This window comes from Paraburkholderia sp. GV068 (genome assembly GCF_003058125.1).
Classification (GTDB): Bacteria; Pseudomonadota; Gammaproteobacteria; order Burkholderiales; family Burkholderiaceae; genus Paraburkholderia; species Paraburkholderia graminis.
In genome coordinates this window covers 1-112217 of the sequence record NZ_QBUB01000017.1, presented here as the reverse complement: position 1 = coordinate 112217, position 112217 = coordinate 1, and the positions used below count along the sequence as shown (strand labels likewise).

Below are 112217 nucleotides of genomic sequence, written 5' to 3'. Positions count from 1 at the left end.
ACATTGCGTTCGACGTCTTTGGCCGGCGAGTTTTTGAACAGCTCGCTCATGCGCGCCTGGATGTCGTTGAAAACGTCGTTTGGTTGTTTCATGGTGTTCCCCTTGATGCACAAAAAATGTGCAGCGTTTCGTTACGTCTGTGCCTCGCGTCTGACGATGCGCTGCGTTGGTGCGTGCACGCCGGCTGTGCTTCGCCGCGTGAGCCCGTTTGGTGCGCGTCGGCGCTTGCAGACCCTGCGGACACTCTAGCAATGATCCAGGCGGCGCGCCACAGCGCAGCGCGCGCGTTGGCCATCTGGACAAGGGCGGCTGCACCCCTTGCCGGGCGTGCACCGGCGGCAGTCTGACACAACATGGCATACGAGTTGCTCTTACTGCCCCGCGCGTTCTGCCGGCACGAATTTCCGGCAGGGCAACGAGACCAGGCGAAAGGGCAACGAGTACCACCAGGCTTGCGCGAGCGGCCTACAGGCAGCTTACGAGACGGTTACGCAGCGGTTCCGCGGCGGTTACGCAAACGGGTTAGCAACGGTTTTTGGCAACTAAGCGAGGGATTTCATGAAACTCATCACCGCAATCATCAAGCCGTTCAAGCTCGATGAGGCGCGCGAAGCCTTGTCGGCGATCGGCGTCTCCGGCATCACGGTAACCGAGGTCAAGGGGTTCGGCCGTCAGAAGGGCCATACGGAGCTGTATCGCGGCGCGGAGTACGTCGTCGATTTCCTGCCGAAAGTGAAGATCGAGGCGGCTGTCTCGGACGACATCGTCGATCAGGCCATCGAGGCGCTGGAACGCGCGGCGCGCACCGGCAAGATCGGCGACGGCAAGATTTTCGTCACGCCGATCGAGCAGGTCATCCGGATTCGCACCGGAGAGACCGGCGCGGATGCTCTGTAACACCAAAAGATAGCGACACAGATAGCGACAAGAGGAAACGAAAGATGCGCAAATTATTGATGTCCTTGCTGATGGCCGGTTCGCTGCTCGCGGGCGGTATCGGCGCCGCCCTCGCGGACGACGCTTCCGCCCCCGTAGCCGCCTCGGCCGCTGCATCCGATACGGCGGCAAGCGCGCCGGCAGCGGACGCTTCGGCGGCCGCAGCAGCATCGGCGCCCGCCGCCGACGCCTCGGCTGCACCTGCAGCAAGCGCCGCCGCGGCCGCCCCCGCCGCATCGGACGCCGCTCCGGCTGCGCCCACCGCGCCGTTCTCGGTCGACTCGTCGAAAATCAATTCGGGCGACACCGCCTGGATGCTGACCTCCACCGCGCTCGTGCTGTTCATGACGATCCCGGGCCTCGCGCTCTTCTACGGCGGCATGGTCCGCAAGAAGAACGTGCTGGCGACGCTGATGCAAAGCTTCGCGATCACCTGCCTCGTGACGATCATCTGGGCGGTCGTGGGCTACAGCCTCGCGTTCACGCCGGGCGGCTCGTTCATCGGCGGCTTCTCGCGCTTCTTCATGTCGGGCATGAACTACATCAAGGGCGACAAGGCCACGACGCTGACCGTCAGCCATCTCGCGCAGACGATCCCCGAAACGGTCTACTTCGTCTATCAGATGACGTTCGCGATCATCACGCCGGCGCTGATCACCGGCGCATTTGCCGACCGCATGAAGTTCTCGGCGATGCTCGTCTTCATGAGCCTGTGGTCGATCATCGTCTACTCGCCGATCGCGCACATGGTCTGGGAACCGACCGGCTGGCTGGCGACCGCGGGCATCCTCGACTTCGCGGGCGGCACCGTGGTGCACATCAATGCCGGTATCGCCGGTCTGGTCTGCTGCCTAGTGCTCGGCAAGCGTGTCGGCTACGGCAAGGAAGCGATGGCTCCGCACAACCTCACGCTGACGCTGGTCGGCGCCGCGATGCTGTGGGTGGGCTGGTTCGGCTTCAACGCGGGTTCGGCAGTGGCGGCAGACGGCCGTGCCGGTTTCGCGATGTTCGCAACGCAAGTGGCAACCGCAGCGGCAGCGCTCGCATGGATGTTCGCCGAATGGGCCGCGAAGGGTAAGCCTTCGGTGCTCGGTATCGTGTCGGGCGCAGTGGCGGGTCTGGTCGCCATCACGCCGGCTTCGGGCTTCGTCGGCATGACGGGTTCGCTCGTGATCGGCATCGTGGCCGGCGTGGTCTGCTTCTGGTCGGCAACGTGGCTCAAGCACAAGCTCGGTTACGACGATTCGCTCGATGCGTTCGGCGTGCACTGCGTCGGCGGTATCGTCGGTGCGCTGCTGACCGGCGTGTTCGCGGTGAAGGACATCGGCGGCTTTGACGGCAGCGTGCTGCTGCAAGCCAAGGGCGTCGTGACGACGCTGGTCTACAGCGGCGTGGTGAGCTTCATCCTGCTGAAGGTCATCGACATGACGATGGGCATCCGCGTGACGGAAGAACAGGAACGCGAAGGTCTGGACGTGAGCCTGCACGGCGAACACGTCGAATAACGAAGGCGTTTCACGAGCCCGCGCTCCCGGGCTCGCCGAGCCTCACCGGCTCATAAAGGTAGCAACAGGCAGCAACAGGTAGCAACAAGCGCAGCGATTTGGCCCGCCTTCATGGCGGGCTTTTTTCTTGCTGGCCTTCTTGTTCACGACAGTTTCCCCTGCCTATCATTGCGATAGGGAGAATGCATTCCGGCTGGCTTGCGAATGGAGAAACCATCCCCAAATGGGCAAAGCATTTGCTCTACAATCTTTTTTCTCCAGTCTGCGAGTGATCAATGGTTCCGCACCTAGTTACGGCGTTAAACGGCCCGCTGCTCGATCTCGAGCGGAAGATCCTCGACGCTACTCCCGCAATCGAACGCTGGTTCCGGCTCGAGTGGCAGGAGCACACGCCGCCGTTCTATTGCTCGGTCGACCTGCGCAATGCGGGTTTCAAGCTCGCGCCCGTCGACACCAATCTGTTTCCCGGCGCGTTCAATAATCTGCCGCAGGAAGTGCTGCCGCTTGCCGTGCAGGCGGCAATGGCGTCCATCGAAAAAATCTGCCCGGACGCGAAGAATCTGCTCGTCATTCCCGAGCGCCACACACGCAACGCGTTTTATCTGGAGAACGTCGCCCGGCTCGCCGCGATCATGCGCCAGGCCGGCTTGAACGTGCGTTTCGGCACGCTCGACGAAAGCATCAACGGGCCCGTCACCATTGCGCTGTCCGACGGCCAGAAACTCGTGCTCGAACCGCTCGAGCGTTCGCAGCGCCGCCTCGGGCTGAAGAATTTCGATCCGTGCTCGATTCTGTTGAATAACGATCTGTCGGGCGGCATTCCGCCCGTGCTGGAAAATCTGCACGAGCAGTATCTGCTGCCGCCGCTGCATGCCGGCTGGGCTGTGCGCCGCAAATCGACGCACTTCTCGTGCTATGACGACGTCGCGAAGAAATTTGCGAAGATGGTCGAGATCGATCCGTGGATGATCAATCCGTACTTCGCGCATGTGGAAGGCGTGGATTTCCAGGAGCGCACCGGCGAGCAGGCGCTGGCCGATGCGATCGACGGCGTGCTGAAGAAGATCGCGAAAAAGTATCGCGAGTACGGCATCTCCGAAAAGCCGTATGTCGTCATCAAGTCGGATGCGGGCACGTACGGCATGGGCGTGATGACGGTGCACGACGCGTCGGAAGTGGCCGCGCTCACGAAGCGCGAACGCGCGAAGATGGCGGCGACGAAAGACGGCCTCGAAGTGCACGACGTGATCGTGCAGGAAGGCGTGTACACATTTGAGCGCATCGGCGAGGAAGTGGCCGAGCCGGTCGTTTATATGATCGACCGCTATGTGGTGGGCGGCTTCTACCGTGTGCACGGCAGCCGCGAGCGCGACCAGAACCTGAACGCGCCGGGCATGCACTTCGTGCCGCTCGGCTTCGAGCACACCGCGCTGCCGGACGCGCACGCGAAGCCGGGCGCGGCGCCGCCGAACCGCTTCTACATGTACGGCGTGGTGGCGCGGCTCGGCTTGCTGGCTGCATCGGTCGAACTGGAAAAGACCGATCCGGAAGCCATTCAGGTTTGAACGCAGCCGTGTGAGATTGCCGGGCGCGGGCAGCGCGTAGGCCGCCCCGCGCCGTTTTCATCGACGATGTTCACGCCGAGTTCACGCCGCATTCACGCGTAATACACGCTCGATTCACGATCAACGCCAGGCCCTCCAGGGCGCAACGGGACCTTCATGGACATTCTTTTCATCGCCGATCCGCTCACGCAGTTCAAGATCTACAAGGACTCCACTTACGCGATGATGGCCGAGGCCGCGCGCCGCGGCCATACGCTGTACTTCTGCGAGCCGAAGCATCTCGCGTGGACGGGCGGCGACGTCGAAGCCAACGTGCAGCGTTTTGCGATCACGGGCGACGTGACCGATTTGCACCGCGACGAATGGTATGCGGCAGACGCCGCCGCGCCGCGCTCGCTGAAGGACTTCAGCGCGGTCGTCATGCGCAAGGACCCGCCGTTCGACATGGAATACGTGACGTCCACGTGGCTGCTCGAACTGGCCGAGCGCGCGGGCGCACGTATCTTCAACAAGCCGCAGGCGATTCGCGATCATTCCGAAAAGCTCGCTATCGGCGAGTTCGCTGAATTCGTCGCGCCCACGCTGGTCACGCGCGATCCGGCGCGACTCAGGGCGTTTCACGAGCAGCATGGCGACGTGATTCTGAAGCCGCTCGACGGCATGGGCGGCATGGGCGTATTCCGCGTGAAGCCGGACGGCATGAACCTGGGCTCGATCGTCGAAATGCTGAGCCACGACGGCGCGCGTTCAGTGATGGCGCAAAAGTTCATCCCCGAAATTAAGGACGGCGACAAGCGCATTCTGCTGATCGGCGGCGAAGCCGTGCCGTATTCGCTCGCGCGGATTCCGCAAGGCAACGAGGTGCGCGGCAATCTGGCCGCGGGCGGTTTGGGCGTGGCGCGTCCGCTGACCGACCATGACCGCAAGATCGCCGATACGCTCGCGCCCGTGCTGGCGGCACGCGGTCTGCTGCTGGTTGGGTTGGACGCCATTGGCGACTGGCTGACCGAAGTGAACGTGACGAGCCCGACGTGCTTCCGCGAGATCATGGATCAGACGGGCTTTGACGTCGCCGCCATGTTCGTGGACGCGCTGGAGCGCGCGGCGGGCTGAGCGGCCGTCTTGAAACTGGGCGGCGGCCCCCAAACTGACAGACAGGATCAGCATCATGTCCGCTGCGGGCGGAACGGCGGCGCGGGCCCGAAAAACGGGCCTGCTACAATGCCCGCTCTCCGCGTCGATTTGTAGCGATACGCTCCGCAAGGAGTCATCGCATGCACGGCGGAGCCTTGAAACGGGCAGGTTCGGTGGGCGCCGCTGCGGCGTCGCATTCGAGGTTCTGTTCGCGAAAGGCGTATTTCCGGCTCTCATGGCCAACGGCCGGCCGAGGGCGCGAGCGTTTCGGACAGCGTTCCGATCCACGTTTGGGGCCGTCTTTTTGCAGTAGGCTGACATGGCAGGCATTCTGATCATTGCGCACGCACCGTTCGCCACCGCGTTGCGCGACTGTATTTCGCATATTTACGGCGGTTTGCCGGCTCGCATCGGCGTGATGGACGTATCGCCCGACTGCGATCCCGCGCAAATGGTTTCCTTCGCCGAGTCCGAGATTGCGCGCCTCAAAGAAGAGAACGGCGCGCTCGTGCTCACCGACATGTTCGGCGCCACGCCCGCGAATATCGCCGGGCGGCTGGCTTCCGTGCCCGACGTGCGCGTGCTGTGCGGCGTCAATCTGCCGATGCTCGTGCGCGCGGTCTGTTATCGCGCGACGCCGCTCGACACGCTGGTGGACAAAGCGCTCGCCGGCGCGACCAAGGGCATTCACGCGATCGGCCCGGCAGCACCCGCGCCCGCCGAGGCCGCGGCTGTCACCGCCGACTGTCTGCCCGCGTTGCCGGCCGATGCGGACCTCGCGCAGAAGACCGGGCCGGCCGGTTTATAGTCGCTTGCAGTGCAACCTCGCAGTACACCCTGATTCGCAGTTCTACTTTTCACAACAACACTTACCCGCGCTTCGGACCAACACATGCTGCAACAGGAAACGACTATCGTGAACAAGCTGGGGCTGCACGCGCGCGCGTCGGCCAAGTTGACGCAACTCGCAGGCAACTATCAGTCGGAAATCTGGATGAGCCGCAACGGCCGCCGCATCAATGCGAAAAGCATCATGGGCGTGATGATGCTGGCTGCGGGCATCGGCAGCACGGTGCTGATCGAAACCGAAGGCGCCGACGAAAAAGAAGCCATGGACGCATTGTTGAAACTGATCGCGGATAAATTCGGCGAAGGCCAGTGAGCTGGCGAATCGACAGTGCAATGAAGAAGAACGCCGCGGCTATCGCTCCGCGGCGTTTTTTTTAGCGCGCGACAATATGCGGACGCGCATGACTACGCGGGCGTTATGCCTCGCTCTTACGCGCTTTCGTGCTGCACTGCACACAGCATTCGCGTACGTCTGCGGCGGCGCGGAATTTATAATGACGACGAGAGTCTGAGAGCATTGCAGCGGTTTGCCGCGGCATCACACAACTAGAGGAGGTGCGCGTGTCGTTCACGCTGCATGGAATTCCCGTGTCACGCGGTATCGCCATCGGGCGGGCCTACCTGATCGCCCCGGCTGCACTTGACGTAGACCACTATCTGATCGAACCCGCGCAGATCGAGAGCGAGGTCGAGCGCTTTCGCACGGCCCAGCAACGCGTGCATGTCGAGCTCGACGCGTTGCGCGCCGACCTTGCCGCAGACGCGCCTAGCGAAATGGGCGCGTTCATCAACGTTCATTCAATGATCCTGAACGATGCAATGCTCGTTCAGGAAACCATCGACCTCATTCGCACGCGCCGCTACAACGTGGAGTGGGCGCTGACCGAGCAGCTCGAACGGCTGTCGCGTCATTTCGACGACATCGAAGACGAATATCTGCGCGAGCGCAAAGCCGATATCGAGCAAGTGGTGGAGCGCGTGCTGAAGGCGCTGGCGGGTGCGTCGGCTACGCTCGTGGACGGCGTGCACGGCGCCTGCAGCGAGATGATCGTGGTCGCGCACGACATCGCGCCGGCCGACATGATGCAGTTCAAAACGCAAACGTTTCAGGGCTTCGTCACCGATCTCGGCGGCCGCACGTCGCATACGGCGATCGTCGCGCGCAGCCTTGGCATTCCTGCCGCGGTCGGCGTGCAGCACGCGAGCGCGCTGATTCGTCAGGACGACCTGATTATCGTCGACGGCGATCATGGCATTGTGATCGTCGATCCCGCGCCGATCGTGCTGGAGGAGTACTCGTACCGGCAAAGCGAAAAGGCGCTCGAGCAACGCAAGCTGCAGCGCCTCAAATTTTCGCCGACGCAAACGCTGTGCGGCACGCGCATCGAACTGTGCGCGAACATCGAGTTGCCGGATGACGCGCGCGCCGCGCTCGATGCGGGCGCGACCGGCGTCGGCCTGTTCCGCACCGAGTTCCTGTTCATGAATCACAAAGACCGCATGCCCGAGGAGGAGGAGCAGTTCGAAGCCTACCGGCGCGCGGTCGAGTTGATGAACGGGCTGCCCGTCACGATTCGCACGATCGACGTGGGCGCCGACAAGCCTCTCGATTCGATGGGCGGCGGCGACGGCTACGAGACCGCGCCCAACCCGGCGCTCGGGCTCAGGGCGATTCGCTGGAGCCTGTCCGAGCCGCAAATGTTCCTCACGCAATTGCGCGCGATTCTGCGTGCATCGGCGTTCGGCACGGTGAAGATTCTGGTGCCCATGCTCGCGCATGCGCAGGAGATCGATCAGACGCTCGACCTGATTCGCGAAGCGAAGCGTCAACTCGACGACGCAGGGATCGCGTACAACCCGAACGTGCAAGTCGGCGCGATGATCGAGATTCCGGCCGCCGCGATTGCGCTGCCGCTCTTTCTGAAGCGGCTCGATTTCCTGTCGATCGGCACCAACGACCTGATCCAGTACACGCTCGCTATCGACCGCGCGGACAATTCCGTCGCGCATCTGTACGACCCGTTGCATCCGGCCGTGCTGCATCTGATCGCGTTCACGTTGCGCGAGGCAAAGCGGGCGGGCGTGCCTGTGTCGGTCTGCGGTGAGATGGCGGGCGATCCGACGTTGACGCGTCTATTGCTCGGCATGGGGCTCACCGAGTTTTCGATGCATCCGAGCCAGTTGCTCGAGGTCAAGCAGGAAGTGTTGCGCTCGCATCTGAAGACGCTGGAGAAGCCGGTGGCCGATGTGCTGGCATCGTTTGAACCGGAAGAGGTGCAGGCTGCGCTGAAGCGGGTCGCGCAAGCCTGATTGATCGATCACACACACGCGTGAATGACAAACGCCGCACATGTGCGGCGTTTGTCGTTGTGGCTTACCCTTTGAACGTGCTTAGTGGCCGTGGCGTTTTCCGCAGACGGGGCAGTCCGGCTGGCGCGCAATGCGCATCGTGGTCCATTCCATTCGCAGCGAATCGAGCATGGTCAGCCGCCCGGCGAGCGACGTTCCGATTCCGCCGATCACCTTCAGCGCTTCGGCCGCCTGCATCGAGCCGATGATGCCGACCGTAGGCGCAAACACGCCCATCGTGGAACACGCAACTTCTTCGAACGGCTGGTCTTCGGGGAACACGCACGCGTAGCACGGCGATGCTTCGTCGCGGAAATCGAATGTGCTGATCTGGCCGTCGAAGCGCAACGCCGCGCCCGACACGAGCGGCACGCCGTGCTTCACGCAGGCGCGATTGATCGCATGACGAGTCGCGAAGTTGTCCGTGCAATCGAGCACGACCGTGGCGCCCGGCACTTGCCGATCGAGCCACGCATCGTCGACGCGTTCGGCGACCGCGTTCACATGCACTTCGGGATTGATCTGCGCGAGCGTGTCGCGGCCGGACTCGACCTTCTTGCGTCCGACCGACGCGCTGACATGCAGGATCTGCCGTTGCAGGTTGGTGAGGTCGACCGTATCGGCATCGACCAGCGTCAAGCGTCCGACGCCCGCCGCCGCGAGGTACATCGCGGCAGGCGAACCCAGCCCGCCCGCGCCGACGATGATCGCGTGCGCATCGAGAAAACGCTGCTGCGCCTCGATGCCGATTTCGTCGACGAGAATGTGGCGGGAATAGCGAAGGAGTTGATCGTCGTTCATGGCGGGAGCCGGCGTGTCTTCGCGGCGCATTGACCGCGAAGACACAGGAGGTTGCTTGCGCGACTACTTGCCTTGCGTGGCCGGAGCCGACGCCGGCGCCGGACCCGACGCGCCGGGCACCGGTTGCGTCGGCTTCACAGCAACCGGCGCGGACGCCGACGTAGCCGGCTTGTTCTGCGCGAGACGCCGTTCGGTTACCGACTTCGACTCCTGCACCGGCTTGCCTTCGAGCTTGTTCAGCGCCTGCGTCAGCATGAAGTCGTCGGCGGAACCGAATTCGACCGGCTTGCGCTCACGATCTTTCTGACGCTGTTCCGGCGTCTTCTTGTCGTTCTGCTCTTCGAGCTGACGCAACTGGTCCATGCGATCCTGCTCGCGCTTCTCGGCTTCCTTCTTCTCGTTCGGATCTTGCGTGTTGGCAAGGTGGTTCGAGTAGTCGACCTCGCGCGTGACGAGTGCGTCGTCCGGATCGCCTTCCGCGTATTGATCGACCGCGATGTCAGGACGGATGCCCTTGTTCTGGATCGAGCGGCCGCTCGGCGTGTAGTAATACGCCGTGGTCAGACGCAATGCGGTGTCGGCGGTCATGGGGCGCACGGTCTGCACCGAGCCCTTGCCAAAGGTCGTCTTGCCGACGATCAACGCGCGATGCTGATCCTGCAACGCACCCGCGACGATCTCCGACGCCGACGCCGAATACGCGTTGGTCAGCACGACCATCGGCACCGTCTTGAAGATCGGCGCTTCGTCCTTCAGCGGATCGCTGTCGAAAGATTGCAGACGGTAGTTGTCGTAAGTGTCGCGATAAACCTGCTTCGAATCGGGAATCTGCCCGTTGGTGGACACGACGACGGAGTTCGGCGGCAGGAACGCGCCGGCGACGCCGACCGCGCTTTGCAGCAGACCGCCGCCGTTGTTGCGCAGGTCGAGCACGAGGCCCTTCAGGTTCGGCTGCTGACGCGCGATGTCCTGCAGCTTCGCCGCGAGGTCAGGCGTGGTGCGTTCCTGGAAGCTCGTGATACGCACGTACGCGTAGCCCGGCGCAAGAATCTTCATCTTCACCGACTGCACCTTGATGACGGCACGCGTCACGGTGAGCGGGAACGTGCGGTCGTCGGTCTTGCGGAAGATGGTGAGCGTGACCTTCGTGCCCGGCTCGCCGCGCATCTGCTTGACGGCCTGGTCGAGCGTCATGCCGCGCACCGGCTTGTCGTTGATGCGCGTGATCAGGTCGCCCGGACGAATGCCGGCGCGGAACGCAGGCGTGTCTTCGATCGGCGAAATGACTTTAATCAGGCCGTCTTCCGACGAGATTTCGATGCCGAGGCCCGCGAAGCGACCTTTGGTCTGCTCTTGCAGTTCCTCGTAATCGGTCTTGTCGAGGTAGGACGAATGCGGGTCGAGGCTCGACACCATGCCCTTGATCGCGGCGGTGAGGAGCTTTTTATCGTCGACGGGTTCGACGTATTCGTGCTTGATCTGACCGAACACTTCGGCAAAGAGCCTGAGCTGGTCCAGCGGCAAGGGCGCGGCGGCGGCGCTGGCGGGCTGCTGCGCCGAAGCGGAAAGTTGCAGGGTGGCAAATACACCGGTAGCAAGGCCCGCGGCGATCAGGCCGATATTTTTCAGGTTCTTTCGCATAGAGTCTGTTGCGGTCGGAAGCGCGTGGCAGCGTCGATAGAGATGGGGACGGACAAGTATAACTGCACACCCGCCAACAGAGGGCGCGGGGCAGGCAATCGTGATTCGACAGCGGGATGCGTGCCGGGTTCGGCGCAATGTGCGCGCGGCTGCGAAGTAATGTGCCGTAACCGAAGACGGCGGCCAGAATGGCGCGCTCAAAAGAAACGGACCGCGCTAACCGGTACGTCTTGCCGGTCGGCGCGGTCCGCTGGCGACGCACTGCTGCGTTTCTCGTCACCTTGTTTAACAAAGAGTGGCGGCCAATGAGCACGCCATGCCGGCCAACCTTAGCCGGCTTTGCCCTGCTTGGCGACGGCCGCCTGCGCCTTCGCGATCGCTTCCTGGTCGCCCAGATAGTAGTGCTTGATAGGCTTCAGGTTCTCGTCGAGTTCATAGACGAGCGGCACGCCGTTCGGAATATTCAGCCCGACGATGTCATCGTCCGAAATGTTGTCGAGGTACTTCACCAGCGCGCGGATCGAGTTGCCGTGCGCGGCGATCAGCACCTTGCGGCCCGACTTGATGGCCGGCGCGATCGACTCGTTCCACAGCGGCAGCACGCGCGCGACCGTGTCTTTCAGACACTCGGTGAGCGGCAGTTGCTCGCGCGGCACCTTCGCGTAGCGCGGGTCGTTGTACGGCGCGCGTTCGTCGGTCGGCTCGAGCGCCGGCGGCGGCGTGTCGTAGCTGCGGCGCCAGACGAGCACCTGTTCGTCGCCGAACTTGGCTGCAGTTTCGGCCTTGTTCAGACCCGACAGCGCGCCGTAATGGCGCTCGTTCAGACGCCACGAATGGACGACGGGGATATACATCTGATCCATCTGATCCTGCACGTGCCACAGCGTGCGAACGGCGCGCTTGAGCACCGACGTGTACGCGATGTCGAACGTATAGCCGTTTTCCTTCAGCAGCACGCCCGCCTGCTGCGCTTCACGGTTGCCCTGTTCAGTGAGGTCGACGTCGACCCAGCCCGTGAAGCGGTTTTCCTTGTTCCACGTCGATTCGCCGTGGCGGATGAGAACGAGTTTGTACATAAGATTGCCGGTCGGTAGTGAGGAAGCGGTAAAGCGCTGCGAAGCGCCCGCCGAGGAGCGCCGCCATCGCGTCAGACGCTTATTTTATAATGGGCGGATTGCCCTTTCCGATTTCTCTCTTTTTCGGCGGATTTTCCGTGAAGTTTTTCACTGATTACACAAACCTTGTCCTGATCGCGATCGTCCTCATCTCCGGTGGGTTGCTGCTGTGGCCGACCATCAGCCGGCGCGGCCGCGGTGGCCTGTCGGCCGCCGAAGCCACGCAACTGATCAACCGGCGCAACGCGGCCGTTATCGACCTGCGTCCGTCGGCCGACTTCGCCAAGGGTCATTTGCCCGCGGCGCGGCACCTCGAATTCGCCGAGTTGCAAGCAAAGGTCGCGCAACTGGTGAAGAATAAGAACAACCCCGTGCTGCTGGTCTGCCAGACCGGCCAGCAGTCGAACAAGGCAGCGCGTATCGTGCAGGACGCAGGATATGCGGAAGTCCACGTTCTGGAAGGCGGCGTCGACGCCTGGCAGAAAGCCGGCATGCCGGTTGTGAAACAAGGAGTAGCCAAGTGAACAAAGTGATCATGTACAGCACGCAGGTGTGCCCGTATTGCCAGATGGCCGAACGTCTTTTAAAGTCGCGCGGCGTCGAGAATATCGAAAAAGTACTGATCGACAAGGACCCGGCCCGTCGTGAGGAAATGATGACCAGGACCGGTCGTCGCACGGTGCCGCAGGTGTTCATCGGCGAGAAGCATGTCGGCGGGTACGACGACCTTTCCGCGCTGGATCGCGCGGGCGGTCTGACGCCTCTGCTCGAAGCCGCCTGAATTCGCGCGCCTGTTGCGCGCGCGTGTCGGCGGGTGAAACACAAGCCGGCGCATCGTTGCTCCTGAAAGGGGCGGACGGCGCGCCGCAACTATCTGGCGGCCCTTGAGACTCAGGGGCCGCCGCTACGCATATCTATCAGGGAATCACACCATCATGTCCGACGAGAATAACCAGCCGTTCTTCAACATCCAGCGCATCTATCTGAAGGACATGTCGCTCGAGCAGCCGAACTCGCCCGGCATTTTCCTCGAGCAGGATATGCCGTCGGTCGAAGTGGAAGTCGACGTGAAGGCCGAGCGCCTCGCCGACACCGTCTTCGAAATCCTCGTGACCGGCACCGTTACGGCCAAGGTCGCGGACAAGGTTGCGTTCCTGATCGAAGCGAAGCAAGCGGGCATTTTCGACATCCGCAATATTCCGGCTGAGCAGGTCGATCCGCTCGTCGGCATTGCATGCCCGACGATCCTGTTCCCGTATCTGCGTTCGAACATCGCGGACGCGATCACGCGCGCCGGCTTCCCGCCGATCCACCTCGCCGAAATCAACTTCCAGGCGCTGTACGAGCAACGCCTCGCGCAGATGGGCGGCGAGAACGGCGCGGCGCAAAACGGCGTCACGCATTAAGTGTCCCAGGCAGTGCCGGCTATGAAGGTTGCTGTCCTCGGAGCCGGCGCGTGGGGCACAGCCCTCGCCGGCCATCTGGCCGTTCGGCACGACACGGTGCTGTGGGCGCGCGAGCCTGCGTTGGTTGACGATCTCGCCGCTTCGCATGAAAACGCCCGCTATCTGGCGGGCGTTGCTTTGCCTGCGGCGCTTCGCTACGAAGCGGATCTCAACGCAGCGCTCGACCATGCGCTCGCCGACGACGCGTTATGCGTCGTCGCGACGCCCGTCGCCGGACTGCGCAGTCTCATCCAGTGGATGCGCGATGCCGGCAAAGTGCCGGCGCATGTCGTGTGGCTTTGCAAAGGCTTCGAGGCCGACTCGCAGTTGCTGCCGCACCAGGTCGTCGCGGCCGAATTGCCGGAGCACGGCAGCAACGGCGTGCTGTCGGGGCCGAGCTTCGCGCGCGAAGTGGGCCAGGGCTTGCCGGTCGCGCTGACTATCGCAAGTGCTTCGGCGGCGTGCCGCGAACGCACGGTCGCCGCGTTTCATCACGGCGCGATGCGCATTTATACCGGCGACGATGTTGTCGGCGTCGAAGTGGGCGGCGCGGTGAAGAACGTGCTGGCTATCGCGACGGGTATCGCGGACGGCCTCGGTCTCGGCCTGAACGCGCGCGCCGCGTTGATCACGCGGGGTCTCGCCGAAATGTCGCGCCTCGGCGTGACGTTGGGCGGACGGGCGGAGACGTTCACCGGCTTGACCGGTCTTGGCGATCTGATTCTGACCGCGACCGGCGATCTGTCGCGCAACCGCACGGTGGGTGTGCAACTCGCCGCAGGCCGCTCGCTTGCCGATATTCTCGGCGGCCTCGGGCATGTGGCCGAAGGCGTGCGCTGCGCGCAAGCGGTTCTCGCGATCGCACGCGCTCATGCGATTGAAATGCCGATCACACAGGCCGTCTGCGCCGTGCTGTTCGACGGCGTGGCGCCCCGCGACGCCGTCAGCGCTCTGTTGCGGCGCGATTCCAAGGCCGAATAAGCTGGAACAAGCAGGAAAAAGCCGTCTTGCGGTTCTTCCTCGTGCCGTTCCAATCAGCCGTTCGGTGTGTAAAACGCTGAACGGCTGTCTGCTCTCGCTGTCCACTGTCTATCGACGCTTCGGATCAGCGAGGTTCACATGCTCAGTATCGATCGTTGCACGCTTGAAGCCCGCGTGGCCGACATCACCACGCTTGACGTGGATGCCATTGTCAACGCAGCCAATACTTCGTTGCTCGGCGGCGGCGGTGTGGATGGCGCGATCCACCGCGCGGCCGGCAACGAATTGCTGCGCGAATGCGAAGCACTCGGCGGCTGCGCAACCGGCGACGCCAAACTCACGCGCGGCTACCGTTTGCCCGCGCGTTATGTGATCCACGCGGTGGGCCCCGTATGGCGGGGCGGCACGCACGGCGAGGCCGACTTGCTGGCCTCGTGCTATCAGCGCTCGCTCGAAGTGGCGCGCGAGGCGAATTGCGCGAGCATTGCGTTCCCCGCGATCAGTTGCGGCATCTACCGTTTTCCCGCCGATCAGGCGGTCCGCATCGCCGTGGAAACGGTGCTGGAAGATCTGCCGCGCATGCCGCAACTGCGCAGCGTGATCTTCGCCTGCTTCGACGACGCGATGTTCGAGCGCTATCAGGCGGAATTGAAAAGCCGTCAGGCGCCGCCTTCGAATCCCATCTGACGCCACGCTTCGAACACTACGATTGCCACCGTATTCGACAGATTCAGGCTGCGGTTGCCCGGACGCATCGGCAGGCGCACGCGCTGCTCGCCGGCGAATTGCTCGAGCACCGAGTCGGGCAGGCCGCGCGTTTCCGCGCCGAACACAAACCAGTCGCCCTCCTGAAACGCGTGCTCGTGAAAGCGGCCCGAGCCGCGCGTGGTGAACGCGAACATGCGCGAGGGATCAGGCGATTCCTTCGCGATAAACGCGGCCCAATCGGCATGCACATTCATTTGCGCGTACTCGTGATAGTCGAGGCCGGCGCGGCGCAGCTTGGCGTCGTCGAGCGGAAAGCCGAGCGGCTCGATCAGATGCAGACGTGCGCCGGTGTTCGCACACAGGCGGATGACGTTGCCGGTGTTCGGCGGAATTTCCGGTTCGACGAGAACGACATTGAACATAAGGTGACCAGGTAGGGACTAGTTTTTCGGTGTGCGCAGCGCGACGAAGTTGGTGACGCGCCGCGCGCCCGCTGCTTTCAGTGTGCGAGCCAGCGCTTCCAGGGTTGCGCCGGTCGTCATGACATCGTCGACGATTCCGACGTGCAGCCCTTGCACGTTGCCGGCAACTTCGAATGCGCGCCCGACGTTCATTCGGCGCGCATCGAGGTCAAGCCGCGACTGTGGCGCCGTATCGATCACGCGGCGCAGCAGCGTCGCGTCGTGCGGCACACGCAACGCGCGAGCCAGCGGTTTGGCGATCTGCCATGCCTGGTTATAGCCGCGCTTTCGCAGACGCCGGTCCGCAAGCGGCACAGGAGCGATCACGTCGGGACACTCCGACGGATCTTGCCAGGCATCGTGCGCGAGAAGCGCGAGGCGCCGCGCGAATTCCCGCGCAAGCACCAACTGCGCACGAAACTTGAGGCCGACGGCGAGCGTGTCGAGCGGCGCACGATAGTCGGCGAGCGCGAAGGTGGCGTCGAACGGCGGCTTTTCGGCGATGCAATCTCCACAGCAATATGACGCTCGACGCCCCCGATATGTGACAGGCAACGGAACCGCGCAAACGCAGCATCGCAAAGCGCCTTCATTCCAATAGGATTCGTCGCAAAAGCCGCACAGCGCGTTATGCGACAAATTGCCGCATAACGCGCAGGCGTTAGGCAGTATCGCCTGCATCGCATGCGGCCACGCCGAGCGAAAGCCGCGCGCGAATCGCGTGAAGGGGCTTCGTGAAAACGGAAAACGGGCTCGGAATGACATGCATGGGCGGCCGCAAAGGCCTTTGGCGCTGAATCGAAGGAAGCGAACGAGTATACTTCGGGCTCCACGCCAGCACGACACCCATGTCCCCAACGCCCCCTCAATCTGGCCGTCCGGCCTATGACTCCCGGCGCCTGCGGCGGATTTTCGACCGCCGCGCAGCGACTTTCGACGACGTCGCCTTCCTTCCGCGCGAAATTTCGCAGCGCATGCGCGAGCGTCTCGATTACATCAAGGTCGCGCCGACGGCCGTGCTCGACGCGGGTTGCGGTGCAGGCGAGGACATCCCCGCATTGCGCGAGCGCTTTCCCGAGGCGCCGGTGTTCGGCACGGACCTGTCGCGCGGTATGCTCACGCGCGCGCTGCGCCACGATTCCGGCGATACCAGTTGGCGGCGCTTCTTGCCGGCCACGCTCGGCAAGGCGCTCGGCGCACGCGGTCCGCGCTTCGCGCAAGCGGACTTTGCCGCGCTGCCGTTCGCGGCGGGCGCGTTCGAATTCATCTGGTCCAATCTCGCGCTTCACTGGCACTCGCGCCCGGATCTCGTCTTTCCGGAATGGCAGCGCGTCTTGAAGGTGAACGGCCTGCTGATGTTCAGCACGCTCGGCCCCGACACGCTGAAGGAGTTGCGCGGCGCCTATGCCGAAGTCGAAGCGGCGCATGGCGTCGGCTCGCGCAAGCACGTGATCGACTTCGTCGACATGCATGATCTTGGCGACATGCTGGTCGAAAGCGGTTTCGAGATTCCCGTGATGGACCAGGAAACTATCACAATCACCTATAAGTCACCCGAGTCGCTGCTCGCGGACGTGCGCCGTTGGGGCGCGTATCCGTTCGAGCGCGAAGCGTCGTCGGGTGCGGCGGCACGGCGGTTGCACAAGGCATTGCTGGCGGCGCTCGAAGCGCGCCGGCGCGGCGACGGCACGATCGCGCTGACCTTCGAGGTGATCTACGGACACGCATGGAAAGCGGTGCCGCGCACGACGGCCGAAGGGCATGGCATCGTGCGAATCGAGGACATTGGACGAGGCTCGTCAAGGAATCGCTGAAGCGGTAAAGAGGACATCTGTTATGTCTGAAATTACCGTTTCCAGACACGCGCAAAACATGCGGCAAAACGGCGCGGAGGCTTGTCGCGCCTGGCTTGTGAGGCAGCCGGGGCTTGCTTGTGGATGCTATGGATCGCGCCTATAATGCGTCAGTTTGTCGCCCGGAGTTCCCACATTTGGGGCGGCAGGCCCGAGGCACAGGGCAGTAAGACTGGTTGACGCGGGGTTGGTGCGGTAATGGTCAATAGAGGTCGATAGCGGGCCTTTGGGACGATCGGCAGGAGGCAGCGATGGAAGCATCTGATCTGCTGGCGGATTCGGAACCGGTCCTTAAAGACTGGACGATGAAGCGCAACTGTTCCATGTCGCCGCGGCAGTTCGTATGTTTCTACGTGTCGCTTGCGTTGTTCTCGTTGGCAATTGCTTTCATGCTGGTTCTGGTCGGCGCCTGGCTGGTGTTGCCGTTCACCGGTATCGAATTGCTGGCGGTGGGCGTCGCGTTTGCCATCTATGCGCGTCATGCTGTCGATTACGAACGCATCCGGCTGTTTCCCAACCGGCTCGTGATCGAACAGGTGAGCGCCGAGCAGGTCACGCAGTTCGAGTTCAATCCGCGCTGGGTGCGGATCGAGGCTGGCGCAACACCGCGTGATCAGATCAGACTGGTCTCGCGCGGCGAGACGATCATGATCGGGCAGCACCTCGCGCAGCACCGGCGCGCGCAGTTTGCCGGCGAATTGCGCAGATGGCTCGCGCGTTGTTAGTCGCGTCGGGGCATGCGGCGTTCGCCGCAGCGGAGCAGCGGGTGATCGGGGCGAGCGGGCCGGCGGGGTCGAAGGTTTGAATGGAAATTTTGGGTAAGGAAGCTATGAAAACAATCAAGCGAGCGCTCATGGGCGTGCTGGCGATGAGCGGACTGCTTTTCGCCGGTGCCGCCCTGGCAGTGGGCGATGTTCCGGGCGGCCCCGCCGTCAACGAGATCAATCTCCAGCCGCCTGCGACGAAAATCGCTGAGGAGCTCTACAGCCTCCACACGCTAATGCTGATTCTGTGCACGGTGATTTTCATCGGCGTGTTCGCTGTGATGTTCTATTCGATCTTCGCTCACCGCAAGTCGAAAGGACATAAGGCTTCGAATTTCCACGAAAGCACCACCGTCGAAATCATCTGGACGATCGTGCCGTTCATCATCGTCGTGTTGATGGCGCTGCCGGCCACCAAGACGGTCGTCGCGATGAAGGACACGACCAATGCCGACGTCACCATCAAGGTCACCGGCTACCAGTGGAAGTGGGGCTACGACTACGTGAAGGGTCCGGGCGAGGGCATCAGCTTCCTCTCCACGCTCGCCACGCCGCGTTCGGAAACCGACGGGCGTCAGCCGATTTCCACTACGTATCTGCAGGAAGTCGACAATCCGCTCGTCGTGCCGGTCGGCAAGAAAATTCGCATCATCACCACCGCGAACGACGTGGTCCACTCCTGGTACGTGCCGGCTTTCGGCGTGAAGCAGGACGCGATTCCGGGCTTCGTGCGCGACACGTGGTTCAAGGCCGAGAAGGTCGGCACGTTCCGCGGCTTCTGTACCGAACTGTGCGGCAAGGAACACGCGTTCATGCCGGTCGTCGTCGAAGTGCTCTCCACCGACGACTACGCGAAGTGGGTCGACGCGCAGAAGAAGAAAATGGCCGCGGGTCAGGACGATCCGAACAAGACGTACACCATGGCGGAACTGATGGAACGCGGCGGCAAGGTCTACGCGGCGAACTGCGCGGTCTGCCATCAGCCGACGGGCAAGGGCGCGGGCGCGTTTCCCGCGCTCGACGGCAGCAAGGTTGCCAACGGCGCGATCGCCGAGCACGTCAGCATCGTGCTGAAGGGCAAGAACGCCATGCCTTCGTGGGCGCCTACGCTGAACGACGTGGAGATCGCATCGGTCGTCACATTCGAGCGTAACTCGTGGGGCAACCACACCGGCGACATTCTCCAGCCGAAGCAGGTCGCGGACGCCCGCAACGGCAAGCTGCCCGAAGGCGGCAACCATCTGGCCGACGCAGGCGCGGCCGCAAGCGGCGCTGCTGCTTCGGGCGCCGCGGCTTCGGAAGCATCGGGTGCGCAAGCGGCGGGTGCACAGGCAGCTTCAGCGGGTTCGGAAAGCGCGGGCGCATCGCAAGCTGCGCTACCCGCCAGCGTCTACTTCGATACCGGCAAGAGCACGCTGCCGGCCGACGCGAAAGCGGCAGTCGAGGCAGCCTCGGCGTATGCCAAAGCGCATCCGGACGCGAAGTTCACGCTGTCGGGCTTCACCGACGCATCCGGTTCCGCCGACACCAACGCGAAGCTCGCCAAGAGCCGCGCCGAAGCCGTGCGCGACGCGTTGAAAGCAGCCGGCATCGCCGAAGACCATATCATTTTGAAAAAGCCGGAAACGATCACGGGCGGCGGCGACGCGAAAGAAGCCCGACGTGTTGAAATTAGTGCGGCTGCAAGTCCGGCTGCCTGACGTGTTCATGATCGCACCGCAGTATTCGCTTTAGGAGATTGTCATGTCTAGCATCGGACACGATGTAGTCGCGGGCCACGAGCACGTGCACGGCGACCATGCCCACGAAACGCCGCACGGCTGGCGTCGTTGGCTGTTCGCAACCAACCACAAGGACATCGGTACGCTGTACCTGATCTTCTCGTTCACCATGTTCCTCTCTGGGGGCGTGATGGCGCTGATGATCCGTGCCGAACTGTTCGAACCGGGTCTGCAGATCATGCGTCCCGAGTTCTTCAACCAGTTGACCACCATGCACGGCCTGATCATGGTGTTCGGCGCGATCATGCCGGCCTTCGTCGGCTTCGCAAACTGGATGGTGCCGCTGCAGATCGGCGCATCGGACATGGCTTTCGCCCGCATGAACAACTTCAGCTTCTGGCTTCTGCCGGTCGCGGCTGTTCTGCTGGTCGGTTCGTTCTTCTCGCCGGGCGGCGCGACCGCCGCGGGCTGGACGCTGTACGCGCCGCTCTCCACGCAGATGGGCCCGGGCATGGACTTCGCGATTTTCGCGGTCCACCTGATGGGTGCTTCGTCGATCATGGGCGGGATCAACATCGTCGTGACGATCCTGAACATGCGCGCACCGGGCCTCACGCTGATGAAGATGCCGATGTTCGTCTGGACCTGGCTGATCACCGCGTATCTGCTGATCGCCGTGATGCCGGTTCTGGCAGGCGCGATCACCATGGTGCTGTTCGATCGCCACTTCGGCACGTCGTTCTTCAATGCGGCAGGCGGCGGCGACCCGGTCATGTACCAGCACATCTTCTGGTTCTTCGGGCACCCCGAGGTGTACATCATGATCTTGCCGGCGTTCGGCATCGTGTCGCAGGTGATCCCGGCGTTCTCGCGCAAGCCGCTGTTCGGCTATAGCTCGATGGTGTACGCAACGTCGTCGATCGCGATTCTGTCGTTCATGGTCTGGGCGCACCACATGTTCGCAACCGGCATGCCGGTTACGGGTCAGCTCTTCTTCATGTACGCGACGATGCTGATCGCAGTGCCGACCGGCGTGAAGGTGTTCAACTGGGTTGCGACGATGTGGCGCGGTTCGCTGTCGTTCGAAACGCCCATGCTGTTCGCAGTCGGCTTCCTGCTGGTGTTCACGTTCGGCGGTCTGTCGGGCCTGATGCTGGCAATGGCGCCGCTCGACATCCAGTACCACGGCACTTACTTCGTGGTGGCGCACTTCCACTACGTGCTGGTGGCGGGTTCGCTGTTCGCGCTGTTCTCGGGCTGGTACTACTGGGCGCCGAAGTGGACCGGCTGGATGTACAACGAGACGCGCGGCAAGATCCACTTCTGGGCGTCGATGTTCTTCTTCAACCTCGCGTTCCTGCCGATGCACTTCGTGGGTCTCGCCGGCATGCCGCGTCGTTATGCCGACTACCCGGCGCAGTTCACCGACTGGAACCAGGTTATCTCGATCGGCGCATTCGGCTTTGGTCTCGCGCAGGTCTACTTCCTGTTCGCGGTCGCGCTGCCGGCGTATCGCGGCGGCGGCGAGCACGAAAAAGCGGCCGACAAGCCGTGGGACGGCGCAACGGGCCTCGAATGGACCGTGCCGAGCCCGGCTCCGTTCCACACGTTCGAACACCCGCCGACCGTCGAATAACCGGCGTTGGGCGAGACGGCCGGTTCCGGCGGCGGCATGATGGTTGTGCCGTCATCGGAACCGGGCAGCCGCCGAAGCGGCAACCGCGGTGACCGCGGTGATCGCGGCAACCGCAGTGACAAAAGCAGCAGCAAGGTATTCAGAAATTCGAGCATGACGCGCAATCCACAGGAAAGACGTACCCCGGAGCAGATTCGCGCGAGCAACAGGCGGTTAGGTCTCGTGCTGCTTGCCATCGCAGCGGTTTTTTTCACCGCCGTCATCATCAATCAGGGCTGGTTTTCCTGACCAGGCGGTAACTCTGGTTTGCAGGTTTGTTAAGGATTGAGATGTCGACGCAGCCGCCGGCTCAGGCCGATCGCTCTTTTAACCGTTCGATGCTGATCAAGCTGTTCGTCGTCGCGTTGATGATGTTCGGCTTCGGTTTTGCGCTGGTGCCCATGTACCGCGCGATCTGCCAGATCACCGGGATCAACAACCTGGTGCAGCGCGACGCGACGGTGCGCGAGGCGAAGAACACGCAAGTCGACATGAGCCGCACGATTTCGATCGAACTGGATGCGAACGCGCGCGGCCCGCTCGGTTTCAAGCCGGAGCAGCGCAGCCTCGACGTGCATCCGGGCGAAGTGACCACGGTGATGTACGAGGTGAGCAACGAACAGGCGCGCTCGATCCAGGCGCAAGCCATTCCGAGCTACGCGCCGAAGCAGGCGACCGAGTACTTCAAGAAGATCGAGTGTTTTTGCTTTACGCAGCAAACGTTGAGGGCGAACGAAACGAAGCGGATGCCGGTGGTGTTCGTCGTCGATCCGAAGCTGCCGAAGGATGTGAAAACGATCACGTTGTCGTACACGTTTTTCGAGTTGAGCACGCCGGCAACGGCGAAGGTTGGAAGCGCGGCGCTTCCGGCTGAGACGGGGGCCACGGCCGCCAATCCCGCCTGATGGTAAGGGCCGAAACCCAGGCCAAGGCGCAGGCCCAGGCGAAGGAAGACAGCAATGAGCGATAACAGCGGCGGCCCGCGCAAGAGCAGCTTTGGCCAGTCGATGCGGGCGGTGTTCTGGTCGTTTTTCGGGGTGCGCAAGCGGCGCGATCTTGAAAGCGACGCGACGCAACTGAACCCGCTGCATGTGATTGTCGCGGCGCTGATCAGCACGGCTATTTTCATCGGCGTGCTGATTCTGGTGGTTCGCGCGGTGGTCGGCTGAGACCATCGAGGCGACTCGCGCAGTGCGACGATGCAGGAAGGACCGGGCGCGGCAGCGCCCACGAATTAGAGTGAAGCGGTGCGGTAGCCACGCGCCGTCGAAGATACAGCCGGAGCTTCCGGAACAACTGGACTGAAGTGGAGAATCAAGAATGAGCGGTCAAAACGAGAGCCCGTACTATTTCGTACCGCATCCGTCGCGGCATCCGATCACCGCCGCCGTCGGCTTGCTGATCATGCTCGGATCGCTGGCGGCCTGGATCAACGAACATGAACTGGCGCCGATCGGGGTTGTCGTCGGTCTGCTGTGGCTGCTCTTTACGTTGTGGCACTGGTTCGGCGACGCGATTGCGGAGTCCGAAGGCGGCATGTACGGCAAGAACGTCGACAAGTCGTATCGCTGGAGCATGAGCTGGTTCATCTTCTCCGAAGTCATGTTCTTCGGCGCTTTCTTCGGCGCGCTGTTCTACGCACGCGCCATCGCGTTGCATGAACTGTCGAGCCTCGACTACAAGCTGATCTGGCCGGACTTCTCGGCGGTGTGGCCGAACAATGGTCCTGCGGCGCTCGTGTCGACCTTCAAGTCGATGACGCCGTGGCCGGTGCCGACTATCAATACCGCGCTGTTGCTGTCGTCGGGCGCGACGCTGACGGTCTCGCACCACGCGCTGCGCGAAGATCATCGCAAGAAGGCGATCATCTGGCTTGCGGCCACGCTCGTGCTGGGCGTCTGCTTCCTCTTCCTGCAGGGCTTCGAATATTTCCACGCGTACAACGAACTGAACCTGACGCTGGCTTCGGGCGTGTATGGCTCGACGTTCTTCCTGCTGACCGGCTTCCACGGTTTCCACGTGTTCCTCGGCGGCACGATGCTGGCGGTCGTGCTGGCGCGCATGATCCGCGGCCACTTCACGGCGGAGCACCACTTCGCGTTCGAAGGCGCGGCCTGGTATTGGCACTTCGTGGACGTGGTCTGGCTCGGACTGTACGTTGTCGTGTACTGGCTGTAAGGCTGAACTGTCCGCGCGGGCCGGCGCTTGCCGGAACTGCGCGGGCTGTTGCCCAACGTGTTTTTCGGCGGGCGCTCAGGCTGTACGCAATCAGCAGTACGCAGAAGCAGGCATACCGGTTTGATGCAGCGCCGCCCTCGACCCTGTCAGGGCGGCGTTTTGTTTAGAGCGGTAAAAGCTCTTGCCGGATTCAGCGCCCGTACGGAATGCCCGTCGAGTGAATCCAGCCCATCCAGTAAGCAAACAGGATGAAGAGGAACAGCGAGATCGACAGCCCGACTCGCGTGGCGAGCGACCAGACCATCCGCTTGGTTTTGCCCTTGTCATGCATCATGAAGTACAGCGCCGACACCATGCTGGCGATGATCAGTGCGAAGGCAATGGGAACGAGAATGTGCATGGAATCTGCTGAAACGGAAAAGCGCAAAGGCGAGACGTTTATTATCTCACCGCGCGTCGGCGTTTGCCCTGCGTTCCCCGCGGCGCTCAATGCAGGCAGGGAGTATCGTCGATGAAATTCCGGCTCGTGCCCGCGTTATTGATCCTGCTGGTGGTCGCGGTGACTATGCGGCTCGGCTTCTGGCAGCGGGACCGTGCGCATCAGAAAGAAGCGCTCGAGGCGCGCATCACGCAGTTCGAAAACGCGCCCGCTCAACCCGTGACCCGCGCGCCGGTGGCATTGAAGGACATCGAATTTCATCGCGTGAAGGCGCGCGGCACGTTTGTCGCGGACAAGGTCGTGTACCTGGACAATCGTCCGTATAACGATCAGCCGGGCTTTTACGTCGTGATGCCTTTTAAACTCGCGGACGGCGGTTATGTGCTGATCAATCGCGGATGGTTGCCGCGCAATATGAGCAATCGCGAGACGATCGCGCCGTACGTCACGCCGCAGGGTGAGATCGAGATCGAAGGCATAGCGCGCGCCGATGCGTCGCGTGCTTACGAACTCGGGCAGGGCGGTTCGGCCGCGCATCAGCTGATTCGCCAGAACCTGGATATCGCCGCTTACGCCGCTGAAACCGGACTGCCTTTGCAGCCGTTCGTAATCCAGCAATTGAGCGACGACGGCGACAAGCTCGTGCGCGACTGGCCGGCTCCGACCAGCGGCGTCGAGCGCAATTACGGCTACATGTTCCAGTGGTGGGGCATGGCGGCGGCGGCGGTGGCCTTCGGCCTTTACGCCGCGCGCCGCGCCGCCAGAAAAGAGCACGCGCCCGGCGTGTGATGCAGCGTGCTTCGCGCCGCTCCATGTGAGTTCGACGCGAGCCGCACAATCATTGAAAGAGGTCACGTAGTGTCGACGCAATCTCCCCGTTCGCCCGAGACCGGCAAATCCGGCGGCAAATCCAACGGACAGTCCAACGCGAAACCTGGCAACGCGAGCCCCGCCGCCGCCCAACGCGCTGCAGCGAAACCAATGCCCGGCCAACCGAACGGCCGCGGCTCGTGGCAGCGCGGCCGCTGGATGCTGCTGCTGCTGGCCATCGTCTGCGGTGCGCCGATCGCCATCTCGTACTTCATGTACTACGTCGTCAAGCCGACGGGCGGTTCGACGAGCTACGGCACGCTCGTCGAACCGCAACGGCCGATTCCCGAGTCGCTCGTCGTGACCGGCGAAGACGGCAAGCCGCTCAAGCTCGCCACGCTGCGCGGCCACTGGCTGCTGGTTTCCGTCGACAACAGCGCCTGCGACAAAGCCTGCGTCACGAAGCTGTACTTCATGCGGCAAATCCGCGCGGCACAGGGCCCGGAACGCGAGCGTGTAGTAGAAGTGTGGCTGCGCACGGATGCGGGCAACGTCGCTGACGTGATACAAAAAGCGTATCCCGACACCAACATGCTGATTGCCGATCCGGCGCAAGTGTCGGCATGGCTGCCCGTCGACAAGGGCACTCGAGTGACCGACCACCTCTATATGGTCGATCCGAACGGCAATCTGATGATGCGTTTCCCGAAAGATCCCGACCCGAGCAAGATCAAGGGCGACCTGACCAAGCTGCTCAAGTGGTCCCGCATCGGCTGATGCCGCAACCAGGGTAATCAAGATGTTCGTATTACAATTGGGCCTGATCGGTTTGTGTATCGCGTTGTTGCCGCTGTCCTACGTGTGGGTCAAAGCCGACGACAACAAATTCCGCAAGCTCGTCTGGCTCACCACGTTCCTCACGCTCGACCTCGTGATGTTCGGCGGCTTCACGCGTCTCACCGATTCCGGGCTCGGCTGTCCGGACTGGCCGGGCTGCTACGGCACGTCGTCGCCGTTTATCGCGCACGCGGCCATCACGGCCGCGCATCAGGCGATGCCGACCGGCCCCGTCAGCATGACGAAGGCCTGGATCGAGATGATCCATCGCTATTTCGCAATGGCCATCGGCGTGCTGATCGTCGCGCAGACGGTCATCGCGTGGGTCGCGCGCATCAAGCGCCGTCCGCTGCACGTGTCGCCGTGGTGGCCGACGTCGCTGCTGCTGCTGATCCTCGTGCAAGGCGCGTTCGGCGCGTGGACGGTTACGCTGAAACTGCAGCCGGTCATCGTGACGACGCATCTGCTGCTCGGCCTCGCGCTGCTCGGCATGCTCGGCTGGCTCGCCGCGCGGCAAACGCCGCTGCCCGCCTACGAGCCCGAAGCCGCGCGCTGGCGCACGGCGGCGCTCGCAGGTCTCGCGTTGCTGATCGCGCAGATCGCGTTGGGCGGCTGGGTCAGCACGAACTATGCGGTGCTCGCCTGCACCGACTTCCCGACCTGCAACGGCCAATGGCTCCCGCCGATGGACTTCGCTCACGGCTTCCACCTGTGGCGTGCGCTCGGCATGACGGGCGACGGCGACATGATCACGCAGGAGGCGCTCGTGGCAATCCATTGGACGCATCGCACGTTTGCGTTCGTGGTGATTGCCTACCTCGTGTGGTTTGCGCTCAAGCTGCGCCGCTTCGAGTCGCTGCGGCGTCCGGCGAACGGCGTATTGCTGGTGGTGTTGATCCAGTTCATCACGGGATTGTCGAACATCGTCCTACAATGGCCTCTGCCTATCGCGGTAGCTCATAACGGCGGCGCGGCGGTCCTGCTGCTCCTGCTCGTTATGCTAAACTTTCGAATCGCTTATAGCCGTCCCGGCCGTGCCGTATTGCCCGCGCACGATGCCGCGCCAGCGTGACTCCACATGGACAGCACAACACTTCCCCAAACGCCCGGTAGCAGGATGTCGCAGTACATCGCGCTCACCAAGCCGCGCGTCACGCAACTCGCGGTGTTCTGCGCCGTCATCGGCATGTTTCTGTCGACGCCGGGCATGGTGCCGTGGCCCGTCCTGATCGGCGGCACGGTCGGCATCTGGTTGCTGGCCGGCGCGGCGTTCGCGATCAATTGCCTCGTCGAACAGAAGATCGACGCGAAGATGCGGCGCACGTCGTGGCGCCCGTCGGCGCGCGGCGAAATCACCACCTCGCAGATCCTGCTGTTCTCGGCCGTGCTCGGCGGCCTCGGCATGTGGACGCTCTACACGTTCGCCAATCCGCTCACCATGTGGCTCACGGTTGCCACTTTCGTCGGCTATGCGGTCATCTATACGCTGCTGCTCAAGCCGGCCACGCCGCAGAACATCGTGATCGGCGGCGCGTCGGGCGCCATGCCGCCCGCGCTCGGCTGGGCTGCGGTCACCGGCCATGTACCGGGCGACGCGTGGATTCTCGTGCTGATCATTTTCGTGTGGACGCCGCCGCACTTCTGGGCGCTCGCGCTGTATCGCCGCAAAGATTATGAAAACGCCGGCCTGCCGATGCTGCCGAACACACACGGCGAGAAGTACACGCGGCTGCACATTCTGCTTTACACGGTGATCCTGTTCGCCGTCACGATGATGCCGTTCATCTCCGGCATGAGCGGCGTGGTGTACCTTGCCGCGGCCGTGCTGCTCGGCGCGCTGTTTCTCGCCTACGCGTGGAAGATCTACCTCGAGTATTCGGACGATCTGGCGCGCCGAACCTTCCGTTATTCGATCGTCTATCTGTCGCTGCTGTTCGCCGCGCTGCTGGTCGACCACTATGTGCGCGTCCTGATCGGCGTGTAATAACCCATGCTCAATATCCGCTTCGCGCGCGTCGCGCGTGCTGCTGTGATCGCCTGCGCGCTCGGCGGCGCGTTGTTTGTCGCCGGCTGCGGCAAAGAGCAGCCGGCATTCCAGAATCTCGACATTACCGGCAATACGCAATTCGGCAGTAACTTCTCGCTGCCCGACACGTCCGGCAAGATTCGCACGATGGCGGATTACAAGGGCAAGGTGGTCGTGCTGTTCTTCGGCTATACGCATTGCCCGGACGTTTGCCCGACCACGATGGCCGAGCTCTCGCAAGCGCTGCAGCAACTCGGTCCCGACGATGCCAAGCGTGTGCAAGTGCTGTTCGTCACCGTCGATCCCGAGCGCGACACTGCCGCGTTGCTCGGGCAATACGTGCCGGCGTTCAATCCGAGCTTCGTCGGTCTGCGTCCCGCCGACGACGCGCAGGTCAAGAAGGTGACGAAAGACTTCCGCATCTACTACGCGAAGGTGCCGGGCAAGACGCCCGACAGCTACACGATGGACCATACCGCGGCGAGCTATGTGTTCGACACGGACGGCAAGCTGCGCCTCTTCGCGCGCGACGGCCAGGGCGCCGCGCCCTGGGTGCACGACATTAAGCTGCTGCTGGATTGATGCAGCGAAACCCGCGTCGAAACCACGTAGCGACCACACCAACCCGCGACAACCTCAAGCCGGCATCGGCAGATTCAATCCCGGCGCGAGCCGCGTGGTCTTGAACTCCGTCACCTCATAACGCGCGAGCTTCTGCACGGCGAACGGATCGGTCGCAAGGATGGCATCCAGCTTCTCGCGCTCGATACGTACCGCCAGAATGATCCCGCCGTCGCGCGGCACTTTCGGCCCCGCAGCCACGAATACGCCTGCTTCGAATTGCTCCGCGAGAAAGGCGCGATGCGCTTCGAGCGCGTCGTCGATCCTTTCGAGCGAAGCGGTGTAGATCAGGTTGATGACATACATGGATAGGCGTCCTCACACGCAAATGAACATGCCGCGCACACTCGCGGCAACGTTTCAGATTATCCGTCACGGCGTGACCTTTCGCCGCGAACCGTGAACCGCGGGCCGCGCGCTGCATACTCATATGCGATTGCGGTATTTCCTATCTTGCAGCGCATATGAGACGATTTACGGTCCAGCTGGCGACGCCCTTCATTGCGCGGTGACGCGCGTGTCGTCAGCGTCTGTCTTCGGCTATCACCCGAGTCCCTTGCAAATGGATTCGACCAGAAACAGAGAGAATGACATGCAGCGCAGAATTATCATCAAAGCCCTCTCCGCAGTAGTCGCCGGCGCGGTGATCGTCGCCAGCTTCGGCGCGCACGCCGACGACAAAGCCATCAAGGTCGGCACGATCAGCGGCTCCGATGCGCAGATCTGGGAAGTCGTCACCAAGGTCGCCAAGCGTGAAGGGCTGAACGTGAAGGTCGTCGAATTCAACGACTACGTGCAGCCGAACGCCGCGCTCGACGCCGGCGATCTCGACGCCAACAGCTTCCAGCATCAGCCGTATCTCGACAGCCAGATCAAGCAGCGCGGCTACAAGATCGTCAGCGCGGGTCTCACGTATATCTCGCCGCTCGGCATCTATTCGAAGAAGCTGAAGTCGGTGAAGGACTTGCAGCAAGGCGCGAAGGTCGCGGTGCCGAACGACCCGTCGAACGAGAACCGCGCGCTGCTGCTTTTGCAAGCGCAAGGCGTGATCAAGCTGAAGGCCGGCGCGGGCACGAACGGCAATAACGCGACGGCGCTCGACGTCGCGGAGAATCCGAAGAAGATCAAGCTGGTCGAACTGGATGCCGCGCAATTGCCGCGCTCGCTCGCCGATGTCGACGCGGCCGCGATCAACACCAACTTCGCGCTGGCCGCGGGCCTGCAGCCGACCAAGGACGCGATCGCGCTCGAGGACGTTCACAGCCCGTACGCGAACCTGATCGCCGTGCGCACGCAGGACAAGGACAAGCCGTGGGTGAAGAAGCTGGTTGCCGCGTATCAGTCGGAAGACGTGCGCCAGTTCATCAAGACGCAGTTCAAGGGCTCGGTGGTGCCGTCGTTCTGACGCGGCCTATAACCCGAGCTCCCAGCGCTCGACGATCAGGTCCTTGCCGAAACGGCGCTCCGGCGCCGCGCGGACCAGTTCGAAACCGGCGCGCTTGCACAGGCGCCGCGGTTCCTCCAAAGCGCTGGCCGTGGTCAGCGTCAATCTCGTATAGCCGGCACGCCGCGCGAAGCGCGTCGCTTCGGCGATCAACCGCGTGCCGATGCCGAGGCGTTGCAGGTCCGGTTCGACCCATAAGAGCCGCAGGCCCGCTACCGTCGTCGATACCGCAACAACGCACACCGCACCCGCCACCGTGCCGTGCTGATCGGCGACGATGCACCGTTCGCGAACCGTATCGTTGCGCTGCGTGTAGTCGGCGACCACGCGCGCGAGCAGTCCCTCGAACGATTCGTCCCAACCGTATTGCGCGGCGAACCACTGCGCCTGCCGATGCACGAGCCACCCGCATTCGCCGGGGCGCGGCGCACGCAATTCCACCGTGTCCGGCCGAGGCTTGTCGCCAAGCAGCCTTTCGACGATGTTCATCGCGGCAATCAACTGCTCCTGCGAGCCCGCGGTGAGCCGGCCCAGCAGGTCGAGCACTTCCTGGCTGGCGGCGGCGTCGAGCGGCGCGTAGGCAGCGTGGCCGTTATCCGTCAACGCGATCAGCGACTGACGCGCGTCGGTCTCGGACGGCCGTCGCGTGATGAGATTGCGTCGTTCGAAATTGGTCAGCAGACGGCTCAGATAACCGCTGTCCAGTCCAAGCGCGCGGCCGAGCACCGACGCGGTTTGCTCGCGCCCGCGCGACAGCTCGTGCAGGACGCGCACCTCGGTCAGCGAGAAAGTGCTGTGAGCCAGATGCTCGTGCAGAGCGCCGATAAGCCGCGTGTAAAAGCGATTGAAGCGGCGGACTGCCTGAGCCCGCCGCAGCGCCTCGGAATCGGTCAAATGCTGATCTCCGGATTTTTATGCGTTCGCTATCACTATATTGGAACGCGCCCTCATTAACAAAGCCGCGTGTCCGGCAGGCGGGAATCGACTGGTATCAAGGCGGTACGAAGCTGCGGCGCGCGTGCCCGCGCAATTGGTCTGCAACTGGTCACTTGCGCGTCGCAAACGACTCGAATACGGGTAAATCCTGGGGCGTGGAAAGCGGCCACCAGCGTGCGTTGACCCCCGCCAAACGCTTATGCGGCAAGGCTTTGCGCCAGAACGTACCGGCCTATAACCAGTTCGTTGACTGGTATTATGTTGGTTATATAATGGGCTCTCATTTTTGCAGGCCGAACCTGGTCGAAGGCCGCCGGAGCGCCATGGAAACTCGCTGGTCCGCACTCACGCCTGACGCTCGCAACGTCACGCCGCTGTACTTGCAGCTCGCGCGCAATCTGGCGACGGCGATCCACTGCGGCGTGTGGTCCGCGGGCGAGGCGCTGCCTTCGGAGCGCACGCTGTCGGACGCAATCGGCGTGTCGCGCATCACCGCGCGCAAGGCGATCGAGCTGCTGGTCGAGCAAGGTCTGATCCGGCGGGCGCGTGGTGCGGGCAGCTTCATCACGCCACGTGTCGAAGACCCGCTGTCCAGGCTCACCGGTTTCACGAAGAAGATGCAGCAGCGCGGCTTTCGTCCCGACTCCGTCTGGCTCGAGCGCGACATTCGCGCCGCCAATCGCGAGGAGCTGGTGCACCTGGGCTTGTCGCCTGGCGCCGCGGTCGCCAGCCTGCGTCGCTTGCGCCGCGCCGACGGCATCGTGATGGCGGTCGAACATTCAGCGCTGCCCGTTGCAATCGTTCCCGATCCGCTCGCCATCGGCGTCTCGCTTTACAGCTATCTCGAGCAACGCGGCGCGGCAGTCGTGCGCGCGTTGCAGCACTTTCGCGCGGTCAACGCTTCGAGCGAGATCGCTTCACTCATGGACATCGAACCGCGCTCGGCGCTGCTGGTCATTACCCGTATCGGTTACAGCGCCGACCAGCGCGCAATCGAATTGACCGACACCTATTGCCGCGACGACTACTACGACTTCGTCGCTGAACTGCGGACCTAAGCGCGGCGCCGCCGAGCAGTTCAGCCATGCCCCGTATCACGCCTTGCAAGAGAGACTCATGCTGACCGGAAACATACTCACCACCGAAGGGTGGATTCACGGCACGCTCGAATTCGAAAACGGCCGCATCACCGCGCTCACCGGCGAGCGCGTCGATCCGGCGACGAACGATGCGCCGTACATCCTGCCTGGCTTCATCGACCTGCATGTGCACGGCGGCGGCGGAGCGGACGTGATGGAAGCCGGCGACGCGATCCAGACCATCACCCGCACGCATGCGCGCTACGGCACGACGAGCCTGCTCGCCACCACGATGACCGCGCCGCGCGACGAGCTGATGAGCGTGGTCGCCGGTCTCGGCGACGTCGCGCGGGTGCGCACGCCGGGCTGCGCGCGCGTGTTGGGCGTGCATCTGGAAGGGCCGTACATCAACCCCGGCAAGCTCGGCGCGCAGCCCGACGCAGCCGTGTCCGCCGTGATGGACGAGGTGCTGAAGTACCTGTCCATTGCGCCGATCCGCGTGGTGACGCTCGCGCCGGAGATTGCCGGGCACATGGACATCATCTCGGCGATGGCGGCGCGCGGCGTGCGCGTGCAGCTCGGCCATTCGCTCGGCACTTACGATGACGCCGTCGCCGCGCTCAAGCACGGCGCGTGCGGCTTCACGCATCTGTTCAACGCGATGTCGCCGCTGCATCACCGCAATCCTGGCCTCGTCGGCGCCGCGCTCGCGCACGCCGAATTCGCCGAAATCATTCCCGACCTGCTGCACGTCCATCCGGGCGCGATCCGCGCCGCGTTGCGCGCGATCCCGCGCCTCTACGTGGTCACGGACAGCACGTCGGCGACCGGCATGCCCGACGGCGAATATCGCCTCGGCAGCCAACACGTGACGAAGTGTCTCGGCGGCGTGCGTCTTGCCGACGGTACGCTTGCCGGCAGCACTCTGACGATGGATCAGGCGCTGCGCAATCTGGTGTCGATCGGTCTGCCGATCGCCGATGTATCAAACCGTTTGTCGCGCTACGCCGCCGACTATCTCGGCATCGAAGACCGTGGCCGTATCGCGCGCGGCGCGTGGGCCGACGTCGTCGTGTTCGATCGTGAACTGGCGTTGAGCGCGACTTACGTCGAAGGAGAAGCAATTGTCGAATATGCTTAAAGAGGCGCTGGCGTCCGCTGAAACGGTCGCCGCGCAACTCACGGACACCTCGCGCGTCGAGGCGCTAGCCGCGCGGCTCGCAGAAAAGCCGCGCCATGTCGCGCTCACGGTCGCGCGCGGCAGTTCGGATCACGCGGCGAGTTACTTCGCATCGCTAACCATGAGCCGCCTTGGCGTGCCGGTTGCCTCGCTGCCGATGTCGGTCGCGACGCTGCAGCAGGCGCCGCTTCAGGTGCGCGATCAGCTTGCGCTCGCGTTTTCGCAATCGGGCAAGAGTCCCGATCTCGTCGGCACGATGCAGGCGCTGCGCGCAGCCGGCGCGTTGACCGTTGCCGCCGTGAACGCGCCCAGCTCGCCGCTCGCGGATGCTTGCGAATGGCATCTGCCGCTCGTCGCCGGTCCCGAGTTGAGCGTCGCGGCTACTAAAAGTTATATCGCGATGCTGTCGATCTCCGCGCAACTGGTCGCGCACTGGCAGAACGACGCGGCGCTGCTCGGCGCGCTGAACACGCTGCCGGATGCGCTGCAAGACGCGGGCAAGCTCGACTGGTCGAAGGCAGTCGACGAACTGCGCGGCATCGAACGCATGATCGTGATCGGCCGTGGTCTGGGTCTCGCGATCGCGCAGGAAGCCGCGTTGAAGCTGAAGGAAACCTCCGGCATTCAGGCCGAAGCGTTCTCGAGCGCGGAAGTGCGTCACGGTCCGATGGAACTGATCGACCGCGACTATCCGCTCCTCGTATTCGCGCCGCGCGGACCGGAGCAGGCAGGCCTGCTGCAACTCGCGCGCGATATGCAGGCGCGCGGCGCACGCGTGCTGCTGGCCGCGCCGTCCGACGTGCCCGAAGCCACGCTGCCGCTCGCCACCACCGCTCACGCGGCGCTCGATCCGATCGCCGCAATCCTGTCCTTTTACGTGATGGCCGCCGGCCTTGCGGCCGCGCGCGGGCGCAATCCCGATGCGCCGCGCCATCTCAACAAAGTCACCGAAACTCACTGACGAGAAATCAGATGCGACGTGTCGAGGAGTCCCGTTTAATGAGCCATTCTGAAGGCCATATTGTTTTGCTCGCGCCGATGACCGGTCCGGTCGTGCCGCTCGCGAACGTGCCCGATCCGGTGTTTTCGGGGGGCATGTTCGGCGACGGCATCGGCGTCGATCCGCTCGAGGGCCGGCTCGTCGCACCGTGCGACGCAACCGTCACGCATCTCGCGCGCACCGGTCACGCGGTGACGTTGGCGACCGCGGAAGGCGCCGAGATTCTGCTGCATATCGGCATCGACACCGTCGAGCTGAACGGCAAGGGCTTTGCGCCGATGGTCGAGCAAGGCGCCAAGGTGCGTGCCGGCGATGTGCTGATCGAGTTCGATCAGGATCAGGTGGCGCTACGTGCGCCGAGCCTCGTCTCGGTGATCGCCATCGCCAATTCGGATGCGTTCGAAATTGTCGAGCGCGCGCAGGGCGGCATGCTGAAGGCGGGCGAAACGCCGCTGTTGCTGCTGCGTGCCCGCGACGGCGCGGCGGCTGCGGCGTCGCGTCAGTTGAGCGCGACCGGCGTGACCGAGGAAGCGCGTGCGCAGATCACGCTGGCCCACGCCGGCGGTCTGCATGCGCGGCCGGCAGCGCGCGCCCGCGAAGCGGCGCGTGCGTTCGATGCGCGCGTCGAAGTGCGTTATGACGGACGCAAGGCGGCGATCGAAAGCGTGGTTGGTCTGCTTGGGCTCGGCGCGGGCCAGGGCGCGACCGTCGAACTGCTCGGCGTCGGCCCGCAAGCCAAAGCCGCAGTCGACGCAATCGCTCACGAACTGACGCGCGAGGCCCACGGCGAAGTCGAAGAGAAGCCGGCGCGGCAAAGTTCGCCGGCGCCGCAAACGGTGACGCCTGCCGCCGGCGAAGCGCTCGCGCCGAATACGCTCGCGGGCGTGTGCGCGTCGCCGGGCGTTGCTGTCGGCAAGCTGGTGCGCTGGGACGACGCGGACCTCGATCCGCCGGAACAGGCGAGCGGCACGTCCGCTGCGGAAAGCCGCCTGCTCGACAAGGCGATCGCGACCGTCGACGCCGATCTCGGCACGACAGTGCGCGACGCGTCGCAACGCGGCGCGGTCGGCGAGGCGGGCATTTTCGCGGTGCATCGCGTGCTGCTCGAAGATCCGACGCTGCTCGACGCCGCGCGCGATCTGATCAGCCTCGGCAAGAGCGCGGGCTTCGCATGGCGCGAAGCAATTCGGGCACAGATAGGCATCCTGAACAATGTCGAAGACGCGTTGCTCGCCGAACGCGCCGCCGATTTGCGCGACATCGAAAAGCGCGTGCTGCGCGCGCTCGGTTATACGAACGCCGCCGCGCGAACGTTGCCGGATGAAGCCGTGCTCGCCGCCGACGAATTCACGCCGTCCGATCTGTCGTCTCTCGACCGCTCGCGTGTCACGGCGCTCGTGATGGCGCGCGGCGGCGCAACTTCGCACGCGGCCATTCTCGCGCGCCAGGCGGGCATTCCGGCGATGGTCGCCGTCGGCGACGCGCTGCATGCGATTCCCGAGGGTGCGCAGGTCGTGGTGAACGCGACGAATGGCCGTCTCGAGTTTGCGCCGACTGAGCTCGATGTCGAGCGCGCGCGCCTCGAGCGCAATCGTCTCGCGGGCGTGCGCGAAGCGAACCGCCGCATGTCGCAGCAAGCGGCAGTGACAGCCGATGGCCGCGCGATCGAAGTGGCCGCGAACATCGCCACGCTCGACGACGCCAACACCGCAGTGGAAAACGGCGCCGACTCCGTTGGCCTGTTGCGCACCGAGCTGCTGTTCATTCACCGCGCCGCCGCGCCGACCACGGACGAGCATCGGCAGAGTTATCAGGGCATTGCCGACGCACTCGGCGGGCGCACCGCGATCATCCGCACGCTCGACGTGGGCGCCGACAAGGAAGTGGATTACCTCACGCTGCCGCCGGAGCCGAACCCGGCGCTCGGCTTGCGCGGCATTCGCCTCGCGCAGGTGCGCCCCGATCTGCTCGACGATCAGTTGCGCGGCCTGCTCGCGGTCAAGCCGTTCGGCGCCGTGCGCATTCTTCTGCCGATGGTGACCGACGTCGGCGAACTGATCCGCATCCGCAAACGTATCGACGAATTCGCTCGCGAGCTTGGCCGCACCGAGCCGATCGAAGTGGGCGTGATGGTCGAAGTGCCGTCGGCGGCGCTGCTCGCCGATCAGCTTGCGCAACACGCGGACTTCCTGTCGATCGGCACCAACGACCTCACGCAATACACGCTCGCGATGGACCGCTGTCAGGCCGATCTGGCCGCGCAGGCCGACGGTCTGCATCCGGCCGTGCTGCGTCTGATCGCGGCCACGGTGCAGGGCGCGAACAAGCATGGCAAATGGGTCGGCGTGTGCGGCGCGCTTGCGGGCGATCCGCTTGCGATGCCGCTGCTTGTCGGCCTCGGCGTGACCGAGCTTTCGGTGGATCCGGTGTCGGTGCCGGGCATCAAGGCGCGCGTGCGCAACCTCGATTATCAACTGTGCCGCCAGCGCGCCCAGGATGCACTGGCGCTCGAATCGGCGCAGGCGGTAAGAGCAGTCAGCCGCGAAACCTGGCCGTTGGACTGAACTCCGCACGGCTTGCATCGCTACATAACTTAACGACGTCCGTCGACAACGAGACAAGGATTGGAGGTAATCAATGGATGGGAATCCGTTTCTGAAGATACAGCGCCTGGGACGCGCGCTGATGCTGCCTATCGCGGTGCTGCCGGTTGCCGGCCTGCTGCTGCGCCTCGGCCAGCCCGATGTGTTCAACATCAAGATGATCGCCGACGCCGGCGGCGCGATCTTCGATAACCTGCCGCTGCTGTTTGCGATCGGCGTGGCCGTTGGCTTTGCGAAGGACAACAACGGCGTCGCGGGTCTCGCGGGCGCGATCGGTTACCTGATCGAAGTCGCGGTGATGAAGGACATCAACGACAAGCTCAACATGGGCGTGCTGTCGGGGATCGTGGCGGGCGTCGTCGCCGGTTTGCTGTACAACCGGTACAAGGACATCAAGCTGCCGGATTACCTCGCGTTCTTCGGAGGGAAACGCTTCGTGCCGATTGTCACGGGCGTGGTCTGTCTCGCGCTCGGCATTGTGTTCGGCTACGTGTGGCAGCCGGTGCAGGGCGTGATCGATACGGCCGGCCATTGGCTGACCACGGCGGGCGCGCTCGGCGCATTCGTGTTCGGCGTGCTGAACCGGCTGCTGCTCGTGACGGGTTTGCATCACATTCTGAATTCGCTGACGTGGTTCGTGTTCGGCAGCTTCACGCCGCCGGGCGGCGCAGCGGTGACGGGCGACCTGCATCGCTTCTTCGCGGGCGATCCGACTGCCGGAACGTTCATGACGGGCTTCTTCCCGGTGATGATGTTCGGCCTGCCGGCCGCGTGTCTCGCGATGTTCCACGAAGCACCGAAGGAGCGCCGCGCGGTGGTCGGCGGCTTGCTGTTCTCGATGGCGCTCACGTCGTTCCTCACGGGCGTGACCGAGCCGATCGAATTCAGCTTTATGTTCCTCGCGCCGGTGCTGTACGTGATCCACGCGTTGCTGACGGGTCTCGCGCTCGCGATCTGCTCGGCGCTCGGCATTCACCTCGGCTTCACGTTCTCCGCGGGCGCCATCGACTACGTGCTGAACTACGGCCTGTCCACCAAGGGCTGGCTGGCGATTCCGGTCGGTATCGCGTATTCGGTGGTGTACTACGGGCTGTTCCGCTTCTTCATCCGCAAGTTCAATATGGCGACGCCGGGCCGCGAACCGGCCGCGGCCGACGAGCAGGTGGAATCGTTCACGGCTGGCGGCTTCGTTTCGCCGGCTGCCGGCGCGGCCGTGCCGCGTGCGCAGCGCTATATCGCGGCGTTGGGCGGTGCGGCGAATCTGTCGGTGGTGGATGCGTGCACGACGCGTCTGCGTCTGTCCGTCGTCGATTCGAACAAGGTCTCCGAGAGCGAACTGAAGACGATCGGCGCGCGCGGCGTGCTCAAGCGCGGCGCGACGAACGTGCAGGTAATCATCGGACCGGAAGCGGACATCATCGCCGATGAAATTCGCACGGTGATCGGGCAGGGCGGCGGTGACGCGGTTGCGGCAAAGCCGGCTGCTGTAGTGGCTCCTGCTGCTTCGGCTCCCGCGGCCGTTGCAACTGGCGCGGCGAACGGTCCTCTCGATCCCGATCCGTTGCGCTGGCTCGCGGTGTTTGGCGGCGCGGGCAATGTGGTGTCGCTCGATGCCGTCGCGGCGACGCGTCTGCGTATCGTCGTGCGCGATCCGTCGGCGGTGGATCGTCAGCGTCTCGCCACGCTCGATACCGCGTGGGTGTCGGCGGACACGTTCCATATCGTCGTCGGCGATGCTGCGCGGCGTTACGCCGAAACGCTGGCGACCCGCATGCCGGCGAGCGGCGGCGCGGCGCCTTTGCCAGCGTGATTGGATGACGGCGGCAGCCAGGCTGCCGCCGCTCACTTCGCGCTGAGAGATCACAGCGCGTATAAAAAACCCTGCCGTCGTGAGACGGCAGGGTTTTTCACTTACAGCGCTTATTCGAAACGAACGTTACGCGTACTCGGTCAGCGCGCCGCGCATCTTCTTCATCGCGCTGGCTTCGATCTGGCGAATACGTTCCGCCGACACGCCGAACTCGTCGGCCAGTTCGTGCAGCGTCGAGCCGCCCGAACCATCGTCCTGCACCTTCAGCCAGCGGGCTTCGATGATGCGGCGGCTGCGGGCATCGAGTGCCTCCAGTGCCGTCGCGATACCGTCGCTCTGCAGCTTGTCGCGCTGACGCGAGGCCAGCACGGCGGTCGGCTCGCTGTGCGAGTCGGCGAGATACGCGATGGGCGCGTACGACTCTTCGCCGTCTTCAACCTGGCCTTCCAGCGCGATGTCGCCGCCCGACAGGCGCGTTTCCATTTCGGCTACTTCTTCGCGCTTAACGTTCAGTTCCTTGGCGAGACCTTCGATCTCGTCCGGCGTGAACGAGCCCAGGCCCTGCTTGTGGCTGCGCAGATTGAAGAACAGCTTGCGCTGCGCCTTGGTCGTGGCGACCTTCACCATGCGCCAGTTGCGCAGAATGTATTCGTGGATCTCCGCCTTGATCCAGTGCATCGCGTACGACACCAGACGCACGTTCTGCTCGGGATCGAAGCGCTTCACGGCCTTCATCAGGCCGATGTTGCCTTCCTGGATCAGGTCGGCGTGCGGCAGCCCGTAGCCGAGATAGTTGCGCGCGATCGAAACGACCAGCCGCAGGTGCGACAGCACGAGCCGGCGCGCGGCCTCGAGGTTGTCGTGCTCGCGGAATTCTGTGGCGAACTGGCGTTCTTCTGCCGGCGTCAGCATCGGAATCCGATTTACGGCCTGGATGTAGGCGTCGATGTTGCCCAGTTGACCGGGCAGCAGGGAGGAATGCGAGAGCGCCAGCGCACCTGCCGGAGCGGCCTTAGCCGACGACGGGCTCAGAGTACTCGGAAGGGTCAATGCATGGCTCACGTGGAAAACTCCTTTGGAATCAGGCAAAAGCTTGTTCAGGTAACGACTCCAGCGTTGGATGTTAGCACTCTCGTTTTCCGAGTGCTAATACTTAGAGGCCGTAGGGGCTTCCAAGTTCCGTAAATTCCTATCGACATCAAAGCTTCAATAGCCATGATACGCCCCTTCAAAGCGCAATGCAGAGACGTATTAATTACCTGACAAAGCGCCTTCATTTATCACTTTCGACCGATTTTTTCACTTTTTAACGTCAGTAATTGCGAAAATTTAAGTTTCTTAAGATGATCCGCCGACTTCGGATTCTCTTTAGAATAAGCAAGACTGTTACAGATCGTTCAACCTGTTGAGCTCGGGTGTCAGATGAACAACAAAAAGAATGTCGTGCGTGGACTGGCTCTAAAAAGCGTCTGCGCGGCCCTGCTGTTTGGCCTTTCAGGCGTCGCCGCGGCGGATCAGTTCGGAATCCAGGTCGCCGGCGGCCTCGGCGATCACCATGTCAAGAAGCTGGATCTCGGCTTTGTGTGGGACCCGAATCTCACGTGGTGGCAGATCGGCGACTGGCATTTCGCGCTGATCGGCGAGGCGCACGTGGCCTGGTGGCATACGAACGAAGGCAATGTGCACGAGAACATCGGCGAAATCGGTGTGACGCCTATCATTCGCTTCATCAAAGGATCGGGAACGATCCGGCCTTTCGTCGAGGCCGGCGCGGGCGTGCGGCTTCTGTCGAGCCCGAGAATCTCTTCGACCTTCACGCTTTCCACGGCGTTCCAGTTCGCCGATATGGCGGGCGTGGGCGTGCAATTCGGCGGCCGCCAGCAGTACCAGGCCGGCTACCGCTTCCAGCATGTGTCGAACGGCGGTATCAAAGAGCCGAATCCTGGTATAAATTTCCACCAGCTATATCTGCAATATAACTTCTGACCGTGGCCGCTACGGCTCACCGGTACAAGGGGCTGAGCAATGGCGGCAAAGACAATCGAGGCGATTCGCGGGCTGGAGCGGGAACGCTTTCGCGCAATGGTCGACGGCGACGGGCAGTCGCTCGACGCGCTGCTTGCCGACAACCTGAGCTACGTCCACACGAACGGCAAGCGCGAAACGAAGCAGCAGTTCATCGACGGCATTACGGGCGGACGCCGCCGCTACCGGCAGATCGAAGTGCAGACGCAGGACGTGCTGCCGGTCGGGCGGGAAACCTGCGTCGTGACGGGCCGCGCGCTGATCGAGATGGAAGCCAATAACGGCGCGCTGCTTTTCCCCATTGCCTACACGGCGATCCATACGCAGGAAGAGGGCCAGTGGCGCCTCATTGCGTGGCAGGCAACGCGCTGCGCAATCGAGTGAGCTTACGACGGCGTTCTGGCGACATCCACGATCAGTTCGACTTGCCGCTCGATCGCGCCGGGCACCGGCGCCTCGCCGCGCAGCACGGCGCTGATCCACGCCGCGGTCGTCGCGGCGTCGCGCGCTTCGGGTAATTCGACCTCCGGCGCGTCTCGCGACGAGCGCTCATGCGGCACCCGCGTCTCGCAGATGCCGTCGTGCAGCCAGTCGATCTGCACCTGACGCCGCGTGTCGGCCACCGCTTCACCTTCGGTGCCGCGCGCGAGCAGCGCGCCGCCCTGCGCCGCCTCGGGATGCGCGCTGAATAGCTGGGTCAGGCTGTCCCGATACGGTGGATGCGTGTAGTTCACGAGCCGCAAACCGGCGGGCGCGAACGGCTGCAGAATTTTCACCAGCGTGTGCGTCGAGTTGCGCACGCCCATGCGCCGGCGCAGCGCGAGCAGACGCGCGAGCTTCGGCGCGAGAACATCGATGGACGCAAAGGCCACGCGCCGCTCGGCGAGGCCGTCTTCGATATCGTCGTGCGAGCTTGCGTGCGGAATCCGCAGATGCGTGAAAATTTCGGCGCTCGTCACGCGGCCGGGATCGTCGGTGACGCCGTGCACCAGAACCGGCACGCCCTCGCGCGCGAGCAGCAGTGCGAGGAGCGGCACGAGATTCGGCTGCTTGCGCGCGCCGTTGTAGCTCGGGATCGACACCGGGCTGAACTCGCCCGGCGGCAGATGAACCGGCTCGAACGACGCATGAGCGCCGGCGAGCATCGCGGCGAGTTCGTCGGCGGTTTCGCCTTTCACGCGGTAGGCGAGCAGGATCGCGCCGAGCTCGAGTTCGCCGACGCGGCCGTCGAGCATGGCGGTGTAGAGCGCGCGGGTGTCGTCGGCGGTGAGCGCGCGGGCGCCGTTCGGCCCGCGGCCAATCTCCTTGATGAAGCGGGCGCAAGGGAACGGGTTGGCGGTGTCGGCGGAGTCTGTCATGAGGGCAATGGACTTGCTGGCGCGCCGACTTTGAGCCGGCCGCCACGGTATTCAAGGGACGTTGTCTGGTGTGAGTATCGCATCTATGGCGCTGCGGCGAGATCCTGGCAACGGCGTGGCAATGGCGCGGCGCTGTCGCGAACGGCTGCCGGACTGACGCGCGCCGCCTGTTGCCGCGCGTTAAACTGGCTGTCTGTTTGTCTGTCTATCGCCGCGCCGCGGCTTCTGTCTGTCTAACAACGGAGAACCGGATGAGTTACGTATTTGCACCGGCACCGGTAGTTGCAGTGCCGGTTGTCGGGTCTAGCGAGCAGTTCCCTGTGCGTCGCATTTACTGCGTCGGCCGCAATTACGAGGCGCATGCCCGTGAGATGGGACACGATCCGGATCGCGAGCCGCCGTTTTTCTTCGCCAAGCCCGCGGATGCCGTTCTGTATGTGCCGCCGGGCGAGACGGGCGAATTCCCATATCCGTCGCAGTCGAAAAACGTGCACTTCGAAATGGAACTGGTCGCGGCGATCGGCAAAGGCGGCAAGGACATTCCGGCCGACCGCGCGCTGGATCACGTCTACGGCTACGCGCTCGGCCTCGATATGACGCGCCGCGATCTGCAGGCCGAGGCGAAGAAGCTCGGGCGTCCGTGGGACACCGCAAAGGGCTTCGATCACTCGGCGCCGCTTGGGCCGATCCATCCGGTTTCGACGGTCGGCCACGTCGGAGAAGGCGCGATCTGGTTGTCCGTCAACGGTGAGGACAAGCAGCGTTCGGACGTGTCGCAGCTCATCTGGTCGGTCGGCGAAACTATCGCTTATCTGTCGACGCTCTTCGAGCTGCAACCCGGCGATCTCATCTTCACGGGCACGCCGGAAGGTGTCGGCGCGGTCGTGCCGGGCGATCTGATGAAAGGCGGCGTGGACCGGCTCGGCGAGTTGAGCGTGCGCGTCGTTTGACGCGGGGATGGGGAGGAGACAACAACATGAAGCTCTACAGCTATTTCCGCAGTTCGGCGTCGTATCGCGTGCGCATCGCGCTCAACGTGAAGAATCTGCCGTACGAGTATGCGCCCGTGCATCTCGTGCGGGACGGCGGCGAGCAGTTGAAGCCCGAGTACCGCAAGCTGAACGCCGACGGCATCGTGCCGACTCTGGTGGACGGCCACGAGGTCATGCCGCAATCGCTCGCGATCATCGAGTATCTGGAGGAAACGCATCCGGAGCCGCCGCTTCTGCCCAAAGCGCCGCTCGATCGCGCGTATGTGCGTTCGGTGGCGTTGCAGGTGGCGTGCGAAATTCATCCGCTGAACAATCTGCGGGTGCTCAGGTATCTGAAACACACGCTTTGTGTCGACGACGATGCCAAAGACGCGTGGTATCGGCATTGGGTGGAAGCCGGTTTTGCGGCGCTCGAGACGCACCTCGCGAGCGACGCACGCACGGGCAAGTTGTGCTTTGGCGACGTGCCGACGCTCGCCGACGCCTGCCTGATTCCGCAGGTCTTCAACGCTCAGCGCTTCAAGGTCGATACGGCGAAATTTCCGACGATCCAGCGCATCTACGATCACGCGATGCAAATCGATGCGTTCGCGCGTGCGGCGCCGGGCGCGCAGCCGGACGCTGAATAGGCTTGCTACGGTGAATGCGAAAAGGGCACTCCGCGGAGTGCCCTTTTTCGTTTGGCTTCGTTTCCCTTCGGTTCCCTTCGTCTGCCTGTGCTGGCGTTCAGCCGCCGAGCAACGCGTCCGAAAACTCCTCGGCGCTGAAGGGCTGCAAATCCTCGACCTTCTCGCCGACGCCGATGAAGTAAACCGGAATTGGCCTTTGCCGCGCGATTGCCGCGAGAATGCCGCCCTTCGCCGTGCCGTCGAGCTTGGTGACGATGAGGCCGGTGAGGCCGAGCGCGTCGTCGAAAGCCTTGACCTGTGCGAGCGCGTTCTGCCCGGTATTGGCATCGATCACGAGCAGCACCTCGTGCGGCGCGCCGTCCTGCGCCTTGCCAATCACGCGCTTGACCTTGCGCAGCTCTTCCATCAGATGCAGTTGGGTCGGCAGACGGCCGGCCGTGTCGGCCATCATCACGTCGATCTTGCGCGCCCGCGCGGCGCCGACCGCGTCGAAAATCACGGCGGCCGGGTCGCCGCTTTCCTGCGCGACTACGGTCACGTTGTTGCGCTGGCCCCAGATGGCCAACTGCTCGCGCGCGGCCGCGCGGAACGTGTCGCCGGCGGCCAGCAGCACCGACTGGTCGAAGCTCTGCAGATGCTTGGCGAGCTTGCCGATGCTGGTCGTTTTGCCCGCGCCGTTGACGCCGGCGATCATCATGACGAGCGGCTTGGCGCGCCCGAGCATCAGCGATTTTTCGAGCGGCCTCAGAAGGTCGACGAGCAGCGTGCGCAGGGCGGCCTTGACCTGCTGCGGCTCCGTGAGACGCTCGGCGCGCACTTTCTCGCGCAGCGCTTCGAGCAGGAATTCGGTGGCGTCGACGCCTGCGTCCGACATCAGCAGCGCGGTTTCGAGCTCTTCGTAAAGATCTTCGTCGATCTTTGCGCCGACGAAAATGCCGGTGATGCTCGAACTCGTTTTCGACAAGCCGGTCTTCAGGCGAGTCAGCCATGAGCGTTTCGCGCTCTCGTCCGGAACCGGCGGCGGCACGATCTCTACCGTTTCTAACGACGCTTCTTCGACGTCGGTTTCTGGCTGGGCTTGCGGCACAAATTGGGGCTCAGCGGCTGCAGGCGGTGTCGCGATGCTGCCGGGCGCATCGGCACGCGGCGCGGCCGGTGCTTCTACCGCAGGCGGCTCGTCGAGAAGATCGTCAGGCGCGGTCTGCGATTCGTCTGGCGCGTTTTCGGACTCTTTCGAACCCTTGAATCGTTTGAAAAAGCTGAACATGATCTGGCGTGGTGAGAGCGCGCGCCGAAGCGCGCAGCCGGCACAGCGCCGGCGGGAGCGGCAGGCAGCGTTGCAATGCGGGATGCAGGGCGCTGGAAGCCGCACATTTTATCAGGCGCGCCGTCGTGCGTCGTATCGGCCGAATGGCCAGGGTGGACGCGCGGCGCCCCTGTGGTAACGTTGGCGCTCCAGTCCGCTCGTATGGCGCTTCGCGTCGATGTGGCGGACGCTTTCCACAAACGTAATCGAAACTGCATGCCCCGTTCTGCTCCTTCACGCGCCCACGGCGCTTCCTCCAAAAGCCGCAAGCCGCACGCGATCCGGATTATCGGCGGCGACTGGAAACGCACGCCGCTGCCGGTGCTCGACCTCGACGGTCTGCGGCCGACGCCGGACCGCGTCCGCGAGACGCTGTTCAACTGGCTCGGGCAACGCCTTGACGGCGAGCTCTGTCTCGATCTGTTCGCGGGCAGCGGCGCGCTCGGTTTCGAGGCAGCGTCGCGCGGCGCCGCGCGCGTGCTGATGGTCGAGCGCAACGCGCGAGCGGCCGCCCAGTTGCGGGCGAATCAGGAGCGCCTCGCCGCGCGCACGATCGAAATTGTCGAGGCCGACGGCTTGCGGCTTGCTGCAAGCCTGCCGCCCGCTTCGTTCGACGTCGTGTTTCTCGACCCGCCTTTCGGCGACGATCTGCTGGACAAAGCGCTGGCGCTGGCCGCGCCGCTCGTCAGCGAAGACGGGTTTCTGTATGTGGAGGCCGGCGCGGCTCTGGACGTCGACGCAAACGAAGCGCTGGCCGGGTGGAAAATCGTGCGGGAAGGGAAAGCCGGCGCTGTCCACTTCCATTTGCTGCAGCGCGAAAATGAGGAATAATGCGCCTTCCAAAACAAGCGCCGGACGATTTCACGTCACGCGCGCGGCCGGTGCCAAATGCGTCGCGTGGACGCTTTGACGTGCCCATCTGTCTGAAGAGAGGAGAAATCTCATGGTAGTCGCCGTGTATCCGGGCACGTTCGATCCGCTCACACGCGGTCACGAAGACCTCGTGCGGCGCGCGTCGAGCATCTTCGACACGCTGGTGGTCGGCGTTGCCGACAGCCGCAACAAGAAGCCGTTTTTCACGCTGAAAGAGCGTCTCGACATCGCTCATGAAGTGCTCGGCCATTATCCGAACGTGCAGGTCATGAGCTTCAAGGGGCTGCTGAAGGACTTCGTGCGGACCAATAACGCACGCGTGATCGTGCGCGGGCTGCGCGCCGTGTCGGACTTCGAATACGAGTTCCAGATGGCTGGCATGAACCGCTATCTGTTGCCGGACGTGGAGACCATGTTCATGACGCCGTCCGACCAGTACCAGTTCATCTCGGGCACGATTGTCCGGGAGATCGCGCAACTGGGCGGCGACGTCAGCAAGTTCGTGTTCCCGTCGGTCGAAAAATGGCTGAAGGAAAAGGTCGCGGCATTGGACGCGGACAACGGCGCTTCGGCGGCGCAGCCGTAACCGGCGTAAACTATCGGTTTGACGGAACGAAGCTGGCTGCGGCCGGCATGAAGTGAGAGAAGTATGGCCTTGATGATTACCGACGAGTGCATCAATTGCGACGTGTGCGAGCCCGAGTGCCCGAACGACGCGATTTCGATGGGCCCGGAAATCTATGTGATCGACCCGAAAAAGTGCACGGAGTGCGTCGGCCATTTCGACGAGCCGCAGTGCATTCAGGTGTGTCCCGTCGAGTGCATTCCGCGCGATCCCGAGCATCTGGAAACGCCGGAAGGCTTGATGGCGAAGTATCACGCGTTACAGGCGGCAAAGAGCGCGTGAGGTTGTGGTCAATGGAATTGAAAACGGCGAGGCGCGGGCCTCGCCGTTTTTTTTGCTGCGCGCCGACTAGCTGATTAGCTGACTAGCTCACGTAGGCGCTGAAAATGTCGCGCAAGGCGTCGAGCAGCATGTCGCACTCGGCGTCGGTTCCGACCGAGATGCGCAGGTGCTGATCGATTCTCGGCGCCTTGAAGTGGCGTACGAAAATTTCCTTCTCACGAAGCCGCGACACCAGCGCCGCCGCGTCGTATCCGGGGTGGCGCGCAAACAGCAGATTGGCCGCCGACGGCACGACATCGAAACCGAGCGCCGTCAGGCCCGCAGCCAGCCGTTCGCGGCTCGCGATCACTTTGGCGCAAGTGTCGCGGAACCACGCTTCGTCCTGATACGCCGCGCGGGCCGCGGCTTGCGCGAGGCGGTCCAGCGGATACGAGTTGAAGCTGTCTTTCACGCGATTCAGCGCGTCGATCAGTTCCGCGTTGCCAAACGCGAAGCCGACGCGCATGCCCGCCAGCGAGCGCGACTTCGACACCGTCTGCACGACGAGCAGGTTCGGATAGCGGTCGATCAACCCGATCGCCGATTCCGCGCCGAAATCCACATACGCTTCGTCGATCACCACGACCGAATCGGCGTTTGTTGCGAGCAAGCGCTCGATGTCCGCAAGCGGCAGCGGACGTCCCGTCGGCGCGTTCGGATTCGGAAACAGGATGCCGCCGTTGGGAACCGCGTAGTCGTCGACGTGGATCGCAAAGGCGTCGTCGAGCGGAATCGTCCGATAGTCAACGTCGAAAAGCCGCGCATAAGTCGGATAAAAGCTGTACGTGATGTCAGGAAACAGCAGCGGCTTGTCGTGCTTGAGCAAGGCCTGGAAGGTGAGCGCGAGCACCTCATCCGAGCCATTACCGGCGAAAACCTGATCGGCGCGGATGCCGTGGTACGCAGCCACGGTTTCACGCAGCTTGAGCGCGGTCGGGTCCGGGTAGCGGCGCAACGATTCGCCGGCATCGCCCAGTTCCTCGCGGATTGCCTCGAGCACGCGCGGCGAAGGCGGGTAGGGATTCTCGTTGGTATTCAGCTTCACCGGATGCGCGAGCGCGGGCTGTTCGCCCGGCACATACGGCGTCAGACGGTGAACGATGTCACTCCAATAGCGGCTCAAAGGGTTCTCCGATGCAAAGCGGTCGATCTGGCGCGGCGGGTTCTAAGTCAATGCGATGATCAGCTTGTGTTGTTAAGCGCACGGCCGGCAGAACGCGCCGGTTGCACGCAACGCAGCGGGGCCGTCCCGCGCAAAACAACAGCGCTTACGAATTGCGCTTACGAATTCCGATGCAGTTGCATCATCGCGCGTTCAAGCTCGCCTTTGATGATCTGCGGCATCACTGCCAGCCCACGCTCCATGGCCGCGTCGATCGCGTCCTGCTCCTCGCGGCGCGGCGGTTTCAGCACATAGTTGGCGACGTCCGGCTTCGCGCCGGCGCGCGCGCTTTCAGGAATCAAATCCCGCGGATGGCCGATGCCGATGCGCAGCCGCCAATACTGCTGCGACGACAGATGTGCGGTGATGTCCTTCAAACCATTATGACCGCCGCTGCCGCCGCCGAGCTTCAGCTTGACACTGCCGGGCGGCATGTCGAGTTCGTCGTGCGCGACGAGAATCTCGTCGGGAAGAATCTTGAAGAACTGCGCCACCGCGACGACCGACTGACCCGAGCGGTTCATATAAGTCTGCGGCTCGAGCAGATGCACTTCCTCGCCGTGAAGCCGTGCCTTCGCGTAGAAACCGTGGAAGCGCCGCTCGTCGCGCAGGGTCGTGCCTGCGTCGCGCGCCAGTTGATCGACCAGCCAGAAACCTGCGTTGTGGCGCGTCGCGGTGTATTCGGCGCCCGGATTGCCGAGCCCGACGATCAGCTTGATCATGATTGCGTGGGTCCATCAGGCCCGGAAGCAGCGCGCGGCCGAGCCGAAAAAAACCGAAAAAAAACCCGCCGGGGCGAACCTCGGCGGGTCACGTCGACCGTTTCATTGAAACGGATCGAGAGGATTGCTTGCTCAATGCGCGAACGGCGCTTAAGCAGCCGGCGTTTCGCCTTCAGCGGAAGCAGCGTCGCTTTCCGACACTGCGCCAGCCGGGATCGTTGCCGAAGCGACGACCGGGTTTTCAGCGTCGACGTGAGCAACCAGCGACACGCCTGCCGGCAGCGGAATATCTTTCGCGTGAACCGATTGACCCGCTTCGATCTTCGCCAGATCGACTTCGATGAATTCGGGCAGTGCCGACGGCAGGCACTCGACTTCGATTTCATTGATGACGTGCGAGATCACCGCGCTCGCCAGCTTGACTGCCGGGTTCGATTCCTGGTTCATGAAGTGCAGCGGCACCTTGGTGTGCAGCTTCTTCGTTGCGTCGACACGCTGGAAGTCCACGTGCAGCACGAGCTGACGGAACGGATGGTATTGCACGTCGCGCAGCAGAACCTGTTGCGACTTGCCACCGACTTCCAGATCGAGAATCGACGAGTGGAAAACTTCTTTCTTCAGCGCGTGCCACAGCGCGTTGTGGTCCAGTTCGACCAATTGCGTTTCAGCACCAGCGCCATATACGATGCCCGGGGTCTTGCCCGAGTTACGCAGGCGGCGGCTCGCACCCGTACCTTGCAAAGAACGCTCGAAAGCGACAACTTTCATCTTGAATCTCCAATGCACCGCCCGCGACCAGGCAGTAAAAACGGGGCCCGCAAGCCGCTATGGCTGAGGCCCCAGAGCTGCGGCATGAACCTTCGTTCGTTCACGCCGATTGTGCAAAAGCGCGGCGTTGCCTTGTAGCAATACGCCGCGCCTTCGCAAATACTTAACTTTCAGCGAACAGCGACATGACCGAATCGCCGCGGCGGATGCGCGAGAACGTTTCGGCCAGCAGGCCCGCGCTCGTCAGCGAACGGATCTTCGCGCACGAGCGGGCTTCTTCGCCGAGCGGGATCGTGTCCGTGACGACCAGTTCGTCGAGCGCGGAAGCGGCGATACGCTCGCCCGCGCCGCCCGACAGAACCGGGTGCGTGGCGTAAGCGAAAACCTGCTTCGCGCCACGTTCCTTCAAAACTTGTGCTGCCTTGCAAAGCGTGCCGGCGGTGTCGACCATGTCGTCCATGATCACGCAGGTCCGGCCTTCGACTTCACCGATGATGTTCATCACTTCGGCAACGTTCGCCTTCGGGCGGCGTTTGTCGATGATTGCGAGGTCGCAGTTGAGCTGCTTCGCCAAAGCCCGGGCACGCACCACGCCGCCGACGTCCGGCGAAACGACCAGCAGGTTCTCGTAGTTCTGCTTGCGCAGATCGCCGAGCAGCACGGGCGTAGCGTAGATGTTGTCGACCGGAATGTCGAAGAAACCCTGAATCTGGTCGGCGTGCAGATCCATCGTGATGATCCGCTCGACGCCCGCGATTTCCAGCATGTTCGCCACGATTTTCGCCGAGATGGCGACGCGCGCCGAACGAGGGCGGCGATCCTGGCGTGCATAACCGAAGTAGGGGATGGCTGCGGTGATCCGGCCGGCCGATGCGCGCTTGAGCGCGTCGACCATGATCATCAGTTCCATCAGGTTGTCGTTCGCCGGTGCGCACGTGGACTGCAGAACAAAGACGTCTTTGCCGCGCACGTTTTCCTGAATCTCGACCTGGATTTCACCGTCCGAGAAACGGCTCACCATTGCTTTGCCGAGGGGAATACCGAGGATTTTGACGACTTCCTGTGCAAGCGCGGGATTTGCGTTGCCAGTAAAAACCATCAGGCCGTCATGGCTGCTCATCGTGCACCTGCTTCAGGCTGGGGGCGAGGGGAAATGCGAGAATTTTTGGCAGGGGAGAAAGGATTCGAACCTTTGCATGCCGGAATCAAAATCCGGTGCCTTAACCAGCTTGGCGACTCCCCTACACTAACTTTGAGCCCCGCCGAACGTGGAGTTTCGTTCGACGATGCAAAACCTATGACGCGAAAGCAAAGAGTGGATGCTGCGCCAGACTGGCGGCCACTGCGCTGTTCCATTCGCTTGGCAGTTTGGCTTGTGCCGCTTCTGCTTCAGCTTTGCTACGGAACGCTGCAAAGACACTTGCACCAGATCCGGACATCCGCGCCGGCGCGATATTTTCAAACCATCGCAGCACTTGCGCTACTTCCGCGTACTTTCCTACGACAACCGGCTGCATGTCATTGCGGCCAAAACTGTCTGGCCATTCAGTGTTGCAGCTAAGTTCTGCAGGAAAGTCCGTAATTGTGAGGGCTTTTGAATCTCTTGTCAACGCTTTTTCGGAGAAAATCGCTGCAGTCGGCACATGAACCCTCGGCGTCACTACCAGGAAATGACGCGGCGGCAATTGTACAACGTCTAACGTTTCTCCAACACCCTGGGCGAACGCATTTTTTCCGAAGACGAAGAACGGCACGTCGGCGCCGAGTTTCAGTGCCAGCGCCTGCAATTCGAGCCGCGGCAGGTTCAGCTTCCACAGACGGTTTAGCGCGAGCAGCGTGGTCGCCGCGTCGGAACTGCCGCCGCCGAGCCCCGCGCCCATCGGCAGACGCTTTTCGATCTCGATGTCGACGCCTTCCGGCGAGCCCGTATGCGCTTTCAGCAGATTGGCCGCGCGCACGGTGAGGTCGTGTTCCGGCGGCACGTCGGAGATTTCGGTGCTGCGGGTGACGAGCCCGTCGTTACGCCGCGTAAAGTGCAGCGTGTCGCCCCAGTCGAGTAGCTGAAAGACCGTTTGCAGCGTGTGATAGCCGTCCGGCCGGCGCCCGGTGATGTGCAGGAAGAGATTGAGCTTCGCTGGCGCGAGGCAATCGCGCAGCGAGTGGGTTGTTTCGATCATGGGTCGGGGCTACGGGGCTACATGCGCCAAACAGGCGCCGAATAAGCGGCAAGTGCATGCGAAACAACAGCGCGCAAGGCACGCCGTCGGTTACTGGTCCAGCACAAGCTTGATGTCGAGCGGAGGTTCCGAGCGCGTCAGATTCACACGCTTCACACCGGTGGCCGGCGCGTCGGCGTAGGCCAGATAGTCGATCGTCCAGCCGTCCTGGGTGATCTCCTTGAAGCGCGACGGTTGCTCCGGATCCTTTTCAGTCTTCGCGCGCGAAGTCGGCGCGGGCGAAGGCTGCAGCCAGTAGCGCAAGCCTTCGACGGGCAACGCGAAGCCCAGCGCATTTTGCATCAAAGTGGACACATTGTCCGCGGTGAGCGGCTGGCGGTTCGGCAGTTCGAGCGTGGCCGAAGCCGGCGACGACGTCACGATTGCGAGCGTCTGGCCAAACGGATTGCGCAACTGCAGCGTGACGGTGTCGCCGGTTTCCTGCCACGAGAAATTGCCGTAAGCATTGCGCTGCTGGCCATTCTGATCGTTGTACTGGACGGCGAAGCGGCCCTGGTAAGCGCGGCTGGTTTGCGCGGTCACCGCGGTTGCGGCATTCGACGTGGACGGCCCTTGCGGTTTCACCGACGCGCAGCCGGCGAGTGCGACGACGGCTGCCGCCGCGAGCCCGAGCGCCGCGCGACGCGGCGCAAGGGAGCGAGTATCAAGACGGGAAAGACGCATCAAAGATCGTTTACCTGAAGACGTTGCAGCGTTTTGACGAGCGTTTCGTTGTCCGGTTCGAGCTTGCGCGCTTCGCGGAAAGCGGCGCGAGCCTGGTCCTGATTGCCGGATTTCCACAGCACTTCGCCGAGGTGCGCGCCGATTTCGGCGTTCGGCTGAATGTCGTACGCCTTGCGCAGCACCTTGATCGCGTCTGTCGTGTCGCCCATGCGGTACTTGACCCAGCCGACGCTGTCCATGATGAAGGCGTCATTCGGCGCGAGCGACGATGCCTTCTCGACCAGCTTGTCGGCTTCCGCGAGACGCTGATTGCGATCGGCCAGCGAATAGCCGAGCGCGTTATACGCCTGCGGATTGTCCGGCTGCGTCTGGATCAGCTTGCGCAATTGCGCTTCCATCGTGTCGAAGTGGCCGTTCTTTTCGGCGGCCATCGCGTAGTCATACGTCAGATCGGGGTCGTCCGGGAACGCCGCCGTGGCTTCCTGCAGGCGCGTTTCAGCTTCGCCATAGCGCTTCGCGTCGAACAGAATCGCGGCGTCGGTGCGCACGACCACCGCCTGATCGCGCGGATCGGCGGGGCGCAGCCTGGCGAGCTGCCGGCGCGCGTCGTCGGGCTTGCCCTGCTTGGCGAGCAGTTGCGCGCGCGTAATCTGCGCCGGCAAGTACTGCTGGCTGGACGGCGAAATCTTGTCGAGCCAGTCGGCGGCAGCCGCTTCGTTCTTCTGTTCGAGCGACAACTGCGCAAGGTAGATGTACGCCTGGCCAGGATCGGCGCCGGGCGTTTTCTCGGCTTGCTGCGCGTATTGCGTGAGGTAAGCCTGCGCGTCGTTGAAACTCTTCTGCTGGATTCTGATGAGCGCGAGCGCCATGAGCGGCGTCAGGTCGTTCGCGTTCGCCTTGTGCATGATCTCGAACTGCTTTTGCGCGTCGTCCAGACGGTCGCTCGCCAGATACATTTGCGCGAGCGCGAGACGCGCGTCATGCGACTTCGGATTCTGCTGCACGTATTTTTCGAGCGACGCGATGCCTTCCTTGCGCTCTTCCGGGCCCATTTGCGAAAGCGTCAGCGCGGCCGGCAAATAGTCGGGCTTGAGCGCCAGCGCCTGTTCGAGCGACTTGCGCGCGCCGGGTGCGTCGTTCGCGACCAGTTGCTGACGTGCGACGGCCAGTTGCGCTTCCGGCCGGTTCATGTCGTTCTTCAACATCTCCTGCAACACATGCAGGCCGCCGATCCGGTTCGGTCCGCGCGAGAGCAGCAACTGCAGCGCGAGGATCGCGTTGCCGCGATTGTCCGCCGGCACCTTCGCGAGTTCGCGCTCGAGCAGCGGCTGCGCGTCGTCCGGTTTGCCCGACAGCACGAGCAGCGACGCGTCCAGCTGCGCGGCGCGCTCCGAACTCGGCGCATACTGCTGCCACAATTGCGCGGCGGCCAGTGCGTCCGATGGACTTTGCGCGGCCAGCGCGATTTCGGTGGCGCGCTGCGCCATGCGCGGATCATGTGTGTCACGCGCGAGCGCGAGGTACGTCTGATACGCGGGCGCCGGCTGATTGCGTTGCAGCGCGACTTCGGCGGCGAGTACCTGGAATACGATCTGGCTCGTCAGCTGCACGCTCGGCAGCGATTTCTGTTCTTCCGCCGACGGCGGCCCGAGCGGATCGCTCAGCGTGACGGACGTGTCGTCCGAGTCGGGCGACGGGTCCTGCGCGTGCGCGGGCGCCGCGGCGAACGCCCACAGCGCGAGCGCGGCAGCACCGAGCACGCGCCGGGCGGACACTGCCTGCGGCACACGCAATGCGCTAGCCGGGCGCTTCAAAAACAGCTTCACGAAGGACAAGTTCATGGAAATCCGTTCAATGTTTCGGACGATTGTAACGCGCTCGCTACAATACGCGCACAACCACTCACGCAAGTTGCAGACCAGTCAGACATGCCAGAGTTGCCAGAAGTAGAGGTTACCCGACGAGGAATCGAACCGTATGTGTCCGGCCGCAAGGTCGAGCGCGTCGATGTCCGCACGCCCGCGCTGCGGTGGCCGATTCCGGCGGATCTCGCGAAGACTTTGCGCGGCCACGTGGTGCGCAACGTCGAGCGGCGCGGCAAGTATCTGCTGTTCGAAACCGACGCAGGGTGGTTCATCGTTCATCTTGGCATGACCGGCACACTGCGCGTGCTGCGTCACGTGCCGCATCCGCCGGCCGCGGCGAAGCACGACCACGTCGACTGGATCTTCGACGAGTTCATTTTGCGCTTTCGCGATCCGCGGCGCTTCGGAGCGGTGCTATGGCATCCGCGTGAAGCCGGCGACGTGCTCGGGCATCCGCTGCTCGCAAGTCTCGGCGTCGAGCCGTTCTCGCCGGCCTTCTCCGGCGCGCTGATGCACCGGCTCACGCGCGGGCGCAAGGTCTCGGTAAAGCAGGCGCTGCTGGCGGGCGAAATCGTGGTGGGCGTGGGAAACATCTATGCGTCGGAGAGCCTTTTTCGCGCGGGCATTCGGCCGACGACCGCAGCGGGCCGCGTTTCGCTCGTGCGCTATGGACTGCTGGCCGACGCCGTGCGCGTCACGCTTGCCGCGGCGATAGAAAAAGGCGGCAGCACGCTGCGCGATTTTGTCGGCAGCAACGGAGAAAGCGGCTACTTTCAGCTCGATTACTTCGTCTATGATCGCGCGGGGCAGCCTTGCCGCGTGTGCGGTACGCCGATCAGACAGATCGTGCAAGGTCAGCGCTCCACTTACTTTTGTCCCACCTGCCAGCGCTAAATTTCAATGCCCTCCCGCTTAACTCCGCGCTCCGCCGAGCGTTCGTCGCCGTCGGCCGCGCCCGCAGCATCCGCCTCTTCGCTCACGTCCGATTTTTCCTCGCGGCTGGTCGCGTGGCAGCGCAAGCATGGCCGCCATGACCTGCCGTGGCAGAACACGCGCGATGCGTACCGGATCTGGCTGTCGGAAATCATGTTGCAGCAGACGCAGGTGTCGACGGTGATTCCGTACTACGCGAAGTTTCTCGCGCGTTTTCCGGATGTCGCCGCACTGGCCGCCGCGCCCGTCGATGACGTCATGGCCTTATGGGCCGGCCTCGGCTATTACACGCGCGCGCGCAATTTGCACCGCTGCGCGCAGGTGGTGGTCGAGCAGCATGGCGGCGCGTTCCCGGCTTCCGTCGACGAACTCGCGGAATTGCCAGGCATTGGCCGCTCGACGGCGGCGGCGATTGCGTCGTTTGCATTCGGCGCGCGCGCGACGATTCTCGACGGCAACGTGAAGCGCGTGCTCGCGCGCGTGTTCGGCGTCGAAGGTTTTCCGGGCGAGAAGAAGGTCGAGAATGCAATGTGGACGCTGGCGGAATCGCTATTGCCGTCGAATGCATCGGACGACGAAGTCAGCGCGTACACGCAAGGGTTAATGGACCTCGGCGCCACATTGTGCGTGCGCGGCAAGCCCGACTGCTTGCGCTGTCCGTTCGCCGCCGATTGCGTCGCTAACGTAACGGGGCGTCAGCGTGAACTGCCGACGGCGCGCCCGAAGAAAGCCGTGCCGACCCGCCGCACGTGGATGCTCGTGCTGCGCGACGGCAATGCGGTGATGCTCGAAAAGCGTCCGCCCTCGGGTATCTGGGGCGGTTTGTGGAGCTTGCCCGAAGCGGCTGACGAAGCCGCGCTCGCGACTCGTGCGCGCGAGTTCGGCGGCGGCGCCGGTGTTTCATCGCTTGCGCCGCTTGCACCGCTCACGCACGTATTCACACACTTCAAGCTGGACATCGAGCCGCGGCTCGCGGAACTGGAGCGAGGCGTCGGCGCGCTCGCCGCGTTGGGCGATGCGGACACCGCCTGGGTCGCATTAAGCGATCTCGATTCGTTCGGCGTGCCCGCGCCCGTGCGGAAACTGCTGGATGGTCTGCAAGGTTCGCTGATCTGACGAATTGCGTCGGCGTGTCGCCGATAACGGCTAGAGCAGTTGATGCTGCTGCATATAGCGATGAACCACTTCGATGCGCGCGCCGGCGTCCTGCATCTCCATCAGTTTCTGGCGCGCACGCAGCGCGATCGGCAGTACTTCGGCGAGACGGTTCGATACCCACGACGGGTCCTCGAGTCGGAACGGCTCGGCAAACGGCAAGCTTTCCGGATCGCGCTCGCGGATTGTCGCGATGATCCGTTCGAGCACCTCCGCGCACGCGCCGAATTTTGCCAACTGCTGATTGCCTTCGAGCGGCTCGTCTTCCCCGAGCGGCTCGGCCATGCCGACCAGCAAACCGCTGCTTTCCACGCGATGCGACAGCAGCCGGAAGCGCCGCGTGCCGCGTGCGCGGATCAGCAGCATGCCGAACGCTTCGACGTCGCATTCGTCGATTTCGGCGAGACAGCCAATTGATTCGGGTACCGAAGGCTCATTTTCCCGCGCGACTTCGGCGCCGCTTTTCAGCAGACACACGCCGAACGGCGTCTTTTCGCGCAGACAGTCGCGCGCCATGTCGAGGTAGCGCGCTTCGAAGATTTTCAGCGGCAGAATTCCGCCGGGAAACAGAACCGTGTGCAACGGGAACAGCGGCACATCGGCGAGCACAGTGGAAGTAGAGGACATGGCGCAACGCTTCGAGTTAAGGCCGCGCGATGCGGCCGGTTAAGCCACTAACTTCGAAGACGCGCCGGCGTCGACCGGTGCGTCGCGGTGCCGCACGATTACATTCGCTGCATTGGCGAGACGCGCGGCGAGCGTCTCGGCAATGAACACCGAGCGGTGCTGGCCACCCGTGCAACCAATCGCGACTGTCAGATAACTACGGTTGTCGTCGCGGAAATGCGGGAGCCATTTAGCGAGAAACTTCTCAATGTCGTCGATCATTTCATCCACGACCGGCAGCGCGTCCAGAAAATCGATCACCGGTTTGTCGAGGCCCGTGAGCGGGCGCAATTCATGATCGTAGTACGGGTTCGGCAGCGTGCGGACGTCGAACACCAGATCGGCGTCAAGCGGCACGCCGCGTTTGAAGCCGAACGACTCGAACATCAGCACGAGTCCCGCATGCTCCTGTTCGATAAAGCGCTTCACCCATTGGCGCAGCACGTTCGCGCGCAAATTGCTCGTGTCGATCTGATGGCCGAACTCGGCGAGGCCCGCGACAAGTTCACGCTCGCGTTCGATCGCTTCGGCGAGCGACGTCAGCAAACCGACGTCGGCATCATGCGCGGTGGAGCCCGACAGCGGGTGGCGGCGGCGCGTTTCGGAAAAGCGCTGAATCAGCGACTGCGTGCTCGCGTTGAGGAACAGCACGCGCACGTCGTGAGCGCGCGACAGATCGCGGATCATCGCGGGCATGTCGTCGAGCGACGCGCTCGAACGCGCGTCGATCGCGACCGCGAGGCGGTCGTGTCCGTCTTCGGCAAGGTAAGAGGCGAGCTCGGGCAGAAAGCGCGGCGGCAGATTATCGACGCAGTAATAACCTGCGTCTTCGAGCGCGTTTAGCGCGACGGATTTGCCTGAGCCGGATATGCCGGTGATGAGGATTATGCGCATGGAGTCGTGAAATCGGTCCGTTTCATCATAGCATCTGAGCCCTTTCGCGCGTACCCGCGGACAGCCGCGGGCGACGGGATCGGCGGGTTCGACATGCTCCGCCGACTCAGATCAGTTTGCCGGGAAACTGGCTATCCGGGTCCTGCATGGCGAGACGCTGGCGGTCCATGAAATCGCGCAACGTGTCAATGCCGCGCAGTTGCAGGATCGTGTTGCGCACGGCCGCTTCGACCAGCACCGCCAGGTTGCGGCCGGCCGCCACCTGGATCGTTACCTTGCTGATCGGCAGGCCGAGCACGTCGACGGTTTGGCTTTCCAGCGGCAGCCGCTGGAACTCGCCGTCAGGACGGCGTACCAGTTGCACGATGAGCTTCAGCTTCATTTTGCGGCGCACGGCGGTTTCACCGAAAATCGTCTTGATGTCGAGCAGGCCCAGGCCGCGCACTTCCAGCAGATTCTGCAAAAGCGGCGGGCAGCGCCCTTCGACGAAGTCCGGGCCGAGGCGCACGAAATCCACTGCGTCGTCAGCGACGAGGCCGTGGCCGCGGCTGATCAGTTCGAGACCCAGCTCGCTCTTACCGAGGCCCGAATCGCCGGTGAGCAGCACGCCCATGCCGAGGATGTCCATGAACACGCCGTGCAACGTGGCGCGCGGCGCAAGAATGCGCGACATGTAAAGGCGCAGGCTGTCGATTACCGCGGCCGCCGACATCGGCGTGGTGAAAAGCGGCGTGGACGAGCGCGTGCAGCGCAGCACCAGTTCCGGCGGCGCCGCAACGCCGCCCGCCACGACCAGGAACGGCGGTTCCAACGCGATCAGCTCGGCCATGTGGCGCGAGCGGTCTTCGTCGGTCTGGCGTTTGTAGTAGTCGATTTCGGCGTCGCCGAGCACCTGAATCCGGTTCGGATGGATCAGGTTCAAGTGGCCGACGAGGTCGGCGCTCGACGTGGCATTCGCGACCGATTCCGAAGAAAAGCCGCGTTCCCAGCCTTCATGCCCTGTCAGCCAGCTCAGTTTCAGCGTGGCGGCGTTATCGTCGAAAATGCTCTGGGCGTTGATGCTGGACGTGTCCATGAGTCAGTGACTCCAGTGTTGGCCGCTTGCCGGGCACAGCGCGGGCCGCGCTAACGCGCGCCGTGAGCCGGGCCTGGCGATATCCGCACGCGGGCGGTTGGGCGTGCGGATAGGCGGCGTGCGGATGACCGCCGCTGCATCAAGGTTGCCACTGAGTGAGCAGACGATGCAATGATTCGCGGTCTTCTTCCGTGTGCAGGCGCTCGCGTGCCTCGCGGTCGGACAGCAGTTGCGCGATTTCCGAAAGAATTTCGAGGTGCTGCTGCGTGGCCTGTTCGGGCACGAGCAGGAAGATGAGCAGAGAGACCGGCTGACCGTCGGGCGACTCGAAAGGAATGGCCTCGGCCAGGCGGACAAACGCGGCGAGCGGCTGCTTGAGTCCTTTGATCCGGCCGTGCGGAATCGCGACGCCTTCGCCGAGCCCCGTCGATCCGAGGCGCTCGCGCGCAAACAGATTGTCTGTGACCGTGCTGCGGGCGATGCCGTTCTGGTTCTCGAAGATGAGGCCCGCTTGCTCGAACACGCGCTTTTTGCTGGTGACCGATAGTCCGACGACGACGTTCTCGAGGGGAAGAAATTTGGCTAAACGATTCATGTTGACAGGCGAAAACGTGGCCTGGGTTCTCCTCGCTGGGGCGATTGATTGGTGTTCCATTCGTTTGATGCTCACGGCGACGTACGTTGGAGTCCGAAAGCACAGGACTCCGGCACACCGCCTGCATGCGAGCTAGACCCCGATGGTAACCGGAACATTATAGAACAGGGTAGCAGCGTATGGTGCGGCGCGCCATCAATGCGCAATAGGTTCTTTCTTCGGATTGGCCGGCGTGGGCGCAAACGAAAAACGCAATGAAAAACCCAACGAACAACGCAACGGAAAACGCAACCAAAGCCCCAACAAAAAACCGCCCGGTTGCGGGCGGTTTCGGTGAGCGAACTGAAGCAGTGCTTGCGGATTCGCTTACTGCGGCGGCACGTCCAGTTGCGGTGCCGGTTGATACTTGATCGCTTCGTGCTGATGGCCTTGCAGGCGATCCTTGTGGCGTATCACTTGCCGGTCGAGCTTGTCGATCATCAGATCGATCGCAGCGTAAAGGTCGCTGTCACAGCTCTCGACAAAAATGTCCTTGCCCTTCAGATGCAGGTTGATTTCAACCTTTTGCCGCTTTTCCTTTTCCTTGTGGTTGTCGACCGAGAGGACCACACTGCCGTCGATGACCTGATCGAAATGTCTTAGCACCCTATCCAATTTGGAGATCACGTATTCGCGCAACGCAGGCGTAACTTCGAGGTGGTGTCCACTGATCTGCAGATTCATAGTGCTTCTCCAAGCTAGTGGCCGCTTGGTCCGCACGATGACGTAGGTCCGGTCGATCTGTCGGCTTGCCTGAGTCGCCCCCCGGTGACTGACTTCTGGCAGGTCGCATCGGCCGGCCTGTCCGCCAACTTGCGGAGCGGCCGGTAAATGCCCGCCACGGAAGGCGACGGGCTACAGAGACTTGCGCAGGTTGACTGCCGGGATTCTGAGCGCTTCGCGATATTTCGCCACGGTGCGCCGTGCGACCACGAAGCCCTGTTCCGCCAGCAGTTCGGCTATGCGGCTGTCTGAGAGAGGCGTTTTTGCGTTTTCCGCTCCTATCAGTTGCTTGATGAGCGCGCGAATGGCGGTTGAAGACGCCGCGCCGCCCGTATCTGTCGAAACATGCGAACCGAAGAAGTATTTGAACTCGAGCGTCCCGAACGGGGTGAGCATGTACTTACCGGTTGTCACACGCGAGACAGTCGACTCGTGTAGGCCCAGCGTATCAGCAATTTCCCGCAAAACCAAGGGGCGCATGGCAATTTCGCCGTGCACAAAAAAGCTCTTTTGACGCTCGACAATGGCTTGCGCGACCCGCAGGATCGTCTCGAAACGCTGCTGGATATTCTTGATCAGCCAGCGCGCTTCCTGCAGTTGCTGGCGCAACGAACCGCTGCCCGGATCGCCCCGGTTATTGCGCAAAATGTTGGCGTACAGGTGGTTGATGCGCAGCTTCGGCACGACTTCGGGATTGAGCTCGGCCTGCCAGCCCTGGGCGGTTTTGCGCACCATGATGTCCGGCACCACGTAATCCGCTTCGGCCTTGCCATACGCTGCGCCGGGAAACGGTTCGAGAGAGCGGATCAGCATGTGCGCGTCGCGCAGATCGTCGTCGTTCGCCTTCAGATGCTTGCGCAGACGCGTGAAATCGCGCGCCGCAAGCAGTTCCAGATAATGGCTGACGATGTCGAGCGCAAGCGCGCGCGTAGGCGAGGGCTCGAGCCGCAACAACTGCAGCTTCAGGCATTCCGACGCGGAACGCGCGCCGACGCCCGCAGGGTCGAAACTGTGCAGCAGCGCGAGCGCCGCATTCATTTCGTCCAGATCGACTTCGAGTTCTTCGGGCAGGTCCGCGAGCACTTCTTCAAGCGTGGCGGCAAGGTAGCCGTCGTCGTCGAGCGACTCGATCAGGAAGGTGACGAGCGCGCGGTCGCGCTGACCGGCCTGCGTGACGCGCAGTTGCGCCATCAGGTGATCGCGCAGCGAAGTACTCGATTCGTGAATTTGCAGCGGCGGCAAATCGTCGTCGTCGGAGGCGTTGCCGGAGCGGCCGTAGTCGTCGAGATTCCATTGCGACGCGTCGCCGTTGCCGTCGCCCGAGAGGCCGTTGTATTCGTCCACGCCTTGCGGCTCGCCGTTCTCCGAGCGCTCACTGCTGCTGGACGACGAGCCATTGCCGCCCATCTGCTCGGGCGGCGCGGACGAACTGGGCGCCTGCGTGATCAGAGAGCCGTCGGACGCCACGCGCAGCGGGCTCGCGATCCAGTCGTCCTCGTTCTCGAGGAGCGGATTCTGCGAGATCGCCGTTGCCACTTCCTGCTGCAGTTCGAGCGTGGACAGCTGAAGCAGCCGGATGGACTGCTGCAGTTGCGGGGTCAACGCAAGATGCTGCGATAGGCGGAGTTGGAGGCTGGCTTTCATGGCAAGTTCAGATTCATTGTAGAGAGTTTGCCACGACCGCGATACCTTGCGAATTCGCAATTACCAATGCGTCCGCTTTCGACGGCGCCCGACGCGAGCCGCCCAGCTCGAAAACGAGCCGGAAACAACGCAAGGGGCCGACAACGCGCGCGGCGCCGCCGGTTCCCTGCGCCTTTACATGCGGAAATGCTCGCCCAGATAGACGCGCCGCACGCTTTCGTTTTCGATGATTTCGCTTGGCGCGCCGGCGGCGAGCACGCTGCCGTCGCTGATGATGTAAGCGTGGTCGCAGATGCCGAGCGTTTCACGCACGTTGTGATCGGTGATTAGCACGCCAATATTGCGCTGCTTCAGAAATTTAACGATCTTCTGGATTTCCAGCACCGCGATCGGGTCGACGCCCGCGAACGGTTCGTCGAGCAGAATAAAGCTCGGATTCGTGGCGAGCGCCCGCGCGATTTCCACGCGGCGGCGCTCGCCGCCCGACAGCGAAAGCGCCGGATTTTCACGCAAATGCGCGATTTGCAGTTCGTCCAGCAGCGCTTCGGTGCGGTTCGTGATGGCGTCTTTGGACAGGCGCTTGCCGTTGTCCTCGTGCTGCAGTTCGAGCACCGCGCGAATGTTTTCCTCGACGGAAAGCTTGCGGAACACCGAGGCTTCCTGCGGCAGATACGACAGCCCCAGCGAAGCGCGCTTGTGAATCGGCAAGAGGCTGATCGATTTGCCGTCCAGGTCGATTTCGCCGGCATCGAGCGGCACGAGGCCGACGATCATATAGAACGACGTCGTCTTGCCCGCGCCGTTCGGACCGAGCAGGCCGACCACTTCGCCGCTTTTCACATCGAGCGAAACGTCTTTGACGACCGTGCGCGAACCGTAGCGCTTTTTCAGATTCCGTACGACCAGCGAACTACTCGTACCTGCGGGCTTGCGATTGGGTAGGGACGCGGAGGTGCTCACTGATTCGGCGCTCCCTGAATCGTGGTGGACGGCGCGAGCGTGGCCGATGCGCCGTTCAGCGGCGCAGCGCCGCCGTTGCGCGGCGACAGCATCGCGCGCACGCGGCCGCTCGGGTTGCCCGGGCCGGCGACGTCCTTGCCCGCCTTCGCGGTATAGAAGTCTTTCTGGCCGTCATACGTGATGACGCTGCCGTGCACCTGATCGATCACGGTGGACAGACCCTGCAGGCGCTTGACGGTCGCATTCGTGGTAAGCGTGGTCAGATCCTGCTTGCCGTCGTAGTCGATACGAATAGCCGTGCCTTCGATGTATTCGTCGAGACCTTCGCGCTTCTGGCGGAAGTACGACAGATTGCCGCCGCTCGACGTGCCGGTCGCGTACTGATAGCCCTGCGGGTCTTGCGTCACTTCGACGCGATCGGCCTTGATCACGATCGTGCCCTTGGTGGCGACCACATGGCCGGTGAAGATGTTGACCTGCTTCAGGTCGTCGTAAGTCATGTTGTCCGCTTCGATGTTGAGCGGCTTGTCCTTGTCGGCGCGGTCCGCGTGCGCGAGCGGCGCGAAGCCGGCGAGCGGCAAGGCGACCAGGAGCGCAGTGAGTCCGGCGCGGCACGCCGACACGGCGCGCGAGCGGCCGGTATCAAAACGGGGGAACGATTCGTTCATGCAGTCACGCCTGGAATGGATTTACCCGGGTTGCTTGGGCGAGCTGCCGCCGGCGTCGGACGCGGCGATCGCGCCTTTTACGTTGCCGAAGAGCTTCATCACCCGGGTGACGTTGTTGTAGTTCATGCCGCTGGCGGTCATCACGGACACGCCGCGCTGAAGTTTAACCGGCTTTTCTGTCTCGATCACATCGTCGTTGACGAGCACGCGGAAATGCTCGGAATCGGCCTGCATCTGCGGATCGCCGTAGCCTGCGGAGCGCAGAATGCGGGCGTTGCCGTACAGATCGACGATGGACGCGTCGCCGTTCACCTTGCCCGTGTCGCCGGTCGCGGTCACAACCGGCTTGCCGGGCTGGAACGCGCGCATCGCGGGCTTCACGAGATCGCTCAGTTCGTCGTCTTCGTAATGAATCAGCGACTGCGCGGTCAGGCGATATTGCGTCGAGCCCGACTGGTCGAGTTCGGACACCGAGAAGTTGTCGGCGAAGTAGTCCGGCGTGTGCTCCTTGGGACGCACCACGCCTTCGTTTTGCCGCGGCAACGTGGCCTGCAAAAGCCACCACGTGATGCCCGCGAGCGCGGCCATCGCGACGAGCGGAATCAGCGAAGTCAGGCGAAACTGGTTGTTCATCCCACGAGGCCTCGCGTTTCGCCGCTGCAGGCGGCCGCGAGCAGCGCCTCGTACTTGTGCTGGGCGCGCAGTAGGGTGTCGCAGACTTCGCGTGCCGCGCCGTGACCGCCGCGCGCCTCGCTGACCCAATGCGCCCGCGCGATCACTTCAGGATGCGAATTGGCGGGCGCCGCCGCGAAGCCGACCTTCAGCATCACGCCGAGATCGACCCAGTCGTCGCCCATGTAGCCGCATTCGTCGGCGCTCATGCCGGTTGCTTCGAGCAGATCGGCGAATGCCTGCGGCTTGTTGTCGATGCCCTGATACACATGCGTGATGTGCATTTCCTTCGCGCGCGCCGCGACGATGCCCGACTTGCGGCCGGTGATGATCGCCGTTTCAATGCCGGCCTGGCGCAGCAGCTTCATGCCGTGGCCGTCCATGGAATTGAAGGCTTTCATCGTGTCGCCTTCCGCCGTGAAAAGCAGGCCGCCGTCGGTCAGCACGCCGTCGACGTCGAAAATCATCAGCTTCACGCGGCTCGCGCGTTCGGTAGCGGTAGGGGGCGCGACGGCCATCAGATCACCTTCTTCGAGAACAGGTCGTGCATGTTGAGCGCGCCGATCAGCTTGCCCGCTTCGTCGACGACCAGCATCTGATTGATGCGATGGCGCTCCATCAGTTCCACGGCTTCGACCGCGAGATGATCTGGACCGATGGTGCGCGGATCGGCGGTCATGACGGCGGCGATGGACAGCGCGCGGAAATCGCCGTCGCGCTCCAGCACGCGGCGCAAATCGCCGTCGGTGAAAATGCCTTTTACGCGGTCTTCCTGATCGACAATCGCGGTCATGCCCATGCGCTTCGCGGTCAACTGGAACAGCGCGTCGCGCACGGTGGCTTCAGGCGTGACCTTCGGCACCTGGTCGCCGGTGCGCATGACGTCGCTGACATACGTGAGCAGGCGGCGGCCGAGCGCGCCGCCCGGATGCGAGCGCGCGAAATCGTCGCGGCCGAAACCCCGCGCGTCGAGCACCGCGACGGCGAGCGCGTCGCCGAGCGCAAGCGCTGCGGTGGTGCTCGCGGTGGGCGCAAGATTCATCGGACACGCTTCTTTCGCGACGCCGGAATTCAGATGCACGTCGGCCAGTTTCGCCAGACTCGACGACGGCCGGCCGGTCATCGCAATCAGCTTCGCGCCGATCCGTTTGATGAGCGGCAGAATCGCCACGAGTTCTTCGGTTTCACCGGAATTGGACAGCGCGAGGAAGACGTCGTCGGCGGTGACCATGCCGAGATCGCCGTGGCTTGCTTCTGCCGGATGCACGAAGAAAGCCGGCGTACCCGTGCTCGCGAGCGTGGCCGCGAGCTTGCGCGCCACATGTCCCGACTTGCCGATGCCCGAGACCACCACGCGCCCACGGCAACCCAGGATGAAGTCGACCGCGCCGACGAACGCGTCGTCGAGCTGATCGCGAAGCGCGCGCACGGCGTCCGCTTCGATGTCGAGCACGTCGCGAGCGAGCGCGAGTGCCCGGTCGCCATTGATTTTCGCTATCATTCGCGAAGTATAGCAAAGGCGCCTGTTCGCCGCGCCGGGCCTGCTGTGCAAAGCCGCTGCCTCCATTGCCCGCTTTATCGCCCTGTATAACGGCCCCTCAACCTTGTCGCACGGCGTGTTCCGTGCGCGGTTCCGCTGACGAACGAGGACGCTTTACCCATGCGTTTTTGCCGATGATTTCCCCGCTGGAGATGACGCTCTTCCTGCTGCTGGCATCAGTAGCGGGCGTGGTGGTTTTTCGCTTTCTGAATCTTCCGCCGATGCTCGGCTATCTGACCGTCGGCATTCTTGTCGGGCCGAATGCGCTCGGTCTCGTTCCCGATTCGGTCGGCGCGCAGAATCTCGCCGAATTCGGCGTCGTGTTCCTGATGTTTTCCATCGGCCTCGAGTTCTCGCTCGCGAAGCTGCGCTCGATGCGCCGCCTCGTCTTCGGCCTCGGCCTGTTGCAGGTGCTCGGCACGATCGTGGTCGCCGTGTCGCTCGGTTTCGCGTTCGAGCGCTGGGTACATATCAAATGGCAGGCGAGCATCGCACTCGGCGGCGCGCTCGCGATGTCGTCGACGGCCATTGTCAGCAAGATGCTCGCGGAGCGCCTCGAGATCGAGACCGAGCACGGCCGCAATATCTTCGGCGTGCTGCTGTTTCAGGATCTCGCGGTGGTGCCGCTCCTCATCATCATTTCGGCGCTCGGCGGCGATTCGAAAGACCTGATGAACGCGCTCGGCATCGCGGCGATCAAGATCGTCGTCGCGTTGTCGCTGCTGTTGATCGTCGGTCAGAAGTTCATGACGCGCTGGTTCAACGTGGTCGCGCGGCGGCGCTCGCAGGAACTGTTCATTCTCAATCTGTTGCTCGTCACGCTCGGCTCCGCGTTCATCACGGACAAGTTCGGTCTTTCGCTTGCGCTCGGCGCGTTTATCGCCGGCATGCTGATCGCGGAGACGCCGTATCGTCATCAGGTGGAAGAAGACATCAAGCCGTTTCGCGACGTGCTGCTCGGGCTCTTCTTCGTCACGACCGGCATGCTGCTGAATCCGCGTGTGATCTGGGAGCATCCGCTGATCGTGCTCGGCTTCCTGATCGGGCCGACCTTGCTGAAGGCGGTGATGATCACGGGGCTTTCGCGGCTGTTCGGCGCGTCGCCGGGCGTCGCGATGCGCACGGGCCTCGGCCTCGCGCAAGCCGGCGAATTCGGCTTCGTGCTGCTGAATCTGATCCTCGACAAACATCTCGTCGACGCCACGCTGTTGCAGGCCATTCTCGCCGCGATGCTGCTCTCCATGCTCGCCGCGCCGTTCCTGATCCAGAACGCGGACCGTATCGTGCTGCGCCTGTCTTCGACCGAATGGATGATGCAGTCGCTGCAGATGACGCGCATCGCCACGCAGAGCCTGAAGCAAAGCGGCCACGTGATCATTTGCGGCTACGGCCGCGCGGGGCAGAACCTTGCGCGCATGCTCGAACATGAAGGTCTTTCGTACGTCGCGCTGGACCTCGACCCGGATCGCGTGCAAGCGGCGGCGACGGCGGGCGAATCGGTCGTGTTCGGCGATGCCGGGCGGCGCGAGTCGCTGCTCGCGGCCGGCATTCACCGCGCCGCGGCGATCGCGATCACGTATGCGAACACGCCGTCGGCATTGCGCGTGCTGCACAACATTCATGAACTTGAGCCGACCTTGCCGGTCATCGTTCGTACCGTCGACGACGCCGATCTGGAAAAGCTGCTGGCCGCAGGCGCAACCGAGGTGATTCCGGAGATTGTCGAAGGCAGCCTGATGCTCGCATCGCACACGCTGGTGGTGATGGGCGTGCCGATGCGCCGCGTGGTGCGCCGCGTCGAGGAAATGCGCGACGAGCGCTATGCGCTGCTGCGCGGCTATTTCCACGGCGCCGACGACATGGACGACGACGACGGTCACGAACAGGTGCGGCTACAATCGGTCCCGGTCGATACGAATGCCGACGCGGTCGGCCGCACGCTGGCGGAGCTGGGCCTGTACGAACTCGGTGTCGAAGTCACGGCGATTCGCCGGCACGGCATTCGCGGCGTGGAGCCCGATCCGTCGACCAAGCTGCGCGCGAGCGACATCGTCGTGTTGCGCGGCTTGCCGGAGCAACTGGCGCAGGCCGAGGAGCGGCTCTCGAAACACCGCCGCGCGGGCGCCGCCGCGGCATAGCGAATGCGCGGCACGGTCCGCGCGTCCAGCATCGATTCAGCTTTTCATTGGGCCTTACGCGGTCCATCCGGAGACATCATGTCAAACGCGCTTGCGAGCGCGCCGCTCGACGCGGCCGACTACATCAAGAGCCACATTCGCACGGTTCAGGACTGGCCGCAGGCCGGCGTGCAGTTTCGCGACATCACGCCGCTGTTGCGCGAGCCGAGATCGCTGCGTGTGCTGATCGACCTGTTCGTGCAGCGTTATATCGACGCCAAGCTCGACTACATCGCCGGGCTCGACGCGCGCGGTTTCATCATCGGGCCGATTCTCGCGTATGAGCTGAACCTCGGCTTCATTCCGATCCGTAAGGAGGGCAAACTGCCCTACAAGCGCGCGTCGCAATCGTACGAGCTCGAATACGGCACGGCCACCGTGGAAATTCACGAGGACGCGTGCAAGCCGGGCGACCGCGTGTTGATCGTCGACGATCTGATCGCGACCGGCGGCACGATGATGGCCGGCAAGATTCTGCTCGAGCGGCTCGGCGCGGTCGTCGTTGAAGGCGCGGCGATTATCGACTTGCCCGAGCTTGGCGGCTCGAAGCTGCTCGCGGGCGGCGGTCTGCCGCTTTATACCGTGACGAGTTTCGACGGTCATTGAGCGCGGCGCCACGCCGCTGTGTGCGCCTTGCTGTCCGCATAAAGAAAGGTAGGTAAGAACGATGCCCAACTTCGCCTTGTTCCTCGCCACATCGATTGCGATCACGATGGCGCCCGGTCCCGACAATCTGCAAGTGCTCGCGCGCGGCATCTCGCAGGGCCGCGCCGCGGGTCTCGTCGCGGCGCTCGGCTTTGCGACGGGCATCACGTTCCACACGACACTGGCCGCGCTCGGCGTGGCCGCGTTGCTGCGCTCGTCGCCGCTCGCGTTTGAGGCCATCAAACTGGCCGGCGCCGCGTATCTCGTGTGGATCGGCATCAAGGCGCTGCGCAGCCAGGGCCTCGCGACCGCTCACGAACGCGCGCCGCAACCGTTGATGACCGTGTTCCGTCAAAGCGTGCTCGGCAATCTGCTCAATCCGAAAGTGACGCTGTTCTTTGTCGTGTTCCTGCCGCAATTCGTGCAGACCGGCGGTGCACAAAACGGTGCACAAAGCGTCACGGTGCAGATGCTGGAACTCGGCGCGCTTTTCATGTTGCAGACGCTGGTGGTGTTTTCGCTGTTCGGCGTGTGCGCGGGAATGATCGGCGGATGGCTGAGGCGGCGGCCGCGCGTGGGTGTGTGGCTCGACCGTCTTGCGGGCGCTACGTTTATTGCACTGGGAATTCGCGTCACGTTGCGCGACTAATCAGCTACGCGGCTGACGACGTGCCGCACTTGTCGTCCAGCCTCGCTGGAAAAAATGTGGAGTGTCGAATGAGTTTGCCTTGCCTCGTTGCCGCGCGCCGCTTCGATGCTCACGCGCATCTGCCGCTCTGGATCGACGCCGAGCAGGTCGGCTGGATTCGTTCGGACGACGTACGTTTGCTCGCGCGCTGGCCCGACGTGTTCGAGATCGACGATGCGCGCGTGAAGCTCGCGCCGGCCTTCAACACAGTCGATCTGCGCAGCGCGGCGCTCGGTTCGGTGATCGGCGCTCTTGCCGCCGACGGGCGCATTCCAGGCTGGCGCAACGAGACCTACGCGATCCGCAACGCGTTCGACGCGCGGCCGCTCGCGTACATCGAGCGCGCGGCGTCGCGCTTCTTCGGCACGATGACGTACGCGGTGCATCTGAACGGCGTCGTAGAATATGCGGACGGCGGCGCGCCGGGATTGTGGATCGCGCGCCGCAGCGACACCAAGGCGACCGATCCGGGCATGCTCGACAATGTCGTGGCGGGCGGAATCGGCTGGGGTTTCAGCGTCGAGACGACGATCGTCAAGGAATGCTGGGAAGAAGCCGGCATTCCCGAGGAAATCGCCGTGCGCGCCGTGGCGGGGCGCACCGCTTATGTGCTGCAATCGTTGCCGGAAGGCACACAGGCCGAGCAGATTTTCATCTACGACCTCGCGCTGCCGGCCGATTTTGCGCCGCGTAATCAGGACGGCGAAGTCGGTGAGCACCGGCTTGCCCGCATCGACGAAGTGGCGCGCTGGATCGAGGAAGGTGCAATGACCGTCGACGCGAGTCTCGCCACGCTCGACTGCCTGCTGCGTCGCCGCTGGATCGACGAAGAGGCATGCCAGGGAATAGAGGCGCTGTTTACGCCGCCCATAATGGGTTGACAGCAGCGCGGCGCGAGACGCCTGGCGTTGAAACCAGCGACACCGAACAAACCACGCATTGAAGAAGGGAGTCACCCAGGTCATGTCGACCGATCACAGCTTTATCCTCAAACTGTCGTGCGCCGATCGGCCCGGCATCGTCCACGCCGTGTCGGGCTTTCTGTTCGAGCGCGGCAGCAATATTCTCGACTCCGCGCAGTTCGGCGACAGCCGCACCGGCGAGTTCTTCATGCGCGTGCATTTCCAGCAGGTGGGCGGCGATCCGGGGCTCGACGCACTGCGCGTGTCGTTTGCGACGCTCGCCGAGCAGTTCGGCATGAACTGGGAGTTGCACGATGCATCGGTGAAGCCGCGCGTCGTGATCATGGTGTCGAAGATCGGCCATTGCCTGAACGACCTGCTGTTCCGCTACCGCACCGGTCAGTTGAACATCGAGATTCCGGCGATCATTTCGAACCACAAGGAGTTCTATCAGCTCGCCGCGAGCTACGACATTCCGTTCCATCATTTTCCGCTGCTGGGCGGCACGCCCGAGGCCAAGGCGGCGCAGGAAGCGCGCGTGCTCGAAGTGATCGACGAGCATCAGGCGGATCTCGTCGTGCTCGCGCGCTACATGCAGATTTTGTCGCCGAAGCTGTGCGAAGCGCTCGCCGGACGCGCGATCAATATTCATCACTCGTTCCTGCCGAGCTTCAAGGGCGCGAAGCCGTATTACCAGGCGTTCGACCGCGGCGTGAAGCTGATCGGCGCAACCGCGCACTACGTGACGACCGATCTGGACGAAGGTCCGATCATCGAGCAGGAAGTGGAGCGCGTGGACCACAGCATGACGCCGGAGCAGTTGACGGCGATTGGCCGCGACGTCGAATGCGTGACGCTCGCGCGCGCGGTGAAGTGGCACGTCGAGCATCGGGTGGTGTTGAACGGGAGTAAGACGGTGGTGTTTCGGTAGGAGGTTGGGGCCGCTGCCGCGGCTCGGCGTGATGTTGAGCGTCGCGGCGGCGCACCTTCGTTGTAATTCAAATGAAGCCGGTGCGTTTCGCACAATGCGTACGAACGTGTTAACGATGCGCAGTGCCAAGGCGTGGCGCTTGAAGATGCCGCCGCGATGAATTGCTCTCCTCCCGCCGCCTTATTCCGACGCCACCTCTTCCCGTGACCGCTCGGGCATCCGGTCGGCGTTGCGCGCGACTGGCGCTCTCTGAGTTTCCTCCACGCTCTGAGCCTTCCTCGCCTTCACCGCCGCCCCTCGGCGCGCATTCAGCTTCCTTAGCCAGATCAGCAATCCAGTCGCGCTCAGCACGGCCACTGCGATGCCGACCGCGCTAATCAATATCCGTCCGCCGACACCGAGAATACGACCCGAGTGCAGCGGAAATTGAACCTGCATGAAGATGTCGCCGGCCGTGCCCTTGCCGGGAATCTGCTTGCCGAGCAGTTTGCCGGTGGCCGCGTCCCAGTACATCCACGGGTTGCCGAGGCCCATGTCGCCGTGATCGTTGCCCGTCTCGTAGAAGCCGACGCCGTAGGTGTGCAGGAACTCCGCGTAGTACATGCCGCCCGGCGGCACGGCGATGTGCTGCGCCTTGCCGGCTTCTTCGGCGAGCTGCACGATGCGCTCGCGACTGAGCACGCCGTCGCCGGGCTTGGGCGCGCGGACGATCTCGGGATTGTTGATCGGGTCCGGCGTGAGCGTCGAAAACATCGACACGATGGGGCGCACAACGGGTGCGGCGAGATTCATCGACACCGACGTCAGCGCGACGATCATGAGCAGGCCCCAGATCCACACGCCGCCCGAGCGATGCAGGTCGAAGGTGAGCGCATAGCCGCCGCGCCCGAAGCGGAACGCGAGCGACTTGCGCCACGCCTTGAGACTCGGAAACGACAGGCCGAGCGCAATGACGCTGTCGAACAGCCAGACGATGCCGACCACGCCCATCAGCCAGACGCCGGCATCGACGCCGCCGGTAAACGGCAAATGCAGCGTGTAGTGCAGCTTGTAAATGAACGGAATCAGGTTGATGCGCGACAGGGAAAAGGCGCCCCATTCGCGGCGCCCCTGCACGTCGCCGGTGGCCGGATCGACGGCGATCTGGTTGAAGTCCAGCTTGTACGGCGCTCGCGTGGCCGGGTCGATGCGCGGCAGCACCATCATCTGCAACGTATGGCCGGGCTCGGCCGCGAGCGGCAGATACGTCACTTGCACGCGCGGATCGGCAGCCTCGACGCGCCGCGCGAGTTCCAGCCCCGACAACGCCGGCCCTGGCGTGCGCGCCTCGAAGAAGGACGGGTTGAGCGCGGCGTCGAGTTCGTGATCCCACGCGATCACCGCGCCGGTCAATCCCGCGACGAACAGGAACAGCGCCGTGGCCACGCCGAACCAGCGATGCAGGCGAACGAACTGGCGCCTCATGAGCGGGCCAACGAAAGCAAGAAAAAATCCGGGGGACGTGTCACTGCGAGAGTCGGCGCGTAAATGGGAATTGTTCGCATCTTAAGCGACGCACGTTGTCGGCGGCAAGTTCTCTGAAAGGTTTGCTAAGGCGATAGTTGCTGCGACGCGTCAAAACCCGTTGAAGTCCCGCTGCATAAGGCTTGGCCCACCGTCCGCGCGTGCCAAGTGCGGCAAAATGTCGCATGAAGGGGCTTACAATCCGCATAGTTTTTCGGCATCATCCCGTCCCGTGTAATGGGAATGATTCTCATTCGTTAAGTGAATCACCGACGACGGGAAAGGGAATGAACAAACATAACGGGGAAGCGCGTCCACAGAAAACGCGCACGAAGCGTCGATTGCACTGGGCCGCGTGCCTGGCGCTGACGGCCACTCAGGCGGCGCTCGCACAGTCAGTGCCGCCGGCGTCGACACCAGCGTCGCCATCGGCATCGGCGGATAGCGAAGACAAGGCGCTGCCGACGGTCAAAGTCACTGCGGCGCAGGACACCACGCAGCATCTGAAAGAGGACGTCGGCAGCGGAGCGCTCGGCACGCGTTCGCAACTCGATACGCCGTTTTCGACGACCGTCGTGACGAGCGAGGAGTTGCAGGATCGCCAGCCGTCGAAACTCGGCGACGTGTTCGCCACCGACGCCTCCGTGTCCGACAACGGCAACGCGTACAACGCGTGGGCCACGTATCTGACGGTGCGCGGCATGCAGCTCGACTGGCAGTCGGGTTTCAAAATCGACGGCATGCCGTTCAACAGCTATGGCATCACGATGCCGTACGAGCAGCTCGAAAAAGTCGAGTTGCTGAAAGGCCTGACCGGCTTCATGTACGGCTTCGGCGCGCCGGGCGGCGTCGTCAACTACGTGACGAAGAAGCCGCCGGTCTCGACGACGCCCGTGCGCAGCGTCGACGTCGGCTATTACACGGACGGCGTCTGGACCGAGCACGCGGACCTCGGCGGCCGCGTCGGCCCCAACGGTATGTTCGGCTATCGCCTGAACGCGACGCACGAGGAAGGCAAAACCTATAACGACGGCAACGTGCGGCGCGATTCGGTTTCGGTCGCGCTCGACGCCCGCATCACGCGCGACCTCAAGGCCACCTTCGGCGCGCTGTATCAGGAGCGCCATTCCACCGGCATCACCGGTTCGATTTCGACGGCGCAATACACCGGCACGTCGCTCCCGCATACGATCAGCGGCGGCACCGGCGACCTGTCCGGTCCCGACCAGCATCTGAATACGAACCTGCAGCTCTACACGGCGGGGCTTCAGTACAACCTCGGCGAGAACTGGACGCTCAATGCGAGCTACAGCTACAGCAAGAGCTCGCGCGATCGCAACGAAAGCACGTACTACCTGCTGAACGGCGCGGGCGATTACACCGACAGCCGTTTCGCCGGCAAGGAAGGGCATCAGCTGAGCTTGTGGCAGGTGTCCGCGGAAGGCCAGGTGAAGACCGGACCGCTGCAGCATCAACTCGTATTCGGCGCCGCGTATCAGCGGCAGACGAACGACTACGGCGCGAACAGCTTCTTCGGGCAGATCGGCACGGGCAACATCTATCAGCCGAATACGAACACGTTCGGCGGCGCGTCGAACTACTACACGTATCGCGACAGCGACATCACGCAGAAGGCGCTGTTCGCGAGCGACACCATCCAGTTGACGCAGCGTTGGTCGGTGCTCGGCGGCGTGCGGTACACGAACTACGAGCAGCACGGCTACTCGACCAGCGGCGCCACAACGTCGACGTACAGCCAGAACGGCGTGGTCACGCCGACCGTCGCGGTGATGTTCAAGCTCGCGCCGACCACGACGCTTTACACGAGCTACGTGGAGTCACTGGAAGCGGGCACGGTGGTCGGCGACACGTATGCAAACCGCGGCGAGCTGCTCAAGCCGTTGCGCAGCAAGCAGTACGAAGTCGGCATCAAGACGGAGCAGGGACGCTGGAGCGCGACGGCCGCGCTGTTCCGCATCGAACGCGGCGCGGCTTACGCGAACAGCGCGAACGTCTACACGCAGGACGGCGAGTCGATCTTCCAGGGCATCGAGATGGGCGGCGACGTGCGTCTCGGCAGCCACTGGAATGTCGGCGGCGATCTCATGTGGATCAATACGAAGTACGAGCGTGGCGCGGCCAACAACGGCAATCGCGTGGCGGGCGCGCCGCAGTTCGTCGTCGCCGGTCATGCGACTTACTCGGTGCCGTACGTGCCGGGTCTGCGCATCGGCGCGGACGCCAAGTTCACGGGCAATACGAACGTGCGGCCGTCGTCGAATCTGAACGCGCCGGGCTATATGCTCGTGAACCTCGGCGCGAGCTATGCGACGCGAATCGGCGGCTATGACGTGACGTTCCGCGCGGCCATCGACAACCTGCTCAACCGCCGTTACTGGGAATACCAGTACGCGGATTACGTGACGCCGGGCGATCCGCGCACGCTGTCACTGAACGCGCGCATCGACTTCTGACGATGAAAAAAAACGGCACCGCGGTGCCGTTTTCCTTGCCTGCGAGCCGAGCGGCGCGCAACGAACCTAAACCAGCCTCAGATAAATCAGCTCACGCTTGATATACGCATAGAAGATCGGCGCGGCGACCACGCCCGGCAGACCGAACGCGGCTTCCATGACCAGCATCGCCACGAGCAGTTCCCACGCGCGCGCCTCGATCTGTCCGCCGACGATCCGCGCGTTCAGGAAGTACTCGAGCTTGTGGATCAGGATCAGAAACGCGAGCGACATGACCGCGGCAGGAAAGCTGACCGACAGCGCGACCGCCACGATAATCGTGTTCGAAATCAGATTGCCGATGACCGGCAGCAAGCCGACGATGAACGTGATCAGCACCAGCGTTTTCGACAGCGGCAACTGGTCGTGGAACATCGGCAGCACGACCAGCAGGAAGATGCCGGTGAATACCGCGTTGATCGCGGAGATTTTCACCTGGGCGAACACGATGCGGCGAAACGCGTCGGCGAAACGCGTCACGCGCGTGACGAACGCCGTGGACAGCGGCAGCCGCTGCATATGCTTCTGCGCGCTGACCGCGATAATCGCGCCGATGATCATGCCGATCAGAATGTGCGTGAACGCGCGCGCCGCCGTCTTGCCGCTTTGCTGGAGCATGTTCGCGTGCGTCTGCATCAGCTCGCCGGCCTTGGCTTTCATCTGCTCGGTGTCGACCGGCAGAGAGCTCGCGATGAATTGCGGAATCCGGCCGCGCGCCTGATCGATCAGTTGCATCGCCTGGTCGAGCAGCTTCTGCACGCTCGGCACGTCGTTCTCGAAGTGCTCGATGACGCCGAGCGTGAGGCCCGTGAGCGCGCCGACGATCACCGTCGAGAGAATCACGACCGCCAGCCAGCGCGCCCGCCCGCTCGACATATGCCGCTCGATGCGCGGCGCGATGGTATGCACGAGCTGGAACACCAGCAGCCCGGCGAGCAGCGCGCCGAGCAGCCGGAGCTGGATCACCGCCCACATGCCGAACAGCATCAGCACATAGCTGCCGATCTCGACCGCCGAGAGTTTCGGCAGGCTCATATTGCTGGTCAGCCTGACCGGGCGTGGGCGCAGGTCCTGCACTTGCCCTTCTTCGCTCGCCTGATTCCGCTTGGCCATGGCTTATCCGTCTCCAACCCGTGTTGTGCAGCGTTACTTTTTACTGGCCGCGCGTTTCAGCAAAGGCGCCAGGTATCTACCGGTAAAACTTGCTTTGGACTTCGCGATCTGCTCGGGCGTGCCTTGCGCGATGATCTGGCCGCCGCCCGCGCCGCCTTCCGGACCCATGTCGATGACCCAGTCGGCAGTTTTGATTACATCGAGATTATGCTCGATGATCACGACGGTATTACCCTGGTCGCGTAACCGATGAATAACTTCCAGCAGCAGCGCAATGTCATGAAAGTGCAACCCGGTCGTGGGTTCGTCGAGAATGTATAGCGTGCGACCGGTATCACGCTTGCTCAGTTCCAGGGATAGTTTGACGCGCTGCGCCTCGCCGCCCGACAGCGTGGTCGCGGACTGCCCCAGCCGGATATAGCCGAGGCCCACGTCGAGCAAGGTTTTCAGCTTGCGCGCGACGACCGGCACCGGCCTGAAGAACTCGTACGCGTGCTCGACGGTCATGTCGAGCACTTCGCTGATGTTCTTGCCTTTGTACTGCACGTCGAGCGTTTCGCGGTTGTAGCGCTTGCCGTGGCAGACGTCGCAAGGCACGTACACGTCCGGCAGAAAGTGCATTTCGACCTTCAGCACGCCATCGCCCTGACAGGACTCGCAGCGGCCGCCCTTCACGTTGAACGAGAAACGCCCCGGGTCGTAGCCGCGCTCCTTGGCGGAGGGGACGCCCGCGAACAGTTCGCGGATCGGCGTGAAGAGGCCCGTGTAAGTGGCCGGATTGGAGCGCGGCGTGCGGCCGATCGGCGACTGGTCGACGTTGATCACCTTGTCGAAATGCTCCAGTCCCTCGATCGACTCGTACGGCGCGGGCTCCGTGGACGACCCATAAAGGTGATGCGCGACCGCCTGATACAGCGTGTCGTTGATGAGCGTCGACTTGCCCGAGCCCGACACGCCGGTCACGCACGTCAGCAGCCCGACCGGCAGATCGAGCGTGACGTGCCGCAGATTGTTGCCGTGCGCCTCGACGATGCGCAGATGCCGCTCGTCCGGGTCCTTGCGCTCGTCCGGATACTCGATGGTGCGCGCGCCGGACATGTACTGCCCCGTCATCGAAGCCGCATTGGCCTGCACCTGCTTCGGCGTGCCCTCGGCGATCACCATGCCGCCATGCTCGCCCGCGCCCGGACCCATGTCGACCACGTAGTCGGCCATGCGGATCATGTCTTCGTCGTGCTCGACCACGATCACCGAGTTGCCCAGATCGCGCAGATGCTTGAGCGTGGAGATCAGCCGGTCGTTGTCGCGCTGATGCAGTCCGATGGACGGCTCGTCGAGCACGTACATCACGCCGGTGAGGCCGGAGCCGATCTGCGACGCGAGGCGAATGCGCTGCGCCTCGCCGCCCGACAGCGTTTCGGCGCTGCGTTCGAGCGACAGATAATCGAGCCCGACGTTGTTCAGGAACATGAGCCGCGCGACGATTTCCTTGATGACCTTGTCGGCGATCTCGCGCTTCGAGCCTTCGAGGCGCAGCGTCTGGAAGTAGCCGAGCGCATCGCGCAACGGCCAACCGCTGATTTCGTAGATGCCGCGCGCGTCGCCGTCCGCGCCGATCCGCACGAAGCGCGCTTCGCGGCGCAGCCGCGTGCCCGCGCACGCGGGGCACGGCTGATTGTTCTGGTACTTGGCGAGTTCCTCGCGCACCGCGGCCGAATCCGTTTCGCGGTAACGCCGCTCCAGATTCGGAATGATGCCTTCGAACACATGCTCGCGGACCGACGCGCGCCCGCGCTCGTTGATGTACGAGAACGGAATTTCCTGCTTGCCCGAGCCGAACAGCAGGATCTTGCGGACCTTTTCCGGCAGGTCTTCGACGGCGGTGTCGATGTCGAAATCGTAGAACGCCGCGAGGCTTTGCAGCATCTGGAAGTAGAACTGGTTGCGCCGGTCCCAGCCCTTCACCGCGCCAGCCGCAAGCGACAGCGACGGATGCGCGACCACCCGCTTCGGATCGAAGAAAGTAATCTGGCCGAGGCCGTCGCATTCCGGGCACGCGCCCATCGGATTGTTAAACGAGAAGAGCCGCGGCTCCAGTTCCTGAAGCGAATACGAGCAGATCGGGCACGCGAACTTGGAACTGAACAGATGCTGCTTGTCCGTGTCCATTTCCAGCGCGATCGCGCGGCCGTCGGCGAGACGCAGCGCGGTTTCGAACGATTCCGCGAGACGCTGCTTCATGTCGGGACGCACCTTCAGGCGGTCCACGACCACGTCGATGGTGTGCTTGTCGTTCTTCTTCAGCTTCGGCAGCGAGTCGACGTCGTAGATCTTCGCGGCGCCTTCGTTGGCCGTGCCGCCGCCCGAGCGCACACGGAAACGGATGAAGCCCTGCGCCTGCATTTCCTCGAACAGTTCGACGTGCTCGCCCTTGCGGTCGGCCACGACCGGCGCGAGGATCATCAGCTTCGTTTCGTCCGGCAACGCGAGCGCCGCGTCGACCATTTGCGACACGCTTTGCGCCTCGAGCGGGATTTCGTGGTCCGGGCAATAGGGCGTGCCGACGCGTGCGAACAATAGCCGCAGGTAGTCGTGAATCTCGGTGACGGTGCCGACCGTCGAACGCGGGTTATGCGAGGTGGCCTTCTGCTCGATCGAGATGGCCGGCGACAGGCCCTCGATCAGATCGACATCGGGCTTTTCCATCAATTGCAGGAATTGACGCGCGTACGCCGACAGGCTTTCGACGTAGCGCCGCTGTCCTTCCGCATAGAGCGTGTCGAACGCGAGCGACGATTTCCCCGAGCCGGAAAGACCGGTAATAACGACGAGCTTGTGACGTGGTAGGTCGAGATTGACGTTCTTCAGGTTGTGGGTGCGAGCCCCACGAATACGGATTTGTTCCACGGATTTATTCCATGAACTGCGGAAAGAGGAAGAGGCTAAACCTGCTACTATAACGACTTTTCAAGGCCGCCGTTACGGCTTCCTGACGGCCTCAACAAGGCCTTAGGCGTGCTGTAAGACTGCGGCCAGGCGCTGCGGCAAAAATCTAACTGGGGCCGTTTTCCGTCAGTGCAAGGCGTCTCCCGGGAAAGCCGTCCGGCCGTGCTGCCCGGTCCGCGACCAGCTCATTCAAAGAACGCTTCCGATGTCCAATCCGTCCGCCACATCTTCACGCATGAGCGCGCCTGAACTGCGCGCGACCGTGTCGCTTGCCGCCATCTTCGCGCTGCGCATGCTCGGTCTCTTCATGATCATGCCGGTGTTCTCCATCTACGCGAAGACGATTCCCGGCGGTGACAACGTGCTGCTCGTCGGCATCGCGCTCGGCGCGTACGGCGTCACGCAGTCGATGCTGTACATCTTCTACGGCTGGGTCTCCGACAAGGTGGGCCGCAAGCCGGTCATCGCGACGGGGCTCCTGATCTTCGCGCTTGGCAGCTTCGTCGCGGCGGGCGCGCACGACATGACGTGGATCATCGTCGGCCGGGTGATTCAGGGCATGGGCGCGGTGTCGTCGGCGGTGATTGCTTTTATTGCCGACCTCACCGCGGAAGAGCACCGCACGAAGGCGATGGCGATGGTCGGCGGCAGCATCGGCATGTCGTTCGCGGTGGCGATTGTCGGCGCGCCGATCGTCTTTCATTGGGTCGGCATGAGCGGGCTGTTCACGCTGGTCGGCGTGTTTTCGATCCTGGCCGTGGGCGTCGTGCTGTGGGTCGTGCCCGATGCGCCGAAGCCCGTGCATGTGCGCGCGCCGTTCGCCGAAGTGCTGCACAACGTCGAACTGCTGCGCCTGAATTTCGGCGTGCTCGTTTTGCACGCCACTCAAACGGCATTGTTCCTCGTGGTGCCGCGCATTCTCGAAGCGGGCGGCCTGCCGGTCGCGTCGCACTGGAAGGTGTATTTGCCCGTCATGGGACTCTCGTTCGTGATGATGGTGCCGGCGATCATCGCCGCGGAAAAGCGCGGACAGATGAAAACCGTGCTGCTCTCTGCGATCGCTCTTATCCTGTTCGGACAGTTGTTATTGGGCGTCGCTCCGCATACGATTCTGAGTGTGGCGGCCATCCTCTTTGTGTACTTTCTCGGCTTCAATATTCTCGAGGCGTCGCAGCCTTCGCTGGTGTCGAAACTGGCGCCGGGCAACCGCAAGGGCGCGGCTGCCGGCGTGTACAACACGACGCAGTCCATCGGTCTCGCGTTGGGCGGCATGATCGGCGGCTGGCTGTTGAAAGTGGATGGCCCCAGCACGGTGTTTTTTGCGTGCTCGGGGCTCGTCTTATGCTGGCTTATAATCGCCGCAAAGATGAAACAGCCGCCGCGCAAGGCCTGAAGAATTTCGCGGCGCACGCAGCATATTCGGGGCCTATCCCGGCATCACCCAGAACTCACCCGGCGGCGGGCAGAGGCGCATTCCGATCCACGGCCCGCAGGCCATGAGACGCGAACCGCGAATTGCCGCGCCGCCCGACATGGAATCAACAGGAGAAACTCATGGCATCCGTGAACAAGGTCATTCTCGTCGGCAATCTCGGAGCCGATCCGGAAGTCCGTTATCTTCCGAGCGGCGACGCAGTGGCGAATATCCGCCTTGCCACGACGGATCGGTACAAGGACAAGGCATCCGGCGAGATGAAGGAAGCCACCGAATGGCATCGCGTGTCGTTCTTCGGCCGCCTCGCGGAGATCGTGTCCGAATATTTGAAGAAAGGATCTTCGGTCTATCTGGAAGGACGTATTCGCACCCGCAAGTGGCAGGCGCAGGACGGCACCGACCGTTACTCGACGGAAATCGTTGCCGAGCAGATGCAAATGCTGGGCGGCCGCGGCGGCTCGATGGGCGGCGGCGATGAAGGCGGCTATAGCCGCGGCGAGCCGTCGGAGCGCAGCGGTGGTGGCGGCGGCGGCCGTGCGATGTCGGGCGGCGGTTCGCGTGGCGGCAGCGGCGGTGGTGCTGGTGCTGGCGGCGGTGGTGGTTCCAGCCGTCCGAGCGCGCCGGCCGGCGGTGGGTTCGATGAGATGGATGACGATATTCCGTTCTGATCGGCCCGTAGCGCAAAGCCAGCAAAACCCCGCTTCCTCGCGGGGTTTTTTCTTTCCAGCCGTCGTCACCGCCCCAAATGCGCCAACGCATCCCGCATCGGCGCACTCGAAATCATGATCGGCCCGGTCAGCGGCGTATCGAGATCCACGATCACATAAATAGCCGACGCAATCGACACAGCCCCGAGCGTAATCGTCACTAGCGCCAGTGCATTGCGCGGCGCGATCAACCCGAAGCTCAGGAAGATCACGCAAAGCCAGAACGTCAGCGTCTTGAAGAACGGCTGCGAAATCGAGCTATGCGCTTCCTCGATAATTTTCCAGCGCGCGTCCACGACGCGGCGAAACTGCGTGAGGCTGTCGTCGAGTGCGTGTTGTTGCAGCGGGTCATGCGCGCGCAACTGCCGCAATTGCCGGCCGACCGACGTCAGCAAATCTCCGAGCCGCACGTTTTCCAGTTTCTGCGAGTTGTCGGGCGAGCCGAGGTTTTTCGGGTAATCGCCGGCCGGCGCCGGCTCGCGCGGCCATGTCGATGCAACGGCCGCCGCCGTGTAGACGCGCAACAGCTTGCGCGCCGCGTCCGTGTCGCTGCCGTACTCCCTGAGCGTCGTGTCCAGCTCGATGATGTCGGCGGCGTAGGTGCGCAAATCGTTCGCGGCCGTGTCGAAGCTCGATTTCGCCGATGCCGTCATCAGACCGAGCACCAGCGCCGCGAACGTCACCAGCATGCCGATCACTAGTTGCACGAGTTGCACCGTTTCGTGCGCCTTGTGCTCCTCGGGCAGCAGCGGCCGCAGCCACACGCCGAACCCCGTCGCCACCAGCAGCAGAACGAAAACCAGCAGAGCCGAGCCTATTTCCGACATAAAAGTGCTCCCAGTGGCGCTCGCGTCGACAGGCGGCATCCGGCTAGCGTGCCACGAACCCGGCGGGCCCGCCATGCGGCGCTTCGAGGCCGGTTGCCGTCGTCGAAATGTTGATGCGACGCAAACGCTTGCGTCATCACCATAAAGTTTCCAGTTATTTCGCCGTAGTCCCTATCTGTGGCATTCGCTTAAATTCTGACAAAAGTTGCGGACCATGCCGAACGGGCTTGGGCGCAGCACGCGTGGCCGGGCACATTTTCACTGAGTATTCGGTCAGGCAGCCCAAATGGAGACTAGCCCGATGCTGAAAAATCTGTCGATTCGCAGTTGCCTTACCTTGATGATCGCGTTCTTTGCCGCCGCGCTGCTGCTGGGCGCCGCGGCCGGGCTTCTGTCGCTGCGCTCGAGCAACGCGTCGCTGCAGCAGATGTACACCGTCGATACGCCCGCCGTCGCCGATCTTGAAGGCAGCGCCGGGCAGTTGCTGCGGCTGCGCCTCGCGCTGGCCACTTATTCGTCGCTGGTGGATCTGAACGACCAGGACGGCGCGAACGCCGTGCTCAAGCGCTTCGATCAATACCAGAAAGCGTCCGACGAACGCCTCGCCCACTATTTGAGCCGCGCCAGCGCCGACGAAACCGAGCAGCGGCTGATCAAGGACATGCAGACGAAGCGCGACACGTTCCTGCACGAAGGCGTCGAACCGGCGTTCGCCGCGTTGAAGGCGGGCGACCATCCCACGTTCCAGCAATTGCAGGCGCGGAAGCTGCCGTCGCTGTACAGCGCCTATGAAAAAGCGATGCTCGCGCTCGAACAGCTCCAACTCGATCACGGCGCGCAGCGCTATCAGAGCGCACAAGACCTGTTTTACGCGATCTGCGTGACGGTGGCGGTCGGCATCGTCGTGTCGCTGCTCGGTTCGCTGATCGGCCGCGCGGTGCTGGTGCGCGCAATCGTGACTCCGGTCGATGCCACCATCGCGCAGTTCCAGCGGATCGCGAATGGCGACCTGACCGGCCGTATCGTCGTGACGAGCAATAACGAAATGGGGCGCCTCGCCGCCGCGCTGCGCAAGATGCAGGAATCGCTGATCGCGACGGTGACGTCAGTGCGGCAAGGCACGGAATCCATCGACAGCGGCGTGAGCGAAATCGCCGCCGGCAACACGGATTTGTCGCAACGCACGGAAGAACAGGCTGCGTCGCTCGAGGAAACGGCGGCGAGCATCGAAGAGCTTACGTCGACGGTCAAGCAAACGGCGGACAACGCGAAGCAGGCGAGTTCGCTCGCCCAAGGCGCATCGACGCTCGCTGCTCAGGGCGGCGAACTGGCGGACAAGGTGGTCGGCACGATGCACGAGATCGTCGACGACTCGCGGCGTATTGCCGACATTGTCGGCGTGATCGAAGGGATCGCTTTCCAGACCAACATTCTCGCGCTGAACGCGGCCGTCGAGGCGGCGCGTGCCGGTGAGCAGGGCCGCGGTTTTGCGGTCGTCGCGAGCGAGGTGCGTTCGTTGGCACAGCGAAGCGCCGCGGCTGCGAAGGAGATCAAGGCGCTGATCGACGCGTCGACGGCGCGCGTCGAAAACGGCTCGCAACTGGTCGAGCGCTCGGGCTCGACGATGAGCGAAATCGTGCAGGCGATCTCGCGTGTGAGCTCGATCATGGGCGAGATCGCGGCAGCGGCAACCGAGCAGAGCGCGGGTATCGACCAGGTGAATCTCGCCGTCGCGCAAATGGATGAAGTCACGCAGCAGAATGCCGCGCTCGTCGAGCAAGCCGCGGCGGCCGCGAGTTCGCTGGAGGAACAGGCGCGAAGGTTGACGTCGGCGGTGGCTGTGTTTCAGACGGAGGGTGGTTCGTCGTCGCGGGTCACGGCGGCGTTGGGGCGCGGTAACGGTAACGGCGTTGCGGCTCAGTTTGCCGCAAGCGAGGCGGATGAGTTCGCCACGGCTTGATGCGTTTGTGAGCGGTTTGGCGGGTGAGGCGAGGTAGGGTGCGTCAGGTGGCGGCGCGCTGTGCCGCACCGCACGGCGAACGAACCGCGAACAACGCACCGCCAGCAACGCACCGCGAACAACGCACGTCCTCTGAAGCCCGCCTTACTGCATAGCCGCATAATACTTCGCAAGACTATCTATCTCCGCCGACGTCATCTGCCGCGTCACATTGCGCATCTGCTCATTGATGTCGTTGCGACGCGCGCCTGAAGCAAACGCCCGCATTTGCGCGGCCAGATAAATCGACGACTGCCCGCCGAGCCACGGCGCCGAGCCTTTGCGGTCGAGCTGTCCGTGGCACGCCGCACACGGCGCGATATTGCGCTGCGGATCGCCCTGCATCGCGAGCCGCACGGCGTTCGCATCGGGCGTGCTGCCGGTCGGCGCGACTTCCGCTGCCGGACCTCGCGGCAGTGACGCATAGTAAGCCGCGAGATCGTGCAGATCCTGATCGCTGCGGGCCGCGACGATCGGCTGCATGATCGAGTTTTGCCGCACACCCTGCTGATAATCGCGCAACTCCTTGTAGACCACATCAGCGTATTGACCTGCCAATGCGGGCGCCGTGACCTGCACGGTGCCGAGCACGCCGTGGCACATCGAGCAGTTCTGCGTCGCGATCGTCGCGCCGCGCCCGATCGAATCCGCGTCGGCCCGCACGCGCCGCAACGGCGGCAGCACGACCACGTCGCTCGGCGCCGGGCCCGCCACGTTCGCGCCGCCATACCAACTCGACGGCGCGCCCGCCGCGCCGCAGATGGTTGCCCACAAACCGCGGCCCGCGAACGCGCTGTTCGCCGAAGGCAGCCAGACAAAGCCGATCAGTATCGCGATGACGGCAATCGCGAGCGTGCCGCCGACGCTCACCGTGAACCACGGGTTGCGCAAGCTGAAGACGCGTTCCTGATTCATCGCTGGGCTCCGACGACGACCGCGGGCACCGAAGTCTGCGGCAGTTTGAGCAATTGAACGATGGGCACGCTGTAATTGACGACGGTCAGGCCGATCATCAAGGCGACCCACAAGCCGAAGGTATTCAGCGCGGCCGGCACGCGTTCCACCGGATGAACCGCGCTCGCGAAGCGGAAGCGTTGCTGCTCAACCGCGGGCCCGAACTGCGACTTCGCGAGAATGTAGATGAAGAGCGCGCCCGATACCGCGAGAATCAGGCCGCCCACTGCCGACACACCGACCCAGAACGCCTGCGATTCGAGTCCCGGCATCTTGTAGTCGTAGTAAGCCATGCGGCGCGGCGCGCCGAGCAGCCCGACGTAATGCCACGGCAGCGTGACCACCAGCATGCCGATGAACCATAGCCACAACTGCGTGCGTACGAGCTTCACCGACACGATCGCGCGGCTCGTCAGTTGCGGCCACAATTCATAAGCGATCGCGAAGTACATGATGACGATCGCGCCGCCGAAAATCAGATGGAAGTGCCCGGTGACCCACTGCGTGTTGTGCACCGTCGAGTTCAACTGATAGCTCATGTTGATAAGGCCGCCCGCGCCGCCGAGCCCGAGCATCACGAACGAGAACGCGATGACGAGCATCATCGGATTCTGCCAGGGCAATGCCGTGAGCCAGCCGAACGCACCTTTGCCGCCGCGCAGCCTGCCGGCAATTTCCACCGACGCGCAAATCGTGAACACCGTCAGCAGCGTGGGCACCGACACCATTCCGGTGAAGACCGCGTGCAGAAACTTGAAGCCCGAGCCGACCTGCGGATCGACAAACAGATGGTGAATGCCGATCGGCATCGCGAAGACGAGAAACAGAATGAACGACACGCGCGCCATCGAATCGCTATAAAGCCGCCCGCCGATGGCTCGCGGCACCAGCGTGTAGTACGCGATGTATGCGGGAATCAGCCAGAAGTAGACGATCGCGTGCAGCGTCCACGAGAACAGGATGCGTGAGAGGCCGGCGTCGATCGTATTGGTGAGGCCGAGCGCGACCGGCAGAATCTGAAAGAGGATTTCGAGCGCCGCGCCGACCGCGGTCCACGCCCACAGGTACGCGCCCGCAACGTTGGCGAACATCGCAAGCGGCACCGGTTTGCCGGGGTTCGCGCGCCTCCAGATACGCAGATTCACGTGCATCAGCGCGACCCAGATCCATGAGCCGACCACCACCAGCACCACGCCGAGGTAATAGAAAGGGCTGCCGATCATCGGCGGATAGAAGGTGTAGAGCACCGAGGCTTTGCCGAGTGCCACGGGCACCATCGCCATCACCGCGCCGACCGCCAGCATGATGAACGCGGCCCATGCCCACTTGAGGCCGGCGAGGCGCTGCGCGAGCGCAAGCTCGACGATGGCGTAACCGAAGCCCATCGACACCAGCGTCGGCAGCACGTAGGCCATCACCGAGCCGTGCGCGGTCACCGAGCGGTAGTAGAGTTCCGGGTCGCCGATCCAAGGCGCGAGCGGGCTGCGCACCAGCATCTGCCAGGCGCCGAGAAAGAGCGCAATGATGAACGCGATAAAGGCGAGCCAGAAATGCGCGAGAACGAGTCGCTTAGCGTGAAACACAGCTCAGCCTCCGTGTTTGTCGGGCCTGCTCGAAGAAGGCCGCTTTGTCGATCACCTTCACATGCGCCCACATCGCCTGATGACCGAAGCCGCAGAACTCGTGACAGGGCATGGTGTGATCGGCGGGCGCGTCGAAGCGCGTGTTCAGCGTCGCGACGTAGCCTGGCACGACCATCGTGTTGATGTTGGTGTCGGTGACGAGCAGGCCGTGCACGACGTCGGCGCTCGTCGTGCGAATGGTGATCGGCGTGTCCGCGGGCACAAGCAGGCACTGCGGCGTGAACGAATACTGCTGCGCGATGAAACGCACGATCACGGAGCCGTCCGGCTCGACCGCGCTGCCGAGATTGTTTTCGACGAATTCTCCCGAGAGTTGCAGGCGTGACGGGTCGATGGTTTCCACGCGCGACGGCGGCATCATCGCCCAATGCAGTCCGGAGTACACGATCACGGCGAGCATGAGCACGATCAACGCGCTGACGAAGATCGCCCAGCGGCGTTCGGCGCGCAGCGCGACCGCGTGGCCGCTGCCTGGTGGATGTTGAGGTTGCGGTTCGGTGGACATGATCAGTGCACGACGCCGCGCGGCAGAAACACGAGGAAGTAGAAGCCGAACCAGATCGCCATGACGATCAGCGTAGCCACGCCCGCCACCGCAACGGCGCCGTGCGGACCGGCGGCCACCACGCGTTCGACGTCTTCATCCGTGGATGGGCCCGCGGTGCGGGTATCGTTCGCTTCCATCAAGGGCTTCTCCAGTTTCCGATGCGGCGGTTCAATCGCGGCTGCTGCCGCTACGGGACGTGCCGCGCTAATGCAGCGGCGCCTTGCGCAGTTCGTTGACTTCGCGTGCGGTCACGGGCTTGCCGTGGTTGCCCCACGCGGTGCGGATATACGTCACGACGGCGGCGGCTTCGGTGTCGTTCAACTCCTGCGCGAAAGGCGGCATGCCGTAGGGCTCCGGGTTGCGTCGCGTGCCAGGCGGGAAGCCGCCGTTCAGCACGATGCGGATCGGGTTCACCGCGGAGTCCATTTCGATCGACTGGTTCGCGGCGAGCGGCGGATAGTGCTGCAGCTTGCCTTCGCCTTTTGCGCCGTGGCACAGCGCGCACTTGTCGGCGTAGATCTTTTCGCCGAGCGCGAATACGTTGGTGTTGGTCGCCGCCGACGGCCCGGACTTGCGGCCGCGATTGTCCGGCAGCGTCTTCAGATACGCGGCCATGGCCTTGGCGTCTTCGTCGGTCATGTATTGCAGGCTGTGGTAGGTGACCTCGGCCATCGGGCCATACACCGCGCCACGGTCCGAGATACCCGCTTGCAGCAGATCGACGATGTCCTTGATGCTCCAGTCGCCGAGGCCGCCGTCCTTGTCGGAAGTGAGCGAGGGCGCATACCAGTTCTGCACCGGAATCAGCCCGCCGGCAAACTGCTCGCTTTGCGACGAGCCGCCGAGCATGTTGATCTTGGTGTGGCACATCGTGCAGTGCCCGAGTCCTTCGACCAGATACGCGCCGCGATTCCATTCGACCGAACGAGTCGGATCGGGCTTGAACTCGCCTTCGCGGAAATACAGCGTGCGCCAGCCATATAGCAATTTGCGCTGATTGAACGGGAAGCGCAGCGTGTGCTTGTGGTTCGCCTCGCGCACCGGTTCGACGGACTTCAGATAAGCGAAGATCGCGTCCGAGTCCTCGCGCGTGACTTTGGTGTACTGCGCAATCGGCATCGCCGGATAAAGCAGCTTGCCTTCGGGCGTGATGCCGGTGCGCATCATCCGGAAGAACGCGTCCTCGCTCCATGTGCCGATGCCGTATTGCGCGTCCGGCGTGATGTTCGGCGAATAGAGCGTGCCGAACGGCGTTTCCATCGCGAGGCCGCCCGCAAACAGTCTGCCGCGCGGCGCCGTGTGGCAGGCCACGCAGTCGCCCGCGCGCGCAAGGTACTCGCCGCGCTTGACGATGTCGGGACGCGTGTCGGCGGCTGCGCCGGGTTGAACTGCTGCGCTTTCCGCAGCGCGAGCTTCGGCGACGACGAGCGGCAACGGCACGGCCATGCGCGCAAGCATCGCGCTGCCGCATACGAGCGCCGCGGCGGCGAGCAGCGCGAAGCGGCGGCGCATCGGCGTGCGAGGCGGACGAAGTGTCGGTTTCATTGCGGTTGGCTCCCGCATGCGAGAGGCAAGCGCTCCGCCGATGCCGGCGCGGGCCGCGGATCGGCTGGACGCGGTTGGCGCGCGAGCCACGTGGATACTGCGGTGATGTCCTTGTCGGTCAGCTTCACGGCGATCGAGTGCATGCAATCCGGCGCGAGCGCGTGGCGTGTGCCCGAACGCCAGGTGCCCATCTGCCCCGCGATATAGCTCGCGTGCAAACCGAGCAGGCCGGGAATGCCCGGCTGCTGGCCGGTCATGCGCGCGCCATGACACGCGATGCACGCGGGAATCTTGCGCGCCGGATCGCCTTGCGTCACGAGCCGCTGACCGGCGGCGAGCACCGCGGGCGAGACGTCGGAATGATCGGCATTCGGATAGGGCGGCTGAAGATCGGCGAAGTACTCGCTGATCTTGTGCAAATACTCGTCGGGCAGAAATGCGACCAGGTAACCCATCGGCGGATAGGTACGGCCGCCGTCGCGGAATGCGATGAGTTGATTGAAGAGATAGTCGGCGGGCTTGCCGGCGATGCGCGGGAAGTAGTCGTTATTGAGGCCCTGACCTTGCACGCCATGACAAGAGGTGCAGGCGCGCACGCGCTCGTCCATGGCCGAAGGCATTGCGCCGGCTGCATTGCCGGCCGCTAGCGCGGCGCCGCTCCATAAGAGATGGAGCATAAACACAATGGCAAATCCCCAAGCTCTACGATGCACGTCGGGCCTCGCTGGGAAACGTTTTTTTGTCGGCTTGCTTCGCCCGCATTCGCGACTGGGCTGCTTTCCAGTCACCACGCACAGCGGGTCTATCACTTTCTCTCTTACGACAGCACAGACTGCGAAGGGAAGCTTATTCTGGACAATAAAGTTGATTCGCCATTGCGATGCAATTGCTTGATTCAAATCAAGCAAGCGCGTGTATGTGCCGAAGACGGCGGCTCGTTGATTCGTCTCTGACCATCATAGATGCGCTTCAAAGCGCTTTCAATGCTTCAATTCGCACTGCACGCAAATTCCACAGCGGGCGAATGTGACAGTCCGATGTGCTTAACTGAAGAGCCGCATCAACGCTAGGCGCGCATTGCTCACGCGTTCGCTTTCGCCAATTCGGCCCGGCAATAGATGGAATTCGACGGCAGGCAATGCGGGCAAGCCGATGCCGGGCGGGCACGCGATCACGCCCGCGCCAATCGACGATTCGTTCAGGCACGAGATGCCGAGCCCCGCCTTTAACGCGAGCTGCAATCCGGCCACGCCCGAAGCCGAGTGGGACACCACATAGGGCACCTTGTTTTCGTCGAGCAGTTTGACGACGAAGCGCTGCAACTGGCAACTCGACGGCAGCAGCACCAGTTGATACGGCGAGGCGGGGCGCGGACTCGCATCGGCGGCGCTGACCCACAGCAGCTTCTCACGCCTGACCACGGTGCTTTGTGCAGCGCCGCGCCGGACGCCCGCTCGCGAGTTGCCGGTGACGAGCCGCAATGAGAGGCCGATGTCGAACGAGGCGTCGTCGGCGGCGTGGCTGTCGATCACGGCGCTCGGCAAGACGGTGACATGCAGCTTCAGACGCGGATGCTGCTCGGAAAACGTCTTGAGGATGCGGGCGATGTCGTGCGGGCGGTAATAGTCGGTGATCGCGATGCGCAATTCGCCGTCGAGCGAGCGGCCTTGCAGGTCTTCGAACGCCGCTTCGCTCATTGCGATGATGCGCCGCGCGTGTTCGAGCAGGCGGCTGCCCGCAGGCGTCGCGCTCACGCCTTGCTTGCTGCGTACGAAGAGCGGCTGGCCGACGCGTTCCTCGAGTTTTTTCAGTTGCTCGCTAACCGACGATTGCGACAGGAAAACGCGCTCCGCCCCTGCCGACACGCTGCCCGATTCCGCGACGGCGACGAAGGTGCGCAGTTGCGTCAGGTCGAATCCGCGCTGGCTCATGTTTCGTTTGTTCCGATTGATGGCATCTGTATTTCCGGCTTTTCCGATGGAAGCCGTCGCCGTAGGATACCTCCGAAATCATCGCGGAGGAATCATGGCAAACGGGTTATCGGCAAGCGGCTTGGTCATCGGCGGACGCGCGGCGAGCCACAAATGGAAGGTGCTGGGCGTCGGTTTCGCGGCGAACGCGAGCTTTTCGGCGGCTTTCTCGGGCATTCCTACGACGGCTGTTTATTTGCGCTCGGGTTATCACCTCGGCAACGAGGGACTCGGCCTCGTGCTTGGCATGCTTGGTTTGGGCATCGCGGTCAGTGAACTGCCGTGGGGACTCTTGACGGACCGCTGGGGCGACCGTCGCGTGCTGTTGCTGGGACTGCTGTCCACCGCGGCGGCGCTCGCCGGCCTTGCGCTCTTCGCAGCGCCGCTCGGCTCGCATGTGCCTCACGTCACGACGCTGGCGCTCGGCTTGCTGCTGGTCGGCCTGCTCGGCGGCAGCGTCAACGGATCGAGCGGCCGCGCGGTGATGGCGTGGTTTCGTGAAGGCGAGCGCGGACTGGCCATGAGCATTCGTCAAACAGCGGTGCCGGCGGGCGGTGGACTTGGCGCGCTGCTGTTGCCGGCGCTCGCGTCGAGGTTCGGCTTCGTGAGCGTTTATGCGGTGCTGGCGCTGGGTTGCGCGATAACGGCGGGGTTCGCATGGCGATGGCTGCATGAACCGGCGCATGTTGTGGACGGCGATGCGGGCGCGGCGTATGGAGGCGCGGCGCATCGTGCGAGGACAGAGGATGCGGCAGAGGCTGCGGGCGATGCGAATGGTCAGCGTGCCGTAGACGCGGTGGGTATCGTACGTGCTGACGGTGCCGCGCAAGGTGCGCGTGCGGTGCGTGGCGGACGTGCAGTACGAGCAGCCGATGCGGCGGGCGGCGGACGTGCCGTGCATGCCAACACCAACGGCGCCAACGCAAACGGTGCCAACACCAGCCAAGCCAAAACCCCCTCGCCGCTGCGCGAAATCGGCATCTGGCGCGTCGCGCTCGGAGCGGGCGCGCTTTGCGTGCCGCAGCTTGCCGTCGTCACGTTCGGAACCGTGTTTCTCCATGACTTCGGTCACGCCGACGTGCTGACGATCAGCGTGGCGATGGCGGCGGTGCAGGCCGGCGCGGCGATCGCGCGCGTCTGCAGCGGCAGGTGGACGGATCGGCACGGCAATCGGCGCGCCTACATGCGCGGCTGCAGTCTGCTCACGGCCGTACTGTTCGCCGCGCTTGCCCTCGCGACCGGCGTCGCCGGCATGCAGCACGTCGCGCTCACGCCGGTCACGATGATCCTCGCGTCAATGATCGTGCTCGGCGGCGTGAGCGCGTCCGCATGGCACGGCGTCGCGTTCACCGAGCTCGCGACGCTCGCCGGCACGAACCGCGCAGGTACTGCGCTCGCGATCGGCAATACCTGCGTTTTCCTCACGCTTTTTCTGACGCCGCTTGCGATTCCGCCGCTGCTCTCGCTCGGATCGTGGCCGATGGTGTGGGCGGTCGCGAGTGTGAGCGCGTTGCTCGCGCTGCCGGTTTTCCCGCGCGCTGCGCGCATGGATTCGGCGCGCGTGACGCAAACCTGTTGACGTGGGTTAAGAATTTTCACACAGCGTATTTCCATTTCGCGCGACGTTTATCTGGGCGCCGCGCAAGCCGGTGTGCAAGACGGTGTTAATGGCGCCTGGTTTGCGCGCCAATCTCCCCCGCGTAGACCTTCGCGAATTATTCACTTTGGGTATTTAAGCCTTTGGCGGTTCGATTCACTACAGGATTAGGAGCGCTCCGATTTTAGTTTTGCGCGGGGTGGTGATTTTATGGTTGTGCCGCGCGCTCACATTCAAATGTGTCCGCGGCGGGACACGCGTGGAGCGTCTTAATCTGTTCTGCGTATCTGATAACTATTCCTACATTCAGCGCGAGAAAATCCTAGTGAACATTCGAATTGTTCTTGCCGACGATCATCCGTTCGTTCTGCTTGGTGTCAGAAGCATGCTTGAGACGCGTGCCGGCGTCGCGATCGTCGGGCAGGCCGGCAGTCCCACGACATTGATCGAACTGCTGCGGCGCACGCCGTGCGACGTGCTGGTTACGGATCTGTCGATGCCCGATCCCGCCGGCCTCATCGAAGACGAATTGCACCTCATCCGCCATATCCAGGCCGAGTGGCCGGGCCTGCGCATCGTCGTCATGTCGACGACAACCAACCCTGCGCTTCTCCACGCGCTTGCAGCGGACGGCGCTGTTAGCTTGCTAAGCAAGAGCGAGTCGACGCGCGAACTGTGGCGCGCGATCGACGAACCTGCAAGCGGCGCGCGATATATCGGAAGTTCGATTGCGAGACTTCTCGCAAGACCGGAGACGGGTTGCGATCGGAAGATGGCGCTTCCGCTGTCGGGAATGCAGACGACGGTCGTCAGGATGTTCGTAGAAGGCCACTCAATTGCGGAAATTGCCGCTGCTCTCGGATGTCATCGCCGCACTGTTATTCGGCGAAAGCGTGAAGCAATGACAAAACTTGGCGTTACTAACGATCCTGGTTTATTCTCGTGCATCAGGTCCAGCGAAATTCTTAAGATTGGATCGCATAGCTAAGCAATTAATCGATCCGGTTTTTGAAGTTGTTTCGGACCGATCTTATGTTTAAGGCCATCGTAATGCTTGATGATCAAGCGGGACCGGTTGCGCGGGACACGGTGACGGGAGTCAGAACATGGAGAAGAGGTAGACGATGGGCGACACCGCTGCAATAAGCACACCGGTCCGGGCGATCATCGCGGACGATCATCCGCTCGTCCTGCTGGCGATCGAAAATCTGATAGGCGGCTACCCGAGCATGGAGGTCGTCGGCCGCGCGGCCGACGCGACCGAGCTCTTTGCCGAGGTCGACCGCACAGGCTGTGACCTCGTGCTCATGGATCTGTACATGCCAGGCGGCGCAGACGGCAGCGGAGTCGAGGCCGTGCGGCAGTTCAGGAGGCGCTATCCTGACGTCGCGCTCATCGTGCTCACCATGGAGACCGAGGCCGCGGCGCTGCAAAGCGTGATCTCGCTCGGCGTGGACGCGCTTATCAGCAAGCGCGACCGTATCGATCTGATCCACGTGGCAATCGTCACGGCGCTCGCGGGCGAATGCTATCTGGGACCGGCGGTGCGCACGCTCATTACCAAGGCAGCGGCGATGCAGCGGCTCGACTTCGTGCGTTCGGTGTTGTCGCGGCGCGAGCTGGAAGTATTCACTCAGTACGCGTCGGGGCTCGGCGTCACCGAAATTGCGGGCCGGCTCGGGCGCAGCGTCAAGACGATCAGCGCTCAGAAATGTACGGCCATGCGCAAGCTTTCGTTAAATAGCGACGCGGAACTGTTCCGGTTCGCGGTCGAGCATGGCGTGGTGTCGGAGACGCACACCGAAGGCCGTTAGCGCACCGATAGCTACAAGTGGACGTCGCGCCGGGCCGGCGCGGCGAACAAAAAATGGATTGGCGTTGCCTGGGGAAGTACATCTCGTATTGGGCAGCCAGTCGATAAGTCAAGAAAACAATGACAGACAAAATCCGCGTTATCGTGGCGGACGACCACGACTGTGTTCGCGTCGGCGTGACGCGGTTGCTGCAGGCCACATCGAAAATCGAGATCGTCGGGCAGGCGGCCGACACCCACGGGCTCGCCGAATTGCTCGACATCTGCGAGTGCGACGTCGTCATATCCGACATCGGAATGCCCGGACTGGACGGCGGGAGCAACGCCGTGTCGTTCCTGCGCCGCGTGTTGCGAGGACGCGCGCATCCGCCTGTCGTCGTCCTCACCATGATTTGCCACGCGCATATGCTGTCAGGGCTGTTACACCTCGGCGTCAGCGCGATAGTGGACAAGCGCGACACGACAGCAGCGTTGATCGACGCGATCCGTGCAGCAATGTCGGGCGGCGTCTATCTGTCGGATCGGGTGCGCAATGTATTGGAGATCAGCGAGACGCCGCCGCAACTACGTGCCAGCGTTCTCAGCGCGCGCGAATGGGAAGTATTTCAGCTCTATACGCAAGGTCTCGCTGTGCACGAAATCGCGAAGCGTCTCGAGCGCAGCGGAAAAACCATTAGCACTCAGAAGCGCACCGCCATGCGCAAGCTGGGTCTCGAGACGGAATCCGACCTCATCGAGTACGCGCGGCAAATCGGACTGGTCTAGGCGACCTGCTGGCGCCACGCCCCTATACCGACATCTCGCGGTCCTGAAATTAGGACTCTTCTGATTGGTAGACGCGCCTCGCCGCTACATAGTTGCGAATTAGCTTCGGCCTTTGCTGACGTTAGCCTCATAGAAGCAGTTATTTCTCGAGGCTAGACCGCTCAAAGCCGGGAACTTGAGGCGGGTGTGCTGCGGAAATTTCGCGGCGCCTTCCGCCTTGCATCGCGACAGGAGGGCGGCATGGCCGTGCTAGGTAAGCGGTTGTTGGTCGAGGGCGTAGGTACTGCATGGCTTGTTTTCGTCGGCTGCGGCAGTATTGTGTTGAACACCGGCGCCGTTCAGCAGGGGTACGGCGTACTCGAGGTCTCACTCGCGTTCGGCCTCGCGCTCGCCACGGCCAGCTACTGGTTCGGCGGGACGTCGGGCGCGCATTTCAATCCCGCTGTCACGGTCGGTTTCACGGCCGCGCAACGGTTCCCCGTCAAAGACTTGCTGCCCTACATCGCAGCGCAGATTCTCGGCGCTGTCGCGGCCGCTGCGCTCCTCGTCTATGTGGCGAACGGCCGCCCCGGCTTTGAAATGGGCGCGAGCGAATTCGCGGCCAATGGTTTTGGCGACCATTCTCCTTCGGACTACAAACTGCACTCCGCGCTCGCGATCGAGTTCGTGCTGTCGTTCGCGTTCGTCATGGTGAGCCTCTTCGTGGCCACGCGATACAAGGCGGAGGTGGCCGGGCCCGTGGTCCTCGGCGGATGTCTGGCGCTCATCTATCTGGTGTCGATTCCGGTTACTAACGGCTCGGTGAACCCGGCGCGCTCCACGGCGCAGGCGCTTTTCGTCGGCGACTGGGCGCTCGACCAGTTGTGGCTCTTCTGGGCGGCGCCCATGTCGGGCGGGGTCGTGGCGGGCTTTGTGTTTTCGGTCCTGTCCGGCAGGTCCGAGCAGTCTGCCGCTGCGCTTGCCGATCGGCAGAGCGAAGCCGCTTGAGTCGCGCCGTGTCTCTGAACTTTACCCCGATGCGCTTCCATAGGGCCGCGATAGCGCGCGTATTCCGGCGCGTCTGCCTATGTCTCGTGGGACTGGCTCTGTTTGCCGCTGCGCAATCGGCAGCGGTCGCGGAGCCGTTCGGCGATTCCGCTTCGGTGCGGACGGTTGAAGCTTTTCCGCAGAAAATTACCGTCGGCGTGCTCGCGGACAACTGGTTGCCGTTCGACGCGCTGCAGGACGGCCGGCTGACCGGATTGAGCGTCGACTATCTGCGTGCGCTGGTCGGGCCGAACGTCGTGATCGAGGCCAAGGCGTTTCCCGACATGCCGCAACTGCTCGCCGCAGCCTGCGCGGGGGAAGTTGATCTATTGATGAGCGTCGCCCGCACTCCCGAGCGCGAGCGATGCCTCAGTTTCACGGCGCCGTATTTTCGCGCGTCGACATCGGCGGTGGTCCGCAGGGACGGTGAACTGTACGAAGGCCCCGCGCGTGTCGCGGCAGCGTCCATCGCGATCGAGAAAGGCTTTGCGCTCGAGCGCTCTTTGCGCGAACGCTTTCCGCGCGCCCAGATCAGCGCTTTTACGTCGACGCACGCGGCGCTCGCCGCGGTTGCTAGCGGCGATGCAGATGTCTACATGGGCTTCACGCCGGCCATCCAATATGCACTCGCCACCGACGAGTTCCGCAATCTGCGTGTCGCGTTCGGGGAAACCAGCCGGAGCGCGGAACTGCGGTTCGGTGTGCCGCGCAACCAGGTTGCATTGCGCGACCGGCTCAATCGTGCGTTGGCATCCATGAGTCAGGCCGACGATACGGCCATTCGCGTTCACTGGCTCTCGGGTAATTTCGACGCGAAACCCGAATCCGCCACATCGCGCCTGGAACTGACGCAGCAGGAGCAGGCGTGGCTGCGGTCGCTGCCGCCGTTGCAAGTCGGCTTCGACAGCAGTTGGCCGCCGTTTAGCTATATCGACGCATCCGGGCATCCGGCCGGCATTACCGCCGACTATCTCGCCTACCTGAGCCGCACGCTCGGCGTGGTATTCAACCGCGCGCGGCAGCCCGACTGGCCGAGCACGATCGACGCATTCCAGCGCGGCGAACTGGCCATTCTCACCACAGGATCGAGCAACGATCCGCGCCTCCAGAAGGCGCGGCATACCCGTGCATACGAAAGCTATCCGCTCGTGATGGTCGGTCGCGACGACGAGCCCGCCGCACGTTCGCTCGGCGATTTTGCCGCGCGGCGCGTCGTGGTGTCGTCGCATGTCGCGGGGGCGGGTCTGCTCGCGTTCCAACGCATCCCGAAGGACCACCTGGCCATCGCGCCAAGCCTCGACGAAGCGTTGCGCATGGTCGCGTCCGGCGAAGCGGACGTCGTCGTGGAAAATGTGGCTGCCGTGGACACGGTGCTCAAGCGGCAATACTCGGGCGTGCTAAAGATTCTGGGCACGGTCGGCGAGTCGGACGCCCTCGATTTCGCCGTGCGCCCGGACCTGAGTCCGCTCGCCGGGCTGATCGACCGTGCATTGCTGGCCATGCCGCCTGCCGAGAGGCAGCGCATCCGGCAGAAATGGGTGACCGGCAACGCACCGGCAACGGGTACGTGGAGCGTGACGGCCGTGCGCCTCTTGCCTGTGCTGATCGGCATCGGTGTCGCGTTGCTGGTCACGCTGCGCGCTTATCTGCTCCTCCAGCGCGAAGTCAGGCGCCGCAAGCAAACCGAGCAGGAGCTCGCGTTGCAACTGAACTTCCAGGAAACCATGATGAAGATGGTTCCCTATCCGCTCGTCGCGCAGGATCTGCAAGGTCGCTACATCGCCGTCAACGGTGCGTATGAAGCGGCATGCGGGCGAGGCCGCGAGGCAGTTCTCGGACGCACCACGATGGACGTTCAGACGTGGGGCGAAGCCAACAGCGACGTGCTGGAGAAAATGAGGCTCGACCTGCTGCAAGGCGGCGACATGGCCCAGGTCGAGCTTCAGTTCGAGCGCGGCCCCGGCGATTTGCGGCACGGCCTGTTCTGGACCAGCATCTGCCGCGGCAATGACGGTCAGCCGGTCTGTTCGCTCGGCACCATGGTCGACATCACCGACATCCGGCGTGCCGAAATGCGCGCGCGCGACACCGAGCGGCGGCTATTCGATGTCACCCGTTCGTTGCCAGCGGTGGTGTTCCAATTGCGCCGCGCGGCGGACGGCGCCTATTCGTTTCCCTACATCGGCGGTGCGCCAAGACTTCTGCTTGGCGAAAGCGGAATAAGGCAGACATGCCTCGAACATGCCGACTTCGCGCGCATTTGCGACGAAGACCGGCCAGTGGTGCTTGCGGAACTCGAACGTTCGGCGCGTCTTGAAACGCCGGTGCTCGTCGAGTTTCGTCTTGGCCGCGAACACGAGTTCAAATGGACGCGCGCCGAACTGGTGCCGCGCCGCGAAGCGGACGGGGGCGTCGTATGGAGCGGCTACTGGGTGGACGCGAGCATCGAACACGCGCGTGCCGAGGAACTCGCCCGCGCGCGCGACCTGGCGGAGGCCGCTTCGCGCGCCAAGGACGACTTCTTTGCGATGATGAGCCACGAAATCCGCACGCCGATGAATGGCGTGCTCGGGCTCGTCGAGGTGCTGGAGCGCACGCCGCTCAACTCCGACCAGGGGGAAATGCTCGGCATGATTCACGAGTCGGCGGGCGCGCTGCTGCAAATCCTCGACGATCTGCTCGATTACTCGAAGATCGAGGCCGGCCGCCTGACGATCGAAGCGGAGCCCATCGATCTGCGTGAAATGGTCGACAACGCCGTGGGGCTGCTCGCCGGCCGCGCGCACGAGAAGGGCCTGAAAGTCCGGGTGGACATTGCATCTGACGTCGCGGCCACGCTGCGAGGCGACAGCGTGAGACTGCGCCAAGTGCTTTTCAATCTGCTCGGCAACGCAATCAAGTTCACGCCCGAAGGTCACGTGGACGTGCGCGTGGCGGCGGTTGCGCAGACTGGCGAGCTTCAGACAATCGAAGTCATCGTCGAAGATACCGGTATCGGCATTCCGGCGGAACTGCAGGCAAAGCTGTTCGAGCCGTTCGTGCAGGCCGAGTCGTCCACCACGCGCCGCTTCGGCGGAACCGGCCTCGGCTTGACGATTTGCCGCAAGCTGATCCAATTGATGGACGGCTCGCTGGCGCTAGACAGCGAACCCGGCCGCGGCACCCGCATGACCGTGCGGCTCAGCATGCCGGTCGAGACGCAGCGCTATTCGGTGAGCGGCTTGCGCGGCAAGCGCTGTCTCGTCGCGACCAACGACGCGCGAGTCGGCCAGGCGCTCGTCCACTTCGGGCAAGCGCTGGGGCTCGACCTGTACCACATTCCGGCAGACGCCGAGGATTTGCGTTGCAGCGCCACGCTACGCGACGTCGACTTATTGTTCGTGAGCGAGGACCTGACGCTGCCCGCCAACGTCACGCGCAAGCTGCGCGTGATCTCGCTGACGGAGAAGGCCAAGCCCACCGGCTACCGCATTCTCGAAGACGCCAACGTGCGCCTGAGCATCAACCCGATATCGTGGCGCGGGCTCGGTGCGGCGTGCGCGGCGGTCATGACGGGACTTCAGTCGGCGCCGACGCCGTCGGCTGGTGCGTCGGCTGCGCGCGAAGGCATCACCGCGCCGCCGGACCGCGAGCGGGCTATGGCGAGCGGCCGCCTGATTCTCGTCGCTGAAGATCATCCGGTGAATCAGGAGTTGATTCGCCATCAACTGGCGCTGCTTGGTTTTGCGTGCGACGTCGCGAACGACGGCGCGGAAGCGCTAACCGCGCTCGAACACACCAGTTATGGATGCCTGATCACCGACTGTCATATGCCGAACGTGTCCGGTTATGAATTGACGCAGCGCATTCGGGAAAGAGAGCAGGAGCATGGCGTTTCGCATCGTCTGCCGATTCTGGGCGTCACTGCGAACACGGCGCCCGAAGACCTCAACCTGTGCCGCGAGGCGGGCATGGACGAGAGCCTCATCAAGCCGACACGCCTCGCCACGCTCCGTGAATATCTGAGCCGCTGGTTCGGCATTGACAGCGCGTGGCAGGCGGCTCCGGCCGAAACCGCTGAGGCCACGGAGCTTGCCGGGGCGTCAGCAACGGCCGCCGAGCCGTTCGTCCCGGTCGATCTCGGTCACATGACGCAATTGTGGGGCAGCGAATCGACGGTCAAGGCTTTGCTAGATTCGTTCGTTTCTTCCGTGCGCGAAGACGTTCGGTCGCTCACGCCGTTGCTCGAGAACGTCGATATGGTTCTCGTGCGCGAGTGGCTTCACCGGGTGATGGGCGCGGCTAGCGTGCTGCAATACCCGCCGCTCATCAGCGCGCTCGACGAATATCGCCACAGCGTCATCAGCGAGCCGAAGCGGGCGCGCCGCGAAGGACTTGCGCTCATCGACAAGTGCAATGCAATGCTGGACGGCATCGAGCAGCAAGCCGCGCTGCTCGCCTGAACGCTTAGACGAAAAAAAACGCGGCCGAAGCCGCGTTAAAGATTTGGAGACATCCCTCGATGAAGGAGTCACTTCTCGCGAGGTCAAAGCATACCAGGGATCGCCCGGATGATTCATTCCATAATCTGCAAATAACTGTTCGGGAAAATCGCAACAAGCTTCGGAGCGGCGCATTCGCCGCGTCCACTCCCACCATCGACGCCCTCCGGCGATTTGCACTAGTATGTGATGGCTTCGCGCGGCCGTGGCGCCGGCGCGGCGCATTTCGTCGGAGAAGACCATGAATACGCTAAAAAAACTCAATATCGCGATGGCTTTGTGGGCGGCAATGGCGGGCGCCGCGTTTGCGGACACCGTTGCGCTGAAGGCAGACCTCGAACCTTCCAGCGAAGTGCCACCGCGTGTGAGTCACGGTCACGGCGCGCTGAACGCAACCTTCGACACGTCGACGAAATCTCTTCAATGGACCGTCACCTATGAAGGGCTCAGCGGCCCCGTCACGGCCGCGCATTTCCATGGTCCCGCGCCGGTTGGGCAGAACGCGAAAGTGCAGGTTCCCATCGACAAAAGCGCGGTAGCGAGTCCCATGAAAGGCTCGGCCGCGCTTAGCGAACAGCAGGTGACCGACCTGATGGCAGGGCAGTGGTACTTCAACATTCACACCGCGCAGAACCCGATGGGTGAAATTCGCGGGCAAGTGTTGCCTGCCAACTAGCGCGCAGTACTGCGTAGCGCGGTCGGCTCCGCCGGATGCGCCTTCACGATTAGAAGCCGCCATCCACCGACGCAGCGGACAACGCACGTACCATGGCGGGACATTTCCGAAGGAGCGTGTCCCGATGAGCTGGCAAAGCGCACTCGCGTGCTGGTTTTTGCGCAGGCAATTTCGCCCTCAAACCCTGAAACCGCATATCGACGTCCACAAGGCGCGCGCGTTGACGGCGAAGCGCGTGTGGTCGCCGGACGTGCCGCGCGGCTGGCGTCTGCGTGAACTCGATGGCGCGGACGGCAACCCACTGCGAGGCGAATGGATCGAGCCCGCAGCGGACCAACCCGCAGCCGGCGCGCAACCCACAGTGCTCTACTGCCACGGCGGCGGCTACTACTTCTGCTCGCCGCGGACGCATCGCTCGATCGTGTTCGGTCTCGCCACGCGTGCGAATGCACGGGTCTTTTCGCTCGATTACCGCCTCGCGCCGGAGCACCGCTTCCCGGCCGCACTCGACGATGCGACCACCGCCTATCGTCAATTGATCGCCGACGGCACAGCGCCGGAGTCGATCGTGATTGCAGGCGATTCGGCCGGCGGCGGCCTCGCGCTCGCGGCGCTGGTCGCGCTGCGCGACGCGGGCGATCCGCTGCCCGCCGGCGCACTGCTGTTCTCGCCGTGGACGGATCTCGCGGCAACCGGCGCGAGCATCGTCGATAACGACGGCGCGGACCCGATGTTCAGCGGCCCGGCAATCTCGCGGGCGGCCAAGATCTATCTCGGCGAGATGCCCGCCACGCATCCGTATGCGTCACCGCTCTACGCGGACCTGCGCGGCTTGCCGCCGCTTTTCATGATGGCGGGCAGCACCGAAGTCCTGCTCGACGACTCGCGGCGCGTCGCCGCGAATGCGCGCGCGGCGGGTGTCGATTGCGAACTCGAGGTGTGGAAAAAGATGCCGCACGTGTGGCCGCTTTTCGCGCCGTTCGTGCCCGAGGCGAACCGCGCGCTCGATCGCGCAGCCGCCTTCGTGACGCGCGCGACACGCCGCGCCGCCAATCCTGCTCAGGCGCCGAGCGTGACGTCGATAGTCTGATACGCGGCTTTCACCGTCGGCTCGCCGTATTGCCGTTCGAGCCGACGCACGGTGAAGTGGCCGTGCGCGACCTGCTGGAAGTGGTCGATGAAAACCGTGTTGACCATTGCGCCGAGCACCGCGCCGATCGCCGGAATGGACTTCGCGGCGATCTGTTCGCTCACCTGCACCGAGAAGCGCGCGGCGATCGTATTGACGAGGCGCAGCAAGGCGGCCGAGCCGTGCGTGGTGAATCCCTTCGTCGCGATTTCGGACGACGCCTTCGACACCGCCTGCGCCAGCGCGCCGCGCATGATGAAGTAGCCGAAGTCGGCGTCGTCGTCAGCCGTGGACGTGCCGCCCATGCCCAACACCGTCAGACATTGGAGCTGCGTGTCGATCGAGGTCAGATCCTCGCCCTCGCTGCGCGCAATGTCGCAAATCGAGCGGAACATCAGCGTGGTCGTGACCGGCAATTCGACGGGCAGTGCAAACAGGCCGAATGCGCCGCCGGCCGCGCCGGTCGTGGCCACCGCGAACTTGTGCAGCAGATTGCTCGGCTTCTCGGGCGCGAGCAGCGACGACGCGCCGTCGCGCCGGCCCAGCGTGCGCAGCGCAATTGACAGACACTTGCGCAAAGCCAGTTCGGTGGCGTCCGTGACCTTCTCGTTGGCGAACGCGGGCATGCGCGAAAGCAGCTTCTCCAACGGCGCGCCGACGATGCTCGCCAGCTTCATCGCCAGCGCGGGGCTTTCCAGTTCGTGTTTCGCGCGTCGCAGCGCGCTCAGATCTTCTTCCGACAACGATTGTCCTGCGAGCGAACCTGGCTCCATGCGCCTCCCTGGCGTGATGTGATGTGCTTTTTTTCCGTCGACGAACGCGCTTATGCCCACCGTCGACGTCCTGCTTAGAGCCAACATGCGTGGTATGATTCCCTAATCGTTTGACCCGTCAACTGTTGCTCTATCAAAAATGGCTGTCCACACCGCCGCCCACCATTCGAGTGGGCAAGTCTTGCCGTTCCGGGAATCGCTTTTGGCGATGCTCGGCATTTCCTTCGTCACCATGCTGGTCGCGCTGGACCAGACGGTCGTCGGCACCGCGCTGCCTACCATCGTCGCCGAGCTCAAGGGCTTCGAGCTTTATGCGTGGGTGGCCACGTCGTATCTGCTGACCTCGGTGATCACCGTGCCGATCTTCGGGCGCCTCGGCGACTATTACGGACGCAAGCCGTTCGTGATCGCGTCGATCGTCGTGTTCACGGCCGCGTCGGTGCTGTGCGGCATGGCGAACAACATGCTGTTTCTCGTGCTCGCGCGCGGCCTGCAAGGCATCGGCGGCGGCATGCTGGTCGGCACCGCGTTCGCCTGCATTCCCGACCTGTTTCCGGACTCGGTCGTGCGCCTGCGCTGGCAGGTGCTGATGAGCTCGGCGTTCGGCATCGCGAATGCGGTCGGGCCGTCGCTGGGCGGCTTCCTCACTCAGTACTACGGCTGGCGCTCGGTTTTCTACGTGAATCTGCCGGTCGGCCTGCTATCGCTCTTTTTCGTCTGGCGCTTTCTGCCGCATCTGAGGCACGTCGAGCATGAAGGCAAGATGCGGCTCGATTGGCCCGGCGCCGCGCTGATCGCGGTGGCGCTCGGCTCGCTGCAGTTGTTCGTCGAATTGCTGCCGAAGCATGGGCTCACGCTCAGCGCGTGTGCGCTGCTCGTGCTGAGCGCCGCTTCGGCGTATGCGCTGTGGCAATGGGAGAAGCGCTGCCCGACGGCGATCCTTCCCGTCGATATGTTCCGCAACCCGAGTCTCGCCGCGCTGTTCACGCTCGCGGTGCTCGGCGGCTTCACGATGTTCTCGCTGCTTTTCTACGCGCCGCTGTTGTTCCAGGGCGGCTTCGGCATGTCGCCGAAAGAAGCGGGCGTCGTCATCACACCGCTCGTCGTGTTCATCACGATCGGCAGCATCGCGAACGGACGCGTGGTTTCGCGCGTGCGCAATCCGAATCTGATGCTGTACGTCGGCTTCGCGCTGATCGCGCTCGCGTGCTTCGGCGTGGTGGTCGCCACGCGGTCGATGCCGCATTGGCTCCTCATGTCGTTCATGGTGCTCGGCGGCCTTGGCCTCGGCTTCGTCATGCCGAACCTCACCATCTTCGCGCAGCAGACGGCCGGCCGCGAGCATCTCGGCATTGCAACCGCGCTGCTGCAATCGCTACGGATGATCGGCGGCATGATCGGCACCGCGCTGACCGGAACGCTCATCAGCCATATGTACGCGAGCGGCGTGCGCAGTACGCTCGAAAGCGATCGCGCGTCACAATGGTTCAGCGACCTGGGCGATCCGCAGATCCTCATCAATCACGAGGCGCAAACAACCCTGCTCGGCGAGTTGGCGCAAGCCGGCCATAATGGCGCGATGCTTCTCGAGACCGCGCGCGAAACGCTCGTCTCGGCGATTCACTTTGGTCTCGCGATGGCGGCTGTCGTCGCCGTCGTGTCGGTATGGCAAAGCCGCCGCGTTCCGCCGATCAAGCTCCAGCGCAAGCTCGAGCCGGTGGTCCACGCGGACTGATTTTTCGATTGCAGCTTGATAGAACCATCATGGAAGAACAGGACCGCGTAGCCGTCATGCAGCAGTTCGGCCGCACATACCGGGCGTTCATGTCGGCGTTCGAGGCGCAAGTCGGCCACCCGTTGCCGCGCTGGCGCATCATGCTCGCGCTGCATCAGCAGGGGGGCGAATCGTCGCAGAAGCGGCTTGTCGAGCAATTGCGCGTCGATCCCGGCGCATTGACGCGCCAGTTGAAAGCGCTCGAAGGATTGGGCTGGATCGCGCGCAGCATGGACTCGCGCGACAACCGCGTGACCAATGTGCGCCTGACCGAAGCCGGCCTGTCCGCAACCGAAGCCAGTTTGCCGCGCCGCAACGCGTTTCTGCACGACACGATGGCCGCGCTGCCGGACGACGCGCTGAGCGCGTTGTCCGGCGCGTTGAAGATGCTCGAGGCGAGAATCGGCGAAGTGGTGTCGGCGGCGAATGTTGCACAAACGCCTGTCGAGCTTGCCGCCGAAGCGTCGCGAGCGGAGCGCTGAAGCGCCGCGGCGCCTCAGTGCATCCACGCCGCGCCCGTTCTCAAACACAAAAATCAGAAGAACGTTTCGATCACTTCCGTCACGCGATAAGCCGGATCGACGACCAGCACCTGGCGCCATTTGTCGAACGTCAGACACGGGTGCGAGATGTCGAACGCGATCATGTCGCCCACCTTCAGATCGGCGCCTGCGGGAATCCGCATATACGCGTGCTGATCCATCAAGCCGAAAATCTCCCAGCCTTCGCTCGCGGCGATGTCGCGCGGCGCCTCGCTGCCCGGCCTGTAATGGCGCGCCGGCTCCGGCAAGCCTGCGTCGAATGCCGAGTCGCGCTTGCCAAGACCGATGATCGCGCGGTCGGGCTCGGGAATCGACTGCACGTAAGCCCACAATTGCAACGCAGGCAGCAAGCCTTCGCCCATCTTTTTAGCGACCGGATTGCGCGCGAAGATGTCCGTCTGCGCCTTGCGATAAATGCCGACGTCGTGCGTCAGATAACAGCCGGGCCGCAGCACGACCTCGACCTTGCCCGTCTGCGACGCCTTCGAGAATTCCTCCGCGACCACGTCGTACCATGCCGAGCCCGCGCCGGACAGAATCGCCGGCGTACGCTCGAAACGCCCGCCGTCGACGAGCGCGCGCGTAACCGCAACGGCGCTTTGCAGAAACTCGCGCACCTCGTGTTCTTCCTTCAGCACGCCTTCATACAACTCGACGCCCGCGAGCTTCAGCACGCCCGGATAGCGGCCGATCGCTTCGAGCACCGCATTGCGCTGCGCTTCGTCGCGCACGCCGGTGCGCCCGCCAGGCACGCCAAGTTCGAGCAGCACTTGCAACGGCTTCTTCACCGACGTGAAAAAGCGTCCCAATTGCTCGACGCCTTCCACTGAATCGACGAGGCAAAAGAACTCGAAGTCCGGATCGCTCAGCAACTCGGCGACCATCATCATGTTGCGGCGCCCGACGAGCTGGTTGGCCATCAACACGCGCGACACGCCGCCGTGATAAGCCGCGCGCACCTGATGCGCGGTGGCGAGCGTGATGCCCCACGCGCCGGTTTCCAATTGACGGCGGAACAGTTGCGGCGCCATCGTCGTCTTGCCGTGCGGCGCGAGCTTGACGCCGTATTCGGCGACGAATGCCTGCATCCATTTCAGGTTGTGCTCGACGCGGTCCGCATACAGCACGGCGGCCGGCAGGCTCACGTCTTCGTTCAACAGATTCCACTCGAGACGCCCGGTGTCCGTGAGCTGGATGCTCGCGCCCGGAACCATGCCCAAGCCCTTGCTATAAGGATCAATCGTTGCGCCCTGATAGTTTGTAACTTTCATGTCTCCTGCTCCATCGTCCGGTTAAATTGCATCCAAGTTGACTTTATCATGTTACCGAAAGTACGATGGACGGAGAAATGTTATTTAGTACCACGCCCTTTCACGAGCCGCGATGAACTCCGCCGCCGAACCGCTGACCTTCGACATCGTCGCGCGCATTGCCGAATGCGCGCCCGAGTTGCGTTCGGCCGAGCGCAAGGTGGCCGCGCTGATTCTCGACGATCTGACGGGCGCCTCGCGCGCCAGCATCGGTGCGCTCGCCGAGCAGGCAGAAGTGAGCGTGGCGACGGTCACGCGGTTTGCGAAAGCGGTGGGCTGCCGCGACGTCCGCGAGTTGAAGCTGAGGCTCGCGCAGGCTGCGGCGGTCGGCCAGCGGTTCTTGCAGGCGGGCACGCCTGCTGGCGCGCCCGAGCACATCGCGACGCGCGTGTTCGACGAATTGCAGACGGCGCTTGCGCACAACCATCGATTGCTGCGGCAGGCGCCGTTGGCCGAAGCGGCTGCCGCGCTGCGCGCCGCGCGCATGATTTACGTGTTCGGCATGGGCGGCGGCTCGACCGCACTCGCGGACGAAATGCGTTTCCGGCTCGTGCGCCTCGGTCGGCCCGTCGCCACGTATCAGGACGGCCTATTGCAGCGCATGGTCGCGAGCACGGTCTCGCGCGACACGGTGCTGATCGCGCTCTCCACGACCGGCCGCGTGCCGGAGATGGTGGAGAACTGCAAGATCGCGCGCAGCTACGGCGCGACGGTGATCGCGCTCACCGCGCCGGCGTCGCCGCTCGCGAAGCTCGCCGACTGGCTGATCCCGATTGTCGCGTTCGAGACCGACTTCATTTACAAGCCGTCTTCGTCGCGTTACGCGATGATGATGGCGCTCGACGTGCTCGTCACCGAACTGGCCGTCAGTCAGGGCGACGAGAGCCGCGAATTGCTGCGCCGCATGAAGCACGCGCTCGACACGCATCGTGGCGGCGGCGATCGACAACCATTAGGAGACTGATCCATGCACTCGCATCCCGAAGCCGCCGATACGCTGATTGTCGGCGCGCAACTGTATGACGGCACGGGCGCGCCGCCTGTCGAGCGCGACGTGGCCGTGCGCGACGGGCGCATCGTCGCCATCGGCAATCTGTCGAACTGGCTCGCCGAAGACGTGATCGAGGCCGAAGGCCGCGCGCTGGCGCCGGGCTTCATCGACGTTCACACGCACGACGACACGCACGTGATCCGCTCGCCGCAAATGCTGCCGAAGATCACGCAAGGCGTGACGACGGTGATCGTCGGCAATTGCGGCATTAGCGCGTCGCCGGTTGCGCTGAAGGGCGATCCGCCCGATCCGATGAATCTGCTCGGCGAGCGCGACGCGTTCCAGTACCCGACGTTCGCGGACTACGTGAAGGCGGTCAACGCGGCCCGTCCGGCGGTGAATGTCGGCGCTTTGATCGGGCACACGGCGCTGCGCAACAACCAGATGGACCGGCTGGATCGCGCGGCCACGCCGCAGGAGATCGAAGGCATGCGTGCGCAGCTTGAAGAGGCGCTCGCGAACGGCGCGCTCGGCCTCAGTTCGGGACTCGCTTATGGTTCCGCATTTGCCGCGCCGACCGAAGAAGTGATGGCGCTCGCCGAACCGCTCGCCGCCGCGGGCGCGCTTTACACCACGCACATGCGCACCGAGTTCGATGCGATTCTCGACGCAATGGACGAAGCCTATCGCGTCGGCCGTCATGCACGCGTGCCGGTCATCATTTCGCATCTGAAATGCGCGGGTCCGTCGAACTGGGGGCGCAGCGTCGAAGTGCTGAACTCGCTCGAAGGCGCGCGGCGCATGCAGCCGATCGGCTGCGATTGCTATCCGTACAACCGCAGTTCGTCGACGCTCGATCTGAAGCAGGTCACCGGCGACATCGACATTACGATTACGTGGTCGGAGCCGCATCCCGAGATGGCCGGCAAGCTCGTGAAGGAGATTGCCGCCGAGTGGGGCGTCACGCAGCAGGAAGCGGGCAAGCGCCTGCAACCGGCGGGCGCGGTCTATCACAACATGTCCGAGGACGACGTGCGGCGCATCCTCTCGCATCCCGCGACGATGGTCGGCTCCGACGGCTTGCCGAACGATCCGCTGCCGCACCCGCGTTTGTGGGGTGCGTTTCCGCGCGTGCTCGGCCACTATGCGCGCGACGCCGGTTTGCTGCCGCTCGAGGAAGCGGTGCGCAAGATGACGAGCCTGTCCGCGCGACGCTTCGGCCTGGCGCAACGCGGCGAGGTGCATATCGGCTATCACGCTGACCTCGTGCTGTTCGATCCCGCGAAAGTGCGCGACGCGGCTACTTTCGAAAAGCCGCAGCAAGCGGCTGACGGCATCGACGCGGTGTGGGTCAACGGCGCGCTGACCTATCGCGACGGCGAAGTAACGGGCGAACGCGCCGGCCATTTCGTTGCGCGCGGCGCGGCGTCGAAGGGCGACGCTGAAGGCGCATTCTGATTTTATCGAGTAACTGGTTGAACGATCTATCGCGGCGCGCGGCACTACGGCCACGCGCGCCGAACTTTCAAGGAGCGTAAAGATGAAGCGATATGGTGTTGAAGGCGGTAAGGGAACGGGCGGTCAGCACATGCCGTTTTCGCGTGCAGTGGAAGCCGACGGTTGGCTGTTCGTGTCGGGACAGACGCCGATGGAAAACGGCGAGGTGATCAACGGCGGCATCGTCGAGCAATCGCATAAGGCGATTCAAAACGTGTTCGCGATTCTGAAGGAAGCCGGCTACGGCGCGGAGCATGTCGTGCGCTGCGGCGTGTGGCTCGACGACCCGCGCGACTTCGCGTCGTTCAACAAGGTGTTCCGCGAATACTTCGGCGACAATCCGCCGGCGCGCGCCTGTGTCGTTTCGTCGATGGTGATCGACTGCAAGGTCGAAGTGGATTGCGTCGCTTATAAGAAGCCGGCGGCTTAACGTTATTGGCGCTTCGCCGCGGAGCGTCGAATGAACGTCCGCGGCGATAAGCGCACGTACTTTTTTATTGCCGCGCCAAACGCATGTTGTCCGGCATCGGCAAGTTGTAGTTGGTGCGGAACGGGTTGATATCGAGCCCGCCGCGCCGTGTATAGCGCGCATAAACCGCGAGCTTCACCGGCTTGCACGCCTTCAGCACGTCGATAAAAATTTTCTCGACGCACTGCTCGTGAAAACCCGTGTGATTGCGATACGAGATGATGTAGCGCAGTAAGCCTGCATGATCGATTTGCGGGCCGACGTAGTGAATCTGCACGCTGCCCCAATCCGGTTGCCCCGTCACCGGGCAATTCGATTTCAGCAGATTCGAGAACACCGTTTCCTCGACGGGCGCTTCGTGAAGCGCGGCCGTCAGCAGCGAAGCGTCCGGCGTGTACACGTCCGTGTCGAGATCCAGGCGATCAAGCGACGTGCCTTCGAATTCTTCCATCTTCAGTTTGCCGAAGTCATGCGGCCCGGTCAGATAGACCGAGACCGTCGCGCCGCACGACGCGGACACGTCGCGTTTGATCGTGTCGCGCACCGCTTCGATCGACTCGAATGCGGTCTGCGCAAACGAGCCGAGATAAAGCTTGAACGACTTCGATTCGACGATGTTCGGCGAGTCCGCCGGCACGAAAAACGTGGCCACTGCGATTTGCGGTTTGCCGCGCTGATTCAGCCACGACAACTCATACGCATTCCAGATGTCCGTGCCGAAGAACGGCAATTGCGCGTGGATGCCGATCGCCTCGCGCGCGTTCTTGCGCGCAATCGGAAAGAGCAGCGAGGCGTCGTACTGTTCGGTGTAAGTGGAGGCCTTACCCAGCGGTGATTGTTCGGGTGTCATGATGCATTCACGATGCCACTCAGCACGTGCCCGGTCGCCGTCACGACGCGGGCCGATTCGCAATGGCCAATTTGGTCGTCGAAGAAAAAGTCCGGCTCGAACTCGCGCAGAAATGCGCTCTTGTCGAGGCCGCCGAGGAACATCGCTTCGTCGATTTCGATGTTCCAGGCCATCAGGGTTCGGATCGCGCGCTCGTGCGCGGGCGCCGAACGCGCCGTCACCAATGCCGTACGAATATGCATCGGCGCGGCTTGATCCGCGAGTTTTTGCAGCCGATGAAGCGCTTCTAGCAAGGGCTTCAGCGGCCCGTCGGCAAGCGGCAAATCCTTGTTGTGCGTCTCGTGGCCGACGAACGCGCGCAAGCCGTCCTTCTGAAACACGCGCTCGGCTTCGTCGGAAAACAGCACGGCGTCGCCGTCGAAAGCAATGCGGATTTCGTCCGGATACTTGCTCGCCATTTTCGCCGATTCCGGCAGCACGCGTGCGGCCGGGAAACCGGCGGCGAGCGCGTCGCGCACGTCGTCCTGATTCGCGGACAAAAAGAGCGACGCGTTCAACGGCTTCAGATAAGCGAACGGCGCGCGTCCACGCGTGAACACGCCGCGCTCGATCGCGAGTCCATGTTCTCGGCACGAATGAAACGCGCGCAGGCCGCTGATCGGATCGCTGCGCGACAGGATCACCACTTCCACGCGATGCCCGCTCGTGTTCAATGCCAGCAGCTTGCGGATCAGCGGGAACGCGACGCCGGGTTTCGCGGGCACGTTGAGCCGCTCGCGCTGCAACGCTTCATAGGCGCGAAGGTCGCCTTCCTCGTACACGCGGTTCTCTTCCTCGAAGTCGAAGAGCGCGCGCGACGAGATCGCCACCACCAGTTTGTCGACAAGCGAAAGAGCCATCTGCGGGTTCAGGTTTTCGTTTCAGTAGTTCAGCCGAGGAACAGCCGGTAAACCGGATTCTGCGTCTCTTCCCAGTACGGATAGCCGAGCGTCGCGAGGAAGCGGTCGAACTCGGCGTTATCCGTTTCCGGCACCTGAATGCCGACGAGAATCGAGCTGTAGTCCGCGCCCTGATTGCGGTAGTGAAAGAGGCTGATGTTCCAGTCCGGCGCCATCGACGATAGAAACTTCATCAGCGCGCCCGGCCGTTCGGGAAACTCGAAGCGGAACAGACGTTCGTCGTGTGCGAGCGGCGAGCGTCCGCCGACCATGTAGCGGATATGCTGCTTCGAGAGTTCGTCGAAAGTCAGATCGACGGTGGCGAAATTGTGCGCCTCGAATGCGCTTGCGATCTGCGCCGATTCGCTGCGGTTCCTGATCTGCACGCCCACAAAGATATGCGCGGATTCGGCCTGTGCAATCCGGTAATTGAACTCCGTGACGCTGCGTGTGCCGACCAGTTCGCAGAATCGTTTGAAGCTGCCGCGCTCTTCCGGAATCGTCACGGCGAACACGGCTTCGCGCGCCTCGCCGACTTCGGCGCGCTCGGCGACGAAACGCATCCGGTCGAAGTTCATGTTCGCGCCCGACGTGATCGCGATCAGCGTCTGGTTCTCGATGCCCTCGCGCTCCGCATACTGCTTGGCTCCGGCGACCGCGAGCGAGCCCGCGGGTTCGAGCACGCTGCGCGTGTCCTGGAAGACGTCTTTGATTGCGGCGCATAGCGCGTCGGTGTTGACCAGCAGCACATCGTCGAGATATTCGCTGCACAGGCGGAAGGTTTCTTCGCCGACGAGCTTGACGGCAGTGCCATCGGAGAAGAGTCCGACTTCATTCAAGGTCACGCGTTCGCCGGCCTTCAACGATGCCGCCATCGCGCACGAATCGTCGGTCTGCACGCCGATCACCTTGATCTCGGGGCGCACCGATTTCACATACGCCGCGACTCCCGCCGCGAGTCCGCC

The 112217-nt window shown here is 63.5% G+C and carries 108 protein-coding genes and 1 tRNA gene (1 of these 109 running past the window's edge); 62 read left to right on the top strand and 47 right to left on the bottom strand.

The features are described from left to right. A protein-coding gene (locus tag C8K18_RS27795; RefSeq protein ID WP_006048090.1) for an accessory factor UbiK family protein crosses the window boundary here: on the bottom strand, window positions 1–92 show its start. The gene continues 166 nt to the left of window position 1, outside the view; only the first 92 of its 258 coding nucleotides appear in the window; its start codon is at window positions 90–92; the stop codon falls past the left edge of the window. A gap of 466 nt (window positions 93–558) precedes the next feature. On the opposite strand from C8K18_RS27795, the gene C8K18_RS27790 reads away from it, so the two are divergent. The 7 genes from C8K18_RS27790 (at window position 559) to ptsP (C8K18_RS27760) (ending at window position 8299) form a co-directional block, all read left to right on the top strand. Beyond that, on the top strand, window positions 559–897 hold the full coding sequence (locus C8K18_RS27790) for a P-II family nitrogen regulator (protein ID WP_006048089.1): 339 nt from the start codon (window positions 559–561) through the stop codon (window positions 895–897). A gap of 44 nt (window positions 898–941) precedes the next feature. Continuing rightward, window positions 942–2441, top strand: coding sequence for an ammonium transporter (locus C8K18_RS27785; protein ID WP_006048088.1), 1500 nt, complete (start codon window positions 942–944; stop codon window positions 2439–2441). Between the two features lie 275 nt (window positions 2442–2716). Further along, entirely contained in the window at window positions 2717–4006 is a 1290-nt protein-coding gene (gene gshA / locus C8K18_RS27780) for a glutamate--cysteine ligase (protein WP_006048087.1), read from the top strand. A 156-nt stretch (window positions 4007–4162) separates the two neighbouring features. Next, window positions 4163–5119 (top strand): glutathione synthase, encoded by a 957-nt coding sequence (gene gshB / locus C8K18_RS27775; protein ID WP_006048086.1) that lies wholly within the window; start codon window positions 4163–4165, stop codon window positions 5117–5119. A 340-nt stretch (window positions 5120–5459) separates the two neighbouring features. Next, window positions 5460–5948, top strand: a complete 489-nt coding sequence (locus C8K18_RS27770; RefSeq protein ID WP_006048085.1) for a PTS sugar transporter subunit IIA — start codon at window positions 5460–5462, stop codon at window positions 5946–5948. Between the two features lie 84 nt (window positions 5949–6032). Next, complete coding sequence (locus C8K18_RS27765) at window positions 6033–6302, top strand: HPr family phosphocarrier protein (RefSeq protein WP_006048084.1); 270 nt, start codon at window positions 6033–6035, stop codon at window positions 6300–6302. A 248-nt stretch (window positions 6303–6550) separates the two neighbouring features. Beyond that, the gene (gene ptsP, locus C8K18_RS27760; protein ID WP_053857456.1) at window positions 6551–8299 is read left to right on the top strand and encodes a phosphoenolpyruvate--protein phosphotransferase; all 1749 of its coding nucleotides are present in this window, start codon (window positions 6551–6553) and stop codon (window positions 8297–8299) included. An 81-nt stretch (window positions 8300–8380) separates the two neighbouring features. Here the strand turns inward: ptsP (C8K18_RS27760) and C8K18_RS27755 are convergent, their stop codons facing one another. From C8K18_RS27755 to gpmA, 3 genes are all read right to left on the bottom strand, one after another. After that, window positions 8381–9139, bottom strand: a complete 759-nt coding sequence (locus C8K18_RS27755) for a HesA/MoeB/ThiF family protein (protein ID WP_029969653.1) — start codon at window positions 9137–9139, stop codon at window positions 8381–8383. A 63-nt stretch (window positions 9140–9202) separates the two neighbouring features. Further along, on the bottom strand, window positions 9203–10780 hold the full coding sequence (locus C8K18_RS27750) for a S41 family peptidase (RefSeq protein WP_006048081.1): 1578 nt from the start codon (window positions 10778–10780) through the stop codon (window positions 9203–9205). A gap of 329 nt (window positions 10781–11109) precedes the next feature. After that, the gene (gene gpmA / locus C8K18_RS27745) at window positions 11110–11856 is read right to left on the bottom strand and encodes a 2,3-diphosphoglycerate-dependent phosphoglycerate mutase (protein ID WP_006048080.1); all 747 of its coding nucleotides are present in this window, start codon (window positions 11854–11856) and stop codon (window positions 11110–11112) included. A 137-nt stretch (window positions 11857–11993) separates the two neighbouring features. On the opposite strand from gpmA, the gene C8K18_RS27740 reads away from it, so the two are divergent. From C8K18_RS27740 to C8K18_RS27720, 5 genes are all read left to right on the top strand, one after another. Further along, the gene (locus C8K18_RS27740; RefSeq protein WP_029969654.1) at window positions 11994–12419 is read left to right on the top strand and encodes a rhodanese-like domain-containing protein; all 426 of its coding nucleotides are present in this window, start codon (window positions 11994–11996) and stop codon (window positions 12417–12419) included. Then, entirely contained in the window at window positions 12416–12676 is a 261-nt protein-coding gene (gene grxC / locus C8K18_RS27735; RefSeq protein WP_006048078.1) for a glutaredoxin 3, read from the top strand. Before C8K18_RS27740 ends, grxC begins: the two co-directional genes overlap by 4 nt. Before the next feature lie 154 nt (window positions 12677–12830). Then, window positions 12831–13301 (top strand): protein-export chaperone SecB, encoded by a 471-nt coding sequence (gene secB, locus C8K18_RS27730; protein WP_006048077.1) that lies wholly within the window; start codon window positions 12831–12833, stop codon window positions 13299–13301. 21 nt (window positions 13302–13322) lie between these two features. After that, entirely contained in the window at window positions 13323–14321 is a 999-nt protein-coding gene (locus C8K18_RS27725) for an NAD(P)H-dependent glycerol-3-phosphate dehydrogenase (protein WP_107710513.1), read from the top strand. 138 nt (window positions 14322–14459) lie between these two features. Further along, complete coding sequence (locus C8K18_RS27720) at window positions 14460–15008, top strand: O-acetyl-ADP-ribose deacetylase (protein WP_107710512.1); 549 nt, start codon at window positions 14460–14462, stop codon at window positions 15006–15008. On the opposite strand, the gene trmL is transcribed toward C8K18_RS27720, so the two are convergent. Both trmL and C8K18_RS27710 read right to left on the bottom strand, forming a co-directional pair. Next, entirely contained in the window at window positions 14981–15451 is a 471-nt protein-coding gene (gene trmL / locus C8K18_RS27715) for a tRNA (uridine(34)/cytosine(34)/5-carboxymethylaminomethyluridine(34)-2'-O)-methyltransferase TrmL (protein ID WP_107710511.1), read from the bottom strand. The genes C8K18_RS27720 and trmL overlap by 28 nt on opposite strands. A gap of 18 nt (window positions 15452–15469) precedes the next feature. Further along, window positions 15470–16255: a ComF family protein gene (locus C8K18_RS27710; protein WP_107710510.1), complete on the bottom strand. Its 786-nt coding sequence runs from the start codon at window positions 16253–16255 to the stop codon at window positions 15470–15472. Window positions 16256–16338: 83 nt separating this feature from the next. On the opposite strand from C8K18_RS27710, the gene C8K18_RS27705 reads away from it, so the two are divergent. From C8K18_RS27705 to C8K18_RS27670, 8 genes are all read left to right on the top strand, one after another. Further along, on the top strand, window positions 16339–17304 hold the full coding sequence (locus C8K18_RS27705) for a methyltransferase domain-containing protein (RefSeq protein ID WP_107710509.1): 966 nt from the start codon (window positions 16339–16341) through the stop codon (window positions 17302–17304). A 290-nt stretch (window positions 17305–17594) separates the two neighbouring features. Continuing rightward, window positions 17595–18068: a DUF2244 domain-containing protein gene (locus C8K18_RS27700; protein WP_006048071.1), complete on the top strand. Its 474-nt coding sequence runs from the start codon at window positions 17595–17597 to the stop codon at window positions 18066–18068. Between the two features lie 80 nt (window positions 18069–18148). Then, complete coding sequence (gene coxB, locus C8K18_RS27695) at window positions 18149–19807, top strand: cytochrome c oxidase subunit II (protein WP_107710508.1); 1659 nt, start codon at window positions 18149–18151, stop codon at window positions 19805–19807. 43 nt (window positions 19808–19850) lie between these two features. After that, entirely contained in the window at window positions 19851–21464 is a 1614-nt protein-coding gene (gene ctaD / locus C8K18_RS27690) for a cytochrome c oxidase subunit I (RefSeq protein ID WP_006048069.1), read from the top strand. A 153-nt stretch (window positions 21465–21617) separates the two neighbouring features. Next, window positions 21618–21752 carry a cytochrome oxidase small assembly protein gene (locus tag C8K18_RS33520; RefSeq protein WP_006048068.1) on the top strand — a complete coding sequence of 45 codons (135 nt, stop codon included), beginning with the start codon at window positions 21618–21620 and terminating at the stop codon, window positions 21750–21752. A 41-nt stretch (window positions 21753–21793) separates the two neighbouring features. Further along, window positions 21794–22408, top strand: a complete 615-nt coding sequence (locus C8K18_RS27680; protein WP_107710506.1) for a cytochrome c oxidase assembly protein — start codon at window positions 21794–21796, stop codon at window positions 22406–22408. Between the two features lie 54 nt (window positions 22409–22462). After that, a complete protein-coding gene (locus C8K18_RS27675; RefSeq protein ID WP_107710505.1) occupies window positions 22463–22672 on the top strand; it encodes a DUF2970 domain-containing protein in 210 nt (69 codons plus the stop codon). Window positions 22673–22823: 151 nt separating this feature from the next. Continuing rightward, entirely contained in the window at window positions 22824–23681 is an 858-nt protein-coding gene (locus tag C8K18_RS27670; protein WP_006048065.1) for a cytochrome c oxidase subunit 3, read from the top strand. Between the two features lie 190 nt (window positions 23682–23871). Here the strand turns inward: C8K18_RS27670 and C8K18_RS27665 are convergent, their stop codons facing one another. Continuing rightward, the gene (locus C8K18_RS27665; protein ID WP_006048064.1) at window positions 23872–24081 is read right to left on the bottom strand and encodes a twin transmembrane helix small protein; all 210 of its coding nucleotides are present in this window, start codon (window positions 24079–24081) and stop codon (window positions 23872–23874) included. Between the two features lie 111 nt (window positions 24082–24192). Here C8K18_RS27665 and C8K18_RS27660 point away from each other — a divergent pair, with 111 nt between their 5' ends. The 5 genes from C8K18_RS27660 to C8K18_RS27640 all read left to right on the top strand — a co-directional run bounded on the left by C8K18_RS27660 (window position 24193) and on the right by C8K18_RS27640 (window position 28375). Beyond that, a complete protein-coding gene (locus C8K18_RS27660) occupies window positions 24193–24909 on the top strand; it encodes an SURF1 family protein (protein WP_053857465.1) in 717 nt (238 codons plus the stop codon). 69 nt (window positions 24910–24978) lie between these two features. Continuing rightward, window positions 24979–25707 carry a cytochrome C oxidase subunit I gene (locus C8K18_RS27655; RefSeq protein ID WP_107710504.1) on the top strand — a complete coding sequence of 243 codons (729 nt, stop codon included), beginning with the start codon at window positions 24979–24981 and terminating at the stop codon, window positions 25705–25707. Window positions 25708–25729: 22 nt separating this feature from the next. Next, on the top strand, window positions 25730–26839 hold the full coding sequence (locus C8K18_RS27650; protein ID WP_006048061.1) for a heme A synthase: 1110 nt from the start codon (window positions 25730–25732) through the stop codon (window positions 26837–26839). Between the two features lie 6 nt (window positions 26840–26845). Continuing rightward, complete coding sequence (gene cyoE, locus C8K18_RS27645) at window positions 26846–27751, top strand: heme o synthase (protein WP_006048060.1); 906 nt, start codon at window positions 26846–26848, stop codon at window positions 27749–27751. 6 nt (window positions 27752–27757) lie between these two features. Then, entirely contained in the window at window positions 27758–28375 is a 618-nt protein-coding gene (locus tag C8K18_RS27640; RefSeq protein ID WP_107710503.1) for an SCO family protein, read from the top strand. 54 nt (window positions 28376–28429) lie between these two features. Here the strand turns inward: C8K18_RS27640 and C8K18_RS27635 are convergent, their stop codons facing one another. After that, the gene (locus C8K18_RS27635; RefSeq protein WP_029969673.1) at window positions 28430–28720 is read right to left on the bottom strand and encodes a YciI family protein; all 291 of its coding nucleotides are present in this window, start codon (window positions 28718–28720) and stop codon (window positions 28430–28432) included. Window positions 28721–29006: 286 nt separating this feature from the next. On the opposite strand from C8K18_RS27635, the gene C8K18_RS27630 reads away from it, so the two are divergent. Next, on the top strand, window positions 29007–29819 hold the full coding sequence (locus C8K18_RS27630) for a MetQ/NlpA family ABC transporter substrate-binding protein (RefSeq protein ID WP_107710502.1): 813 nt from the start codon (window positions 29007–29009) through the stop codon (window positions 29817–29819). A gap of 6 nt (window positions 29820–29825) precedes the next feature. Here the strand turns inward: C8K18_RS27630 and C8K18_RS27625 are convergent, their stop codons facing one another. Then, the gene (locus C8K18_RS27625) at window positions 29826–30752 is read right to left on the bottom strand and encodes a helix-turn-helix domain-containing GNAT family N-acetyltransferase (protein WP_107710501.1); all 927 of its coding nucleotides are present in this window, start codon (window positions 30750–30752) and stop codon (window positions 29826–29828) included. 365 nt (window positions 30753–31117) lie between these two features. Here C8K18_RS27625 and C8K18_RS27620 point away from each other — a divergent pair, with 365 nt between their 5' ends. The 5 genes from C8K18_RS27620 to nagE all read left to right on the top strand — a co-directional run bounded on the left by C8K18_RS27620 (window position 31118) and on the right by nagE (window position 38466). Then, window positions 31118–31852 (top strand): GntR family transcriptional regulator, encoded by a 735-nt coding sequence (locus tag C8K18_RS27620; protein WP_107710500.1) that lies wholly within the window; start codon window positions 31118–31120, stop codon window positions 31850–31852. 58 nt (window positions 31853–31910) lie between these two features. Next, window positions 31911–33014, top strand: a complete 1104-nt coding sequence (gene nagA / locus C8K18_RS27615; RefSeq protein WP_006048054.1) for an N-acetylglucosamine-6-phosphate deacetylase — start codon at window positions 31911–31913, stop codon at window positions 33012–33014. Next, on the top strand, window positions 33007–34014 hold the full coding sequence (locus tag C8K18_RS27610; RefSeq protein ID WP_044020526.1) for an SIS domain-containing protein: 1008 nt from the start codon (window positions 33007–33009) through the stop codon (window positions 34012–34014). Before nagA ends, C8K18_RS27610 begins: the two co-directional genes overlap by 8 nt. A 38-nt stretch (window positions 34015–34052) precedes the next feature. Further along, complete coding sequence (ptsP, locus tag C8K18_RS27605) at window positions 34053–36617, top strand: phosphoenolpyruvate--protein phosphotransferase (protein WP_181324951.1); 2565 nt, start codon at window positions 34053–34055, stop codon at window positions 36615–36617. 73 nt (window positions 36618–36690) lie between these two features. Next, the gene (gene nagE, locus C8K18_RS27600) at window positions 36691–38466 is read left to right on the top strand and encodes an N-acetylglucosamine-specific PTS transporter subunit IIBC (protein ID WP_107710498.1); all 1776 of its coding nucleotides are present in this window, start codon (window positions 36691–36693) and stop codon (window positions 38464–38466) included. A 126-nt stretch (window positions 38467–38592) separates the two neighbouring features. Here the strand turns inward: nagE and rpoH are convergent, their stop codons facing one another. Continuing rightward, window positions 38593–39528, bottom strand: coding sequence for an RNA polymerase sigma factor RpoH (rpoH, locus tag C8K18_RS27595; protein ID WP_006048050.1), 936 nt, complete (start codon window positions 39526–39528; stop codon window positions 38593–38595). A 360-nt stretch (window positions 39529–39888) separates the two neighbouring features. Between rpoH and C8K18_RS27590 the strand changes: the two genes are divergently transcribed. Together C8K18_RS27590 and C8K18_RS27585 are read left to right on the top strand one after the other, a co-directional pair. Beyond that, window positions 39889–40452 (top strand): acyloxyacyl hydrolase, encoded by a 564-nt coding sequence (locus C8K18_RS27590; RefSeq protein WP_006048049.1) that lies wholly within the window; start codon window positions 39889–39891, stop codon window positions 40450–40452. A 39-nt stretch (window positions 40453–40491) separates the two neighbouring features. Beyond that, window positions 40492–40875 (top strand): nuclear transport factor 2 family protein, encoded by a 384-nt coding sequence (locus C8K18_RS27585; RefSeq protein WP_006048048.1) that lies wholly within the window; start codon window positions 40492–40494, stop codon window positions 40873–40875. Window positions 40876–40877: 2 nt separating this feature from the next. On the opposite strand, the gene ybiB is transcribed toward C8K18_RS27585, so the two are convergent. Continuing rightward, complete coding sequence (ybiB, locus tag C8K18_RS27580; protein ID WP_107710497.1) at window positions 40878–41849, bottom strand: DNA-binding protein YbiB; 972 nt, start codon at window positions 41847–41849, stop codon at window positions 40878–40880. Window positions 41850–42100: 251 nt separating this feature from the next. Between ybiB and C8K18_RS27575 the strand changes: the two genes are divergently transcribed. Both C8K18_RS27575 and maiA read left to right on the top strand, forming a co-directional pair. Beyond that, complete coding sequence (locus tag C8K18_RS27575) at window positions 42101–42799, top strand: fumarylacetoacetate hydrolase family protein (protein WP_053857473.1); 699 nt, start codon at window positions 42101–42103, stop codon at window positions 42797–42799. A gap of 26 nt (window positions 42800–42825) precedes the next feature. After that, window positions 42826–43470 carry a maleylacetoacetate isomerase gene (gene maiA, locus C8K18_RS27570; protein ID WP_006048045.1) on the top strand — a complete coding sequence of 215 codons (645 nt, stop codon included), beginning with the start codon at window positions 42826–42828 and terminating at the stop codon, window positions 43468–43470. A 97-nt stretch (window positions 43471–43567) separates the two neighbouring features. On the opposite strand, the gene ftsY is transcribed toward maiA, so the two are convergent. Then, entirely contained in the window at window positions 43568–44737 is a 1170-nt protein-coding gene (gene ftsY, locus C8K18_RS27565) for a signal recognition particle-docking protein FtsY (protein ID WP_107710496.1), read from the bottom strand. 255 nt (window positions 44738–44992) lie between these two features. On the opposite strand from ftsY, the gene rsmD reads away from it, so the two are divergent. The 3 genes from rsmD (at window position 44993) to C8K18_RS27550 (ending at window position 46556) form a co-directional block, all read left to right on the top strand. After that, window positions 44993–45607, top strand: coding sequence for a 16S rRNA (guanine(966)-N(2))-methyltransferase RsmD (gene rsmD / locus C8K18_RS27560; RefSeq protein ID WP_107710495.1), 615 nt, complete (start codon window positions 44993–44995; stop codon window positions 45605–45607). Window positions 45608–45719: 112 nt separating this feature from the next. Further along, window positions 45720–46235 (top strand): pantetheine-phosphate adenylyltransferase, encoded by a 516-nt coding sequence (gene coaD, locus C8K18_RS27555; RefSeq protein ID WP_006048042.1) that lies wholly within the window; start codon window positions 45720–45722, stop codon window positions 46233–46235. A gap of 63 nt (window positions 46236–46298) precedes the next feature. Further along, a complete protein-coding gene (locus tag C8K18_RS27550; protein ID WP_013337947.1) occupies window positions 46299–46556 on the top strand; it encodes a YfhL family 4Fe-4S dicluster ferredoxin in 258 nt (85 codons plus the stop codon). Window positions 46557–46638: 82 nt separating this feature from the next. Here C8K18_RS27550 and hisC read toward each other — a convergent pair whose 3' ends face one another. The 8 genes from hisC to C8K18_RS27510 all read right to left on the bottom strand — a co-directional run bounded on the left by hisC (window position 46639) and on the right by C8K18_RS27510 (window position 53988). Further along, entirely contained in the window at window positions 46639–47718 is a 1080-nt protein-coding gene (gene hisC, locus C8K18_RS27545; RefSeq protein WP_107710494.1) for a histidinol-phosphate transaminase, read from the bottom strand. Window positions 47719–47876: 158 nt separating this feature from the next. After that, window positions 47877–48479, bottom strand: a complete 603-nt coding sequence (gene pth / locus C8K18_RS27540) for an aminoacyl-tRNA hydrolase (protein WP_053857477.1) — start codon at window positions 48477–48479, stop codon at window positions 47877–47879. A 150-nt stretch (window positions 48480–48629) separates the two neighbouring features. Continuing rightward, a complete protein-coding gene (locus C8K18_RS27535) occupies window positions 48630–49247 on the bottom strand; it encodes a 50S ribosomal protein L25/general stress protein Ctc (protein WP_006048038.1) in 618 nt (205 codons plus the stop codon). A gap of 163 nt (window positions 49248–49410) precedes the next feature. Then, window positions 49411–50367 (bottom strand): ribose-phosphate pyrophosphokinase, encoded by a 957-nt coding sequence (locus C8K18_RS27530; protein WP_006048037.1) that lies wholly within the window; start codon window positions 50365–50367, stop codon window positions 49411–49413. 46 nt (window positions 50368–50413) lie between these two features. Further along, window positions 50414–50490: transfer RNA gene (locus C8K18_RS27525), tRNA-Gln, on the bottom strand. 52 nt (window positions 50491–50542) lie between these two features. Next, window positions 50543–51424 carry a 4-(cytidine 5'-diphospho)-2-C-methyl-D-erythritol kinase gene (gene ispE, locus C8K18_RS27520; protein WP_107710493.1) on the bottom strand — a complete coding sequence of 294 codons (882 nt, stop codon included), beginning with the start codon at window positions 51422–51424 and terminating at the stop codon, window positions 50543–50545. A gap of 90 nt (window positions 51425–51514) precedes the next feature. Next, window positions 51515–52147: a lipoprotein insertase outer membrane protein LolB gene (gene lolB, locus C8K18_RS27515; protein ID WP_053857479.1), complete on the bottom strand. Its 633-nt coding sequence runs from the start codon at window positions 52145–52147 to the stop codon at window positions 51515–51517. Then, on the bottom strand, window positions 52147–53988 hold the full coding sequence (locus C8K18_RS27510; protein ID WP_006048034.1) for a tetratricopeptide repeat protein: 1842 nt from the start codon (window positions 53986–53988) through the stop codon (window positions 52147–52149). Before C8K18_RS27510 ends, lolB begins: the two co-directional genes overlap by 1 nt. Before the next feature lie 87 nt (window positions 53989–54075). Between C8K18_RS27510 and mutM the strand changes: the two genes are divergently transcribed. Both mutM and mutY read left to right on the top strand, forming a co-directional pair. Next, window positions 54076–54906 carry a bifunctional DNA-formamidopyrimidine glycosylase/DNA-(apurinic or apyrimidinic site) lyase gene (gene mutM / locus C8K18_RS27505; protein ID WP_006048033.1) on the top strand — a complete coding sequence of 277 codons (831 nt, stop codon included), beginning with the start codon at window positions 54076–54078 and terminating at the stop codon, window positions 54904–54906. A 6-nt stretch (window positions 54907–54912) separates the two neighbouring features. Continuing rightward, window positions 54913–56061: an A/G-specific adenine glycosylase gene (gene mutY / locus C8K18_RS27500; RefSeq protein ID WP_181324950.1), complete on the top strand. Its 1149-nt coding sequence runs from the start codon at window positions 54913–54915 to the stop codon at window positions 56059–56061. Between the two features lie 30 nt (window positions 56062–56091). On the opposite strand, the gene C8K18_RS27495 is transcribed toward mutY, so the two are convergent. The 11 genes from C8K18_RS27495 to kdsD form a co-directional block, all read right to left on the bottom strand. Beyond that, window positions 56092–56727: an LON peptidase substrate-binding domain-containing protein gene (locus tag C8K18_RS27495; RefSeq protein ID WP_006048031.1), complete on the bottom strand. Its 636-nt coding sequence runs from the start codon at window positions 56725–56727 to the stop codon at window positions 56092–56094. A gap of 39 nt (window positions 56728–56766) precedes the next feature. Beyond that, window positions 56767–57660 carry an RNase adapter RapZ gene (rapZ, locus tag C8K18_RS27490; protein ID WP_107710492.1) on the bottom strand — a complete coding sequence of 298 codons (894 nt, stop codon included), beginning with the start codon at window positions 57658–57660 and terminating at the stop codon, window positions 56767–56769. 106 nt (window positions 57661–57766) lie between these two features. Then, window positions 57767–58735 carry an HPr(Ser) kinase/phosphatase gene (gene hprK / locus C8K18_RS27485; RefSeq protein ID WP_006048029.1) on the bottom strand — a complete coding sequence of 323 codons (969 nt, stop codon included), beginning with the start codon at window positions 58733–58735 and terminating at the stop codon, window positions 57767–57769. 139 nt (window positions 58736–58874) lie between these two features. After that, complete coding sequence (locus C8K18_RS27480; protein ID WP_006048028.1) at window positions 58875–59390, bottom strand: PTS sugar transporter subunit IIA; 516 nt, start codon at window positions 59388–59390, stop codon at window positions 58875–58877. A 306-nt stretch (window positions 59391–59696) separates the two neighbouring features. Continuing rightward, complete coding sequence (hpf, locus tag C8K18_RS27475; protein ID WP_006048027.1) at window positions 59697–60053, bottom strand: ribosome hibernation-promoting factor, HPF/YfiA family; 357 nt, start codon at window positions 60051–60053, stop codon at window positions 59697–59699. Window positions 60054–60224: 171 nt separating this feature from the next. Next, window positions 60225–61736, bottom strand: a complete 1512-nt coding sequence (locus C8K18_RS27470) for an RNA polymerase factor sigma-54 (RefSeq protein WP_006048026.1) — start codon at window positions 61734–61736, stop codon at window positions 60225–60227. A gap of 174 nt (window positions 61737–61910) precedes the next feature. Beyond that, window positions 61911–62696, bottom strand: a complete 786-nt coding sequence (gene lptB / locus C8K18_RS27465; RefSeq protein ID WP_029969704.1) for an LPS export ABC transporter ATP-binding protein — start codon at window positions 62694–62696, stop codon at window positions 61911–61913. Further along, entirely contained in the window at window positions 62693–63364 is a 672-nt protein-coding gene (gene lptA / locus C8K18_RS27460; RefSeq protein ID WP_107710491.1) for a lipopolysaccharide transport periplasmic protein LptA, read from the bottom strand. The genes lptB and lptA overlap by 4 nt, the downstream gene beginning before the upstream one ends. A gap of 21 nt (window positions 63365–63385) precedes the next feature. After that, complete coding sequence (lptC, locus tag C8K18_RS27455) at window positions 63386–63997, bottom strand: LPS export ABC transporter periplasmic protein LptC (protein WP_006048023.1); 612 nt, start codon at window positions 63995–63997, stop codon at window positions 63386–63388. Next, on the bottom strand, window positions 63994–64554 hold the full coding sequence (locus C8K18_RS27450; protein WP_006048022.1) for an HAD family hydrolase: 561 nt from the start codon (window positions 64552–64554) through the stop codon (window positions 63994–63996). The genes lptC and C8K18_RS27450 overlap by 4 nt, the downstream gene beginning before the upstream one ends. Beyond that, on the bottom strand, window positions 64554–65537 hold the full coding sequence (kdsD, locus tag C8K18_RS27445) for an arabinose 5-phosphate isomerase KdsD (protein ID WP_029969706.1): 984 nt from the start codon (window positions 65535–65537) through the stop codon (window positions 64554–64556). Before kdsD ends, C8K18_RS27450 begins: the two co-directional genes overlap by 1 nt. A 173-nt stretch (window positions 65538–65710) precedes the next feature. On the opposite strand from kdsD, the gene C8K18_RS27440 reads away from it, so the two are divergent. The 5 genes from C8K18_RS27440 to purU all read left to right on the top strand — a co-directional run bounded on the left by C8K18_RS27440 (window position 65711) and on the right by purU (window position 70919). Continuing rightward, a complete protein-coding gene (locus tag C8K18_RS27440) occupies window positions 65711–67714 on the top strand; it encodes a monovalent cation:proton antiporter family protein (RefSeq protein ID WP_006048020.1) in 2004 nt (667 codons plus the stop codon). A 78-nt stretch (window positions 67715–67792) separates the two neighbouring features. Further along, window positions 67793–68359, top strand: a complete 567-nt coding sequence (locus tag C8K18_RS27435) for an adenine phosphoribosyltransferase (protein WP_006048019.1) — start codon at window positions 67793–67795, stop codon at window positions 68357–68359. Window positions 68360–68420: 61 nt separating this feature from the next. Then, on the top strand, window positions 68421–69047 hold the full coding sequence (locus C8K18_RS27430; protein ID WP_107710490.1) for a LysE family translocator: 627 nt from the start codon (window positions 68421–68423) through the stop codon (window positions 69045–69047). A gap of 68 nt (window positions 69048–69115) precedes the next feature. Then, a complete protein-coding gene (locus C8K18_RS27425; RefSeq protein WP_029969710.1) occupies window positions 69116–69967 on the top strand; it encodes a DUF4743 domain-containing protein in 852 nt (283 codons plus the stop codon). A gap of 82 nt (window positions 69968–70049) precedes the next feature. Beyond that, window positions 70050–70919, top strand: coding sequence for a formyltetrahydrofolate deformylase (purU, locus tag C8K18_RS27420; RefSeq protein ID WP_006048016.1), 870 nt, complete (start codon window positions 70050–70052; stop codon window positions 70917–70919). Between the two features lie 180 nt (window positions 70920–71099). Here the strand turns inward: purU and C8K18_RS27415 are convergent, their stop codons facing one another. Further along, complete coding sequence (locus C8K18_RS27415) at window positions 71100–72383, bottom strand: PepSY domain-containing protein (protein ID WP_107710489.1); 1284 nt, start codon at window positions 72381–72383, stop codon at window positions 71100–71102. 326 nt (window positions 72384–72709) lie between these two features. Between C8K18_RS27415 and C8K18_RS27410 the strand changes: the two genes are divergently transcribed. Further along, the gene (locus tag C8K18_RS27410) at window positions 72710–74896 is read left to right on the top strand and encodes a TonB-dependent siderophore receptor (protein ID WP_029969715.1); all 2187 of its coding nucleotides are present in this window, start codon (window positions 72710–72712) and stop codon (window positions 74894–74896) included. Window positions 74897–74962: 66 nt separating this feature from the next. Here the strand turns inward: C8K18_RS27410 and C8K18_RS27405 are convergent, their stop codons facing one another. Both C8K18_RS27405 and uvrA read right to left on the bottom strand, forming a co-directional pair. Continuing rightward, window positions 74963–76048 carry an AI-2E family transporter gene (locus tag C8K18_RS27405; protein ID WP_006048012.1) on the bottom strand — a complete coding sequence of 362 codons (1086 nt, stop codon included), beginning with the start codon at window positions 76046–76048 and terminating at the stop codon, window positions 74963–74965. A gap of 33 nt (window positions 76049–76081) precedes the next feature. Then, a complete protein-coding gene (uvrA, locus tag C8K18_RS27400; RefSeq protein ID WP_107710488.1) occupies window positions 76082–78955 on the bottom strand; it encodes an excinuclease ABC subunit UvrA in 2874 nt (957 codons plus the stop codon). Between the two features lie 244 nt (window positions 78956–79199). Between uvrA and C8K18_RS27395 the strand changes: the two genes are divergently transcribed. Continuing rightward, window positions 79200–80387, top strand: a complete 1188-nt coding sequence (locus C8K18_RS27395) for an MFS transporter (RefSeq protein ID WP_029969720.1) — start codon at window positions 79200–79202, stop codon at window positions 80385–80387. 161 nt (window positions 80388–80548) lie between these two features. Further along, window positions 80549–81097 carry a single-stranded DNA-binding protein gene (locus C8K18_RS27390; RefSeq protein ID WP_029969722.1) on the top strand — a complete coding sequence of 183 codons (549 nt, stop codon included), beginning with the start codon at window positions 80549–80551 and terminating at the stop codon, window positions 81095–81097. A gap of 65 nt (window positions 81098–81162) precedes the next feature. Here the strand turns inward: C8K18_RS27390 and C8K18_RS27385 are convergent, their stop codons facing one another. Next, window positions 81163–81963 carry a DUF4239 domain-containing protein gene (locus C8K18_RS27385; RefSeq protein ID WP_006048008.1) on the bottom strand — a complete coding sequence of 267 codons (801 nt, stop codon included), beginning with the start codon at window positions 81961–81963 and terminating at the stop codon, window positions 81163–81165. 301 nt (window positions 81964–82264) lie between these two features. Here C8K18_RS27385 and C8K18_RS27380 point away from each other — a divergent pair, with 301 nt between their 5' ends. Continuing rightward, window positions 82265–83923, top strand: a complete 1659-nt coding sequence (locus C8K18_RS27380; protein ID WP_053857489.1) for a methyl-accepting chemotaxis protein — start codon at window positions 82265–82267, stop codon at window positions 83921–83923. Window positions 83924–84067: 144 nt separating this feature from the next. Here the strand turns inward: C8K18_RS27380 and C8K18_RS27375 are convergent, their stop codons facing one another. The 7 genes from C8K18_RS27375 to C8K18_RS27350 form a co-directional block, all read right to left on the bottom strand. After that, entirely contained in the window at window positions 84068–84877 is an 810-nt protein-coding gene (locus tag C8K18_RS27375) for a c-type cytochrome (protein WP_029970505.1), read from the bottom strand. Then, on the bottom strand, window positions 84874–86499 hold the full coding sequence (locus C8K18_RS27370; protein WP_006048005.1) for a b(o/a)3-type cytochrome-c oxidase subunit 1: 1626 nt from the start codon (window positions 86497–86499) through the stop codon (window positions 84874–84876). The genes C8K18_RS27375 and C8K18_RS27370 overlap by 4 nt, the downstream gene beginning before the upstream one ends. Beyond that, window positions 86486–87064, bottom strand: a complete 579-nt coding sequence (locus C8K18_RS27365; protein ID WP_006048004.1) for a cytochrome c oxidase subunit II — start codon at window positions 87062–87064, stop codon at window positions 86486–86488. Before C8K18_RS27365 ends, C8K18_RS27370 begins: the two co-directional genes overlap by 14 nt. Window positions 87065–87066: 2 nt before the next feature. Next, on the bottom strand, window positions 87067–87243 hold the full coding sequence (locus C8K18_RS33410) for a hypothetical protein (protein ID WP_165919865.1): 177 nt from the start codon (window positions 87241–87243) through the stop codon (window positions 87067–87069). A gap of 67 nt (window positions 87244–87310) precedes the next feature. Beyond that, entirely contained in the window at window positions 87311–88651 is a 1341-nt protein-coding gene (locus C8K18_RS27360) for a cytochrome c (protein WP_029970504.1), read from the bottom strand. Then, entirely contained in the window at window positions 88648–89328 is a 681-nt protein-coding gene (locus tag C8K18_RS27355) for a c-type cytochrome (protein WP_216649265.1), read from the bottom strand. The genes C8K18_RS27360 and C8K18_RS27355 overlap by 4 nt, the downstream gene beginning before the upstream one ends. A gap of 366 nt (window positions 89329–89694) precedes the next feature. Continuing rightward, complete coding sequence (locus C8K18_RS27350; protein WP_029970501.1) at window positions 89695–90582, bottom strand: LysR family transcriptional regulator; 888 nt, start codon at window positions 90580–90582, stop codon at window positions 89695–89697. A gap of 94 nt (window positions 90583–90676) precedes the next feature. On the opposite strand from C8K18_RS27350, the gene C8K18_RS27345 reads away from it, so the two are divergent. From C8K18_RS27345 to C8K18_RS27310, 8 genes are all read left to right on the top strand, one after another. After that, window positions 90677–92200 (top strand): MFS transporter, encoded by a 1524-nt coding sequence (locus C8K18_RS27345; RefSeq protein WP_107710487.1) that lies wholly within the window; start codon window positions 90677–90679, stop codon window positions 92198–92200. A 277-nt stretch (window positions 92201–92477) separates the two neighbouring features. Further along, window positions 92478–93206 carry a response regulator transcription factor gene (locus C8K18_RS27340; protein ID WP_081653053.1) on the top strand — a complete coding sequence of 243 codons (729 nt, stop codon included), beginning with the start codon at window positions 92478–92480 and terminating at the stop codon, window positions 93204–93206. A gap of 136 nt (window positions 93207–93342) precedes the next feature. Next, the gene (locus C8K18_RS27335) at window positions 93343–94032 is read left to right on the top strand and encodes a response regulator transcription factor (protein ID WP_006047997.1); all 690 of its coding nucleotides are present in this window, start codon (window positions 93343–93345) and stop codon (window positions 94030–94032) included. 119 nt (window positions 94033–94151) lie between these two features. After that, window positions 94152–94796 (top strand): response regulator transcription factor, encoded by a 645-nt coding sequence (locus C8K18_RS27330; protein WP_053857495.1) that lies wholly within the window; start codon window positions 94152–94154, stop codon window positions 94794–94796. 240 nt (window positions 94797–95036) lie between these two features. Beyond that, the gene (gene aqpZ / locus C8K18_RS27325; RefSeq protein ID WP_107710486.1) at window positions 95037–95783 is read left to right on the top strand and encodes an aquaporin Z; all 747 of its coding nucleotides are present in this window, start codon (window positions 95037–95039) and stop codon (window positions 95781–95783) included. A 29-nt stretch (window positions 95784–95812) separates the two neighbouring features. Next, entirely contained in the window at window positions 95813–100264 is a 4452-nt protein-coding gene (locus tag C8K18_RS27320) for an ATP-binding protein (protein ID WP_375135821.1), read from the top strand. Between the two features lie 280 nt (window positions 100265–100544). Beyond that, window positions 100545–100979, top strand: coding sequence for a CHRD domain-containing protein (locus tag C8K18_RS27315; RefSeq protein ID WP_006047993.1), 435 nt, complete (start codon window positions 100545–100547; stop codon window positions 100977–100979). A 124-nt stretch (window positions 100980–101103) separates the two neighbouring features. Beyond that, window positions 101104–102069, top strand: coding sequence for an alpha/beta hydrolase (locus C8K18_RS27310; RefSeq protein ID WP_107710485.1), 966 nt, complete (start codon window positions 101104–101106; stop codon window positions 102067–102069). Here C8K18_RS27310 and C8K18_RS27305 read toward each other — a convergent pair. Next, complete coding sequence (locus tag C8K18_RS27305; protein ID WP_006047991.1) at window positions 102039–102881, bottom strand: EcsC family protein; 843 nt, start codon at window positions 102879–102881, stop codon at window positions 102039–102041. The two genes, C8K18_RS27310 and C8K18_RS27305, sit on opposite strands and share 31 nt — an antisense overlap. 139 nt (window positions 102882–103020) lie before the next feature. On the opposite strand from C8K18_RS27305, the gene C8K18_RS27300 reads away from it, so the two are divergent. Together C8K18_RS27300 and C8K18_RS27295 are read left to right on the top strand one after the other, a co-directional pair. Continuing rightward, window positions 103021–104616 carry an MDR family MFS transporter gene (locus C8K18_RS27300; RefSeq protein WP_006047990.1) on the top strand — a complete coding sequence of 532 codons (1596 nt, stop codon included), beginning with the start codon at window positions 103021–103023 and terminating at the stop codon, window positions 104614–104616. 29 nt (window positions 104617–104645) lie between these two features. Next, a complete protein-coding gene (locus tag C8K18_RS27295) occupies window positions 104646–105137 on the top strand; it encodes a MarR family winged helix-turn-helix transcriptional regulator (RefSeq protein ID WP_006047989.1) in 492 nt (163 codons plus the stop codon). 53 nt (window positions 105138–105190) lie between these two features. Here the strand turns inward: C8K18_RS27295 and C8K18_RS27290 are convergent, their stop codons facing one another. Next, window positions 105191–106468, bottom strand: coding sequence for an amino acid deaminase (locus tag C8K18_RS27290; RefSeq protein ID WP_006047988.1), 1278 nt, complete (start codon window positions 106466–106468; stop codon window positions 105191–105193). Window positions 106469–106580: 112 nt separating this feature from the next. Here C8K18_RS27290 and C8K18_RS27285 point away from each other — a divergent pair, with 112 nt between their 5' ends. From C8K18_RS27285 to C8K18_RS27275, 3 genes are all read left to right on the top strand, one after another. Continuing rightward, a complete protein-coding gene (locus C8K18_RS27285) occupies window positions 106581–107471 on the top strand; it encodes a MurR/RpiR family transcriptional regulator (RefSeq protein ID WP_029970495.1) in 891 nt (296 codons plus the stop codon). A 3-nt stretch (window positions 107472–107474) separates the two neighbouring features. Then, window positions 107475–108956 carry an amidohydrolase family protein gene (locus tag C8K18_RS27280; RefSeq protein WP_107710484.1) on the top strand — a complete coding sequence of 494 codons (1482 nt, stop codon included), beginning with the start codon at window positions 107475–107477 and terminating at the stop codon, window positions 108954–108956. A gap of 82 nt (window positions 108957–109038) precedes the next feature. Beyond that, window positions 109039–109425, top strand: coding sequence for a RidA family protein (locus C8K18_RS27275; protein ID WP_006047985.1), 387 nt, complete (start codon window positions 109039–109041; stop codon window positions 109423–109425). A gap of 64 nt (window positions 109426–109489) precedes the next feature. Here the strand turns inward: C8K18_RS27275 and queF are convergent, their stop codons facing one another. From queF to ilvA, 3 genes are all read right to left on the bottom strand, one after another. Further along, the gene (gene queF, locus C8K18_RS27270; protein ID WP_006047984.1) at window positions 109490–110314 is read right to left on the bottom strand and encodes an NADPH-dependent 7-cyano-7-deazaguanine reductase QueF; all 825 of its coding nucleotides are present in this window, start codon (window positions 110312–110314) and stop codon (window positions 109490–109492) included. Then, window positions 110311–111213 (bottom strand): 5'-nucleotidase, encoded by a 903-nt coding sequence (locus C8K18_RS27265; protein WP_006047983.1) that lies wholly within the window; start codon window positions 111211–111213, stop codon window positions 110311–110313. Before C8K18_RS27265 ends, queF begins: the two co-directional genes overlap by 4 nt. Before the next feature lie 29 nt (window positions 111214–111242). Next, window positions 111243–112217, bottom strand: a 975-nt coding sequence (gene ilvA, locus C8K18_RS27260) for a threonine ammonia-lyase, biosynthetic (protein ID WP_107707805.1), incomplete at its 5' end; no start/stop codon positions are given.

Excerpts from the sequence above, each read along its gene's own strand:
- C8K18_RS27790 (WP_006048089.1), top strand. The coding sequence starts at position 559 with ATGAAACTCATCACCGCAATCATCAAGCCGTTCAAGCTCGATGAGGCG.
- C8K18_RS27785 (WP_006048088.1), top strand. The coding sequence starts at position 942 with ATGCGCAAATTATTGATGTCCTTGCTGATGGCCGGTTCGCTGCTCGCG.
- gshA (WP_006048087.1), top strand. The coding sequence starts at position 2,717 with ATGGTTCCGCACCTAGTTACGGCGTTAAACGGCCCGCTGCTCGATCTC.
- gshB (WP_006048086.1), top strand. The coding sequence starts at position 4,163 with ATGGACATTCTTTTCATCGCCGATCCGCTCACGCAGTTCAAGATCTAC.
- C8K18_RS27770 (WP_006048085.1), top strand. The coding sequence starts at position 5,460 with ATGGCAGGCATTCTGATCATTGCGCACGCACCGTTCGCCACCGCGTTG.
- C8K18_RS27765 (WP_006048084.1), top strand. The coding sequence starts at position 6,033 with ATGCTGCAACAGGAAACGACTATCGTGAACAAGCTGGGGCTGCACGCG.
- C8K18_RS27755 (WP_029969653.1), bottom strand. The coding sequence starts at position 9,139 with ATGAACGACGATCAACTCCTTCGCTATTCCCGCCACATTCTCGTCGAC.
- C8K18_RS27750 (WP_006048081.1), bottom strand. The coding sequence starts at position 10,780 with ATGCGAAAGAACCTGAAAAATATCGGCCTGATCGCCGCGGGCCTTGCT.
- gpmA (WP_006048080.1), bottom strand. The coding sequence starts at position 11,856 with ATGTACAAACTCGTTCTCATCCGCCACGGCGAATCGACGTGGAACAAG.
- secB (WP_006048077.1), top strand. The coding sequence starts at position 12,831 with ATGTCCGACGAGAATAACCAGCCGTTCTTCAACATCCAGCGCATCTAT.
- C8K18_RS27725 (WP_107710513.1), top strand. The coding sequence starts at position 13,323 with ATGAAGGTTGCTGTCCTCGGAGCCGGCGCGTGGGGCACAGCCCTCGCC.
- C8K18_RS27720 (WP_107710512.1), top strand. The coding sequence starts at position 14,460 with ATGCTCAGTATCGATCGTTGCACGCTTGAAGCCCGCGTGGCCGACATC.
- trmL (WP_107710511.1), bottom strand. The coding sequence starts at position 15,451 with ATGTTCAATGTCGTTCTCGTCGAACCGGAAATTCCGCCGAACACCGGC.
- C8K18_RS27710 (WP_107710510.1), bottom strand. The coding sequence starts at position 16,255 with ATGTCATTCCGAGCCCGTTTTCCGTTTTCACGAAGCCCCTTCACGCGA.
- C8K18_RS27705 (WP_107710509.1), top strand. The coding sequence starts at position 16,339 with ATGTCCCCAACGCCCCCTCAATCTGGCCGTCCGGCCTATGACTCCCGG.
- C8K18_RS27700 (WP_006048071.1), top strand. The coding sequence starts at position 17,595 with ATGGAAGCATCTGATCTGCTGGCGGATTCGGAACCGGTCCTTAAAGAC.
- coxB (WP_107710508.1), top strand. The coding sequence starts at position 18,149 with ATGGAAATTTTGGGTAAGGAAGCTATGAAAACAATCAAGCGAGCGCTC.
- ctaD (WP_006048069.1), top strand. The coding sequence starts at position 19,851 with ATGTCTAGCATCGGACACGATGTAGTCGCGGGCCACGAGCACGTGCAC.
- C8K18_RS33520 (WP_006048068.1), top strand. The coding sequence starts at position 21,618 with ATGACGCGCAATCCACAGGAAAGACGTACCCCGGAGCAGATTCGCGCG.
- C8K18_RS27680 (WP_107710506.1), top strand. The coding sequence starts at position 21,794 with ATGTCGACGCAGCCGCCGGCTCAGGCCGATCGCTCTTTTAACCGTTCG.
- C8K18_RS27675 (WP_107710505.1), top strand. The coding sequence starts at position 22,463 with ATGAGCGATAACAGCGGCGGCCCGCGCAAGAGCAGCTTTGGCCAGTCG.
- C8K18_RS27670 (WP_006048065.1), top strand. The coding sequence starts at position 22,824 with ATGAGCGGTCAAAACGAGAGCCCGTACTATTTCGTACCGCATCCGTCG.
- C8K18_RS27665 (WP_006048064.1), bottom strand. The coding sequence starts at position 24,081 with ATGCACATTCTCGTTCCCATTGCCTTCGCACTGATCATCGCCAGCATG.
- C8K18_RS27660 (WP_053857465.1), top strand. The coding sequence starts at position 24,193 with ATGAAATTCCGGCTCGTGCCCGCGTTATTGATCCTGCTGGTGGTCGCG.
- C8K18_RS27650 (WP_006048061.1), top strand. The coding sequence starts at position 25,730 with ATGTTCGTATTACAATTGGGCCTGATCGGTTTGTGTATCGCGTTGTTG.
- cyoE (WP_006048060.1), top strand. The coding sequence starts at position 26,846 with ATGGACAGCACAACACTTCCCCAAACGCCCGGTAGCAGGATGTCGCAG.
- C8K18_RS27640 (WP_107710503.1), top strand. The coding sequence starts at position 27,758 with ATGCTCAATATCCGCTTCGCGCGCGTCGCGCGTGCTGCTGTGATCGCC.
- C8K18_RS27635 (WP_029969673.1), bottom strand. The coding sequence starts at position 28,720 with ATGTATGTCATCAACCTGATCTACACCGCTTCGCTCGAAAGGATCGAC.
- C8K18_RS27630 (WP_107710502.1), top strand. The coding sequence starts at position 29,007 with ATGCAGCGCAGAATTATCATCAAAGCCCTCTCCGCAGTAGTCGCCGGC.
- C8K18_RS27620 (WP_107710500.1), top strand. The coding sequence starts at position 31,118 with ATGGAAACTCGCTGGTCCGCACTCACGCCTGACGCTCGCAACGTCACG.
- nagA (WP_006048054.1), top strand. The coding sequence starts at position 31,911 with ATGCTGACCGGAAACATACTCACCACCGAAGGGTGGATTCACGGCACG.
- C8K18_RS27610 (WP_044020526.1), top strand. The coding sequence starts at position 33,007 with ATGCTTAAAGAGGCGCTGGCGTCCGCTGAAACGGTCGCCGCGCAACTC.
- ptsP (WP_181324951.1), top strand. The coding sequence starts at position 34,053 with ATGAGCCATTCTGAAGGCCATATTGTTTTGCTCGCGCCGATGACCGGT.
- nagE (WP_107710498.1), top strand. The coding sequence starts at position 36,691 with ATGGATGGGAATCCGTTTCTGAAGATACAGCGCCTGGGACGCGCGCTG.
- C8K18_RS27590 (WP_006048049.1), top strand. The coding sequence starts at position 39,889 with ATGAACAACAAAAAGAATGTCGTGCGTGGACTGGCTCTAAAAAGCGTC.
- C8K18_RS27585 (WP_006048048.1), top strand. The coding sequence starts at position 40,492 with ATGGCGGCAAAGACAATCGAGGCGATTCGCGGGCTGGAGCGGGAACGC.
- ybiB (WP_107710497.1), bottom strand. The coding sequence starts at position 41,849 with ATGACAGACTCCGCCGACACCGCCAACCCGTTCCCTTGCGCCCGCTTC.
- C8K18_RS27575 (WP_053857473.1), top strand. The coding sequence starts at position 42,101 with ATGAGTTACGTATTTGCACCGGCACCGGTAGTTGCAGTGCCGGTTGTC.
- maiA (WP_006048045.1), top strand. The coding sequence starts at position 42,826 with ATGAAGCTCTACAGCTATTTCCGCAGTTCGGCGTCGTATCGCGTGCGC.
- ftsY (WP_107710496.1), bottom strand. The coding sequence starts at position 44,737 with ATGTTCAGCTTTTTCAAACGATTCAAGGGTTCGAAAGAGTCCGAAAAC.
- rsmD (WP_107710495.1), top strand. The coding sequence starts at position 44,993 with ATGCCCCGTTCTGCTCCTTCACGCGCCCACGGCGCTTCCTCCAAAAGC.
- coaD (WP_006048042.1), top strand. The coding sequence starts at position 45,720 with ATGGTAGTCGCCGTGTATCCGGGCACGTTCGATCCGCTCACACGCGGT.
- C8K18_RS27550 (WP_013337947.1), top strand. The coding sequence starts at position 46,299 with ATGGCCTTGATGATTACCGACGAGTGCATCAATTGCGACGTGTGCGAG.
- pth (WP_053857477.1), bottom strand. The coding sequence starts at position 48,479 with ATGATCAAGCTGATCGTCGGGCTCGGCAATCCGGGCGCCGAATACACC.
- C8K18_RS27535 (WP_006048038.1), bottom strand. The coding sequence starts at position 49,247 with ATGAAAGTTGTCGCTTTCGAGCGTTCTTTGCAAGGTACGGGTGCGAGC.
- C8K18_RS27530 (WP_006048037.1), bottom strand. The coding sequence starts at position 50,367 with ATGAGCAGCCATGACGGCCTGATGGTTTTTACTGGCAACGCAAATCCC.
- ispE (WP_107710493.1), bottom strand. The coding sequence starts at position 51,424 with ATGATCGAAACAACCCACTCGCTGCGCGATTGCCTCGCGCCAGCGAAG.
- lolB (WP_053857479.1), bottom strand. The coding sequence starts at position 52,147 with ATGCGTCTTTCCCGTCTTGATACTCGCTCCCTTGCGCCGCGTCGCGCG.
- C8K18_RS27510 (WP_006048034.1), bottom strand. The coding sequence starts at position 53,988 with ATGAACTTGTCCTTCGTGAAGCTGTTTTTGAAGCGCCCGGCTAGCGCA.
- mutM (WP_006048033.1), top strand. The coding sequence starts at position 54,076 with ATGCCAGAGTTGCCAGAAGTAGAGGTTACCCGACGAGGAATCGAACCG.
- mutY (WP_181324950.1), top strand. The coding sequence starts at position 54,913 with ATGCCCTCCCGCTTAACTCCGCGCTCCGCCGAGCGTTCGTCGCCGTCG.
- C8K18_RS27495 (WP_006048031.1), bottom strand. The coding sequence starts at position 56,727 with ATGTCCTCTACTTCCACTGTGCTCGCCGATGTGCCGCTGTTCCCGTTG.
- rapZ (WP_107710492.1), bottom strand. The coding sequence starts at position 57,660 with ATGCGCATAATCCTCATCACCGGCATATCCGGCTCAGGCAAATCCGTC.
- hprK (WP_006048029.1), bottom strand. The coding sequence starts at position 58,735 with ATGGACACGTCCAGCATCAACGCCCAGAGCATTTTCGACGATAACGCC.
- C8K18_RS27480 (WP_006048028.1), bottom strand. The coding sequence starts at position 59,390 with ATGGAACACCAATCAATCGCCCCAGCGAGGAGAACCCAGGCCACGTTT.
- hpf (WP_006048027.1), bottom strand. The coding sequence starts at position 60,053 with ATGAATCTGCAGATCAGTGGACACCACCTCGAAGTTACGCCTGCGTTG.
- C8K18_RS27470 (WP_006048026.1), bottom strand. The coding sequence starts at position 61,736 with ATGAAAGCCAGCCTCCAACTCCGCCTATCGCAGCATCTTGCGTTGACC.
- lptA (WP_107710491.1), bottom strand. The coding sequence starts at position 63,364 with ATGAACGAATCGTTCCCCCGTTTTGATACCGGCCGCTCGCGCGCCGTG.
- lptC (WP_006048023.1), bottom strand. The coding sequence starts at position 63,997 with ATGAACAACCAGTTTCGCCTGACTTCGCTGATTCCGCTCGTCGCGATG.
- C8K18_RS27450 (WP_006048022.1), bottom strand. The coding sequence starts at position 64,554 with ATGGCCGTCGCGCCCCCTACCGCTACCGAACGCGCGAGCCGCGTGAAG.
- kdsD (WP_029969706.1), bottom strand. The coding sequence starts at position 65,537 with ATGATAGCGAAAATCAATGGCGACCGGGCACTCGCGCTCGCTCGCGAC.
- C8K18_RS27440 (WP_006048020.1), top strand. The coding sequence starts at position 65,711 with ATGATTTCCCCGCTGGAGATGACGCTCTTCCTGCTGCTGGCATCAGTA.
- C8K18_RS27435 (WP_006048019.1), top strand. The coding sequence starts at position 67,793 with ATGTCAAACGCGCTTGCGAGCGCGCCGCTCGACGCGGCCGACTACATC.
- C8K18_RS27430 (WP_107710490.1), top strand. The coding sequence starts at position 68,421 with ATGCCCAACTTCGCCTTGTTCCTCGCCACATCGATTGCGATCACGATG.
- C8K18_RS27425 (WP_029969710.1), top strand. The coding sequence starts at position 69,116 with ATGAGTTTGCCTTGCCTCGTTGCCGCGCGCCGCTTCGATGCTCACGCG.
- purU (WP_006048016.1), top strand. The coding sequence starts at position 70,050 with ATGTCGACCGATCACAGCTTTATCCTCAAACTGTCGTGCGCCGATCGG.
- C8K18_RS27415 (WP_107710489.1), bottom strand. The coding sequence starts at position 72,383 with ATGAGGCGCCAGTTCGTTCGCCTGCATCGCTGGTTCGGCGTGGCCACG.
- C8K18_RS27410 (WP_029969715.1), top strand. The coding sequence starts at position 72,710 with ATGAACAAACATAACGGGGAAGCGCGTCCACAGAAAACGCGCACGAAG.
- C8K18_RS27405 (WP_006048012.1), bottom strand. The coding sequence starts at position 76,048 with ATGGCCAAGCGGAATCAGGCGAGCGAAGAAGGGCAAGTGCAGGACCTG.
- C8K18_RS27395 (WP_029969720.1), top strand. The coding sequence starts at position 79,200 with ATGTCCAATCCGTCCGCCACATCTTCACGCATGAGCGCGCCTGAACTG.
- C8K18_RS27390 (WP_029969722.1), top strand. The coding sequence starts at position 80,549 with ATGGCATCCGTGAACAAGGTCATTCTCGTCGGCAATCTCGGAGCCGAT.
- C8K18_RS27385 (WP_006048008.1), bottom strand. The coding sequence starts at position 81,963 with ATGTCGGAAATAGGCTCGGCTCTGCTGGTTTTCGTTCTGCTGCTGGTG.
- C8K18_RS27380 (WP_053857489.1), top strand. The coding sequence starts at position 82,265 with ATGCTGAAAAATCTGTCGATTCGCAGTTGCCTTACCTTGATGATCGCG.
- C8K18_RS27375 (WP_029970505.1), bottom strand. The coding sequence starts at position 84,877 with ATGAATCAGGAACGCGTCTTCAGCTTGCGCAACCCGTGGTTCACGGTG.
- C8K18_RS27365 (WP_006048004.1), bottom strand. The coding sequence starts at position 87,064 with ATGTCCACCGAACCGCAACCTCAACATCCACCAGGCAGCGGCCACGCG.
- C8K18_RS33410 (WP_165919865.1), bottom strand. The coding sequence starts at position 87,243 with ATGGAAGCGAACGATACCCGCACCGCGGGCCCATCCACGGATGAAGAC.
- C8K18_RS27360 (WP_029970504.1), bottom strand. The coding sequence starts at position 88,651 with ATGAAACCGACACTTCGTCCGCCTCGCACGCCGATGCGCCGCCGCTTC.
- C8K18_RS27355 (WP_216649265.1), bottom strand. The coding sequence starts at position 89,328 with ATGCTCCATCTCTTATGGAGCGGCGCCGCGCTAGCGGCCGGCAATGCA.
- C8K18_RS27350 (WP_029970501.1), bottom strand. The coding sequence starts at position 90,582 with ATGAGCCAGCGCGGATTCGACCTGACGCAACTGCGCACCTTCGTCGCC.
- C8K18_RS27345 (WP_107710487.1), top strand. The coding sequence starts at position 90,677 with ATGGCAAACGGGTTATCGGCAAGCGGCTTGGTCATCGGCGGACGCGCG.
- C8K18_RS27335 (WP_006047997.1), top strand. The coding sequence starts at position 93,343 with ATGGGCGACACCGCTGCAATAAGCACACCGGTCCGGGCGATCATCGCG.
- C8K18_RS27330 (WP_053857495.1), top strand. The coding sequence starts at position 94,152 with ATGACAGACAAAATCCGCGTTATCGTGGCGGACGACCACGACTGTGTT.
- aqpZ (WP_107710486.1), top strand. The coding sequence starts at position 95,037 with ATGGCCGTGCTAGGTAAGCGGTTGTTGGTCGAGGGCGTAGGTACTGCA.
- C8K18_RS27320 (WP_375135821.1), top strand. The coding sequence starts at position 95,813 with ATGCGCTTCCATAGGGCCGCGATAGCGCGCGTATTCCGGCGCGTCTGC.
- C8K18_RS27315 (WP_006047993.1), top strand. The coding sequence starts at position 100,545 with ATGAATACGCTAAAAAAACTCAATATCGCGATGGCTTTGTGGGCGGCA.
- C8K18_RS27310 (WP_107710485.1), top strand. The coding sequence starts at position 101,104 with ATGAGCTGGCAAAGCGCACTCGCGTGCTGGTTTTTGCGCAGGCAATTT.
- C8K18_RS27305 (WP_006047991.1), bottom strand. The coding sequence starts at position 102,881 with ATGGAGCCAGGTTCGCTCGCAGGACAATCGTTGTCGGAAGAAGATCTG.
- C8K18_RS27300 (WP_006047990.1), top strand. The coding sequence starts at position 103,021 with ATGGCTGTCCACACCGCCGCCCACCATTCGAGTGGGCAAGTCTTGCCG.
- C8K18_RS27295 (WP_006047989.1), top strand. The coding sequence starts at position 104,646 with ATGGAAGAACAGGACCGCGTAGCCGTCATGCAGCAGTTCGGCCGCACA.
- C8K18_RS27290 (WP_006047988.1), bottom strand. The coding sequence starts at position 106,468 with ATGAAAGTTACAAACTATCAGGGCGCAACGATTGATCCTTATAGCAAG.
- C8K18_RS27285 (WP_029970495.1), top strand. The coding sequence starts at position 106,581 with ATGAACTCCGCCGCCGAACCGCTGACCTTCGACATCGTCGCGCGCATT.
- C8K18_RS27280 (WP_107710484.1), top strand. The coding sequence starts at position 107,475 with ATGCACTCGCATCCCGAAGCCGCCGATACGCTGATTGTCGGCGCGCAA.
- C8K18_RS27275 (WP_006047985.1), top strand. The coding sequence starts at position 109,039 with ATGAAGCGATATGGTGTTGAAGGCGGTAAGGGAACGGGCGGTCAGCAC.
- queF (WP_006047984.1), bottom strand. The coding sequence starts at position 110,314 with ATGACACCCGAACAATCACCGCTGGGTAAGGCCTCCACTTACACCGAA.
- C8K18_RS27265 (WP_006047983.1), bottom strand. The coding sequence starts at position 111,213 with ATGGCTCTTTCGCTTGTCGACAAACTGGTGGTGGCGATCTCGTCGCGC.